This is a genomic window from Nonomuraea sp. NPDC052116 (genome assembly GCF_040680035.1).
Lineage (GTDB): Bacteria > Actinomycetota > Actinomycetes > Streptosporangiales > Streptosporangiaceae > Nonomuraea > Nonomuraea angiospora_A.
The window spans coordinates 1-110715 of record NZ_JBFAWA010000040.1 but is presented as its reverse complement, the minus strand read 5'-3'; the positions used below and the strand labels follow the sequence as shown (position 1 = coordinate 110715).

Below are 110715 nucleotides of genomic sequence, written 5' to 3'. Positions count from 1 at the left end.
CGGCGCGCTGCCGCCCCAGCTCGCCGCGCTGAACCGGACGTTCCTCAATGTCGGCGAGCTGACCGTGCGCGCGGCGCTGGAGGGCCGGCGCGACCACGTCTACCACGCCGTCATGCTCGACCCGAACGCCTCGGCCACGCTGACGCTCCAGCAGATCCACGACCTCGTGGACGACATGATCGCCGCCCACGGCGACCTGCTCCCCGAGGGTGTCCGATGAGGCGCGCGCCGGTCGCCGCCGTGCTCCTCGCCCTGGCGGTCACCGGCTGCTCGGGCGGCGGCCAGGAGCAGGCGGCCGGCGGCCCCGTGGAGATCACGATCTGGCACGGCCAGGAGGACAACTCCGCCAAGTCGATCGAGAAGCTGGTCGCGCGGTTCAACCAGAGCCACCCCGGCGTCAAGGTGAAGACCGAGTCCGGCGGGGCCACCGCCGACGGGATGCTGCCCAAGCTCACCGCCGCGCTGGCCTCCGACGCCTATCCCGACATCGCCTACCTGTACGGCTCCTGGGCCCCCAACATCGCCAGGAACCCCAAGACGGCCGACCTCACCGAGGTCGTCAAGGACCCGGCGATCAACTGGCAGGACTTCTGGGCCAGCGAGCGGGAGTCCGTCACCGTCAACGGCAAGGTCATCGCCTTCCCCGCCGTGGTCGACAACATGGTGGTCCTCTACAACAGGAAACTGCTGGCCAAGGCCGGTGTCGAGGCGCCCGGACCGGACTGGACCTGGGACGACTTCCGGGCCAAGGCCAAGCAGGTCACCAGCGCCAAGGACGGCGTCTTCGGCGCCACCTGGCCGATCAGCGGCGGCGAGGAGGCGGTCTGGGGCCTGTGGCCGATGCTCTGGCAGGCCGGCGGCGACATCCTCACCCCCGACCACAAGAAGGCCGCCTTCAACTCCGCCGCCGGCCAGCAGGCGCTCGGCAGGCTGCGTGACATGGCCGTGGTCGACAAGTCGGTCTACCTCGACTCCAGCCCGGCGGAGAAGGGGCAGAAGCTGTTCGAGTCGGGGCGGCTCGGCATGTTCATGACCGGTCCGTGGGTGCTGCCCGACCTGCAGGCGGCCAAGGTCGACTACGGCGTCGCGCAGCTGCCCGGCACCGACGGGAACCACGAGACGATCTCGGGGCCGGACAACTGGGTGGTGTTCGAGCACGACGAGCGCCGGGTCAAGGCCGCGGCCACGTTCCTGGCCTGGCTGACGGCGGCCGAGCAGCAGCTGGAGTGGATGGGCGACACCGGCTCGCTGCCGATCCGCGAGTCGATCACCAAACTGCCCGGCTATAAGGACTATGTCGCGAAATATCCGGGCATTGAGGTGATCTCGGCGAACCTGGCCAACGCCAAACGGGTCCGGCCGCCGACCACCCGGTACCCCCGGGTCTCCGCCTTCGTGGCCGAGGCCATCGCCCAGGCGCTGCTCGGCAAGAGCGACGCCAAGACCGCCCTGGACCAGGCGGCCGGCAAGGCGGACGCCGCGCTGGCCGTACCGGGATCATGAGCAGCACCGCGCTCAGCGCCGCCCGCACCGGGCACCGGCAGCCCCGCGACCGGCGCAGGCTCGGCGACAACGTCGCCGGCTGGTCGTTCGCGGGCCCCGCGTCGCTGGTCATCCTCGGCTTCTCGCTCGTGCCCATGGCCTGGGCGCTGGCGTTGTCGTTCACCGACTCCGACCTGATGACACCCGGCACGAACGTGGGGCTCGCCAACTACCGGGCGCTGCTCGACGACCCCGTGTTCCTCCAGGCGGTGGCCAACACCGGGCTGCTGCTGGTGCTCTACATCCCGGCCTCCCTGGTCACCGGGCTGGTCGTGGCCGTGCTGCTGAACAGGAAGGTCCGCGGGATCGGGTTCTACCGGACCTGTTTCCTGGTGCCGTACATCGTCTCGGCCACCGCCACCGGGCTGCTCATGGGCTACATCTTCGACCGCGACTTCGGGTTGATGAACGGCCTGCTCGTCAAGCTCGGACTGCCGGTGCAGGGGCTGCTGAGCGACCCGTCGCAGGCCATGCCGGTGCTCACGCTGATCTTCTTCTGGACGCGGTTCGGATTCGCCGTGGTCATCTACCTGGCGGCCATCCAGGAGATCAGCAAGGAGGTGCTGGAGGCCGCCGCGATCGACGGAGCGGGGTCGTGGACCACCTTCAGGCACGTCATCGTCCCGTCGGTACGGCCGATGACGATCTTCCTGACGGTGTGGGGCATGATCGACGCGCTGCAGTTCTTCGACCTGGTCATGACCACCACCAAGGGCGGCCCGGCCAACGCGACCGTGACCATCGTCTACTACGTCTGGCAGCTCGCCTTCACCTTCAACACCGCCGGGTACGGCGCGGCCGTGGCGTACGTGCTGTTCGCCGGCACCCTGGTGCTGATCGTCACGGGCCTGCTGATCGCGCGGCGGAGGGGAGCCACCGGATGAGATGGCCCAGCAAGTGGCACCTGGTGCTGGTGCCGATGTCGGCGGTGGTCGTGCTGCCGTTCGTGTGGCTGCTGCTCAGCTCCGTCATGACCCAGGCCGAGCTCAACCGGTTCCCGCCGGCGATCTGGCCCGAGGCCGTGGACCTGGGCGGCTACCGTACGGTCGTCGAGCGCTCGAACTTCCCGCGCTGGTTCCTCAACAGCGTGATCGTCTCTGGCGTCATCGTGGCGGCCCAGCTCGTGCTGTGCAGCATGGCCGGGTACGCCTTCGCCAGGATCAAATTCGCCGGCTCCAAGACGGTGCTGATCCTGGTCATCGCGACCGCGCTGATCCCGTTCCAGCTCACGGTCATCCCGACGTTCCTGATCTTCAGCGAGGCCGGGCTGACCGACACGCTCGGCGCACTGATCGTGCCGTCGCTGGCCTCCGCCGTGGGCATCTACCTGATGACCTCGTTCTTCCAGTCGTTCCCCAAGGAGCTGGAGGAGGCCGCGCGGATCGACGGCTGCTCGCGCTTCGGCGTGTTCTTCCGGGTCGTGCTGCCGGTGGCCAGGCCGGCGATGGCGGCGCTGGCCGTGATCACGTTCATCACGGCCTGGAACGACCTGTTCTGGCCGTTGGTGGCGATCAACTCCGAGGCCAACTACACGGTGCAGGCGGGGCTGACGACCTTCCAGGGCCAGCACCGGGCCGACTGGCCGGCCATCATGGCCGGCACGGTGCTGACCACGCTGCCGGTGCTGGCCGTGTTCCTGTTCGGCCAGCGCCGTTTCGTCCAGGCGCTGACCGGCGCGGTCAAGGGCTGAGGTCGCGGTACGGGCCGGCGGGGAGCGTGGTGAAGGCGGCCAGGAGCGCCGCGCCCGCGCGCCTCACGCCTGCTCGGCGACCGCCTGCCGCAGCTTCTCGCCGATCTCCTCCATCCTGGCCGGCGACATCCGGTCCTTGAGCGCCGTCACGCTCACCGCCGCGACCGGCGCCGTCCTCCCCAGGAAGACGGGGACCGCCACGCAGCGCACGCCCGGCTCGTTCTCCTCCAGGTCGAGCGCGTAGCCGCGCGTGCGCACCTGGTCCAGGTGGGTGGCCAGCTTGGCGGGGTTGGTCATGGTGTTACGGGTCCTGATGGCCAGCGGGCCGTACCGGGCGGCCCACGCCTTGACGGCCTCGTCCGTCGGGTACGTCCAGGCCAGCAGCGCCTTGCCGACGCCCGTGCAGTGGGCGGCGTTGCGGCCGCCCACCACGGACGTCATCGTGATCGTCCGCACCGCCTCCACCTTGTCCAGGTAGACGACCTCGCCGCCGTCCAGCATGGCCATGTGCACCGTCTCGGCGAACTCGTCGCTCAACCGCAGGAGCAGCGGCCGCACCAGGCTGCGCAGGTCCATCGTCTCGTAGAACCTGAAGGCCGTGGCCAGCATCTCCGTGCCGAGGAAGTACGGCCCGCTGGGCTCCGGCTGCGCGGCGAACCCCCGATGCTTCAGGGCCCCCAGCAGCCGGTGCAACGAGCTCTTGGGCAGCCCGAGCCTGGTGGCGAGCTCGTCGAGCGTAACGCCTCTGCTGTGTTTGCCGATCTCCTGCAAGATCAGCAGCGCGCGATCGACGCTCCCCACCGGGGACTGCCCGTCCGCCACTACCCTCGCCTCCCTGTTCCGCTTCATGGAAGGCTAGCGCGTATCGCGGAACGGCTCCAGTCAGCGGGTGTCGCCGGGCCGGGTGGCCCATCCGCCGTACTCGTAGCGCGTGTACCGGCCTCCCTGATGGGGCTCGGTGTAGGCGTCCAGCTCGGCCGCGAAGTCCTCCGCGTCGTCCATCGGCCGGTATCCGAGGGCACCCGCCGCCGCGTTCTGCGTCCACCACGACCGCGTGTTGCGCGAGACGCCGTAGACGACCACGTGTCCCGAGCCGGGCGGCGCGGTCAGGCAGGCGCCGTAGAGCCGTGCCGCGTCGTCGTGGCTCAGCCAGGTGTGCAGGTGGCGCGGTTCGGTGGGGCGCTCCTCGAAGGAGCCGACGCGTACGGAGATCACGTCGAGGCCGAAGCGGTCGGCGTACAGGCTGCCCAGTGCCTCCCCGAACGCCTTGGCCGCGCCGTACAGGCCGTCGGGCCGCACGGCCTCCTCCCCGTCGAGGGTCGCCCCCGCCGGGTGGAAGCCGGTGATGCGGTTGGAGCTGGTGTTGACGACTAGCCGGACGCCCTCCCTTCGGCACGCCTCGAAGACGTTGTAGACGCCCTCCAGGTTGGGGCCCTTGATCGCGTCGAACCCGGCCTCGTCGGAGACGCCCCCGAGGTGGATCACCGCCTCGGTGCCCCGGACGGCCGCCCGCACCTGGTCGAGGTCCAGGAGGTCGGCCGGTGCGAACTCCTCGTGCGCGGCGAGCGGGCCGACGTCGCGGAGGTCGGACAGGCGCACCCGCGCGATCTTGGGCAGCAGCGTGCGCCGCAGCACCTGGCCGATGTTGCCGGCGGCTCCGGTCACGAGGACGTGTTCGGGGAGTCTGGTCATGTTGATCACTTATCCATGGTTTCCGGGATGCGGGTGGCGATCTGCTCGCGGGCGTGCTCGCACTCGGCGAAGCTGTGCGGGCAGGCGAGGGCGTGCTCGACGAGCTCCTTGGCGGCCCGGGCCCGTGAGATGCGCCGTTCGAGCTCCTGAACGTGGTGGCGCAGCAGATCACGGTGGTCCATCGGATCGGCGGCGGACAGCAGCACGCGCAACTCGCCCAGCGTGAAGCCGGCCTCCTTGCCCATCAGGATCAGCGCCACCCGCTCGAGATCGCGCCGCCCGTAGGCACGCTGACCGCCCGCGCGCCGCGCGGGTGCCAGCAGGCCCATGCTCTCCCAATGGCGCAGGACATGCGTGTCCAGGCCGAACCGCTCCGCCAGCTCTCCGATGGCCATCCCCTCGCTTGACTTCATGTGTACATTAACCGGCACGGTTGCGGCATGATCAAGCCGACCGTTGCGATGACGCGGGTGGTCAACTCCTGCGTCCTGCTCGAACTCGACGGCCACGCCGTCCTCACCGACCCCTGGTTCACCGAACGGTGGTGGCTGCGCCGCGGCGAACCGCTGGGCCTGCGCGTTCGCGACCTTCCCCCGCTCACCGCCGTCGTGGTCACCAACCTGGCCACCAACCACTGGGACCTGCGCGCGCTGCGCCACTTCCCGGCCAAGGACACCACACCGCTGTACGTGCCCACGCGCGGCATGGCCCGCCGGGCCCGAGCTCTCGGATTCCGGCGGGCGGAGCGCCTGACGTGGGGGCGGACACTCGACCTCGCGCCCGGCCTGTCCATGACGGTCGTGCCGTCCGGGCGGACCCTCGTATGGCCCAACAACGCCTACGTCTTCACCACGGCGGGCGGCCGGGTCGTCTTCTTCGGAGGGGAAGCGGGGGAGCGCCTCCGACGCTGTGGCCCTGGCGGGCCCGGAACTGCGGGTGGTGGACCTGCCGACGGGCAAGCGGTGGGAACTCGACACGAGTGCCTGATCCGTCCGGTGCGGGTTTTCGACGTCGCGGCGCATCTGGGCGCCGGCTACCGGCTGGAGCACGTGTCCGACGCCGGGGAGCCGGCGTCGCCACCGCCCTGCTCCGCCGCCGCGGGGCGGGCCGGCCGGCGTCTCCACGGCGGGTCGGACAGCCCCAGCCGGCGCGCGTTCAACGCCAGGTGGATCGCGGCGGGGGCCACGACGATCGATCCCAGCGTGTCGGTGGCGTAATGCGCTCCCAGGTAGACCCGCGCCAGCATCTGGACGCCCACGAGCACGAAGCCCGCCGCCAGCACCGGCCGGTGGAAGCGGGTGCGCCTGACCAGGGTCGCGACGGCGATCACGATCGACAGGGTCAGGCACACGTGACCGCTGGGGAAGCTGCCGGAGCCGAGGCCGTACACCAGGGAGTCGGAGACCGGGGGCCGGGAACGGGCGACGACGGTCTTGAGCACCCAGCTGACGCCCCACCCGGCGGCGATCACCACCAGCACGCGCCCGGCGGCCCGCGGCCGGCCCGCGACGGCCACCCCCACGACGAGGGCGGCGGCGAGGAGCGGGCCCATGACCGTGCCGAACCCCACGTTCAGGACCTGCGCCACCGCGGTCGGCCACGGGCTCCGGAGCGACTGCACCCCGTCGCTCACGGCGGCGTCCACGGCGGTCCACGCGGGCGTACGGGCGGCGAAGCCCATCACCGTGCCGAGAACGAGGAGCGCCACGGAGACCGGCACCGGGAACCCCGCTCTGTTCGACCTCATGGTGGAACGATAAAGAGGGCCGGATAAGGCCGAGTTCAGCCCCCGGCGCGGGCGCGCGCGGTCCGCAGGACGAGCAGCCCGCCGATCCCCGGGACGAACGCGAGCAGGCGGGCGGCCGGCTGGACCGTCCAGGTGGCCGCGATCACGGCGAGGTAGGCGGTGCCGTGCAGCGGGCCGCAGAACGTCGTGATCACCTTGGCGTGCACGGTCAACAGGTTGCCGAGCAGGAGCACGAGGGAGGCGGCCTCGACGGCGGCCGCGATGCGGAGCAGGCGCATGGCGGGTCAGTCCCCCGCGCCGGGCCGTACGATCATCAGGACCACGACGACCGCCCAGGCCAGGTTGTAGAAGCCGGCCAGCATGGACATCACGCGCAGCGGCCGTTCGTCGCCGGGCTCGCTGAGCGCGGCGCGCTGGCGCGGGTAGATCTGCGTGGCCAGCAGGGCCCCCGCGACGGCCGTGAGGATCATGGAGACGGTGATCCAGATCTCGCCCATCCGGCCCTGCACGCTCGCCAGGATGATCCCGGCCAAGGGGACGATGAGCCCGAAGGCGGCGTAGCCCCCGGTGATGCGGTGCAGCGCGACCGCGACACTCCGGTTGCGCTCGCCCGGACCCGGCGGCGGCTCGCCCTGCCCGTCGCCCTGCCCGTCGCCCTGCCCGCCGCTCGCGACCGGCACGTAGCGGGGGAACAGGCTCGTCGCCACGGCCGAGCCTCCCACGAACACGATGCCGGCCAGGACGTGCACCGACAGCAGGACATGCTCCAGCATTCCTCAACCTCCAACCTTCAGGGTGACTGAAGCCTAGCGCAAGCTTCAGCCGTCCTGAAGGTCGGGAGTCCTGGGGGTGGCGCCTGGTGGGCAATGCGATTCGGGTGCGGCGCCTCGTCGTGGCGATGCTCAAACCGGCTGAGGTGAAGGGCCCAGAGAGGGGGGCCAACTTTCACTTTTCGGAACGATAGTCTAACGTTCGGAACATGTCCGAGATGGCTGCCGAGTCCAAGCTCGTCGGATCCGACCGCGTGCTCGCGGTCCTTGCCGAGCTGGCTCGCCACCCCGACGGTATCGGCTTGGAGGAGATGGCCCGAGCGGTGGCCAGCCCCAAGCCGACGGTCCACCGTGCCCTGGCGTCGCTGCGCCGCGCCGGATTCGCCGCGCAGCACGGCCACGGGCGGTACGTGCTCGGCGACGAGTTCCTGCGGATGGCCTTCGCCCACCACGAGGCCCGGCCGGACCACGTGCGGGTCACGCCGATCCTGCGGGCCCTGTGCGACCGCTACGGCGAGACCGTGCACTACGCCGTGCTGGAGGGGACCTCGGTCGTCTACCGCTCCAAGCTCGACCCGTCCGACGGGGCCGTCCGGCTGACCTCCGTCGTCGGGGGCCGGAACCCGGCACACTGCACCGCCGTCGGCAAGGCGCTGCTCGCCGACGCCCTGCGCACCGAGGACGCGGTGCGCGAATGGGTGGGGGAGCGGCGGCTGGAGCTGCCGACCGGGCGCTCGATCGGCACGGTGGAGCGGCTGCACGCCGAGCTCGTGCGCATCCGCGAGCAGGGCTACGCCGTCGACGACCAGGAGAACGAGCCGGGCGTCAACTGCGTGGCGGTCCTGGCCTACCTGACCTCGCCCACCGTGCCCAGCGGCGCCGTCAGCGTCAGCGGGCTGGCCTACCGGACGCCGCTGGAGTCGCTCGTCGACGACCTGGCCGCCATCCGCGGCATCGTCGCCGGGCGGGAGACCTCATGAACCTCGCCCGTACCCTCTCGACCCGAACACGGAGAAAGCGTTGTACCTGATGCGCATCGGCGCGCCCGGCGCCGAGAAGCCCGTCGTCCGCGTGGACGAGTCCCACTACATCGACGTCTCGGACATCACGCCCGATTTCGACGAGCGTTTCTTCGCCGCGGGCGGCATCGCGTTGCTGGCTGACCGGGTGGCCCGGGGTGAGGTGCGGGCGTTCGCGGGTGAGCGGGTCGGCGCGCCGATCGCCCGGCCGCACCAGATTCTGTGCATCGGGCTGAACTACAGCGACCACGCCGCCGAGACCGGCCAGGCGGTGCCGGATGAGCCGATCCTGTTCACCAAGTCGCCCAACACCCTGATCGGTCCGTACGACGAGGTGCGCATCCCGCGCGGCTCGACCAAGCCCGACTGGGAGGTCGAGCTCGGCATCGTGATCGGCAGGCGCACCTCCTACCTGGACTCGGTCGAGGAGGCCGCGGGCGCCATCGCCGGGTACTGCGTGGTCAACGACGTCAGCGAGCGCGCCTTCCAGATGGAGCGCGGCGGCCAGTGGTCCAAGGGCAAGTCCGCCGAGACCTTCAACCCCGCCGGCCCGTGGCTGGTCACCCCGGACGAGATCCCCGACGTCAGGAACCTGGGCATGTGGCTCGACGTCAACGGCGTGCGCCGGCAGACCGGCACCACCAAGACGATGATCTTCGACCCGTACGTCATCGTGCACTACCTGAGCCAGTTCATGGTGCTGGAGCCCGGTGACCTGATCAACACCGGCACCCCGCCCGGCGTCGGCATGGGCCACAACCCGCCCGTCTGGCTCCAGCCCGGCGACGTGATCGAACTCGGCATCGACCGGCTCGGCAGCCAGCGCCAGCAGGTCCTGGGCCCGCGCTAAGGACAGAGCGGTAAGGACAGAGCGGTAAGGACAGATATGAGCGTCACCCATTCCGAGAAGCGGCGGCTGACCGCCCCGGACCCCGCCGTCCTGGCGGCGGTCGAGGCCGCCGTGCCCGGGATCACCCGTACGCGGGCCACCGACCGGCTCGGCATGGCCCATGACGCCTCCCACTACCTGCTCACCCCGCAGGCGGTCCTGGTGCCGGAGAGCGCCGAGCAGGTGGCGGCGCTCATGCGGACCGGGCTGCCGCTGACGTTCCGCTCCGGCGGCACCAGCCTGAGCGGGCAGGGCGTGAGCGAGCACCTGCTGGTCGACACCCGTCGGCACTTCCGCGGCATCGAGGTGCTCGACGGCGGCGTCCGGGTCCGCGTGCAGCCGGGCGCCGTGCTGCGCCAGGTCAACGCCCGGCTGGCCGCCCACGGCCGCAAGCTCGGCCCGGACCCGGCCAGCGAGTCGGCCTGCACGATCGGCGGCGTCGTCGCCAACAACTCCAGCGGCATGACCTGCGGCACCCACGCCAACACGTACCGGACGCTGGAGTCGCTGGTCCTCGTGCTGCCCAGCGGCACCGTCGTCGACACCGCCGCCCCCGACGCCGACGCGCGGCTGCGCGCGCTGGAGCCCGAGCTGGCGCAGGGCCTGGAACGGCTGCGCGACCGGGTCCGCGGCAACCCCGAGTCGGTGCGGCGCGTCACCGCCCAGTTCTCCCTGAAGAACACCATGGGGTACGGGCTCAACAGCTTCCTCGACCACGACACGCCCGCGCAGATCCTCGCCCACCTCGCGATCGGCAGCGAGGGGACCCTGGGCTTCGTCGCGCAGGCGGTCCTGCGCACGGTCCCGGCGCACCGCCTGGCCGCGACCGGCCTGCTCGTCTTCCCCACGCTGCGCCGGGCGATGGCGGCGATGCCACAGCTCGTCACCGCCGGACCCGCCGCCGTCGAGCTGCTGGACGCCGAGTCCCTGCGGGTGGCCCAGCGGGACCCCAGGGCCGACGACGTCCTGCGCACGCTGACCGTACGGGACCACGCCGCGCTCCTGGTCGAGTGGCAGGAGTCGGACCCCGAAGCGCTCGCCGAGCACGAGCGCACGGCCGAGCGGCTGTTCGCCACGCTCGACCTGGCCGCCCCGGCGCGGCTGAGCAGGGACGCGGGCGGCCGGGCCGCTCTGTGGCACATCCGCAAGGGCCTGTACGCCTCCGTCGCCGGCGCCCGGCCCAGCGGCACCACCGCGCTCCTGGAGGACGTCGCGGTCCCGGTGCCCGTCCTGGCCGACCTGTGCGACGACCTGGCCGGCCTGTTCGCCAAGCACCGCTATGAGCGCAGCGTGATCTTCGGCCACGCCAAGGACGGCAACCTGCACTTCATGCTCAACGAGCGCTTCGACACCGACCTGGAGCGCTACGCCGACTTCACCGAGGACATGGTCGCCGCCGTGCTCGACCGGGGCGGCACGCTCAAGGCCGAGCACGGCACCGGCCGCGTCATGGCCCCCTTCGTCCGCCGCCAGTACGGCGACGAGCTGTTCGAGGTGATGCGCGAGGTCAAGCGCCTGTGCGACCCCGCGGCCACGCTCAATCCCGGCGTCGTCCTCACCGACGACCCGCACGCCCACCTGCGCGACCTCAAGAACGTCGTCACCGTCGAGCCCGAGGTCGACCGGTGCGTGGAGTGCGGTTACTGCGAGCCCGTCTGCCCCAGCCGCGACCTGACCACCACGCCGCGCCAGCGCATCGTGCTCCGGCGGGAGCTGGCCGCCGCCCAGGAGGCGGGCGACCACGCGCTGGCGAAACGGCTGGAGGAGGAGTACGGCTACGACGCCGTGGACACCTGCGCCGTGGACGGCATGTGCGCCACCGCCTGCCCCGTCCTCATCAACACCGGCGACCTGACCAAACGCCTGCGCGAAGAGCGCCACGGCCGCGCCGCCCGCGCGGGCTGGAAGTCCGCCGCCAAGCACTGGAACGGCGTCACCCGGGCCATGAACCTGGCCCTCGACGCCGCCGCCGCGGCGCCGGCCCCGCTCGCCGAGGGCGCGAGCAAGGCCGCCCGCGCCGTGGCGGGCCAGGACGCCGTCCCGCAGTGGAGTCGCGACCTGCCCCGGGGCGGGACACCCCGCCGCCCGGTCCCGGCCGAGGACGCCGACGCCGTCTTCGTCCCGTCCTGCCTGAACACCCTGTTCGCCCCCGCCGAGGGCGGCCCCGGCGCGATGGCCGCCCTGCTCAGCCTGGCCGAGCGGGCGGGCGTGCGGCTGCTCGTGCCCGACGGGATCGGCAGCCTGTGCTGCGGCACGCCGTGGTCGTCCAAGGGCCTCGCGGACGGCTACGAGGTGATGCGCCACCGGGTCCGGGACGCGCTGGCGGCGGCCACCGACGGCGGCCGGATCCCGGTCGTCAGCGACGCCGCCTCCTGCACCGAGGGCTTCGAGCGCCTCACCGCCGCGGCCTCGCCGGCCATCCGGGTGCTCGACGCGGTCGCCTTCACCGCCGAGCACCTCCTGCCGCGCCTGCCCGCCGCCCGCCGGCTGCCCTCGCTGGCCCTGCACCCGACCTGCTCCTCGACCCGGCTCGGCCTCGACGCCGCCATCACCCGCGTCGCCGAGACCGTCGCCGAACGGGTCGTCGTGCCGGACGGCTGGCAGTGCTGCGCCTTCGCCGGTGACCGCGGCCTGCTCCACCCCGAGCTGACCGCCTCCGCCACCCGGGCGGAGGCCGCCGCCGTGGCGCGGGAGGACTTCGCCGCCCACGCCTCGGTCAACCGCACGTGCGAGCTCGGCCTGAGCCGCGCCACCGGCAAGCCGTACCACCACCTCCTGGAGCTCCTGGACCGGGTCACTACCCCTTGACGGCCGCGCCGGTGACCGAGGAGGCCCAGTACAGGGCCTTGGCCACCTGCGGGAACAGCCCCTTGGGGTGGTTGCGGAACATCGGCTCCGTGCCGAACAGCACCACGGCCGCGCCCCGCTCGTCCCTGCCGCTCACCACGGCCGCCTGGCCCCTGGCGGCGTCCTGGCCGCCGGTGCCGTCGGCGTCGGGCCGCCAGTGGCCGGAGACCAGCGGGCCCTCGGCCGCGTACGACTGCTCGACCGTGACCTCCGGCCCGAGGCCGGTGAACCAGCGCGGCGAGTACACGAACGAGTGGTCCGGCGATCCGCCGCTCACCTGCCCACCCACTGGGCCGCCCGTGGAGAGCACGCGGACGACGCCGTTGGCGTCGCCGCGGCCCGCGACGGCGGTCGCGGTGAGCAGCCCGGCGGCGGCGTTGAAAGCCGCTCCGGTGCCGCCCCGGGTGATCACGCCGCCGGTGGTCAGGAACGCGTCGAGCGCCGCCCTGGCCGCCGGGTTGAGCGCGGTGTAGCTCAGCCCGCTGGAGACGAACAGCACGTCGGTCCCGCTCCAGTCGTAGCCCGCGTTGAGGGCCGCCGTGGAGACGGGGGTGACGGCGAAGCCCAGCTCGCGCAGCGTGAAGAGCTCGTCGGCCGAGGCGGCGGCGGCGATCCTGACCTGCGAGAGCGGCGCGCCGGACGCCGTGCCGGACGCCGGGGTGAAGGCGACGCCGTAGCGCTCGGAGACCGCGCGGGCGGCCTCTCGCGCCGAGGCGGGCACGATGGCCGCGCCGTCCGCCCAGGTCATCGCCGTGCCCTGGGCCAGGAGGTCGTTCAGCGCGAGGACGTCCTTGGCGTCGGTCACCTTGAGCGCGAGCGCCCCGGGCGTGCGCGGCACGGACCCGGTCGGCGCGGCGGCCTTCACCGGGTCGGCCTGCACGCGCAGGGACGTGACGCCGTCCACGCCGGCGCCCCAGAGCAGGCCGTGGCTCCAGCCGGAGATGTCGTACATGGCGTCCACCCTGGGCGAGATGTCCGCGCCCGCCTCCAGCATGACGTTGGCCAGGCCGCGCTTCGGCTGGCGCATGTCCACCACGTACGACCCGGCCGGATACGTCCTGCCGTCCGCCCGGAACGCGTGCCTGGCCCGCTCGACCCGCACGTCGTTCGCGATCAGGTGGTCCACCAGGCGCGCGGCGGCCGCCTCCGAGCGCCGGCCGGTGATGACGTACGCCCGCGGGAAGGTGGTGGTGTAGACGTCCTCCGGCCCGAACCCGGGCACGATGCCGAGCGGCACCGTCTTCGACCGCTCCCCGGCCGCGCCGCGCCGGAACACCTCGATCTGGTCGGCGATCAGCCGGTCGTGCCGGTCGCGCACGAAGGCGTAGGTGGACCGGATGGCGGCGGCGGCCACGTCGGTGTTGATCGCGGAGCGGCGGCGCAGCTCCTCGACCGGCAGCTGGGTGTAGTCGGAGCCGTTGACCCGCAGCGGGATCTCGACGGTGTGCGCGGCCACCGCGCCGTGGAAGGGCGCGTACTGCGGGGTGAAGATCGGCGGCCAGTCGTCCCAGCCCTCCGCGGAGTCGCGGAACGGGATCTGCGCCGGGTACACGCCGTCCTTCTCGACGGTGTAGCCCAGCCCGTTCACGGCGGCCTCCATGCCGAGGCCGTTGGCGTAGGTGTTCTGGATGAACAGGTCGTACTCGTAGTTGGCGCCGTGCGGCGGCGTGGTCGGCTCGATGAGCGTGCCGTTGACGTAGCCGTGCAGGTCGATCATGGTGACCGGCTGGGCGTCGATCATGATCTGGCGCATCGCCCGCACCTCGGGCTGGGAGGCGGTGACGAAGTCGCGGTTCAGGTCGAAGCCGGCGCCGTTCTGGCGCACGCCGGAGACGCGGCCGTCGGGGTTGGCGGTGATGTTGAAGTACAGGCGGGTGCGCGCCAGCAGGTCGGCGACCTTGGGATCCTTGCTGGTGGCGAGCTCCTCGATGACGCGCAGGGCGGCGTCGGTGCCCTCCCACTCGTTGCCGTGGATGTTGGCGTTGACGAAGACCGGCGCCTTGTACCTCTTGACCAGCTTCCGGTCGCGGGCGGCGGCGGCCGGGTCGTTCTCGATGCGGTCGCGGATGCGCTCCTGCTCGCGCGTCTCGGCGGCGCTCTCCGGGGCGGTGACGGTCACCAGGTAGAGGTCGCGGCCCCCGTACGAGCGGCCGATGACCTGCGCGCTGACCCGGTCGCCGCGCTGCTGCAGGTCGTTCAGCCGGGGCGCGATGCCGTGGTGGGGCACCAGGCCCAGCTTGATCGAGGCGTCGGCCGGGTTCTCGGGGGGCAGCGGCAGCCGGGTCCGGCGGGGGTAGCCCCGGTCGTGCGACAGGGTGCCGGGCTGCTCGGACTGGGCGGCCGCGCGCGCCTCGGCCCGCTCGGGCACGTCGGCGGCGACCTCGTTCCGCTCCGGGCCGTTGCCGAAGTCGCGCACGGCCGGGGCCGGCGGCGCGACCGGGTCGGCCGACACCGCGTGCGGGACGAGCGGGATCACGAGGAGCCCGGTGAGCAGAGCCGGGAGCAGGGCAGGGGGCAGGCGCAAGGGAGTCCTCCAGAGGGTGCGGATCAGGGTTCCCGGTAGTCGGCGGCGACCCCCACCAGGGAGATCAGCCCGGACACGAACTCCAGCGCCTCCGCGTGCCCCTCCGCGAACGGCGGCTGGAAGCCCACGGCCTGCCACGTCCGCGTGCCGGGGTCCCACAGGTCGGCGCCCACCTCGAAGTCCCAGCCGTAGACGCCGTGGTCGTACCAGAGCTCGTCGGCGGAGTTGCCGGCCGCGGAGTAGAGCACGTCCGTCACGGGCCCGGTCTGCTGGGGCCAGATGACGGTGCCGCGCTCGGCGGCGATGGCCTGCTCGATCGTGCGGGCCGAGCGCAGGAAGTATGCCTCCTGCTGCGCCGTGGGCCTGGGCAGGGTGACGCGGCCGTCGAGCCGGTACGCGCCGGGCGGCCACATGAAGTAGCCGCCGTAGCTGTGCACGTTCATCGCGAACCTGATGTTGCGGTGCTTCTCGGCCAGCCACATGACGTTGCGGCTCTCGGGCTCGGAGTGCTCGGCGGGGCCCGCGTACGTGCCGCTCTGACAGTTGGCCGAGGCGCCGAAGTACCCGTCGGACAGCGAGCCGACGGCGTAGTTGCGGTTGACGTCCACGCCCCAGGTGTTGCGCAGCGCCGGGTCGGACTGCTGCGCTGGGCAGTGGTTCGTCATGTTCTTCCGCTGGCCGTTGAAGTCGTAGAAGCTGTAGTTGGCGCCGTCCGGGTTGACGGTCGGCACGATGAAGACGTCGGTGCGCTCCAGCAGCCTGCGGGTGGCCTTGTCGCGGGTGTAGTTGCGCAGCAGCCGCTCGGCCGCCTCGACCACGACGAGCGGCGCCACCCACTCGCGGGCGTGCTCCTGGGCGTAGGCCAGCACGCCGGTGCGGCTGCCGTCGCGGTGCGCGCCGATCCGCAGGGCCAGCACCCGGGCGGGCGCGCGGGAGACGCTCGCGGGCGCGTTGAGGAAGTCGCTGAGCTGGGTGAGCGGCGCGGGCGCCATGACGCCGTCGCCCGCGTTGGCGCGGTAGGTCGTGGCCTTGACGCCGGTGCCGCCAGTGGAGTTCGGCGCGGTGGCGTTGATCGCGGCGGTGACCTGGGCGGCGGTGCTGGCGGGGGCGCCCGAGGCGTCGGTGGCCAGGCTGACCGTGATGAGCTTGCCGTTCACGGTGACCTGCAGCGGGCGGCCGGGCGCGCCGGGGTTCACCAGCTCGGCGGCCAGGTCGTTGCCGCCCTCGGAGCCGTACGCGTCCGAGGTGATCACGACGGCGGCGGCGGGCGGCGTGCCGATCAGCGCCTGGGCGTGCCGCCGGTAGCCGTTGGTCGGGTACGGCAGCGTGATCAGCTCGGTGAGCTTGGGGTAGCGCTGGTGCAGCGCCTTGATCCGCTCGTTGAGCTGCGCGGGCGGCATGTACTGGGTGACGAAGTCCTTCTGGTAACCGGGACCGGCGCGGTCCGGCTGCTCGCCGTCGGGCCACTCCTTGACCCTGGCCTCGGCCGTGCCGCCGACGGCGGAGGTCACGGTGACCCACTGCGGCCGGCCGTCGGCGGGCACCGGGGTGCTGAACTGGTGGCCCAGGTACGCGCCCGCGTCCACGTACGGGACCATCGGCGCCTGCCCGGTCGAGCCGCCCTTGCCCTTCCACGCCACGGTGAGCGTGGCCGCCTCGCCCGCGCTGCTGGACGCCTCCACCGACAGGAAGTAGCCGTCGCGGGACTTCATCCACACGGCCCGCTCGATGACGAGCTGGTCCTGGGCGGCGGTGGCCTTGGCCTTCGCCTGGGGCGGCGTGCCCGGCGCCAGGGTCGCGCCGAGCGCGGCGTAGGCGGCGAGCTGGCTGGGCGTGGCCACCGCGTCCACCTGGACGCTGCCGTCCGCCTGCGGGCGGACCCGCTCGGTGAGGTCGGCTCCCGAGGCCACCAGCCGCTCCATCGCGGCGCGGTCGGGCACGGAGAGCGTGACCAGCGAGGCCGGCTCCGGGTCACCCGGCCCGGCGACCGCCGGGACGGATGGCTCCGCGGCCACGAACGTCGTGAGAACGATCAACAGAACGACTGCGGACGCCCGTAAACCACGCATCGGCCCCTCCTGGATCACCCGTATGGGGCACATTCAAGGCGGAGTTGCCCAAACCGGCAAGACCCAGGCCGGGTTTCAGGAGGCCGTCACGTGCGGGACCGCCTGGTAGAGCGCCCAGTCGGCGCTGATCGCGCCGGCCGTCGTCAGCAGCAGCGGCAGGTATTCCTCGGTCAGCTTCTCCATGGACGTCTCGGCGGCGTGGGCGTTGACGTTGACGGCCGCGATGACGTTGCCGAGCCCGTCCCTGAGCGGCGCCGCCACCGACCGGATCCCCAGCGCGAGCTGCTCGTCCGTGGCGGCCCATCCCTTGGCGCGGACCGCGCGCAGCGCCGCCTCGCGCTCCTTGGCGTCCGGACGCCAGCGCGGCTCGATGCCCGAGCGGCCCGGCTCGGCCAGCACCCGCTCCACCTCGGCCGGCGGCAGCGCGGCCAGCAGCACCTTGCCCAGGGACGTCTGGAGCGCGGGGAAACGGGTGCCGATCTGCACCTGGAGCGACACGATCTTCGGCACCGCGACCCGGGCGACGTAGACGATGTCGGAGCCGTCGAGCTGCGCGATCGAGGACGACTCGTTGGTCTGGGTGACGAGCCGCTCCAGGTGCGGCCTGGCCACCTCCCAAAGCCCCATCGAGCGGACGTAGGTGACGCCCAGCTCCAGCACCCGCGGCGTGAGCGCGAACCCGCCCTGCTCCGACCTGGCGTACCCCAGCTCCTGGAGGGTGAGCAGGATGCGGCGGGCCGTCGGCCGGGCCAGGCCGGCGGCCGTCGCCACCTCCGTCAGGGACATGACCGGGCGCCCCGGCTGGAATGCCCTGATGACATCGAGGCCGCGGGCCAGCGCCTCGATGAAGTCAGGTCCGGTGTCACCACGTGCCATCTACGCCCTCGCCTCGCTCGGAATCCGTTCGATCCGACTCTAGACGGTCGCCCGTCCGCACAGCGGCCGATACTGGGGCCGATCAGAGGCGGTGGGTGGCGTCGCTGCGATAGTCGGTGTACGTGTACGGGTTGTCGAGGACCTTCGCCGAGGGGATGTCCGGGTTCATGCCCTTCTCCCAGACCTCGTCGCCCATCGTCGAGCGCAGGTGCTCGACCGTGCGCTCGACCCGCGCGCGGGCCCCGGCGAGGTCGACGCCGAGCAGGCGGTGCTCGTGCTTGACCACGCGCCCGTTGACGATCACGGTGTGCACGTCGCCGCGCTGGGCCTGGAACGCGACGTGCCCGAACGGGTTGAGGATCGGGAACGACACCGGCGAGTGCTCGTTCTTGACGAGCACGAGGTCGGCCTTCCTGCCGGGCTCGATGACGCCCAGGTCGTCGCGGCCCAGCGCCCGGGCGCCGCCCCGGGTCGCCCACTCCACGACCTGGTCGGCGCGCAGGCCGCAGTGCGTGACCGTCTCGCCCTTGGCGTGCGCCTCCAGGTGCTCGCGCGAGCGGTCGGCGCCGAGCGTGGTGCGCATGGCCGAGAACAGGTCGCCGCTCCACCACACGCTGGTGTCCATGGACAGCGACACCGGGATGCCGTGGGCGCGGACCGCCCAGGTGGGCGGGTAGCCCTGGCCGGCGCTCTGCTCGCTCTCCGTGGAGACCGAGATCGAGCCGCCGGTGGCCGCGATGCGGTGGTAGGAGTCGGCCGACAGCGAGGCGGCGTGGACGTAGATCGTCTCCGGCGTCATGAAGCCGTGCTCGTGCATCAGGCGGATGCCGTCGTCGCTGGTGGCGCCCCACACACCGGCGTGCGTGGTGACGGCGGCGCCGAGCTCGCGGGCGACCTCGAACGCGGGCCTCTCCGGGAAGGAGGGGTCGCCGAGCACGTCGAAGGCGATCTGGAAGCCGAGCATGTCGCCGCCGGAGACGCGGCGGCGCACGAAGTCGCGGAACTCGGGCGCGGCCGTCCACTCGGCGGGCGGCTGCTGGATGTTGCCGTAGGCGAGCACGTACCGGCCGGGCACGGACTCCAGCGCGTCGGCGGCGGCGTCGGCGTGGTCGACGGTCCGCAGGCCGTGCGACCAGTCCACGACGGTGGTGACGCCGGCGTCCAGCGCCTCGATCGCGGCCAGGGTGTTGCCGGCGTGGATGTCCTCGGGCCGGAACAGCTTGCCGTGCTCCAGGTAGAACCAGACGAAGTACTGGGTGAGCGTCCAGTCGGCGCCGTAGCCGCGCAGCGCCGTCTGCCACATGTGCCGGTGGGTGTCGATCATGCCCGGCATGACCAGGCCGCCGGACGCGTCGATCACGACCGCGTCCCCGGGCGCCTCCAGTTCGGGGCCGACGGTGGCGATCCTGTCCCCGATCACGAGGACGTCCGTACGGGGCAGAACCCGCCTGCTCCCACTGGGTGACATGGGCAGCACGGTGCCGCCGCGCAGCACCACGGGCCGTCCGGCCTCGAACTCGTTCATGGCACACGCTCCTTGCGAACGATTGTCCGCTATACGGTCACAGCCACTGTGATGAGCGCTCGCGTACGTGTCAAGACGGTTGACGCGGGCTCGCGTCGGTGATGAGATCGGGCCCAGCGGACATCTGTCCGTTGGACGGACGCGGGAAGGGGAGTTCCATCGTGCCTGAGGGGCCGCTGTCCGGCCTGCTGGTGGCCGACTTCTCCAGGGTCCTGGCGGGGCCGTACGCCACGATGCTCCTGGCCGACCTGGGGGCCGACGTCGTCAAGGTCGAGTCGCCCGGCGGGGACGACACCCGGTCGTGGACGCCGCCCGCGCGGGGCGAGGTGTCCACGTACTACCTCGGGGTCAACCGGGGGAAGCGGTCGATCGCCCTCGACCTGCGCGACCCGGGCGACGCTGAGGCGGCCAGGGAGCTGGCCCGGCGCGCGGACGTGCTGGTGGAGAACTTCCGGCCGGGCGGGCTCGCCAAGTACGGGCTGGACTTCCCGGCCGTGCGGGCCCTGAACCCCGGCGTCGTGTACGCCTCCATCAGCGGGTTCGGCGCCGGGGCGGGCGCGCGGGTGCCGGGGTACGACCTGATGGTGCAGGCCATGTCGGGGCTGATGAGCCTGACCGGCGATCCCGGCGGGCCGCCGTACCGGGCCGGGATCTCGGTGTTCGACGTGATGGCGGGCAACCACGCCGTCATCGGCATCCTCGCCGCGCTGCGGCACCGGGAGGCCACCGGGCAGGGGCAGCACGTCGAGGTCAACCTGCTGTCGTCGGCGCTGACGGGGCTGGTCAACCAGAGCTCGGCGTACGTGGCCGGGGACGTGGTGCCGTACCGGATGGGCAACGCGCATCCGAGCGTGTTCCCGTACGAGCCGCTGCCGACGGCGGACCACGAGCTGATCGTCGCGGCCGCCAACGACGGGCAGTTCCGCAGGCTGTGCGAGGTGCTGGGCATCCCCGAGGTGGCCGACGACCCGCGCTTCGCCCGCAACGCCGACCGGACCGCGCGGCGGGAGGAGCTGAGGCCGATCCTCGTGGAGCGGCTCGTGACCCGGCGGGCGGAGGAGTGGTTCGACCTGCTGGTGGAGGCGGGGGTGCCGAGCGGGCCGATCAACACGATCGACGGCGGGTTCGCGATGGCCGAGCGGTTCGGGCTCGAACCGGTGGTCGTGGTGGGGGAGGGGGAGCGGGCCGTGCCGACGACGCGGCATCCGATCCGGTTCTCTGAGACGCCCGCGGGCTACCGGCTGCCGCCGCCGGAGCTCGACGAGCACGGCACGGAGCTGCGCAAGTGGCTCACCCGCACCGAGCCGACCTCGGGATCCTCCGAAGAGGCGCGGTCGTGAGCGGCGGCGGCGGGGTCGGCACCGGCGGGAACGCGGAGGAGGCGGTCCTCGGGGTCGGCGGTCGTGGCGGGGAGCCGAAGGAGTATCCGACCGCGCTCGGGGCGTCCTCGCTGAAGACGATCACCCTGCTCGGCCATGACCTGGCCGCCGACGTCATGGGCGAGGTGGGTTTCGGGGAGCTGGCGTTCTGGCTGGCCACGCAGCGCCGCCCGGCCCGCGGCGAGGTGCGCGTGTTCGAGGCCGTGCTGGCCGCGCTGGCCGACCACGGGTTCACGCCCACCGCGATCGTGACGCGGCTGACGTACCTGTCGGCGCCCGACTCCGTCCAGGGAGCGCTGGCGGCCGGGCTGCTCGGCGGCGGCTCCCGCTTCCTCGGCGTCACCGAGGACTGCGGCCGCTTCCTCAACGACGTGCTGCGGGACCAGGCCCCCCTCCCGGCCGACGACGCCGGCTGGGACGCCCTGGCGCTGGAGACCGTACGGGCCCGGCGCGAGGCGGGCGGGCGCGTCCCCGGCCTCGGTCACCACGTGCACAAGGACGGCGACCCGCGCACGGCCCGGCTGTTCGAGATCGCGGCCGAGGAGGGCCTGTTCGGGCCGCACCTGTCGCTCTTCGCCGCCGTCGGCCGCGTCCACCCCCAGATCCTGGGCCGGACGCTGCCGCTCAACGGGGCGGGCGCGTGCGGCGCGGCGCTGGCCGACCTGGGGCTGCCGCTGGAGCTGCTGCGCGGCTTCGCGCTGCTGGCCAGGACGGCCGGGCTGATCGGGCAGCTCGCCGAGGAGCTGCGCCGTCCCGTGGCCAACGACATCTTCCTCTCGGTGGACCTCAACAACCGTCCCGTCCCGCCCGAGCCGTATGCCGCCAACGGAGGTACGCATGGCTGAACTCGTCGCGGTCATCGCATCCACCCACCACCCCTTCTACTACCGCGCCAGCACCTCCACCGGCGAGGACCGCCCGCCGTTCGCCGACGAGTGGGTGCGCAAGGTGGAGGCGTTCAGGGAGACCCTCACGAGGGCGCGGCCCGACGTGCTGGTGATGGTCGGCTCCGACCACTTCCACCAGCTGTGGCTGGACAACATGCCGCAGTTCCTGGTCGGCAAGGCCCCCTTCTACGACGCGAACTTCTACAACGAGGAACGCGAGTTCGGGTTGCCGCGAATGGTGCTGACGGGCCAGGAGGACCTGTCGGCGTACATCCTGCGCGAGGGCCTGGACGCCGGCTTCGACCTCGCCTTCAGCAACGAGCTGCGCATCGACCACTCGATCACGTGCCCGATCATCACCCTGCGCCCCGAGGCCGACCTGCCGATCGTGCCCGTCTACACCAACATCTTCGCCCCGCCGCTGCCGCGTCCCCAGCGGTTCGTGCAGCTCGGGCGGACGATCAGGCAGCTCGTGGAGTCCTGGCCGGCGGACCGGCGGGTGGCGGTCATCGGCACCGGGCACCTGTCGCTGGAGCTCGGCGGGCCGCGCCAGTTCGGGCCGCACGGGCCCGACCCGGAGTTCGACCGCAAGGCCGTCGAGTGGATCTCCACCGGCGACATCGAGGGCTGCCTGTCGGAGGTCACCCTGGACAGCCTCCACCTGCCGGGGAACGCCACTCACGGGTTCATGGACTTCATGCTGATGATGGGGGTGGCGGGGGAGGGCCGCAAGGCCGACTACGTGGACACGTACGACCTGTTCCACACCATGGAGGCGTACTTCACCTGGTATCCGAGCGGAGGTGCTTTGTGAGCAAGTATCTGCTGAACAAGTTCCTCTTCACCGTCGACCGCGACCCCGAGCTGGTCGAGCGTTACCGCGAGGAGCCGCGCGCCACCGTCGAGTGGTGGGAGTCCGAGTACGCCAACCGCATCCTCGGCTGCCACACCGGCGAGTCGTCCACCTGGTTGCGCCTCGACGACGCCGAGCGCGAGGCGCTGGCGGCGCACGACTACCCGACGCTGTTCGAGCTGGGGGCGCACCCGTTCCTCACGCTGACCCTGTTCATCGCGATGTTCGAGCGCGACCACCCGCCGCTGGGCTTCCAGACGGAGTACGCGCGGCGGCTGGAGGGTTTCCAGCTCCCGTACCCGGACATCGCGACCTGATGACCGGCACCGACACCGGCACTGACACCGGCACCGGCACCGGGACCGGCGAGCACGGCCGGATGCGGGCGGCCCGGGTGGAGACGTGCGGCCGGCCGCCCGTGGTCGGCGACGTCCCCGCGCCGGTGGCCGGGCCGGGGGAGAGCCTGGTGCGCGTGCGCGCCGCCCCGGTCACGCCGTTGGACCTGCTGTGCGCGGGCGGCGCCTCCTACTTCGGCACGCCCGCCGTCCCCTACGTGCCCGGCGTCCAGGGCGTCGGGACCGTCGGGGAGACGGCCGTGTGGTTCCCGACCACGGCGGGGATGGCGCCCGGCGACGGGAGCATGGCCGGGCTGGCGGTGGTGCGTTCGGAGGACCTGGTGGAGCTGCCCGCCGGCGCCGACCCGTACGCCGTCGCCGCGCTCGGGCTGTCGGCCGTGGCCGCCCACATGGCGCTGACCTGGCGCGGCGAGCTCGCGGCGGGGGAGCAGGTGGTGGTGCTGGGCGCCGGGGGCGTGGTGGGCCAGGCGGCCGTTCAGCTCGCCCGGCTCGCCGGAGCGCGCCGGGTCGTCGCGGCCGCCCGCTCTCCCGAAGGCCGGGAACGGGCGAAGCGGGCGGGTGCGGACGCGGTGGTGGAGCTCGGCACGCAGGACGTGGCCGGCCTCGCCGCCCGTCTCTCGGCCGCCTGCGACGGGCCGGTGGACCTGGTGCTCGACCCGCTCTTCGGCGCCCCGGCCGCCGCGGCGGCCCGCACCCTCCGGCCGGGCGGCCGGCTCGTCAACCTCGGCGGCTCGGCCTCCGAGACGTGCCCGCTCGACTCCTCCACCCTGCGCGGCCGGTCGTTGCGGGTGCTCGGCTACACCAACAACGAGCTGACCCGGGAGCAACGCGCCCAGGCCATCACGCTGATCGCGGAACACGCGGCGCGGGGGCGGCTGTCGGTGGCGCACGAGGTGGTGCCGCTGGAGGAGGCGGGAGCGGCCTGGCGGCGCCAGGCGGCCGGTGCGGCGGGCGGCCGGATCGTCCTGCGCGTCACCTGAGGCGCCGGGCCGTCATCGGGGTATGCGGGGCCACGTGAGGCACCGGTCCGTCATCGAGGTGTGCGGCGGGGTCCGTCATCGGGGTGTGCGGGCCGAGGCCAGGAAGCGCTCGTAGAGGGGGACGTAGGCGGCGGCGAGCTCGGGTTCGGGCGGCAGGCGATCGCGGGGGAGCACGGGCACGTCGTCGAGCGACCCGCCCGCCTGCCCGGCGACGAGCGCCGCGCCCGCGCAGACCGCGTCATTGGAACGCACCACCTCGACCGGGGCAGGCGAGACCGCGGCCTTGACCCGCATCCACAGCGGGATCCTGACCTGCCCGCCGAGGACCACGAGGCGCTCGGGAGCGGTGCCGGTGACGGCGGAGAGCTCGTCGAGCATCCAGCGGGCGTGCAGGCAGGTGCCCTCGACGGCAGCCGCCAGCAGGTCGCCCGGGGTGTGCTCGGTTCCGAGCCCCGACACCGTCACGCGCCGGGCGGGGTCGGGCGCGGGCGCGACGCGGCCCCGCAGGTACGGCTCCACCACGATCCCCGTCGGTAACCGCACCCCGCCCAGCAGCCCGGGCAGCGCCGCGTACCCGGCCTCGCCGTTCCCCGTGAGGGGGAGCAGCCAGTCGAGCATGGCGCCGCTGGTGGGCAGGCCGCCGACGACCACCTTGCGGGTCCCGTCCAGCGACGGGTCGGTCGTGATGCCGAGGGCCAGTCCCGTACGCGCGTCCGGGCGGGAGTCCGATATCACCATCACCGCCTCCGCAGTGCCGAGGGAGTCGGCCACGTCGCCGGGCCGCCGCACCCCCGCCGCCCACGACCCCACCGCGTGGTCGTGGCCCGCGATCACCACGGGGACCCCGGCCGCCACCGCGCTCACCTGCGCGGTCAGCGGCCCGACCGGCTCCACGGACCCGGCCGGAGCCGGCAGCTGCCCGCCGCGCAGCCCGGCCCGCGCGAGCAGCTCCGGGTCGTAGTCTCCGGCCTCCAGGTCGTAGGCCAGGGTGCGGGCGGCCAGCGTCCCGTGGGTCCGCAGGCGCCCCGTGAGCGCGTACGCCACGGCGTCCGGTACGTGCGCCCACCACCGCATCGACTCCAGCACCTCGGGCGAGTGGGCCCGCAGCCACAGCCACTTGGCCAGCGGCGACTTGGGGTCGGCGCGGCGGCCGGTCAGCGCGTACAACCGCACGGCGTCCCGGGCCAGCTCGGCGGCCTCCCGCGCGGCCCGGGGGTCGTTCCACCACAGCAGCGGGGTGAGCGGCCGCCCCGCGCGGTCGAGGGGCACGCCGGTCTCGGCCATGCCCGCGACCCCGATCGCCTCCGGCCCGCGCCCGGCCCGTGCGGCGCACTCGCCGAGCGCCCCCGTCACCGCGGCGACGAGGGCGGGCAGCTCGCGCGGGGTCGGCTGCCGCACGGCTGCGACGCAGCCGCCCCGCTCGTCGAAGAAGCCCACCTTGACATGCGTGGTCCCCACGTCGACCCCGGCCAGCACCCTCATGGTCACACTATGGCCGATCCGATCACGCCGCCACGCCTACCGGGCGGGGGCGTAACCGGCGGGCCTGGTGGTGAACGTGCCACGGCCCTGCGTACGGCTGCGCAGCCGGGTCGCGTACCCGAACACCTCGGCCAGCGGCACCACGGCGGTGATCACCACCGTCCCGGCCCGTGCCGTCGAGCCCGAGATCCGGCCGCGCCTGGCGGCCAGGTCGCCGAGCACGGCGCCGGCAGCGTCGTCGGGCACGGTGACCGTGACCTCCACCACCGGCTCCAGCAGCTCCATGGCGCTGGCCCGCAGCGCCTCGCGCAGCGCGAGCCGCCCGGCCGTGCGGAACGCCAGGTCCGAGGAGTCCTTCGGATGGGTGGCCCCGTCGGTCAGCGTGACCCGCAGGCCGGTCACCGGGTGGCCGCCGAGCGGGCCGTCGGCCAGGGCGTCCCGGCACCCGGCCTCCACTGCGCGCACGTACTCGCGCGGCACCCGGCCGCCGACGACGATCGAGGCGAACGCGAAACCGCCTCCGTCCAAGGCGCCGTCCAGCGGCTCCACGTCCAGCACGACGTGGGCGAACTGCCCGGCGCCGCCGTCCTGCTTGACGTGCCGGTACAGCAGCCCGGACACGCCGCGCACGACCGTCTCCCGGTGGGCCACCTGCGGGCGGCCCACGGCGACGTCCAGGACGTGCTCGCGCCGGAGCTTGTCCACCGCGACCTCCAGGTGCAGCTCGCCCATCCCGGACAGCAGCGTCTGCCCGGTCTCGGCGTCCGTACGGACCGCCAGCGACGGATCCTCCTCGGCCATCCGCGCCAGCCCGGAGGCCAGCCGGTCGGCGTCGGTGCTCCTACGGGCCTCGACCGCCACCGACACCACCGGCTCGGCCGTGCTCGGCGGTTCGAGCACCAGCGGCGCGCCGGGCGCGCACAGGGTGGTCCCGAGGCGGGCCGACTTGAGGCCGACGACCGCCACGATGTCCCCGGCCGTCGCCAGGTCCACCTCGGTGTGCCGGTCGGCCTGCACGCGCAGGATGCGGCTGACGCGCTCGGTGCGCGCCGCGCCGGTGTCCAGCCCAGTCACCAGTACCGTGTCCCCCTTCCGCATCGTTCCCGAGTAGATCCGCACGTAGGTCAGCCGCCCGGTGGCGGTGGCGTTCACCTTGAACGCCAGCGCCGCCAGCGGCGCCTCCGGGTCGGCGGCCCGTTCCGCGCCGCCCTCGCCGCGCACCGGCGGCACGTCCAGCGGCGACGGCAGGTACGCCACCACGGCGTCGAGCAGCGGCTCGATCCCGCGGTCGCGGTAGGCCGACCCGCAGAGCACCACCAGGCCCGCGCCGCTGCGCGTGAGGTCGCGCAGCGCGCCGGCCAGCGTCCCGTCGGAGATCGACGGCCGCACGCAGAACTCCTCCAGCGCGCCGGCGTGCAGCTCGGCCACCGACTCCTCGAGCAGCCGGCGCCGCCGCCGCGCCTCCGCCAGCAGGTCCTCCGGCACCGGCCCGGCGGAGCAGCCCTCGCCCGCCCACACCAGCGAACGCATCCGCACCAGGTCGACGACCCCGGTGAACCGGCCCTCCTGCCCGATCGGCAGCTGGACCACCAGCGGGGCCTTGTGCAGCCGGCGGCGGATCGACTCGACGGCCGTGTCCAGGTCGGCGCCGGCCCGGTCGAGCTTGTTGACGAACGCGATGCGCGGCACGCCGTACCGGTCGGCCAGCCGCCACACGGACTCGCTCTGCGGCTCGACGCCCGCGACGGCGTCGAACACCGCGATCGCCCCGTCCAGCACCCGCAGCGAGCGCTCCACCTCGTCGGAGAAGTCGACGTGGCCGGGGGTGTCGATCAGGTTGACGCGGTGCCCGTCCCAGGCGAAGCTCACCGCGGCGGCGAAGATCGTGATGCCGCGGTCGCGCTCCAGGGGGTCGAAGTCGGTGACGGTCGTGCCGTCGTGCACCTCACCGCGCTTGTACGTGGCACCGCCCAGGAACAGCATGCGCTCGGTGACGGTGGTCTTGCCGGCATCGACGTGGGCGAGGATGCCGAGGTTGCGGACGATGGCAAGGGAGTTGTCAGGTATTCGGGGACGCACGGCCCAAGACCCTTTCGGCAGGATTCTTCAGCGGGACAGCGCGATTCCCCTGACGAAAGGCCAGGAGGCGGGTGTCGTCAGGGCGTCGTCCAGTGGCGGCCGCGCAGCCGGCACCGGGACGACGGAGACACCAGGATCACCTCGTAGCGCGACGGGGGAATGACGGCAGCGGTGCTGTCGCGCACGGCCGTACTCCTCTCCCTCGTCGATGATCAGTGGCGAGTGTAGTGAACCGGGGGCGGGCGGAGAAAGCGATTTATCGCGTGCGTGCGAGGTTCACCACGCGGTCGCCTCGCTGACCCCGATGTGCGGCTCAGCCGTCATTTCCGCATGTCGACATAGGCGTGAGACGCTTTCAGGGAAGGACCCGCGCCCATGACGATCTCTCTTGACACCGGTCGCTACACGATCGGCATGGCCACCAGCCCCGCCGACGTCCAGGCCGCGCAGCGGCTGCGGCACGAGGTCTTCGCCGAGGAGATGGGGGCGCGGCTCGACAGCCCGGTCTCCGGCCTCGACGTGGACAGGTTCGACGCGTACTGCGACCACCTCCTCGTGCGCGACGGCCGCGAGGTCGTCGGCACCTACCGACTGCTTCCCCCGGGGCGCACCGAGCGGCTCTACTCCGACGGCGAGTTCGACCTGGCCAACCTCGCGCCCGTCAGGAAGGGGCTGGTCGAGGCGGGCCGTACGTGCGTGCACCCCGACCACCGGGGCGGCGCGGTCGTCGCGCTGATGTGGGCGGGCATCGCGCGCTACATGGTTTCCGGCGGTCACCAGTGGCTGGCGGGCTGCTGCTCGGTGCCGCTCGACGACGGGGGCGAGATGGCCGCCGCCGTGGTGGAGCGGGTGCCGCTCGGGCCGGAGGAGTACCGGGTCACGCCGCGCGTGCCGTGGCGTCCCCGGGCCGCGGTGCGCTCCGACCGGTTCGTGCCGCCCGCCCTCCTGCGCGGCTACCTGCGGCTGGGGTCGTGGGTGTGCGGGGCGCCCGCACACGACCGGGACTTCGGCACCGCCGACTTCTTCGTCCTGCTCTCGATGGCCAACGTGAACACCCGCTACCTGCGCCACTTCCTGGGAGAGCCGCTGTGAACACGGCCGTCGACATCCTGGCCCCGATCCCCGCTCCGGCTCCGGCGGCCGCCCCCGGCCCCTGGCACCCGTTCGCCCCGTGCACCGCGCAGGCCTGCCTCGCGCCCGCCGCCCGCGCGACCAGGCCTTTCCTCCTGGTCGCCCGCCTGTGCGCCGCGCTCCTCGTGGTGCTCGCCGGGGTGCCGGTGTCCCTCGTCGGGCGGGTACGGACGGCGTGGCGGGCGAAGCTGACCATGGCCTGGGCGCGACTGCTCCTGCGCGCGCTCGGGATCCGGCTCGAGGTCACCGGCGCCCCGGCCGTCTCGGACGGGGGCGCCCTGGTCGTGGCCAACCACGTGTCCTGGCTCGACCCGCTGGTCGTCGCGGCCACGCTGCCGTCCAGGCCGCTGGCCAAGCGCGAGATCGGCGAGTGGCCGGTCATCCGCACGCTGGCGAAGGGCTCGGGGGCGCTGTTCATCGACCGGGAACGGCTCTCCGCGCTGCCCGCGGCCGTGGCGGCCGTCGCGGACGCGCTCAGGGAAGGCGACACCGTCGTCGCCTTCCCCGAGGGCACCACGTGGTGCGGGCGGGGGATGGGCCGGTTCCGGCCCGCGGTGTTCCAGGCGGCCGTGGACACGGGCGCCGCGGTCCGCCCGGCCACGCTGCGCTACCGCGAAGGGACGGCGACCTCGACCCGCGCCAGCTACGTCGGCGACGACTCGCTGCTCGCCTCCATGGTCCGGGTGGCCGGGACCCGCGGCCTGGTCGTCGAGGTGACGCTGTCCGCCCCCGTACCGCCTGTGCGGCTGGAAGGCAGGCGGTCCGGGGCCCGCGCGGCGCTGGCCAGGATGGCCGAGGCCCGCGTCCGCACCGGCGTTGACGATCTTGTCCACGCCGCTGCCACCAGGCATCAGCGCTGAGCGGGACCTCGTACGGGCCGAGATCGGGAGACGAGGCTCAGAGGGCAGGCAGGGGCACGCCGGCGCTGACCGAGCTGGGGATCATCGACGAGTAGCCCTCCTCGTCGGGGGACCGGTGGCTCCGTGCTCTTTCCGCGGCGGATCCGTACCCCCTCAGGTCCACGCGGGTGAGCGTGCCGGCCGGGTTGTACCGCCGTTTGCAGTAGGCGCGCCAGATACCTGTCGCCTCGAGTCTGGCGCCCGCCTCCTGGCACTTGGCGCACGCGTTGGGGTTCGGAACAGCTGCGGGTCAAGTGTGCGTAAGCGTGCATGAGGTTACTCCAGTGGAGTTATGGTCTTTGCGTGAATCTGACTGAGTGGGCGCGGGCGCAGAGGATGTCTCCTCACACGGCGTATCGCTGGTTTCGTAACGGGACGCTTCCCGTGCCTGCTCAGCGTGTCGGGCCGCGCACAATCCTGGTGGACATCGACGCGGCCACGGCCCCGGGGGCGATCGGTGGCCTGGGCCTGTACGCCCGCGTCTCCTCGCACGACCAGAACAACGACCTGGAGCGTCAGTTTGCCCGGTTGTCACAGTGGGCCGCGAAGGCCGGTCACCATGTCGTACGGGTTGAGGCGGAAACCGCATCCGGAATGAACGGCGCTCGCTCCAAGGCGACGCGTCTGCTGGCCGACCCGGCGGTGACCACGGTCGTGGTGGAGCACAGGGACCGCCTCGGCCTGTTGAACGTCGAACTCGTCGAAGCGGCTCTGTCCGCTCACGGCCGCCGCCTGGTCGTGCTCGACGAGGGCGAAGTCGAGGACGATCTGGTGCGTGACATGGTGGAGGTGCTGACGTCGTTCTGCGCCCGCCTGTACGGGCGCCGTTCGGCGAAGAACCGTGCCCGCAAGGCTTTGGAGGCCGCTGAGCATGGCTGATGCGAACAAGCCGCTGCGGCAGATCCGGACGCCGTTCGTAGCGCTCGGTCCGTCCGGTGTCGCGATCCGCACCCGCCTCAAGAGCCTCGCTCCGCGGGATGAGGAGGTGCTGCGGTCGGTGGGTGCGCATCTGGGCTCGCTGGCCTCCAAAGATCTCAAGCGGCGCTGCGCCGACGGTCTGGATCACTCCACGGACACGTGGGCGGAGCGCAAGCAGGGGCTGACCGGCGAGTCGTCGTCGCGGTGGGCCGGGAGTATCACGAAGGCGACGCACGACCAGTGGGCGCTGTCCCGGCGTGCCCAGCTCGCACACATCCAGAGCCTTGAGGCCGGGGTAGGGACGATCATGCACCGGCTGTCACTGCCGGTCGGCGAGCACGGTTCGAAGCGGGCACCGGGCGGCTATCGTTCGCGGCAGGAGTGGCACGCGAAGACGCGCCGCTTGCACGCGCTGGAGGACCGGCTGGCCGTCGAGCGGGTCGACCGCGAAGCCGGGCGCGTGCGTGTGGTCCGGGGCGGGAAGCGCATGGCTCGCAACCGGCACAACCTCCAAGCCGCAGACATGACCGAGACCGAATGGCGGCAGAGGTGGGAAGCCGCGCGCTGGTTCCTCGCCGCCGACGGCGAGTCCGGCAAACGCTTCGGGAACGAGACCATCCGCGTCAACGAGGACGGTGACGTCGGCATCAAGCTGCCCGCACCGTTGGCGCACCTGGCCAACGCCCCACACGGCCGGTACGTGCTCGCGGCGAAGGTGTGCTTCCCTCACCGGGGGCAGGAGTGGGCCGACCGCATCGCGGCCGACCGGGCCGTCGCCTACCGCATCCACTACGACGTACAGCGCGGACGCTGGTACCTGACCGCCTCGTGGACACTCCCCGTCACGAAGACGATTCCGATCGAGGCCGTACTCGCTGACGGCGTGATCGGCGTGGACACCAACGCCGATCACCTCGCCGCCTGGCGCCTCGATGCGCACGGCAACCCGATCGGTGCCCGCGCCGCTTCTTCTACGACCTGTCCGGCACGGCCGACCATCGTGACGCCCAGGTCCGGCATGCTCTGTCCCGACTGCTGAACTGGGCCAAAGCCTGCGGCGCGCGAGCTGTCGCCGTCGAAGACCTCGACTTTCAGGCGGAGAAGACACGCGAGAAGCATGGCCGACGCCGCCGGTTCAGGCAGTTGATCTCCGGCATGCCCACCGGCAGGCTCCGTGCCCGGCTGACCTCCATGGCCGACCAGACCGGCATCAGCATCGTCGCCGTCGATCCGGCCTACACCTCGAAGTGGGGCGCCCAGCACTGGCAGAAGCCCCTCAACAACACCAAACGGGCCACCACGCGGCACGACGCCGCTTCGGTGGCCATTGGACGACGCGCCCTTGGGCACCCGATTCGGCGGCGGATGGCACCGCCCCCACACGACCAGAGCGATCGTGCGGGGCATCGGACCATCCAGGCCGGACACGGAGCCCAGGGGCGCGAGGAAACCCGCCCTCGCATTCCCGGACCACGGACACGATCCGTGCCGCCCGGACGCGGAGCGAACGCGGGGGACCAGTGTGCCCAGCACCGTTCGGGGCACGCGACTGAGCATGAGCAACTCATGCTCAGCCTTTAGGAACGGTTGTAGTGCGAGGAGTCGAAGTACCAGTCGGCCGACAGCGAGCCGTCTCCACAGGTGTCCGTGAGCGCCACGCCCGATGACGCTTGGCCTGCGCTGGCCGTCCCGCCCGTCGGCAGCGCGATGGCCACGCCCATCAGGGCGGCCGCGCTCAGGACGATGGTCGGCGTTCTTCAAACGCGATCCCGTGTGTGCCATGTCCGCCTCCTCAGGTTTCCCGCACTGGTTCTCGGTACGGGAAACAGCGCTGACCAGGGCAGTAGCAGGGCATTCAACGGACTTTCGGCCTGGCCCGCGGCTCGGCGGTGATGGTCGTGGCTCGGGACAGGTGGCTCAGCGCCGGGGAACGATCTTGAGGGACTTCACCAGCGTGTCGACGTCCGGCCACAGGCGACGGTGCGTGTCGGGAATGGTGATCCACAGGATCGCGGGCCGGGGGCGTCCCGTGTCGACCGCGATGACGACCGACAGCTCCTGCCTGGCCTTGCGGCCGTCCGGGCTCGGCGGCATCCGGATCATCCGGGCGAGCAGCCAGCCACGCCGTACCGGCTGCGAGGCGATGTCGCGGCCCGTCGTCCCGGAGGGGAAGGCGCTGCCCTGCTTGTAGTCCAGCATCGCCCGGGCGGCGTCGTAGAGGCTGTCGCCGGCGTCGAGGTCGGACCACAGGTGCTGGGAGTCGATGTCGGCCCACCACTCGCGGTCGCCGTCCGTGCCGTAGGTCTCGGTCAGCAGCGTCTGGCGGAGGTTGTAGCGGCCGTCCTGGATGGGGCCGTCGCCGATCGGGCGGCTCGGCCGCCACGGGGAGCCCAGCTCGGCGAACGACAGGCCGGTCTTGGGGTCGGTCACCCTGCCGATCACGGGCGAGCCCTGGCCCGGCCGGCGGGGGAGCTTGACGACGCTCCCCTCGGGGATCCTCGTGACCGCGAGCCCGCTCGGGGACGGGGTGGCCGTCGCGGGGGTGGGGGTGGGCGCCGGCTCGGCGGACGCGGGACTCGGCGGAACGGCCGTCACCCTCGGGGGCGGGCTCGGCATCGAACGGGGCTCCCGGGCGGATCCGCCGCCGACGGCCATGGGGAGGCCGATGACGAGCTCGGCGAGGAGGACCGCGGAGCCGAGGATCGGGACCCACCTGGGGAACGGCGCCAGGAGCCGCTTCATGCGGTCGGAGGTGCGCGGCATGGGTCAGCCCTCCCGGGGGATCAGGGTGAGGCCGGCGAGCCGGGCCTGCTCGACGCTCTCGCGCAGGGACGCCTCGAGGCGCTCGGCGCGTTCGGCCAGCTCGCCGACCTCGCCGGCCGCCAGGTCGTCGCGTACGGTCCTGGAGAGCAGCTCGCGGTAGGCGTCGCCGTCATCCGCCAGGTCCCGCAGGGTCCGCCACTCCGCGTACACCTCCTCGGCCTCCTCGGTACGCCGCGCGTACTCCTCCAGGGAGGAGATCCGCCGGGCCAGCGCGCGGGTCGCCACGTCGAGCGCCTCCTCCTGGGATTCGAGCATGGCGGAGATGCGCTCGGTGACACGTCCCGACCGCGCGCCCGCCTGCTCGCGCCGCAGCCGGGTCAGCTCGGTCAGCGTCTCGGCGATCTCCCACTCCTGGCGGGGCAGGATCACCCGGTTGGCGATGCCGTCGAGCAGGCCGTCCCGATCGAGCCTGGACCGCGGGACCGTCGCGGTGGCGGCCACCGTCCGCTCCAGCAGCGCGGCGTCCGGCGGCTCCAGCATCGCGGCGGTCACGTACCTGCCGCGGTGGCGGCGGCCGTACCCCGCCACGGGTGACTCGCCCGCCAGCGCCAGGAGCGCGAGGAAGGCCGCTGCCTGCACGGCCAATCCGGCGAGGAAGAAGGTCGTGAAGCCGTACCGGATCCAGACGCCGAGTATGGCCCCCTGCAGCAGCAGCCCGGCGAGGAGCACGATCCGGCCACGGCGGGCCAGGCCGACGACGAGGGGGAGGAAGCCCCACAGCGCCGACTGAGGCAGGACGGCCAGGACGTCACCCGGCGTCCGCCCGCCCCAGGCGGGGCGCTCGGGAGCAGGCGGCAGGAGCTCCGGCCGGGTGGCCATCAGCCGGCGGTGCCCCTCGGGTAGGCCGGGGTCGAGGACGATCGCGCTCACGAACCGTGACTATCCCCACAAGCCGTTTCCGCGCGCTTGCGGGCCGCTTGCACGTCGGGTGGTCCATGGGATTTCCTGACCGGATGAGTGCCGAGCCGTCGTGGGTGAAGGCCTGGACGGGTGGGCTGCCCGCCGTTCATGTCGGCAACGCCGCCGAGTTCAACGCCGCCTTCGGCGGGATACCGGCCGGGCGTGACCACTACTCCTGCCTGGCGGCCTTCGCCAGTCCGCGGCCCGCCCTCGTCGTGCTGCCGCTGCCCGTACCGGACTGGTGGGTTCGGCACCTGGCCGAGACGCTGGGCTGGGACGACGTGCGGGTATGCGGCGGGATCGCGGCGGATGGGCAGGTGTCGGCGGCTCTGGCGGGCCTGCCCGAGCTCGTCCCGCCCGGCATGGCGGTGCTGTCCTGGGGCCGCACGCCCGCGTTCGACCGGATCCGGCCCGCTCCCGCCGGGGTGCTGGAGTGCGTCCGCCGCTTCGAGTCCAAACGCGGCTCTCACGAGCTCTTCCGCGAGCTGGCTCCGGGCCATCGCGGGATCCGGATCGCGGCACAGCGCCGGATTGCCGCACGCCGGGAGCTGCGAGGGGCGGCCATGCCGTACGTGCTGAAAACCGAGTACGGAGTGGGCGGGACGGGCACCCGGGTCGTGACCACGTCCCCGCCGCCCCGCAGGGTGCGCGGCCTGCTGCTGGAGGAGTACATCGCGGGCGTCGCCAACCCCACGTTCGACGCCGTCGTCGCCGCCGACGGGCAGGTGCACCCGGTCGGTACGGGCGCGATGGCGATCGACGGCACCCGCTACCAGGGCGTCACCGTCGGACCCGGCACGCTGCCCGCCGGGCAGGCGCGGACCGCGGCCGCGTTCGGCGCCGACGTGGGCGCGGCACTGGCCCGTCACGGCTACCGCGGCTGGTACGACGTGGACTTCGTGGCCGATCGGGCGGGCCTGCTGGCGCCCACCGAGATCAATCTGCGGCTCACCGGACCCTGCGCGGCCTTCACCATTCAGACGGCGCTGGACGGCCTGCACGGCGCCGGGCACCTGGTGCGCACCCTGGACTGCCTGCCGCTGGGCGCGCGGCTGCCGTCTACCGCGCTGCGCGAGCACGTCACGCGGCTGGCCGCGCACTGCCGGGAGCTCGGCGCGATCCTCCTGGTCACCATCCCGACCGCCGCGTTCGACCCCTTTCCCTACCTGGGGATCGCGCTCGCCGCCCGGACGATCCGGGAGCTCGACGAGGCGGAGCGGGCCGTGCGGGCCGCCAACGAGGCGCTCCGCGCCATGTTCATCGCCGTCGGTCGGTGACGAAGGCGACGAGCACCGCCGCGGCGATCATCAGGGTGACGTTGAACCCGTAGACCAGGGCGGCCTGCTGCGGCCAGTCGGTCTTGGCGGCCAGGCGGTAGAAGTTGTCCTGCGGCCACCACGCCAGCAGCAGCCAGGCGAGCGCCAGCCAGGCCGCCGTGGTCAGCGGTGCGGAGCGGCCCCGCCGGGCCAGCGCCGAGCGGCCCCGCAGCAGGACCATCACGCCCAGCCCGAACGAGGCGCACTCGAAGAGGTAGAGCCCGAAGAACAGTGCCGCCCACGGCAGCGGCACACCGGACAGGTCGGTGGAAGAGGGCCAGAGGACGTTGGTGGTCGAAAAAGCCAGGAAGCCGAACAGGAGCGTGCCCCCGACCACCATCGACCCGCTCCCGGAGGTCGCGCCGCCCTTGCCGCCCGCGGGCCGCTGCCCCTCCGCCACCGGCAGGGGCAGCGCCGCGACGTCGATCTCGCCCTCGGGCGTGCGCGGCAACGCGGGTACGACCGCGACCACCTCGGGCAGCCGCCGCCGCGGCACCAACTCCGTCAGGAACTCCGTGACCCGGTCCGTCTCATCGGCCACGACGTAGGCGATCAGCTGCTCGCCCTCGACCACGACACACTCGGTCACCGCCGGATGCCCGCGTAAGCGCTGTTCGAGCTCCCCTTCGGTCAAAGCCGCCCCCGTTCAGTCCCGCCGCCAGGCCACTCGGCCCGTCGATCAACGGTACTCCGCGCCGCCGCCACCGAGATCTCCGGCCGGGAACCTGTGGCTCGCCTGGACGTTCTAATGTCTAGGCCGACCCAAGGAGATCCGCGGTGGAAAATCTGTTCCAGTACTTCCCGCTGCTGTTCGTGGCGGTGGGCATTGTGATCGTTCTGGGCTCGATCAAGGGGACCGTCGACAGCAGCCAGTTCGTCCGGCGGGCGCAGCGGGTGCCGGGCGTGGTCAGCGACGTCCGGACCACGTTCACGGGGCAAGGGGAGCACCTGAGGGCGAGGCAGCGGCCGGTCCTGACCTTCACGACCCTGGAGGGGCAGGAGATCACCACCGAAGCGGCGACCACCTCCGGCCTCGGCGTCGGCAACGAGACCGAGGTGCTCTACGACCCGCAGAACCCGACCAGGGCCGTGCCCGCGGCCAACCCCGGCGGGGGCTACGGCGGGATCATCGTCGGATGCGTCGCCGTCGTCATCGGCCTGGCCTTCTTCGCGGCCTTCGCGGGCTTCTCCGCCTCCTCCGGCCCCGGGGGGAGCGACCGGCAGGGCGACCGGCAGACCCAGTGCGAGATGCAGCGGCCCGATGGCTCCTACGAGCCCATCGACTGCCCGCCCGATCTCGACCTCGGCGAGTGATCCCGACGCTCGAATCCGCCGGTCCCGCCGGGTGAAGGTCTAGGACGCGCATTTCAGGGCAGTTCGCCGGTTTTGACGAGCTCGCGGGCGGGAGGCCGACAAGAGCGGGGCGATCAGCACGGTCGCGTCGCTGCCGTTCGGGGCCGTGATCTTGTGGGTCATGGTCGTGGGGTTCGCCGCCCTGACCCTGTGGCAGGCGTCGGAGGCGATCTTCGGGGCCCACGGGCTCAAGGACCGGGCGGAGGCGGCCGGCCGGGTCGTGGTCTACGCGTTCGTGTGCACCGCGCTGCTGACCATGCTGCTGACGCACGAGACCGCCTCCGACGACCAGCGGACCCAGGACCTCACGGGAAAGCTGCTCGACCTGCCCGCGGGGCAGGTCATCGTGGGCGCGATCGGGCTCGGTGTCGTCGCGCTCGGCGTCTATTGGCTGCGGTACGGCGTCAAGAAGGAGTTCCGCAAGGAGCTCAGGCCGATGCCGAGGCGGGCCGGATCGGTGATGGACCGGCTCGGGCTCGCCGGCTACCTCGCGCGCGGGCTGATCGCCGGGCTGGCCGGCGTCTTCCTGCTCCAGGCGGCCGTCACCTTCGACCCGGACAAGGCCGGGGGCATCGACGCCACGCTCCGGGCGTTCGCCGACACTCCGGCCGGGCCCTGGCTGCTGGCGGTGGTGGCCCTCGGGCTGCTGCTGTTCGCCGGATACTGCTTCGGAGAGGCCCGCTGGCGGCGTACATGAGGCTGGACGACTGGTTCCTCACCGGCCCCGAACGCGGGAACGACGCGACCAGGCTCGCGCCCTGGACGGTCTGCCTGCCTCAGGTCGAGCGGCAGCCGGGTTGACGATCTTCCCCGTAATCCCTACTGTTAAGGTGGGTATTGTCACGGGAGGGCGGGTCGGGGTGAGCGCTGTCGCGGTGATCGGGGCCGGTCCCACGGGGACGTCCGTCGTGGAGCGGATCTGCGCCAACGCTCCCGAGCTGCTCGGCGACCGCGTGCTGGACGTGCACGTGGTGGACCCGTACCCGCACGGCGCGGGCCGGGTCTGGCGCGCGGGCCAGCCGGACCTGCTGTGGGCCAACTCGGCGGCGGCCGACATCACGGTCTTCACCGACCGGTCGGTGCGCTGCGAGGGCCCGCTCCGTCCCGGGCCGTCGCTGGCCGAGTGGCTCGGGAGCGAGCCCGGGTACTTCGCGCCGCGCCCGGTTCTCAGCCGCTATCTCTCCTTCGCCTTCGGGCAGGTGATGCGGACCGCGCCGCCCAACGTGCGGGTGCGCCTGCACCGGGCCACCGCCGTCGGCCTCGCCGACGTGCGCGGGGGCCAGCGCGTGGAGCTGTCCGGCGGGGGAGCGCTGGAGGTGGACGCGGTGGTGCTCGCGCAGGGCCACCAGGGCGCGCTGCCCTCGCCGCCGGAGGCGGAGGAGCTCGCCTTCGCCGCCCGGCACGGCCTGTCCTACCTCCCCGCCGGGTACGCCGCCGACCTCGACCCGGGTGTGATCCCGGCCGGGGAGCCGGTGCTCGTACGGGGCGCCGGGCTGGCGTTCGCCGACCTGCTGGCGCTGCTCACGTCGGGACGCGGCGGGCGCTTCACCGAACACGGCGGCGAGCTGCACTACGTGCCCGGCGGATCGGAGCCGCGCCTGTACGTGGGGTCGCGCAGGGGAGTGCCCTACCACGCCAAGACCGGTTACCGGCTCGCCGCGCCGCCGCCCGGCCTGCCCGGGTTCGTCACCCCGGGCACGCCTGCCGGGGAGCTGCGGCGGGCGGTGGCCAAGGAGCTGGCGTACGCGTACTACTTCGAGCTGTTCAACGGGCACCCGTCACGCACGCGGATCGGCTGGGACGCGTTCGAGCCCGCCTTCGAGCGGGCCGAGTGGGGCGGGAAGGAGATGCGCGCGCTCATCACCAGGTCGGTGCCGCGCTTCGCCGACCGGCTGCGGCTGGACCGGCTGGAACGGCCGCTGCACGGGATGCGCTTCGGCGACCTGGCCGGGCTGGGACGCTGGATGGGCGGCTACCTGACGGCCGATCTGGAGCGGCGGGCCGACCCGGCGCACAGCGCGGACCTGGCCCTGATCCACGGCCTGAACGCGCTGCGCGGGGTGGTGCCGGCGGATCCCTGGTTCCAGGGCCTGTACAACTACCTCGCCAGCGGCCCGCCCGCGTCCCGGCTGGCCGAGCTGCGGGCGCTGGCGCGGGCCGGGGTGGTCACGTTCCTGGGCGAGGGCATCCGGGTCGGGCGGGACGAGCGGGCGGGGCTCTGGCGGGCGGTCAGCACGAGCGTGCCCGGCGCGGTGGAGGCGCGGGCGCTGGTGGAGGCCCGGTTGCCGGAGCCGACCGTGGCCCGCAGCACCGACCCGCTCCTCGGCTCCCTCTTCGCCCGGGGCGAGTGCCGCGAGGAGTCCGGCCTCCTGGACGTCCGCCTCCCGGACCGCCGCCTCGTCGCCCGCACCGGCGCCGTCCACCCCCGCCGCTTCGCGCTCGGCCCGTGGACGGCGGGCGGCCCCGGCACGGCCGGCTTCGCCCGCCCGGGCGTCGACGCCCCGCTGTTCCGCCAGACGGACGCCCTGGCCCGCACCCTCCTGAGCGTCACGACCGCCGCCCGCCTCCGCCCGGCGGCGTAGCGGAGCGGCGGGCGTCGTTCAGCTCGGGGCGGGCTGGGGTTCCGGTGCGTCCACCGAGTGAGTGGCAGTGGCGGCGGCCGTGCGGACGAAGGCGGCGACGGCCGGTGAGCGGCTGTGGTGCGGCCAGGCCAGGGTGAGGGTGAGCGGCGTCAGGTCGCTGACGATCCGGTACGCGATGCCGGGCCGGGGGTGGCGCGGCGCGACCGAGGCCGGGGGGAACCAGACGATGCTGCCCACCTCGACCAGGTTGAAGATCTCTGCCAGGTCCAGGCGTCTCGGCCGGGTCCCTGCCGTCGCCGGGCAGGCTTCCCGGCCGTCGGCGGGTGTCCCGTCGGGGAGGATCCTGCCGGTCAGGTCGGCCAGGCGCAGGCGCGAGCGGGAGGCCAGCGGATCGGAGGCGGCCAGCGCGACCAGCCGGGGCTCGGTCAGCAGCAGTTCGACGTCCAGGCCACGTGCGTCAAGGGGTTCGTCAAGGGGAGCGGGCACCAGGGCGACGTCCGCGCGGCCGTCGTGCAGGGCCGCCAGCTGCTCCCCCTTCCCGCCCAGCACGAGCTCCACCGGGAGGGCGGCCGCCTCGCTCCGGTACGCGGCGAGGATCCGCGGCAGCAGCCCGCCGTCGTAGTCGGCCTTCAGCGCCAGGCGCAGCACGGGATCGGACCGCCCGGCGTGCCGGGCCCGCCGGGCGGCCGCGGTCACCGCGTCGAGCGCGATCCGGGCGTCGCGCAGCAGGGTCTCGCCGGCGGGGGTGAGCGCGACGTGGCGCGTGGTGCGCACCAGCAGCGGCACGCCCAGCTGCCGCTCCAGGGCCCGGATCGCGCGGGACAGCGGCGGCTGCGCCATGCCGAGCCGCTCCGCCGCGCGCCCGAAGTGCAGCTCCTCGGCGACGGCCACGAAGAAGCGGAGCTGCCGGACCTCCAGGTCATTCATACCTCGACAGTATCAATGGTGATCGAATCGGTCCTTCAGGTCTGCCGCGGCGCCGGGTTGACTGGGCTCTCGTTCTTCCCGCCACATACTTTCCTCCAGGGGTTTTCATGATCGTCGTCACTACGCCCACCGGTAAGATCGGCCGCCAGGTCCTCGACCGCCTCATGGCCGCCGGCGCGCCCACCCGGGTGATCGCGCGCGAGCCCGACCGGCTGCCCGCCGCCGTGCGCGCGTACGCCGAGGTCGTCGAGGGCTCGCACCGCGAGCTCGACGTGGTCACCAAGGCGTTCGCCGGCGCCCGCACCGTCTTCTGGCTGGTGCCGTCCGACCCTCGCTCCGCGAGCGTCGATGCCGCCTACGCCGGCTTCAGCCGGCCCGCGTGCGAGGCCATCACGGCCCAGGGGGTCGAGCGGGTGGTCGGAGTCTCGGCCCTGGGCCGCGGGACGGCGGTGGCCGGGAACGCCGGGTACGTGACGGCGTCCCTCGCCATGGACGACCTGATCGCGAGCACGGGCGTGAGCTACCGGGCGCTGGCGATGCCCTCGTTCATGGACAACCTGCTGCGCCAGGCCGAGCTGATCAGGAACCGGTCCATGTTCACCTCGCCGATCTCCGGCGACCACAGGGCTCCGAGCTGCGCCACCCGCGACATCGCCGCGGTCGCCGCCGGCCTGCTGCTCGACGACACCTGGAGCGGTGTCGAGGAGGTCCCGGTGCTCGGCCCCGAGGACCTCTCCTTCGAGGACATGGCGCGGATCATGTCCGAGGTGCTGAGCCGCCCGATCCGCTTCGAGCGGTTGTCGGGCGAAGCGTTCAAGGCCGGGCTGGTGGGGTCGGGGATGGCCGAAGTGATGGCCCAGGGAATGCTCGACATGGCGCTGGCCAAGGACGCCGGCCTCGACAACGGCGCCGTCCGCACCCCTCGGACGAGCACCCCCACCAGCTTCCGCCAGTGGTGCGAGGACGTGCTCAAGCCGGTCGTCCTCGCCTGACGGGGGTGCTCACACGCTGCGCAGGACCGAGACCACGATGCCCAGCACCACGGCGCCGTCGCCGTCGATGACGTCGTAGGCGGGGTTGCGCGGTTCGAGGAAGACGTGCCCGCCGCGCCGGCGGAACACCTTGACCGTGGCCTCGCCGTCGATCATGGCGGCGACGATCTGGCCCGAGTGGGCCTCGGGCTGCTGCCGCACCACGACCATGTCGCCGTCGCAGATCGCGGCGTCGATCATCGAATCGCCCCGCACGCGCAGGGCGAACACGGTGCCGCGCCCGGTGAGGTCGCGGGGCAGGGTCAGCGTGTCGTCCACGTGCTCGTCGGCCAGGATGGGGGTGCCCGCGGCGATGTCGCCGACCACGGGCACGCTCACCACGTCGCCGGCGGGCTCCGGCGCCGAAGCCCGCAGGAACAGGCGTACGTCGATCGGCCGGGTCATGGTCGCGCCCCGGCGCAGGAACCCCTTCTCCTCCAGGCTCTTCAGGTGCTTCGACACCGAGGAGGACGACCGCAGCCCGACCGCGTGGCCGATCTCGCGCGTGCCCGGGGGATAGCCGTACCTGACCACCCAGTCGCGGATCATGGCCAGGATCCGCTGCTGGCGCGGCGGCAGGGCCGAGAAGTCCAGATACTCGAACGCGTCAGGATCGTCGAAGGTGGTCACCTGCGAAATGCTAGAGGCAGGCCCGGCTAGGCGGTCACCTGCAACACGATCTTGCCCTGGATGTGACCCTGTTCGGCCCGTTCGTGCGCCTTGGCCGCGTCCCGGAGCGGGAAGACGGAGTCGACGCCGACCCGGAGGCGGCCCTCGTCCATCAGCCGGGCCAGCTCCCCCATCTGCGCCCCGTCCGAGCGCACCTGGCCCCCGCGCTTCTCGATGCCCCGCCGGGCCATCTCCTCCTCGCCGTACTCCCCGAGGAAGACGGGGCTGTAGACGCCGCCGTCCCTGATCGCGGGCAGCAGCCGGTACGCCTGGGGCCCGCCGACGGCGTCGAGCACGTAGTCCACATCCCGGACCACCTCCCCGACGGCGACCCGCGTGTAGTCGACGAACTCGGCCACCCCCAGATCCTTCAGAAACGCCTCATGACGCCCGGAGGCGACGCCGATCACGTGGCAGCCGGCGTCAATGGCGAGTTGCGCGGCGAAGTGCCCCACGCCGCCGGCCGCGCCGTTCACGAGCACCCGGCTGCCGGGCTCGAGCTTGATGTAGTCGAACAGGAACTGGTACGCCGTGAGCCCCGCCATCGGCACGCCCGCCGCCCGCAGGTGATCGACCGATTCGGGCTTCCTGGCGAGGTCCCCGGCGGGCGAGGTGGTGTACTCGGCGTACGCCCGGGCCCCCAGGCTCGGGAAGCGGAGCAGGCCGAACACCTCGTCACCCACCTGCCACTCGCTGACGCCGGGCCCGAGCGCGGCCACGACGCCCGACACGTCGGTCCCCGGCGTGTACGGCAGGGGCAGCTCCGGCCGCTTGCCCTCGGGGATGTTGGCGAAGCCCTTCCGGGCGTACCAGTCCGGCGGGTTCAGCCCGGCGGCGTGGACGCGGACCAGGACCTCGCCGGGTCCCGGCTCGGGCCGGGCGATCTCCTCGTACACGAGCACCTCCGGGCCACCCGGAGCGTGGAGGCGCACGGCATGCATGGTCGCGGGCATGGATTCTCCCAACGGAATCGGCTCCGATATGATTCGGAGCAGTGCTCCGGATCATAACTGGAGCACTGCTCCACTTGTCAACGGAAGGACCGGGCATGCCGGGCGAATCACCGGATACCGCCGCGCCGAAAACCTCCCCCGAGCTGCGCGCCGACGCGCGGCGCAACCGGGAGCGCATCCTCGCCGTGGCGCGGGTCGTCGTCGAGGAGCAGGGGACCGAGGCGTCCCTGCGCGACATCGCCCGGCGCGCGCAGGTCGGGCTCGGGACGCTCTACCGGCATTTCCCCACCCGGGAGGCGCTGCTGGAGGCGCTGCTGCGGCAGAGCTTCGACCGGCTCGCCGCGCGGGCGCAGGCCCTGGGCGAGAGCGAGGCGCCGTACGAGGCGCTGGTGGCGTTCCTGGAGGACCTCATCGGAGGTGCGGCGGCCTACCGGGGGCTGGCCGCGTCGATGATGGCCACGATCAACGACGAGGAGTCCCCGCTGCACGCCTCGTGCGCGGCGATGCGCTCGGCGGCCGGCCATCTCCTGGAACGCGCCCAGGCGGCCGGGCGCATCCGGGCCGACGTCGACGGGACGGACGTGTTCGCGCTGGCCAACGCGCTCAGCTGGATCACCGACCAGGCGCCGTCCCTCGCCTCGCGCCGCGACCACCTCTTCGCGATCGTCATGTCCGGCCTCACCGCGCGGTCATGAACCCGCTCGATCAACGGGTGACGTGACCGACGCGGAAGAAGCCGTCCGGGTCGTAGGCGCGCTTGACCTCGCGCAGCCGCCGGAAGTCACCGGTCGTGAACGCCGCCGCCGTCCTCGCCGGGTCGGCCAGGAAGTTGAGGAACGTGCCGCCGTTGGCGTACGGGCGCAGCTCCTCCGCCAGCCCCGGCACGACGGTGTCCACGATGACCGACAGCTTCGTGCCGCGGTGGCTGACCGGGCCGGCGTCCTGGCCGGGGCGGGCCATCGCGCCGCCCCAGTGGCGGATCTCCACGGTCTGCGCGTGCTCCGCGGCCCGCACCAGCGTGCCGATCACCTCGTCGGGCACCGTCTCGAACATGTCCATGTGCCGGTTGGGCGTGCCGCCCATGGAGGTGGCCGCGTACGTGCTGGGGCGCGTCTCGTCCAGCAGCGCCGGTCCGGCCGCCCGCCACAGCGGCGCGAGCAGCCGCCTGGCCTCCTCGGCCTCGCCGGCGTGCACCACCTTGACCATGACGACGTGCCTGCCGCGCACCGCCTCCGGCGCGTCCTCGGGCATCCGCCTGAGCACCACCGCCGTGCTGATCTCGTCGGGGGCGTCCTCGATCCAGCTCCGGTACGCGGTCAGCGTCTCGGCCGCCGCCTCGATCGGGAAGTACGCGAACCCCGAGAACACCCGCTCGACCGGGTGGAGACGGAACTCCAGCGAGGTGACGACGCCGAACCCGCCACCGCCGCCGCGCAGCGCCCAGAACAGCTCGGGGTGGCTGTCCGCGCTCGCCACGACGTGCCGGCCGTCGGCCAGCAGCACCTCGGCGCGCACCACGCTGTCGGCCGCGAACCCGTGCTTGCGCGCCAGCCACCCGAGCCCGCCGCCGAGCGTGTAGCCGGTGACGCCGACCGACGGCGACGACCCCGACAGCGGCGCCAGCCCGAACGGCGCGGCGGCCGCGACCACCTCGCCCCAGAGCGCCCCCGGCCCCACCCGGGCGATCCGCCGGTCCGGGTCCACCAGGACCGAGGCCATGGGGGAGGTCCTGACCAGGACGCCGCCGTCGCACGCGTCGTGCGTGCCATGCCCGGTCGCCTGCACCGCGAACGGCACCCCGTGCTGCCGCGCCGCCAGCAGCGCGCCGCGCAGGTCGGCCACGCCGTACGCCTCGGCCACCAGGGCCGGGTGGGCGTCCACGCGCGGGTTGAGCGAGCGGCGCAGCTCCTCGTACCCGGCCTCGCCCGGCAGGTGGACGGTCCCCGCGAACCCGGGGAGCGTGATCTCGTCCTGGATGGTGTACGGCTGGCTCATCTCTCGGCCCTTCTCTCCTGTGATCTGGGATCACTGTGCTGGAGGGCGCTTACGGCTTCATTCCCGTCGGCTTACCGCGGCCCTTAAGTCCCGAGGATCCTCGCAAGCGGCAGTGACAGAATCCGCCCGCCGTCTCCGTCTCCGGTACGCCGCGGGACGTAGGGGCACGCGCGCCGCCGCCCCCCGTACTACACCGACGGTCGTACGGCCGGGCTGATCCGCCGTCCTCGGCGCGGTCAGGTGACGGGTACGATCTCGGCGGCGGTCAGGACGCCGTTCTCGATGGTGAGCAGGCCCAGCGTGCCGTGCGGCTGGCGGCGGCGGTCGGTGGGGGAGCCGGGGTTGAAGATGCGCAGGCCGTCGCCCGACTCGTCCAGCGGGATGTGGGAGTGGCCGAAGACGACCAGGTCCGCCTGGGGGAAGCGGCGCCGCAGGCGGTCGAGGCGCCCCTTGGCCGGGCCGCTGTCGTGGATCATGCCGATCCGCAGCCCGTCCAGGGTCAGCTCCAGCGTCTCCGGCGCCACCACGTCCGGGCCGTCGTTGTTGCCCTTCACGACGTGGACGGGGGCGTACGCGGCCAGTTCGTCCAGCACGGAGGCCACGCAGACGTCGCCCGCGTGCAGGATGACGTCCGCGCCGCGCAGGTGCGCGGCGACGCGGGGCGGGCAGGAACGCCAGCGCCTGGGCGCGTGCGTGTCCGACAGCGCGACGACTCTCACGACCCTTCCCTGCCCGCTCCACGCTCGCGGTACCTCGCCTCGCTCTAAGATCGACCCGTGCAGGAGCCGGACATTCACGCCATAGCCGCCCGACTGGTCGAAGTGTCCGGGGTGGTGGCCGTCGTCCTGGGCGGGAGCCGGGCGCGCGGCACGCACCGGCCGGACTCCGACATCGACCTCGGCCTCTACTACCGGGGCCCGCTCGACGTGGCCGGCCTGCGGGCCCTGGCACGGGAGGTGACGGGCGAGCCGACCGAGGTGACCGAGCCGGGCGGCTGGGGGCCGTGGGTGGACGGCGGCGGCTGGCTCACCGTGGACGGCCTGCGGGTCGACTGGATCTACCGCGACCTCGACCGCGTCCACCGCGTCTGGGACGACTGCCGCCAGGGCCGTTACGAGATCGGCTTCCAGCCCGGACACCCTCTCGGCTTCTACTCCCACGCCTACGCCGGCGAGGTCGCCCTGTGCCAGGTCCTGGCCGACCCCACCGGCGAGCTCGCCGCCCTGCGGCGGGAGGTCGCGGACGAATACCCGCCCGCGCTGCGCCAGGCGCTGATCGGCGGGTTGTGGGAGGCCGACTTCGCCCTGATGATCGGCGGCTACGGCGCCAAGGGCCAGGACCCGGCGTACGCGGCCGGTGCGCTCTTCCGCGCCGTCGGCGTCGCCTGCCATGCCCTGCACGCCGCCGACGGCGCCTGGCTGATCAACGAGAAGGGCATGGTCGCCGCGGCCGCCCGGCTCCCCTCGGCCCCGCCCGGCTTCGGCGAGCGGGCCCAGGCGCTGCTGGCGGAGGTGGGGCGCACCCCGGAGGAGATCGCCCGGACGATCGACGCCGCGGCGGGCCTCATGGCGGACGTGCGTGCCGCCTGCGGCTGAAGCGATGATCGCTGGGATAGCCTGACCCGGTGCGAATAGGCGTGAATGTTCCCAATTTCGGCCCCGGCACCAACCCTGACGTGCTGCGCAGCTGGGCGCAGACCGTCGAGGGGCTCGGATACGACCTGCTCATGGTCTCCGACCATGTGGCCATCACCTCAGACGTCGCCAAGCAGTATCCCGCGCCGTTCTACGAGCCGTTCACGACTCTGGCCTGGCTCGCCGGCTCCACCACCCGGATCGGGCTCGGCACCACGGTGCTCATCGTGCCGTACCGCCACCCGCTGCTCACCGCCCGCATGGCGGCCAACCTCAACGACCTCAGCGGCGGGCGGCTGGTGCTGGGCGTGGGGATCGGGTGGGCGCGGCAGGAGTTCGAGGCGCTCGGGGCGGTGTACGAGCGGCGCGGCAAGGTGACCGACGAATACCTCGCCGCCATCCGCGCCGCCTGGGCCGACGAGGCCGACTACCGTTCCGGCGGCGTGCCGATCTGGGTCGGCGGCGGCAGCGAGGCGGGGCTGCGCAGGGCGGTGCGCTACGGCGATGGGTGGCACCCGCTCAGGAGCACCCTCCCCTGGCTGCGCGAGAACTGGTCACGCCTGAAGGAGATCGCCGCCGAGGAGGGCCGGCCGGTGCCCGCCCTGACGCCCAGGATCCTGCTGCGCGTCACCGACGCGCCGCCGGCGGAGCGGCGCGCGGGCGAGGGCACGATCGAGCAGGTCATGGCCGACCTGGAGGAGCTGCGGCTGCTCGGCGCGGAGACGGTCGTCCTCGACCCGTTCCACTCGGACCCGGACGAGACGCTGCACCCGGAGGCGGCCTGGGAGATGCTCGCCGCCGTGGCCGCCCGCCGCACCTGAGGCGCCTCAGAGCAGGCTCGCCTCAGGGCCGGCTCGCGGGATCCTCGCGAGCCGGCAGCCGCGCCGCCAGCTCCTCCAGGTCGCCGACGAACCAGATGTGCCCGCCCCGGTTCGACTCGAACACCCAGTCGCGCAGCGCCGAGCTGGCGGCGGTGAAGCGGGAGATGTCCCCCACGACGGCCAGGCCGACGCGGTAGTTGACGAACTTCTGCGCGATCTCGCCCGCCACGCCCGTGCGCAGCGCGAAGAAGTCGTCGTGCAGCCGCCCGGCGGGGACGGCCACCCAGCTCGCGCCCCTGCCGAAGGCCTCGCCGAGCAGGTCGAGCGCGTCGCGGGTCTCGCGCAGCGGCTCGCCGTGCGGCTCGCAGACGTATACGCGGTCGTCAAGCATGTGCGGTCTCCAGGAAGTCCATGATCTCTTGAGTGTGGGCGGGGAGCAGGTGGCCGGTGCCGGGCAGGAGCCGTACGTGCTCGTACGGCACCGGCCAGCGCTCGAGGAGCTCCCGGTAGCGCCGCTCGACGGCCCGCGCGCCCTCCGGGGAGGCGTAGATCGCGACTACGGGCCTCACTCCCTCACCAGCGCGTCGATGATCCTCAGGACCTGGGCGCTCTCCTCCAGCGTGCCCAGCACGATGACCTTCAGGTGCTCGCGTTCCTCGTCGTAGACGAACTCCACGCGCAGGCCATGGGGCCGGCTCGCCAGCGACCCCAGGACCATCGTGCTGACCCGGTCCATGTCGCTCCTGGCGATGCCGTCGACCTGCACGATGCTCGACGCCTCCGCGCGGCGGGGCGTGACGGGCGGCGTGCCGGTGAAGGCCGCCAGGTCCTCCTTGGCGATCCGGTACTGCTTGCCGATGCGCACGGCAGGCAGCCGCCCGTCGCGCACGTAGTTGCGGACGGTCTTGACGTGCAACCCCAGCAGGGCCGCCACCTGTTCGACGGTGTAATGCTCCATATCGCTCCCTATGATGGCACAGGATAGGGAAGAATAGGGAATGCATAAAGCGGGTGAAAGTGGGCGTAAAGCGATCTTCTATTCGGCCCACTAGTCTCACCGTTCATGACCCGCCTCAGCCCGGCTCTCGGGCCGCTCACCCCCCGCCAGCGCTGGCGGAGGGCCCGCCTCCAGGCCTACTCCTGGTCCCTGACCGGCGCGTACCGGCTGGGCGCGATGCACCCCGCCATCTGGCGGTTTGTCGCCCGGAGCTACCACCCGGCCTTCGACTGGCTGGCGGCCCGGCACGCCAGGCTGGCCTGCCAGTTCGCCGCCGTGGACGTGCCCGCCTACCGGCACTTCCTGGGGGCGAACGGCGCCGGGCACGCCAGGAGGCTGGCGGACTTCCCCGAGACCAGCAAGCAGAACTACGCCGCCGTGTACGACGAGGAGAGCCGCTGCCAGGAGGGCAGGCTGCACCGGCCCGGCGTGATCGTGGACGAGTCGTCGGGGTCCAGCGGCAAGCCGTACAACTGGGTACGCGGGCCACGCGAGCTCAAGGGCATCTACCGCAACGCGGCCGGCTACATCGAGCTGGTCTTCCCCGGCAAGCGGCTGTTCGTGATCAACGCGTACTCGATGGGCGCCTGGGCCACCGGCACCACCACGGGCACCGCCATGGCGCGCGTGGCGATGGTCAAGAACACCGGCCCCGACCTGGAGAAGATCGCCGACACGCTGGAGCACTTCGGGCCCGGCTACGACTACGTGGTGGCCGCGTACCCGCCGTTCCTCAAGCACCTGCGCGACCGCCTGGACGAGAGCGGCTTCCCGTGGCGGGACTACCGCATCCGCGGCATGGTCGGCGGCGAGGGCATGACCGAGGCGCTGCGCGACTACCTGGAGGAGCGCTTCGAGGAGGTCCGCTCCGGTTACGGCGCCAGCGACCTGACGATCGGGATGGGCGCGGAGAGCGGGTTCAGCGTGTGGCTGCGCAAGCGCCTGGCCACCGACCGGCGGCTGCGCGAGCTGTTACTCGGGCCGGGGGAGCAGCGGCTGCCGATGATCTTCCACTACAACCCGCTGGAGACGTTCCTGGAGGTCAACGGCGCGGGCGAGCTGCTGTGCACCATCAACACCAAGAGCTGCCTGCAGCCCAAGCTGCGCTACAACGTCGGCGACGAGGCCAGGCTGCACACCCTCGCCGACGTCAGGCGGGCGCTCGGCGCCGACGCATACGAGCGCGCGTGGACCGACGAGCGGATGAACCTGCCGCTGCTGTTCCTGTTCGGCCGCAAGGACTCGACGATCTCCTACATGGGGGCCAACCTGTATCCGCAGGACGTCGAGTACGGCCTCTACCAGGGCAACCCGTACGCGGCCGCGATCAACCGGTTCTGCCTGTCGCTGGAGGAGCTGCCGGGCCTGGAGTACCGCCCGGTGATCAACATCGAGCTGCGCGGCCCTGACGCCGCCGGCCGCGACGAACTCGCCGAGATCTGCCGCAAGGGCGTGGTCGCCCACCTCAGCGCCGTCTCGCGCGACTTCGCCGAGTCGCTCAAGGAGGACCCGACGGCCGCCGACCTGCGCGTCAAGGTCTTCGACCCGGGCGAGGGGCCGTTCGCCGGGCTCACGAAGATGAAGAACGTCTACCTGGTGAAGGACGCATGAGGACCACGGACTTCAGCAAGGCCCCGGCGCAGGGGCGGGCGACGGCGATGTTCGTCGGCGCGACCCGCTACCGGGGGCCGCTGTCGATAGTCACGCTCACCCTGACCTGGTTCCGCATGGTGCGGGACATGAAGCGGATGCGCGGCTACTGCTGGCACAAGGTCTACTGGGAATTCCCGTTCACGCTGGGCACGCTCGCGTTCTTCGAGGACCGCGACGCGCTGCTGCGCTTCGCCCGCAGCCGCCACCACCGCAAGCTCATGCAGTGGGTGACGGACGGCACCAAGAACGCCACCGGCGGCTACATCCGGCTCTACAACGCCGAGCCCGAGGGCTACAGCAACGGGGTCTGGCGCGCGGAGGGCGGGCCGATGGCCCACATCGAGACGTTCACCCCGCTGTCCACGGAGCTGTCCGCGGGGGACGGCGAAGGTCCCCGGGTGAGGCGCGGGTGACGCTGCATCCCGTCGAGAGCCGCCGCGACCTGCGCGACTTCCTCGCGCTGACCGACCGCGTCTACGCGGGCGAGCCGCGCTTCATCCCGCCGCTGCACGCGCAGGTACGCGCGTGGCATCGGCAAGGGGTGCGGCTGTTCCTGCTCAGGCGGCGCGGGCGGGTGGTCGCGCGGACCACCCTGCACACCGACGCCGCGCTGGACGCCAAGCTGGGCCGGGCCACGCAGCTGTTCGGGCTGACCGAGTTCGCGGAGGAGGCGGCGGAGGAGCTGTTCGACGGCATCCTCGCGGCCGGGCGCGGCGCCGGGAAGGAGGCGGTGTTCGGGCCGGTGTCGCTGCTGCCCAACCAGGCGGGCGGGGTCATCACCGCCGGTTTCGACGAGCGCGGCTTCATCGACAGCGCCTGGAACCACCCGTACTATCCGGTCGCGTACGAGGCGTGCGGCTTCGCCCGTCGCTTCGAGTCCGACACCTGGATCTGCCCGGTGCCGGAGGAGCCGGTGTTCGCGTTCGACGACGGGCGGATCGCGGCCGAGGGGCTGCGCGTGCATCGGGGCGACCGGCGGCGGGTGGCGGAGCAACTGCCGATCCTGCGGGAGATGCTGAACGCCAGCTTCGCGCAGCTCGGCTACTACACGGAGATCTCGGCGGAGCAGCTCGCGGCACAGACGGACGGGCTGGCGTACCTGCTGGACGAGTCGTTGCTGCTGTACCTGACGAAGGAGGAGCGGCCGATCGCGTTCGTGCTGTGCTTGCCCGACATTTCGCGATTTATCGCGAAAATTCGTGGCAATCTCCACCTGCTGAACCAGCTCCGCCTGCTCGCCACTCGGTCCCGCTACCGCAGCGAGGCCGTGCTCATCATCAAGGGCACGGTCCCCGGGGAGCAGGGCCACGGCTACATGCGGCTGCTGTCCCGGGAGCTGCACGAGGGGCTGCGCCGGGGCGGCTACCGGGCGCTGCGCAGCACGTACGTCGAGCGCACGAACCCCGGCTCCGCCGCCCAGTACACCGCGATGGGCGGCCGCCCCCTGCACGGCTACACGTTCTACGAGAAGGGCCTGACGGCGTGAAAGACCGGCTGCGGCCGCTGGAGCCGGACTTCTGGCGTGCCCCCAGCGCCCACAACACCCAGCCCTGGACCCTCACCTACACGGCCGACGGGGCCGAGGTCGGCTGGGACCCCTCACGCGCCCTGCCCATCAGCGACCCCACGGGCCGCGACCTGCGCCTGAGCCTGGGCGCGTTCGTGGAGTGCTGCCTGATCGTCTGCGCCGACGCCGGTCTGCCGGTCGGCTTCCGTCCCGATCCGGGTCCGCACCGGGTGGGCGTTCTGTACGCCGCCGCGCAGCCGTACCGGACGCCCTTCACGACGGCGGACGTCCGGGCGCGCGGCGCCAACCGCGGCGAGTACCACCCGGGACGCCTGCCGGACCCGCTGGTCGCCGAGCTCACCGGGATGCGGCGGCTGGCCTGCCGCGACCTCGCGGACCTGCTGCACGCGGCCGACCTGCACCAGTTCGGCGACCAGGAGGTGACGCGGGAGCTGCGCGCCTGGCTGCGGCTCACCCGCCGCCACCGCCGCTACCTGCTCGACGGCCTCACCGACCGGGCCCTGTCCCTCAGCAGGGCGGAGGCCATCGGCCTGCGCGCCTCGCTGGCCCTCTACCCGGCCCTGCGTCCCCTGGGCCTCCCGAGGGTGCTGGCCGGGGCCTCGCGTGATCTGCTCGACTACGACGGGGACGTCCTGGTGCTGGTGGGGGCGGTCGAGGACGAGCTGGAGATGGGGCGCGTGCTGATGCGCCACTGGCTCACCCTGTCCGCCCACGGCTATGCCACGCACCCGCTGAGCCAGATCATCGACTGCGAGCCGACCAGGCAGGTCCTCGCGGACCGGCTGGGTGTCACGGACCCCCGAACCCTCCTCCACGTGGCCCGTGTCGGCCGCCCGACCTCCCCCACCACCCCCTCCTCCCGCCTCCGCCCCTGACCACCCAACCCCTCCGGCCTCCCGTGCCTCCCGCTTCCCTGCCCCTCCGGCTTCCCGCGCCTCCGTGTTCCCCGCTCCTTCGGTCGCCCGGCCCTCCGGCCCTCAGCCGCCTCCCCGGATGCCTGAGCCGTCTGCGGTTTGCCGCCTGCCGCCTGTGGTGCGCGAGGGCGGCGGCCAGCCCGCGGGCGGGGCGAGCGGTGGGTCGGGTAGCGGCCCCTCGGATGGACCGTGCGGTGGCGCTCAGCGGTAGGCGGTCAGGCCGTCCGCAAGTTGTTCCACGTCGCCGTCCCGGTGGGCGTCAAGCGCCTGTTGCAGGGCGAACGTGCCGCGGATGGCGGCGATGCGGGCCGCCGTCTCGTCGCCGGCCCAGCCGCCCAGCGCGAGCACCCGGTCCAGGAACGCGTCGCCGTGGCCGGCCCCGATGGCGGCGAGGTCCTCGGCGGGGTCGCCGATGGTGGCCTCGTCCCAGTCGATCACGCCGCTGAGCCGGGGCAGCCCGCCGTCGATCTCCCACAGCACGTTCTCGGCGCCGAGGTCACCGTGCGCCACCGCCGTGGCGACGTGGGGGAGACCAGCGGCCGCGGCGAGCTCCCGCTCGGCCCGCCGGCGTCCGCCGTCCGACATGAGCCCGAACAACTCGGCGCGGACATCCGCCTCGAACCGCCGCCACCGATCCTCCGGCGTCCACGGCAGCGCCGCCCGCGCCCGCTCGTCGGCCCCCGCCCGGGCCAGCGCGGCCAGCAGCTCGGCGTACTGCTCCGCAACCGCCCCGGCCACCGCCGGGTCGTCGAGCGCGCCGTCCTCCAGCGGCGCGCCGGGGACGCGGCTGAGCACCAGGTACGGCGCCTCGCCCGCGCCTTCGAACAGCGGCCGGGGTATGCGGAAGCCGAGACCGAGCCCGGCGAGCACACGCAGCATGGCCGCCCGCTGCGGCAGCCGGGCAGCCGCCGCCTCGGTGCGGGGCAGGCACACGACCCGGTCCGAGCCCATCATGACCCGATGGAACTGCCCCTCGCGGACGGGGAGAGGCCCTGACTCGGCGTCCTGGGCCAACCAGCTCAGTGGATCATCCATCGCCCCAGGATGGCGGCAACGTCCCCGGAACGCCGAACCGGCCGGGGGAAGGCACGGCGGCGAGCGCCTGAACGCGCTCGTCCCGGTGCCTGTGTGGCGGGCACCGGGACGAGCGCGTGATGCGGGGCTTGATCAGTCGTCGTGGTGGAAGCCGTGATCGGGCCAGGAGCCGGCCCAGTTGCCGTTGCCGCTGGTGGGCCAGTTGCGGTGATGCCAGTGGGGGTCCCACGACCAGTCCCAGCCGGCGCCGCCGTCGTCCTTGCAGGCCTTGGTCTTGCGGGTCCCGGCGAACACGCCGTGGTCGGTGACGTGGTGATAGGTAATGTCGTCGCCCACCCCGAGGCCGCAGTGCTTCGAGTTGTGGTGCTTCCCGTCGTCGTCGGCCGTGGCGGGCGTGGCGCTTCCGTACAGTGCGGTCGCGGCGAGTAGCGCACCGCCGACGGCGATGAGGCTATTCCTCATGATCTCCCCCTGTAATCACGAAGTGACATCGGAGATCACTATACGTAGCGATCTTGGAGGGCAGGTGCAGCGCCACACCCCGTTTTCGATCAACAGGCCGCCGTTGATCAGTAACTCGGATGCACAAGTGATCTACATTGTAAAGGCGCCGGGCTCAGGAAGATCGCACGGCCGCCAGGTACGCGTGGATCGCGTCGCGGTTGCGGGAGAGGCACTCGATGCGCTGCTGGATGCGGTCGGCCTCGGCCTCCAGGAGGTCGGCCAGCTCCGGGGTGAGGCACTGCGGATGCAGGTGGATCTCGTCGGGCTTGTTCAGGAACGGCAGGATGCGGCGGATAATCTCCGTGGTGAGCCCGGAGTCGAGCAGGCCGCGGATCTGCTGAACCTGGTAGACGGCCGGCTCCGGATAATGGCGGTAGCCGTTGTCGGCGCGCTCCGGGTGGAGGAGGTCCTGCTCCTCGTAGTAGCGGAGCATGCGGGTCGGCACGCCCGTCAGTCGCGACAGTTCACCGATTCTCACGGCGGGGCCTCCCGGCTTGCCTTCACATTGATGTGAACGTTTCAGCATATTCGACATGTCTGGTGCGACGATCACCGACGCCGTACGCGTCGGGAGAATGCCCTGGTCGGGGCTGCTGGCGCTGTTCTCGGCGGCGTTCACGGCGGTGATGACGGAGCTGCTTCCGGCAGGGTTGCTGCCGCAGCTCGGCGCGGCGCTGGGGGTGCCGGAGGGGCGGGCCGGGTTCCTGGTGACGGCGTACGCGGTGGCCTCGACCCTGTCGGCGATCCCGCTGACGGCGTTGCTGCGCGGGCTGCCGCGGCGGCCCGTGCTGGTCGGGACACTGGTGGGGTTCGCGCTGTTCAACACGGTGACCGCGCTCTCGTCGTCCTATGCGGTGACCTTCGGGGCGCGGGTTCTGGCCGGCGTCATGGGCGGGATCCTGTGGGCGATGCTGGTCGGGTACGCGGCGCGGATGGTGCCGGTCGAGCGGCGGGGGCGGGCCATCGCGATCGTCTCGGCGGGGATCACGGTGGCGCTGTGCGCGGGGATTCCGGCGGGCGCGGCGCTGGCCTCGGCGTTCGGGTGGCGGACCGCTTTTCTGGGGCTGGCGGTCGTGGCGGTCGCGCTGGTGGGGTGGGTGCTGTGGAAGGTGCCGGACTTTCCCGGTGAGGCGGCCACGGTACGGGTCCCGTTGCGGCGGGTGGCGGTGCTGCCCGGCGTCCGGACGATCCTGGGGGTGACGGTGCTGGTGCTGGTCGGGCATCAGGCGATGTACACGTACCTGGCGCCGTTCGTGGCCTTCGCCGGGTTGGGGCGGACGAGTGTCGTGCTGCTCGTGTTCGGGGTCGGGACGGTGGCGGGGATCTGGGTGACCGGGGTGGTGATCGACCGGTTCCCGCGGGTGGCGCTCGTGGTCGTGCTGGCCGTGGTGGCGGGGGCCATGGCGGTGCTGGCCGTCGCCGGTGGGCCGGGCTGGGCGCCGCTGGGCGCGGTCGCGCTGTGGGGGGCGGCCTTCGGCGGGGTGCCGACATTGCTGCAGTCGGCGCTGGTGGACGCGTCCGGGGCGGGGAACGCGGACGCGGCCACGTCCATGCAGACGACCGTGTACAACGCGGGGATCGCCGCGGGGTCGCTGGCCGGCGGGCTGGTGCTGGAGGGCGCCGGGGCGGGTGCGCTGCCGTGGACCTCGTTGCCGCTGGTGGCGGTGGCCCTGGCGGTCGTGGTCGTGGCGCGCCGTCGCGCGTTTCCCGCCCGCCGGTCCTAGAGGCCGTTCCTGGCCAGGGGTTCGACGAGTTCGCGCTCCTCGTACGACAGGTGGGACAGCAGGCTGTCGGTGAGCAGGTCCACGGTCTCGCGCAGGTGGCCGAGCCCGTCCGGGTCGCCGACGAACGAGACGAGGGCGCGGTCGACGCGTTCGATGATCTTGTGGATGGCGTGGTGCTCTTCCTGAAGGCGGTCGAGCACGGGCGCCAGGGCGGGCTCCGTGCGGCGGAGGTGCGGGAAGACCATGGCGTCCTCGGCGGTGTGGTGCATGGTGACGAGGCGGCAGTAGGACTCGCAGTAGGCGCCGAGGGTCCAGTTGTTCTGGCGCATGGTCATGGTGTTGATGTGCGAGCGGGCGGTGCCTGCGTCGATCGCTCCGGAGGCCACCTGGTCGATGAGGTCGCGGAGCTGGGCGAGTTCGGCGCGCAGGTGGTCGTGGACGTCGATGAGGTGCCGGCCGTTGGCCTGTTCGGCGGGGGTGTAGTGCCTGGTGGGGTCGGGGGTGGGGCCGGTGGGTCGGGTGGTCTCGTCCCAGACGCGTACGTCGGTGAGCCGTACACCGTCGTCGGGGGTCGGGGTGGCGCCCAAGGCGGCCGTCATCGGGCTTGCGGCTTTTGTCGCGGCGGTGGGTGACGCCGGGGCGGCCTGGGTGCGTTCCGCGGCGACGAGTTCGCGTACGGCCGGGGCGGTCTCCTGGGCGAAGCGCTGCAGTTGGCTGGGGTCGTTGGCCGCGAGGATGAAGACGCTGACGCCGTACGTGAGGGCGATCTCGGCGAGCTGGGCGGCGGGCAGTTCCTCACCGAGGTTGAGCAGGCGGCGGATGTCGCGGGGCGAGCGGCCCGCCTCGGCGGCGGCCTCGTCGATGACGGCGTTACCTTCGCCGATCTTGCCGATGTCCTGGAGGTAGGGGAGGGAGGGGAGCCAGCCGTCCGCGAGGCGGCCGGTCACGCGGAGCATGCGCGGCTTGTACGCGCCGAGCCAGATGCCGATGTCGTGGGCCGGGCGCGGGCCTCGCGGGGCGGTGACCTGGTAGTGCTCGCCGTGGTGGCCGATGGTGCCGGGGGCGTCGGTGTCCCAGGCGGCGCGGATGATCGGGATGGCCTCCTCGAGCGCGTCCACGGCCTGGCCGGGGGTCAGGCGCGGGGCGCCCATGGAGGCGATGGCGTCCCAGTATCCGCCGGTGCCCAGGGCGAGCTCGAAGCGGCCGTGGCTGAGGATGTCGAGGCTGGCGGCGGCCTGCGCGAGCATGGCGGGCGGCCGGAGCGGCAGCGGATGCACGTTGCCGGCCAGCCGGATGCTCTCGGTGGCGGCCGCGACGTAGCCGAGCAGGGTCCAGGTGTCGAGGAAGGTGGGCTGGTACGGGTGGTCCGAGAAGGTGACGAGGTCGAGTCCGGCGCGCTCGGCGAGCTGGGAGAGGGCGATGACGGTGTCGGCCTGGTGGGCGGAGGGCGCGAAGCTGACGCTGAAGAGCAGCTCGTGGCCGTAGTCGGGCATGGGGGCTCCTTGGATGTGCCGTTCGCCGCCGGACTTTGGTTGGTATTGCGAACAGTTGGCAATGAGAACTAAATTAGTTCGTATTGTGAACCATTGTCAACTAGACTCGATGCCGTGGTCGCGACGTTCACTATCGCCCTCGTACGTCTGGGGCACCTGGTGCAGCAGGTGTTCGGGGACGTCGGCAGGGATCAGGACCTTACGCCGCAGCAGGCGCAGCTGCTGTGCCTGCTCGTCGGCGGGCCGGTGGGGATGACGGAGCTGACGCGAACGCTGCACCTGGAGAAGTCGAGCCTGACGGGGCTCGTCGACCGGGCGGAGAAGCGGGGGCTCGTGGCCCGCACGCGTGATTCCCGGGATCGGCGGGCCTGGCTCGTCGAGCTGACCCCCGAAGGGGAGCGCGTCGGGGCGCTGGCGCACGACGGGGTCGAGGCGCGGCTGGAGGCGTTGACGGGGGAGTTGCCGGTGGAGCATCGGGAGCTGCTGGCGTCCGCCATCGACGGGATCCTCGCCGAGTACGCCTCCACGACCGGCCGCCCGCGCCCCCAGCCCGACCGCACCCCGGCTACACCGACCTGACCCCTACCGTCACTGGCCTGACCTCCGCCCTCGCCGTCACCGGCCTGACGCCCTGGGCTTCGCCCGCCTGACGTGCCCCGCCGGTGGCCGACCCGGTGACGCCCGCGCTCGCCATGCCGCGGTGGTCGGGAGGGGCTCGTTGAAGTGCGGTGGCGTCGATCGGGGCAGGGGAAGTGGCGCCCCTGGAAGGCCGGGGCGAGCTGGAAGCGGGGACGTCGGGCCCGGGGGTGTGGGTCAGGAGGTGAAGACGGTCGAGAGGAATGCCGTCAGGGCCTCGGTCACCTCCATGGGGCGTTCGAGCGGCGGCAGATGGCCGGTCGCGGGGAGGTCGATGCGACGGGCGGCCGGGATGCCGGCGCTGAGCAGGTCGGACATCTGCTGGATGCCGGGCACGTCCGACAGGCCGTTGATCACCAGGGTGGGAGCGGTGATCTCGGGCAGGCGCGTCACGGCGGGCGGGACCAGGTGGCGTTCCGTGGATCGGGGCCCGTTCCAGGAGCGCTCGAACACCAGGCCGCACATCTCCACCGACGACTCCCACACCTCGTCGGAGAGCGCGTCGCGGCCACGGTCGGGCCCGGCGGTCTGCCAGAGCGTGTGGGCCTCCGCCATCGCGCGTACGTCGGCGGGATCCACGTGGTCGGCGGTGCCGGCGCGGTAGCGGGCCAGGCGGTCGGCGGGCACCGAGCTGTGGACGCGCTCGCGCGCCTGGTCCAGCATCTCCTGCGGCCATGGGTGGCCGGCCAGGCCCGAGCTGATCAGGGCGAGCGCGGCCACCCGGGAGGGGGCGGCCAGGGCGACCTCGGTCGCGTACGCGCCGCCCATCGAGTTGCCGACCAGCGCCGCCCGCTCGACTCCCAGCGCGTCCATGACGGCGAGCAGGTCCTCGTGATGGCACACCTCGCCCTCGGCGTCGCCGGACCGGCCGTGGCCGCGCCAGTCGTAGCGGATCACGCGGTAGCGCTCCGCGAGGGCGTGGAACTGGTGCTCCCAGAGGCGCATGTCGGTCGTCCCGCCGTGCACGAGCACGACGGTGCCCAGGGGGGTCGCGGGGCCGGCCTCCTCGTACGCGATCTTGACGTCGTCGATGATCAGCATGCTCGGCACGCTACCGCCGCGTGCGGCCGGAGGATCGCCCCGTTCGCCAGGGGCGCAGTCGCACGGGCCGCATGCGTCCCGAGCACCGTCGAATCGCGAGCATCATTGACGCAGGCAAGCCACGTACGGACCACAGGTGGACCCATCCATGCTTCCAGAAGAACTCAGAGCCGCCCTGGACAAGGCCCTGTCCGGCTACGCGCCGCAGGAGCTGTCCGACTCCGTGGCGCGGCTCACCGAGCGTTACCGTACGAACGCCGCCACCGGCGGAGGCACCCACATCAGGTCTCGGGCCGACGTGGCGGCCTACGCCGCGTACCGGATGCCCGCGACCTACGCCGCCGCGGCCACGGCCATGCGCCAGGCGGCCGCGATGACCCCGGACTTCCGGCCAGGGAGCCACCTCGACGTCGGCGGCGGCACGGGGGCGGCGATCTGGGCCGCAAGTGAGACCTGGTCGTCCATCGAGCGGGTCACGGTCATCGAGCACGACCCGCAGATCATCGACCTGGGCAAACGCCTCGCCCGTACGTCCGACGCCCTGAGCGGGACTACCTGGCGGCAGGCGTCGGTGCGTCCCGGCCTCGACCGGCCCGCGGCCGACCTGGTGACCATGTCGTACGCCCTGGGCGAGCTTCCCCAGGACAAGCGCCGGGAGATCGTCCGCTGGCTGGCCGCGGACGCGGCCATGGTGATCGTCATCGAGCCCGGCACCCCGGCGGGTTACGCCACCGTCGCCGAGGCCAGAGAGGTCCTGGTCGACCAGGGGCTGAGCGTCGCGGCCCCCTGCCCCCACGACGGGCGCTGCCCGATCGAGCAGGGGCGCGACTGGTGCCACTTCTCCGTCAGGCTGCCCAGGACGTCCCTGCACCGCCGGATCAAGGCGGGCACGCTCAGCTTCGAGGACGAGAAGTTCTCCTACGTGGCCGCCACGACGGTCCCGGGGGAGCGGGCCGACGCCCGGATCCTGCGCCACCCGGTCAAACGCAAGGGCGTGGTGTCCCTGCGGCTGTGCGCCGGGGAGGAGGGGATCCGCGACGTGATCGTGTCCAAGCGGCAGGGCGACCTCTACCGCGCGGCCAGGGACGCCGACTGGGGGGATGGCTGGGGCGACGACGGCTTGCGGCTCGGTCACGGAAATGGGTAAGGGGGCGGTTCCGGTTCGGCGGGTGGGCCATCCTTGGAGGATGTGGACGACTGATCTTCTTCATTCCCTCTATGCCCGGCGGCTGCGCCGTCAGGCCACGGCGGGTCCGCTGCCCCGCCACGTCGGTTTGATCATGGACGGCAACCGGCGCTGGGCCAGGCAGCAGGGTCTGGCCAGCCCGAGCATCGGCCACAAGTACGGCGCCGAGCACATCGACCACGTGCTGTCGTGGTGTGAGGGGCTGGGGATCGAGCATGTGACGGTGTTCCTGTGCTCGACGGAGAACCTTCAGCGCCGCGGTGACGAGGAGGTCGCCTACCTGTTGCGGGTGATCGAGGAGATGGTCGCCGAGCGGCTGGACCGGCCGGACGCGCGCTGGCGCGTCCACGTGGCGGGCCTGCTCGACATGTTGCCGGACACCACGGCCCGCGCGCTCAAGAGCGCCGTCGAGGCCACCCGTACGTGTGCCACCGGCTTCCACCTCACGCTGGCCATCGGGTACGGCGGCCGCCAGGAGGTGATCGACGCCCTGCGCGAGCTGCTGTACGAGCGGGCCGAGAGCGGGCAGTCCATGGTGGAGCTGGCCTCGACGCTGAGCGTGGACGACATCGCGCCCCACCTCTACACGGCCGGTCAGCCCGACCCCGACCTGGTGATCCGCACCAGCGGCGAGCAGCGCCTGTCGAACTTCCTGCTCTGGCAGTCCGCCTACTCCGAGCTGTACTTCTGCGAGGCCTACTGGCCGGCCTTCCGCGAGATCGACTTCCTGCGGGCGCTGCGCAGCTTCGCCGCCCGGCAGCGACGGTTCGGGGGCTGAGATGCTGGAACTCTTCGACCGGCAGCTGCGCCAGGAGGCCCGCGCCGACGGGCCGGACGCCAAGGTGGAGCGGGCCGGGAACGTGGTGCGGCAGGTCGCGCCCGAGCACGGCTGGAACGGCGTGCTCTGGTCCGGCCTCGACGAGCGGAACGCGGACGCGGAGATCGCCGAGCAGGTGCGCTACTTCGGGGAGCTGGGGCGGCCCTTCGAGTGGAAGCTGTACGGCTACGACCGGCCCGGCGACCTCGACCGGCGCCTCCTGGCCGCCGGATTCACCCCGGAGCCCGCCGAGACGCTGATGATCGCCGAGATCGGACGCCTGCCCCTCGAAGGGGAGCCGCCCGAGGGGGTCCGGCTGGTCCCGGTGACCGGTCCCGACGGCGTGGAGCTGATGGCCGACGTCCACGAGAGCGCCTTCGGCACCCCTGACGCGCACTTCCGGGAACGGCTGCTCGACCAGCTCACCGGGGGCGAGGTCGTCGCCCTCCTCGCGATGGCCGGTGACGTGCCGGTGAGCGCGGCCCGGATGGACCTGCACCCGGGCACCCGGTTCGCGAGCCTGTGGGGCGGCGGCACCGTGCCGGAGTGGCGCGGGCGCGGCATCTACCGGGCGTTGGTCGCCTACCGGGCCCGCGAGGCGGTCGCCCGCGGCTACGACCATCTGCAGGTGGACGCCTCCAGCCAGAGCCGTCCGATCCTGCTGCGGCTGGGGTTCGAGGCGATCACCACGACGACGCCGTACGTCCACGAGTGAGTACCCTTGATGACCTGACCGTATCCGCCGGAGGAGGCCCGCACGTTGCCTGGAACGAACCCGCGCGAGCTCGGCCTGCTGGCCGACTGCGAGAGCTGCTTCGGGCTCTGCTGCGTCGCGCTGCCGTTCGCGGCGTCGGCCGACTTCGCGGTGGACAAGAAGGCCGGGGAGCCCTGCCGCAACCTGCGTGAGGACTTCCGTTGCTCCATTCACGCGGAGCTCAGGGAGCGCGGCTTTCCCGGCTGCACCGTGTACGACTGCTTCGGGGCGGGCCAGAAGGTCTCGCAGGTCACCTTCCAGGGCACGAGCTGGCGGCAGGCGCCGGGCACGGCCGGGGAGATGTACGCGATCTTCCCCGTCGTGCGGCAGCTGCACGAGCTGCTGTGGTATCTGGCGGAGGCGCTGACGCTGGAGGCCGCCCGGCCCGTCCACGCCGAGCTGCAGGACGCGTTCGACGCGACGGAGCGGCTCACCCGGGAGAGTCCGGACGCGCTGAAGAAGCTGGACGTGCCGGCGCACCGGGCCGAGGTCAACATGCTGCTGCTGCGGACGAGTGAGCTGGTCCGTGCCGGGCGCAAGGGCAAGGAGCGCAGGGGAGCGGATCTGATCGGGGCCAAGCTGGCGGGCGCCGACCTGCGGGGTGCCAACCTTCGCGGGGCGTACCTGATCGGCGCGGATCTGCGGGGTGCGGACCTCCGGGATTCCGACCTGATCGGAGCCGACCTGCGGGGGGCCGACCTGGCGGGCGCGGACCTGGCGGGCGCGCTCTTCCTCACTCAGCCCCAGCTCAACGCCGCCACCGGCGACGCCGCCACCCGCCTCCCGGCCACGCTCACCCGTCCCGCCCACTGGCCCGCCACCCGCTACGAACGCCCGTCCCGCGGCACGAGCCCTCGCCGCGACCCCGGCTCCACACGCGGCACGGCCTCCGCACAAGGGACCGGCTCCGATTCCACCCGCGCCTCCGGCTCGGGGCGCGGCTCCGATTCCGGCTCGGGGCGGCGTTCGGGCCGCGGCTCCGGCCGCCGGCGCCGCGGCTGAACACCGCGCCCGGCTGAACACCGCGCCGGCATGAGTAATCCAACCCGCAGGCAGGCACTCACCGCAGGCGCTGTCGGTGCTGTCGGGGCCGCCGCGGCGATCTCCCCCGCCCTGGCCGGCGCCGCGTCCGCCGAGAGCGGCACGAGCGAGTCCAACCCGCTGTTCAGCCAGGAGAACTCCATGCTGGTGTTGATCGACTACCAGCCCGAGATGGTCAACGGCGTCACCTCGATGAACCAGGACCTGCTCCAACTCAACGTCAAGGCCCTGGCCCGGATAGCCCGGCTGCTCAAGATCCCCACCGTGCTCACCACCGTGGGCGTCAAAGCGGGGGTCAACCACCCCACCATCCCCTCGCTGCGCGAGGAGGTGCCCACCCTCACCGAGTACGACCGCATGAACATGAACGCCTGGGAGGACGAACACGTACGCCGTGCCATCAAGGCGACCGGGCGCCGCAACATCGTCTTCGCCGCGTTATGGACCGAGATCTGCCTCGCCTTCCCCGTCGTGCACGCCCAGCGCGACGGCTATCGGACCATGGTCGTCACCGACGCGGTCGGCGGCACCAGCCCGGCCGCGCACGAGGCCGGCATCCAGCGCGTGATCCAGGCGGGCGGCATCCCCAACTCCTTCCTCGGCATTCTCGGCGAATGGATCCGAGACTGGTCCGACCCCCGCTCCGACGCCGGGCGCGAGGTCGTGCCCTGGTACTGGGCGGAACTGGCCAAACTCGACCTGGGCTGAACCGGCCACGCGGCACCCGGACCTGACCCGGCCGCCTGCCAGGTGCTCGTCGTCGGCTCCGGACGATCCGGACGCGCAGGAGACCGATGCGCCGGCCGGGTCCGTCCTCGCCCGCGCTCAGCCGCCGTGGGCACCTCACCCCGCCGTCACGTCAGGGGCGTCAGGGCTTCAGTACGCGGTAGCGCAGGTGGGTCACGGACCCGGTTCCCGCGACGGGTTCCCCCGCCGGGATCAGCTCGGCCCGCTCCCCGGCGAACAGCGGCGTGCCCGCCCCCATCAGCAGGGGGACGAGGTGGAGCCACACCTCGTCGAGCAGGCCCGCCGCGAGCAACTGCCGGGCCACGTCCGCACCCAGCACCAGGACGTCCTTGTCCCCGGCGGCGTCCTTGGCGCGTCGGACTGCGGCCTCCAGCCCGTCGAAGGCGAACGTCCCGCCGTTGTCGCCGAGGAGGTCCTCCCTGGTCCGGTGGGTGACCACGAAGCTCGGGACGCCGGGCCACGGCGTGCCACCCCACGGGACCACGCCGAGGTCGAAGGTACGCCGTCCGATGACGACGGCTCCCACCGCCGCGTCCACCTGCCGGCGGATGCCGAGGTCGACCCCTTCCCCGGCCATCCACTCGTGCAGTCGTTCGCCACCGTCCCCCATGGGCTCCTCCTTCCGGACGTTCGGTCCCGCCGTGAACCCGTCCAGGGACATCGACACATCCAGCACTACCTTGCTCATCGCGCGCCTTCCTCCGATCCACCGGCGCCGCCATCCGGCGCCGTCACGAGAAGGTCGGAGCCGATCCGGCCGTCTCGACATCACGACGCGAAGATCGGTGGAAATGATGGGGCCTGATCGCCGAGCGCCACACCGATCCCGACGGCGACCATGCTGGCGCCGTCCGTACCGTGGCCACCGTCTCGGCCATCCCCGCCGCGACGGGCGCTCCCAGCGTTCCAGCGATCGACTGGTGGTGACGGTGAGCGCTCGTCCCGGACCCCGGCCCGCACGGGACGAAAGGCCGGGTGCCTCGCGGTGCATGGGGGCCGCCAGTGCGAGTTCACAGAGCCTCGCCCTTGAGCAGGGAGCCGACCCATGCGTCCACCCGGATTCCTCGGTGCAGAAGCCGCTTCCGGAGCGTGGCCTCCACGGTGAAGCCTGCCTTCTCCGCAACTCGGCGGGAAGCCCGGTTGCCTACCTCGGCGCGCCACTCGATGAGTTCCAGACCATGGGCGTGGAAGGCCCACCGGCACACAGCTCGCACCGCATCGGTCGCAACGCCACGTCCGCGGGCTTTCGGGTCAACCCAGTATCCGATCTCGGCCGTACCCGGTGCGCCCAACCACAGACCCACGCGGCCAAGGCGTTCTCCCGTGGACGCCTCCTCGGCGAGGAACTCCAGACGCTGTCCACTCCGCGCGCCGGCGATGGCCAGCTGCTCCACGAAGAACGCCGCATCTTCCATGCGGTAAGGCGACGGCAACTCCACGAAGTGCTGCAAGGCCGGATCCAGGGACACCTCATAGACCCACGGGATGTCCGCCGGTTTGAACGGCCGCAAGGCAAGCCAGCCCGCTTTGATCCCATTTCGCTCCATGGCGCGATCTTCGTCGGCTGGCCCACTGGCGCGCAATGCGATAACAGCCGAGCCCCGGGACAGGTCTGCGAGGCGCCTCGCAGACCGATTCTGATGGCGCCCCTGGTCAGGTGAGCGTGGTGGTGTCCCCGAGGGACTCCAGCAGGTCGCGCAGCGTGTGGGCGAGCTCGTCCCGGCGCTCCTTCGGCAGCGCAGAGAGTACGCGGTCCTCCGTCGCGACATGGTCCGGCAGGGCCCGGTCGATCAGGGCGTACCCCTCGTCGGTGAGTGTCACGTAGACCACCCGCCCGTCGGCCTCGCTGGGCGTGCGGGTCACCAGCCCCCTGGACTCCAGGCGGTCGAGTCGCTGCGTGATCGCCCCCGACGTGACCATGGAGGCCCGCATCAGCTCGGCCGGCGTCAGCCGGTGCGGCGGGTCGCTGCGGCGCAAGGTGGCCAGCACGTCGAAGGAGGCCCGGTCGAGCCCGTGCGCGGCGAACGTACGGCCCAGCTCCGCGTCGATCAGCCGGATCAGCCGCGACAGCCGGCCGATCACCGCCATCGGTGAGACGTCCAGGTCAGGGCGCTGGGCGTCCCATTGCTTGAGTATCAGGTCGACGTGATCAGCCACCACTCCAGCCTAACGATGCCTTAGCGGTGAGGTAAATCACCTCGCCAAGTAACTTAGCGCTGAGATACTTTGTCTTAGTGCTAAGAAATCAATCGGGAACCGTCCTGCTGACCGCGCTGACCCCCGCCATCTGGGGGACCACGTACCTCGTCACGACCGAACTGCTGCCGCCCGGCCGCCCCCTGCTGGCCGCCGTGATCCGCGCGCTGCCCGCCGGTCTCCTCCTGGTCGCCATCACCCGCCGCCTGCCCGCGGGCATCTGGTGGTGGCGCGCCCTGGTGCTCGGCGCGCTGAACATCGGAGTGTTCTTCGCGCTGCTGTTCGTGGGGGCATACCGGCTGCCCGGAGGGGTGGCCGCCACCGTGGGCGCCATCCAGCCCCTGCTGGTCGCGTTGCTGTCGGCCGGGCTCCTGGGTGAACGCCTGTCCATGCGTACGACGCTGGCCGCCGTGGCGGGCGTGGCCGGGGTGAGCCTGCTCGTGCTGCGGGCCGGCGCCCGGCTGGACGCGCTCGGCGTGGCCGCGGCGCTCGGCGGCGCCGTCGTGATGGCCTTGGGCGTGGTGCTGAGCAAGCGGTGGCAGTCGCCCGCGCCGTTGCTGGCCACCACCGGCTGGCAGCTCGTGGCCGGCGGCCTGCTGCTGCTCCCGGTGGCGTTCCTCGTCGAGGGCGCGCCGCCGGCCACCCTGACCAGCGCGAACCTCGCCGGGTACGCCTACCTCACGATCATCGGATCCGCGCTCGCCTACGTCCTGTGGTTCCGGGGCCTGCGGCTGCTGTCGGCGACCAAGGTCACGTTCCTGGGCCTGCTCAGCCCCGTGGTCGCCACCGCGCTCGGCTGGCTCGTCCTCGGCCAGGAGCTCACCGCGGCCCAGGCGCTCGGCGCGCTCGTCGTCCTGGCCGCCCTGGTCGTGGCCCAGCGCCAGCCCGCCCGCACGTTGACCGAGAAGCCCCGCGTCCTGGCCGGAAAGGCCGGAAAGGAGTCCTGACATGCGCATCGCCGTCTTCGGAGCCGCCGGAGCCGTGGGCGGCAGGGTCGTAGCCGAGGCGCTGGCGCGCGGCCACGAGGTCACCGCCGTCGTCCGCGACCCCGCCCGCTTCCCCCTGCTGCCTCCCGCCGCGCACCCCCGCGCCGGCGACGCCTCGGACGCCGGGGACGTGGCCGCGCTCAGCGCCGGGCAGGACCTCGTCATCAGCGCCACCCGGCCCGCGCTCGGCCACGAGGCCGACCTGGTCACGACCGCCAAGGCGCTGCTGGCCGGGGTGGCGAGGACCGGCGTGCGGCTGCTGCTCGTCGGCGGCGCGGCCGGGCTGACCGTGCCGGGCACCGGCGGCCTCACCGTCGTCGAGACCCCGGACTTCCCGCCCTCGTGGCGGCCCATCGCGCTGGCCTGCAACGCCCAGCTGGAGGTCTGCCGGGCCGAGCCGGGCGTCGACTGGGCTTACGTGAGCCCGCCCGCGCTGCTGGAGCCGGGGGAGCGTACCGGACGCTACCGGCTCGGCGGCGACGAGCTGCTGGTGGACGCCGAGGGCAGGTCGGCGATCTCCATGGAGGACTTCGCCGTCGCGCTGCTCGACGAGGCCGAGCGCCCCCGGCACCACCGCGCCAGGTTCACGATCGGCTACTGAACCGCCGTCTCACAGGGTCACGGGCAGCGACGTCAGGCGCCAGGTGCCGGGGTCGGGCATGTGCCGCACCTCGCCGGCGAGCGCCAGGCCGGGGAAGCGGCGCAGCAGGGCGCCGATCGCGATCCCGGCCTGTACGCGGGCCAGCGAGGCCCCGACGCAGAAGTGCGGCCCGTGTGCGAACCCGAGATGCCCCGACTCTTCGCGCCGCAGGTCGAACCGGTCCGGCTCGTGGAAGGCGCGCGGGTCGCGGTTCGCCGAGGCGATCGAGGCCGTGACCGGCACGCCCTTGGGAACGGTCACGCCGCCGATCTCGATGTCCTCCGCGGGGAAGCGGGGGATGGTCAGCAGCTGCGGCCCGCACCAGCGCATCAGCTCCTCCACCGCCCGCGGCATGAGAGCGGGGTCGGCCCGCAGCGCGGCGAGCTGACCGGGGTGGGACAGCAGGGCGGCGACGGAGTTGGCGATGAGGTTCGTGGGCGTCTGGCCGGCCATGACGAGCGTCCAGACCATGGTGATCAGCTCGGTCTCGGAGAGCCGGTCGCCGTCCTCCTCCATGACGCGGGCCAGGTCGGAGATCAGGTCCTCGCCAGGCTCCGCCCGGCCCCTGGCGACCGCGGCGGTGGCGCCCTCAAGGATCCGCGGGATGGCGTCCCGGAAGCTCTCGCCGTGCCCGGCCACGATGGCGGCGCCGTACTCGCGCCAGCGGGGACGGTCGGCGGCGGGGATGCCGACCAGCTCGCAGATCACCTCGATCGGCAGCGGGCCGGCGAAGTGCGCCAGCAGATCCGGCTCCGCGGGCAGCTCGTCGAGCAGCCGCTCCACGATCGCCTCGATGCGCGGCCCGAACTCGGCCGCCCTGCGCCGCGTGAACGCGGGCGCGACCAGCCGGCGCAGCCGGGCATGCTCGGCGCCGTTCATCTCCGACATGGTCCGCAGGTATGGCAGGCAGTGCTCCGGCACGTCGGGCCGCTGGTAGCTGTGCTCGTTGGTCGTCAGCCTGGGGTCGCTCAGCATGGCCCTGGCCTCCTCGTGCCGGGTCACCGCCCAGAACGGGCCGAACCCGGGCGCCACCAGCCGCGCCACGGGCGACCGCTCCCTGGCGCTCGTGTACGCGGTGAACGGGTCCGCCAGCACGGCGGGATCGGTCAGGTCGACCTCGGGCACGTCGGTCATATCGGCTCCCTCAATTGAATGATGACATCATCTGGATGTTCAAGGTATCTCGATCTGCGAGCGCCCGGCAACGCGAGGGGCGGGGCATCGACGTAGACTTCATCAAGTACGTGCTTTACGACGCTCACGGAGTTGGCAAGGTGGATCAGAAGGAGACCGAGTTCGTCGACCGGATGGGGCTCGTCATGGAGCGCATCGCCGGGGGCCGGACGATGGGCCGCCTGTACGCGTGGCTGCTGATCTGCGACCCGCCGGACCAGTCGCTCACCGATCTGGCCGCCGAACTCGGCGTCAGCAAGACCATGGTCAGCACGGTCGCCAGGCAACTGGAGGCCGGCGGGATGGTCGAGCGCGTCCCCACGTCGGCTCGTGAGCACCGCTACCAGGTCGTTCGCGGAGGATGGGCCCAGATCATGCGGGGCCGGCTGGCCGGCGTCGAGCCGATCGCGGAGGCGCTGAACCTCGGACTGTCGATCATCGATGACGACCGCGCCGAGCAGCGGGAGCTGTTGCGGGACACCAGGGACTTCTTCGAGTTCCTCATGCGCGACGCGGACGAGTCGCTCCAGCGCTGGGAGGAGTACCGCAAACGGCTGAAAGACGACGATCAGGACTCCGGGTGAACATGATCGTCGAGGAGCACGTGCCGTTCACCGCAGGACCCCGGCACGACGCCACCGCGTCCCCTGCCGGGTCGTGCGATCCGCTCAACCGAAAAATCATCCAACGATCAAGGGAGTGACGATGTCTGACATCGTCGAGCGGTACAACATCCCCGAACAGCACTTCTGGCTGCACGGCCCGCGGCCGGGCGGGCCCGTCGAGCACAACGCCGCCGCCGGAATGTGGAACGTCTACGGTTACCCCGAGACGCACGAGGTCTTCGGCGACCCCGCGACGTACTCCTCCGACACCCTTCGCCTGGCCCCCGAGGACCAGAAGCCGGAAGGGCTGTCACTGGAGGGCTTCATCACCCAGATCGACCCGCCGGAGCACGGCAAGCTGCGCAAGCTGGTCAGCAGCGCCTTCACCCGCAAGGTCGTCGCGGACCTCGAGCCGAGGATCGCCGCCGTCACCCACGAACTGCTCGACGCGGCGCGCGAGCGCGGCGGGTTCGAGCTGGTGCGCGACCTGGCCTACCCGCTCCCGGTCATCGTCATCGCCGAACTGCTGGGCGTGCCCAGCAGCGATCGCGAGCTGTTCAAGCAGTGGGCCGACACGCTGTTCCGGCAGGACACCAAGGTCTCGTTCGACGACCTCTTCGAACGGCGGGACCAGGACACGGAGACCACGATGAAGTCGTGGTGGGAGATGTCCGCCTACCTCGCCGGCCATGCCGCCGAACGCCGCCGCCGGCCGCGCGCCGACCTGCTCACGAAGCTGGTCGAGGCCGAGGTGGACGGGGAGCACCTGCCCGACGAGCAGGTGGTCAACTTCGCGATCGTCCTGCTGCTGGCCGGGCACGTCACCACGACGATGCTGCTCGGCAACACGGTGCTGGCCCTGGACGCCTTCCCCGAGCACCAGGACAGGGCGCGGGCCGACCGCGCCGCGATCCCGGCGATCATCGAGGAGTCCCTGCGCTTCTTCACCCCGTTCGCCCTGATCGCCCGCGGCACCACCCGCGAGGCCGAGCTCGGCGGCGTGACGATACCGGCCGATCAGACGGTCCTGCTCTGGCTCGGGGCGGCCAACCGGGATGCCCGGCAGTTCGCCGCCCCCGACGTCTTCGACCCCGACCGCGACCCCAACCCGCATCTCGCCTTCGGCCGCGGCATCCACTTCTGCCTGGGCGCCCCCCTGGCCAGGCTGGAGGGCCGGGTCGCCCTCAACATCCTGCTCGACCGGTTCGACCACCTTCGCACCGATCCGGAGGACCCCGTGGTGTTCATGCCCATGCCGACCATGACCGGCGTGCGGCGCCTGCCGCTGGTCTGACCCCACATGCGGGAGGCCGTGCGGCCTCCCGCCTTTATGCGCTACGCGCCGCCTGCCACGTACCTGTCGAAGAAGGCGAACGTGCGCCGCCACGCGTCGTCCGCCGCCGCGCGGACGAGGCCGTGACGCAGCGGGAAGAGCGCGAGCTTCGCGACGGGGTGATGGCCGTCGGTCATGAAGGAGTGCCCGGCGTCCGGATAGATCTCGACGTCGTGCTCGAGGCCGAGCGCCCGCATGTGCTCGCGCAGCCGCGTGCCGTGCCGCCCGAAGCCCTGGTCGCGGCCGCCGTAGGAGCCCACGACCGGGCACACCGACCGCAGCCGCTCCTGGTCGCGGGGGACCGCGCCGTAGTTGACCGACGCGGCCCGTACACCGGGCGGCGCGCTCGCCGCGTACGCGAGGGCGAACCCGCCGCCCATGCAGAAGCCGATCACGCCGAGCCGGCCGCCGTCGACGTCGTCGCGGCCGGCCAGCCACTGCCGGGTGGCGTCGATGTCGGCGGCCGGTTGGCCCGGCTTCTCCGTCACGAACTGGTGCATGGCCCGCGTCAGGCACCCGACCCTGGTGCCGTGGCTGTACAGGTCCGGTAAGACGGCCGCGTACCCGTGCTCGGCGAACAGGTCCACCACGTCCAGCATGTCCGGTTCGATGCCGTAGATCTCGTGCAGGACCACCACGCCCGGCCAGCCGGCCGCGGGCGTCGTCCCCTGTGGCAGTGCCACCGTCGCCTCCAGCGAACCGCCGTCCGGCAGCGGGACGCGCACGTCCTGTCTCATCAGCAGTCCTCAACCGATCAAAGAGCAAGGAACGTAACGTAACACCTCAGGCGTCCCGCCTGACGAGGGCCGCCCAGCCGGCTCCGACGGATAGGCCGGCCCAGGCGATCAGCGTCAGCAGCCCGCCCGTGCGGTTCAGGGCGGTGGCCGGGTCCGCGGGCAGGCCGAGGAGGCTGAGGGCCGCCTCGTGGGGGAGGAGCCGCACCGCGTCCGGCATGCTGCCGCGCAGCGCCGGCGAGATGAGGACCGGCGTGACGAACAGCACGGCGAGCGGCGCCACGACGCCCCTCGCGACGACGGCGAAGCCGTATCCGATGAGGCTGAGCAGGAGATACACCGTCAGGAGGGCGGCCGGATCAGCGACCGGCCGGACGAGGTGGCCGGGCAGGACCGCGGGGCCCGCCGCGAGCAGGCAGGCCGCCGTGACCGCGGCGAGCTTGGCGGCGGCCAGCCGGTGCCGGCCGGGGACGGCGGCCAGGCTGACGCGCAGCTGCCCGGCGCGGTACTCGCTGCCCGCCGCGAAGACGGCGATCGCGACGAAGACGTAGACCGGCGCGACCATGAGGGTGTCCAGCTGCCCGATCGCGACCGGCCCGTCCGGCCCGGCGAGCCGTACGGAGTCCGTCGCCGCCAGGAGACCGAGCACGGTGTTCGCGGCGGAGGCGACACCCAGGGCGACCCAGGTCGCCGGGAGCGTGCGGGTCTTGGTGAGCTCCGCGCGCAGCAGATCGGCGAGCCGGATGGCGTTCATCGCGCATCCCTCCTGCCGAGCGTGATCCCGGCGACCGCCGTCGTGACCCCCGCCCACGCGATCAGCACGAGGAGGGCGTGCCCGGGGCCTGCGGTGAGCCGGTTGATCCCGGGGTCGAGCAGCAGGTTCCGGGCGGCGCTGACGGGGAGGAGCGCGTCCAGGGCGGGAGCGGCCCCGGCCAGTGCCTGTGTCATGGTGACCGCGATCTGGGCGATGGTGGCGATGACGCCGACGAGCGTGCTGCGCGCGATGACGGTGATCCCGAAGCCGGTCAGCCCGGACAGGACCGCGAAGGCCACGAACCTCCCGTGGCCGAGGAACGCGGCGCCCGTCACGAGCAGGCCCGGGTTCCAGTCCTGGACGGCGGCGTACATGAAGGCGGTGCTGATCCCCGCGATCAGGACCGCCACGAGGAGCAGGTATGCGGCGGTCGCCACGGCCTTGGCCGCGATCAGCCGGCCTCGCCGCGGCATGGCCAGCACCGTCACCCCGAGCTGGTGCGAGCGGAACTCCTGCCCGGCGATCATCGCGGCGAGGACCGGTACGAGCAGGCCCATCTGCAGTGAGGACGCGGCGAGGAGACCGAGGATCGCCTCGGCCGCCGGTTGCGGCGTCCCGGTGAAGATCTCGATGACGCCGTTGGGGGTGATGCCCGCGACCGCCTCGGCGTTCAGCCGGACCGACTGGATCAGGACCAGCGCGTGAAGGCCGAGGACGACGCCCGTGGCGATCCACACGCGCGGCAGGGTGAGGATCTTGGTCAGCTCGGCCCGCACGGCGCTCACCACCCCGGCCTCGCGGGGTCGCCGGTCAGCGCGAAGAACGCCTCCTCCAGCGAGTGGTGCCCGGCGGTGACCTGGGCGAGCGAGCCGTGGGTGACGACGCGCCCGCGGTTGATGACGACCACGTCATCCGCGGTGCCGGACATTTCCGTCATCAGGTGGCTGGAGAGCAGCACGGTACGGCCGGCCGCCGCGTAGTCCCGCAGGAAGCGCCGGATCCAGCGGATGCCCTCGGGATCCAGCCCGTTCACCGGCTCGTCGAGCACCAGGATCTCGGGCTCGCCGAGCAGCGCCGCGGCCAGGCCGAGCCGCTGCCCCATCCCCAGCGAGTACGTCCTCACCCGCCGCCGCGCCGCCTCGTCCAGCCCCACGAGTTCGAGCACCTCCCGGACCCTGCGCCGCGGGATCCGGTTGGACTGCGCGATCCAGGTGAGGTGATCGACGCCGCGGCGCTCGGGCACCGGGCCGGCTCCGTCCAGGAGCGCCCCCACCGTGCGCAGGGGATGCCTCAGGTCGCGGTACCGCATCCCGTTGACCAACGCGGTGCCCGCGCTCGCCGCGTCCAGGCCCAGCAGGACGCGCAGCGTGCTGGACTTGCCGGCGCCGTTCGGGCCCAGGAAGCCGGTGACCCGGCCGGGACGCGCGGTGAAGCTGACCTCCTCCACGGCCGTCTTGGCCCCGTAACGCTTGCTGAGTTGTGAGATCTCGATCATCGCCTGCCTCGCCTCGGATGGACGTCGCCAGCCTGGGGCGGGAGGGCATCTGCTCGCGTCCCCCGAAAGGAGACACCTACCGGGGTTCGTACAGCAGTCCCGCCTCGTGGGCGAGCACGGCCAGGTGCGTGCGGTCGTTCACGCCGAGCTTGGCGAACATGCGCCGCAGATACGTGCGGACCGTCTCCACACTCAGGAACAGCTCGTCGGCGATCTGCTGGTTGGAGTGCCCGCGTGCGACGAGCCGCACGACCTGCACCTCGCGCTCGGACAGCACCTGCCCGGCGAACGCGTGCCGCCGCGCGGGCGGCTGAGGCGCGCAGCGGCGGATCAGGCGAGCGGTGACCTCCGGCGCCAGCATGGCGTGGCCGGCGTGGACCGTGCGGACGGCCTGGAGCACCTCCTGCGGGGACGCGTTCTTCAGCAGGAACCCCGACGCGCCGAGGGTCAGCGCCTCATAGACGTACTCGTCCAGGTCGAAGGTGGTCAGCATGATCACCCGGGTGGCCGCGTCCGGGAGGATGCGGCGCGCCGCCTCCAGGCCGTTCATGCCCGGCATCTGAACGTCGAGCAGCGCCACCGCGGGCTTGAGCGCGCCTACGAGCCGCGCGGCCGTCTCGCCGTCGCCCGCCTCCCCGGCGACCCGGAACCCCTCGGTCCGGTCGAACAACTTCCGGTACGCGGCCCGGAAGCGGTCGTCGTCATCCGCCAGGAAGACGCTGACGACCCCGCTCAAGACGCGCTCCGGACCGGCAGCCTGGCGCGCACCTCGAACCCGCCCTCCGGATGGTTTCCCCAGGTCACCGTGCCGCCCACCAGCCGCGCCCGCTCACGCATCCCCCGCAGCCCCGACCCGTCCCCGCCGCGCGCCGACCCGTTTTCGCCGCGCGCCGGCCCAGCCCCCGGGCCGTGGTCGCGGACCCGCACGACGATCTCCCCGCCGTCCTGCCGAAGGTGCACCGAGCAGGCCGCGCCCGCCGCGTACCGCACCACGTTGCTCAGCGACTCCTGGACGATCCGGTACGCCACCGCCCCGGCCACGTCGTCGACCAGGCCGTTCACCTCGATCCTCGCCTCGACGCCCACGCCCGCCGCGCGGGTCGCCGCCACGAGTCCGTCCAGCCGCGCGATCCCCGCGACACCTTCCGGCGCGCCGGGCTCGGACGCAGCCCCCGTACCAGGGCCTGCATCTCCTCCAGCGCCCTCCTCGCGTGCGACTCGACGCCGGCCAGCGTGTCGCGTAACTCCTGCTCGCTCGCGTCGGCCAGGCTCCGGGTCACCCCCGCCTCCGCGCTGATCACGCCGAGCGCGTGGCCGACGACGTCGTGCACGTCACGCGCCACCGCCAGTTGCACCCGGGCCCGCTCCGCCTCCCGGGCGGCCGCGAGTTGCCTGCCGACCGCCGTGCCGAGCAGCCAGGACACGCTCAACGCGGCCACGGCCAGCGTCAGCCGCTGCCCGGCGCCGCTCGCGTCCTCGCCCGGGACCGCCGCCACCGTCGCCAGCGCCGTGAGGAGGCCGGCGAGGACGAGGACGATCGTACGGGTGCGGTCGGCGCGCGCGACCGCGAGCGGATACAGGCACCAGGCCGCGGCCAGCATCGGGTCCTGGCACACCCCCAGGACACTCCCGGCGATGGTCGCGCCCGCGGCGAGCAGCGGTGACACGACCGGCAGTCGCCGCCGCAAGGCCATCACCGCGCCTGTGACGCAGGCCAGCACCAGCCCGGCCACCAACCGTGACCGGTCCGCGGAGGCGAACGTCGGCGGCAACCAGAACATCCCGACCACGATCGCCGCGGCCGGCCCATCCAGGAACCGCCTCATCCCCCGTACCTTACGCGGCGCTCGCGTCATTGACTCGAACGGGAGTAAGGGATACATTCCGGTAGATTTCACGATTGTCCAAGGGAAATCCGGTGAGATGCCGGTGCGGACGCGCCACTGTATCCGGGACGTAGATCCCGGGAGCCAGGTCGCTTGGACTTCCGTGACCTCGTTGGTCGGGACGCGTCATCCCTGAGGAGGCATGTATGAGTGGTCTGTCCACTCCTTCGGCAATCCCCTTCCCCCGTCTGCGGCTGTGGCTGCTCGCCGTTCCGGTGCTGCTGCTGGTCGCCTACCTGGTGCTGATGGACAACGGGGCCATCTCGCAAACCGGTGCCTACCTGCACGAACTCATGCACGACGGACGCCACCTGCTCGGCGTTCCCTGCCACTGAGGCGCGCGCATGGTACGCACCCTGCTGGTCAGGGGCCTGCTTCTGGGCCTGCTGGCCGGATTGATCGCGGGCGGCTTCGCCTTCGCCTTCGGGGAACCGGGGGTGGACAGCGCCATCGCGCTGGAGGAGGCCCATGCCGCCCAGGAAGCGCCCGGCCATGACCACGGCGAGGAGGCACTCGTCAGCAGGCCGGGACAGAAGGCCGGGCTCTTCCTGGCCACGGGCCTGTACGGGCTGGCCGTGGGAGGGATCTTCGCCCTCGTGTACGCGGGCCTGCGCGGACGGGTCGGCCCCCGGTCGGACGGCGGGCTGGCCCTCGCCGCCGCCGGGACGGCGTTCGTGGCGGTGATCCTTGTGCCGTTCGTGAAATATCCGGCCAACCCACCGGCCGTGGGCGACCCGGAGACGATCAACAGCCGCACCCTGCTCTACGTGGTCACGATCCTCGTCGGGCTGGCCGCGACGGCGATCGCGGTGGCCACCGCGCGCCGGGTCACCGCCGGGCCGTGGGCGCGGTGGGGCGCGGCGGTGGCGGCGTTCCTGATTCCGGTGGTCGCGGCGTGGACCCTGCTGCCGACCGTGGACGAGGTGCCCGACGGTTTCCCCGCCACGCTGTTGTGGCAGTTCAGGCTCGCGTCGCTGGGGACGCAGCTCGTCTTCTGGGCGGCCTTCGGCGTGCTGTTCGGGTGGGCCTGCGACCGGGCGGCCCGCCGCCCGGTGACCGCCGCGTCGCCGGGCTGAGCGGGGTGCTGCTCGTACGGCACGCGAGCACGCCGGGGATGCGGGCCGCCTGCTTCCCCGCGCCCGACGCGGACGCCGACGCGGCGAGCCTGGCCAGGGCCGCCGCCTTGACCCAGACGGTGGCCAGGGCGGCGGCCGGGGCGGTGGCGTGGGCGGCTCCCAGTGTTGCCGCCGGCCAGACCGTCGCCGCGCTCGGACTGGCGGCGCGGGTGGTCCCGGCGCTGGCGGAGGTGGATTGCGGCCGGTGGCAGGGCCAGCCGTACGAGCGGGTCGCGCGGGAGGAGCCGGACGCGCTGGCGAGCTGGCTGACCGACCCGCACGCGGCCCCGCACGGCGGTGAGAGCCTGGCCGCGCACGCCGGGCGGGTCGCCGCCTGGCTCGAGTCCGTACGCGCGGAGCCCGGCGTCGTCGCCGTCTGCGACGCGGGCGCCATCCGCGCGGCGCTCGGCTACGCGCTCGGGCTGGACCCGCTGAGCGCCGCCCGATTCGATCTCGCGCCGCTGTCCGTCACCGAGCTGACCGTCACGCGCGCCGGCTGGCGGGTCGCCCATGTCAACCGGAAGGTTCTGATTTGATCGTCACATATCCGTTCAGCGCGGTCGTCGGGCTCGACGACCTGAAGCTGGCGCTGGTCCTCAACGCGGTCTCCCCGCGGGCGGGCGGCGTGCTCGTACGCGGGGAGAAGGGCACCGCCAAGTCGACCATCGTGCGCGCGCTGGCCGCCCAGCTGCCCGCCGTGACCGTGGTGCCCGGATGCCGGTTCGCCTGCGACCCGGCCGCGCCCGACGCCGGATGCCCGGACGGGCCGCACGAACCCGGGGGCCAGGGGCTGGAGCGCCCGGCCGCGCTGGTGGAGCTGCCGGTCGGCGCCTCGGAGGACCGGCTGGTCGGCTCCCTGGACGTGGAGCGGGCGCTCACGGAAGGGGTGAAGGCGTTCGAGCCGGGCCTGCTGGCCGCCGCCCACCGCGGCGTCCTCTACGTGGACGAGGTGAACCTCCTCCACGACCACCTCGTCGACCTGCTGCTCGACGCGGCGGCCCTGGGCACGTGCTACGTGGAGCGCGAGTCGGTGTCGGTACGGCACGCCGCCAGGTTCCTGCTGGTCGGGACCATGAACCCGGAGGAGGGCGAGCTCCGGCCGCAGTTGCTGGACAGGTTCGGGCTGACCGTCGAGGTCAAGGCGTCCAGGAACCCGGAGGAGCGCGCCGAGGTGGTGCGCAGGCGGCTCGCCTTCGACGCGGACCCCGGCGCGTTCGCGGCCCGGTGGGCGGCCGAGGAAACGGCGCTGGCGAGCCGGATCGCGCAGGCCCGCGCCCGGGTGCCGGGTGTGCGGCTGCCCGACGCGCGGCTGCGGCAGATCGCGACCGTGTGCGCGGCGTTCGAGGTGGACGGCCTGCGGGCCGACCTGGTGACGGCGAGCACCGCCATCGCCCACGCCGCCTGGCAGGGCAGGGATGTGGTGACCACCGAGGACGTGCGTGCGGCGGCCCGGCTGTCGCTGCCGCACCGGCGGCGGCGCGATCCGTTCGACGCGCCAGGGCTGGACGAGGGCCTGCTGGACGAGCTGCTGGCGAGGACGTCGGGGGATGAGGAGGATCCGGACGATCCCGACGGCGGAGGTCCTGATATTTCCGGACCTGGCGGGCCGGAGGGCTCGCCGACGACGGCCGGAGACGGCACCCCGCCACCCGGCGGCTCGGAAGGCGGTCCTGAAGGCGGTCCTGAAGGCGGTCCTGGCGGTGGCGGGTCCGAGGGTGGCGGGCCCGGGCCGGATGGCGGGCACCGGCAGGACCGTGCGTTTGACGGCAGGTATCCAGCGGCCGACGACGCCGGGAGCAGGGAATCGCTGCCGGCCGTCGAGGGCACAGCGCCGTCGGCCGCCGACGATGGCGCGGTGCCGGAGCACAGCGGAGGGCCAGGGAAGGAAGCGGCCGGGCGGGTGGCCGGGGTGGCGGCGCCGTACCGGGTGCCGTTGCTGGAGGTGCCCGGGGTCGGCGAGGGCGCTGCGGGGCGGCGGTCGCGCTCGCGCACCCCGCACGGCCGGGCCACCGGCTCGCGCCGCCCCGCCGGACGCGTGCGCGACCTGCACGTGACGGCGACGGTCCTGGCCGCCGCCCCCCACCAGCTGCGGCGCGGGCGCCGCGGCCCCGGCCTGGTGCTGCGCGAGGACGACCTGCGCGAGGTGGTGCGCGAGGGCAGGGAGGGCAACCTCGTGCTGTTCGTGGTGGACGCGAGCGGCTCTATGGCGGCGCGCAAGCGGATGACCGCGGTCAAGACGGCGGTCCTCAGCCTGCTGCTCGACGCCTACCAGCGGCGCGACAAGGTCGGCCTGGTCACCTTCCGCGGCCGGGGCGCGGCGGTCGCGCTGCCGCCGACCTCGTCGGTGGAGGCGGGCGCGGCGCGGTTGCGTTCGCTGCCGACCGGCGGGCGCACCCCGCTGGCGGCCGGGCTGGCGCGGGCCGCCGAGGTGCTGCGTATCGAACGGCTGCGCGACCCCGCGCGGCGGCCGCTGCTGGTGCTGGTGACGGACGGGCGCGCCACGGCGGGCGGCGACGTGGACCGGGCGGCGGCGCTGCTGGAGGGCACGGCGGCGGTGGTCGTGGACTGCGAGAGCGGCCCCGTACGGCTGGGCCTGGCGGTCCGGCTGGCGGCCCGGTTGCGGGCCCGACTCGTCTCCCTCGACTTCCTGGCCGATCTCGGGTCGGTCGTGCGCGATCACAGGAAGGCGGTCTGAGCATGCCGCAGGGAAAGCCCGCCGTCGTCCCCGAAGACGGCCTCACGACCCGGCAGCGCCGCAACCGGCCGCTGCTGGTCGTGCACACCGGTCCCGGCAAGGGCAAGTCGACCGCGGCGTTCGGGATGGCGTTGCGGGCCTGGAACCAGGGCTGGCCGGTCGGGGTGTTCCAGTTCGTGAAGTCGGCCAAGTGGCGCATCGGCGAGGAGCGGGCGCTGAAGGTGCTGGGGGAGACGGGCGAGGGCGGCTCGGTGACCTGGCACAAGATGGGCGAGGGCTGGTCGTGGATCCAGCGGCCGGGCGCCGAGGAGGACCACGCGGCCGACGCCCGTGAAGGGTGGGAGCAGATCAAGCGGGACCTGGCGGCCGAGACGTACCGGTTCTACGTGCTGGACGAGTTCACGTACCCGCTGAAGTGGGGCTGGCTGGAGCTGGACGACGTGGTGGCCGCGCTCGCCGGACGGCCCGGCAACCAGCACGTGGTGATCACCGGCAGGGACGCGCCCGAGCGGCTGATCGAAGTGGCGGACCTGGTGACGGAGATGGGCAAGGTTCGCCACCCCATGGATGCCGGGCAGAAGGGGCAGAAGGGCATCGAGTGGTAGTTCCCCGGCTCGTCATCGCCGCGCCGTCGTCGGGCAGCGGCAAGACGACGGTGGCCACGGGGCTGATGGCGGCGCTGCGGGCGCGCGGGCTGCGGGTCTCGCCGCACAAGGTGGGCCCCGACTACATCGACCCGGGCTATCACGCGCTGGCCACCGGGCGTCCCGGCCGCAACCTGGATCCGTGGCTGGTGGGTGAGGAGCGCGTACGGCCGCTGTTCCGGCACGGGGCGGCGGGGTGCGACGTGGCGGTGGTCGAGGGCGTGATGGGGCTGTTCGACGGCAAGGGGGACACCGACTTCGCCTCGACCGCCCACGTGGCCCGGCTGCTGGACGCGCCGGTCGTGCTGGTGGTGGACGCGGCGCGGCAGAGCAGGTCGGTGGCGGCGGTGGTGCACGGGTTCGCCACGTTCGACCCCCGGGTGCGGGTGGGCGGGGTGGTGCTGAACCGGGTGGGCTCGGACCGGCACGAGGAGCTGTGCCGTTCCGCGCTGGCCGCGGCGGGGGTGCCGGTGCTGGGCGCGATCCGCCGCGACGACGCCGTCTCCACGCCGTCACGGCACCTGGGGCTGGTGCCCGCCGCCGAACGGGAGGCCGAGGCGCTGGCCGCGGTGGACCGGCTGGCCGCGCTGGTGGCCCGCTCGTGCGACCTCGACGCGCTGCTCCGGCTGGCGGCGTCGGCGCCGTCGCTGGACGCCGTCCCCTGGGAGCCCGCGCGGGGGGAGCGGACGGACCGGCCGGTGGTGGCGGTGGCGGGCGGGGCGGCGTTCACGTTCGGCTACGCCGAGCACGTCGAGCTGCTGCGGGCGGCCGGGGCGGACGTCGCGGTCTTCGACCCGCTGCGGGACGAGCGGCTGCCGGACGGGACCGCGGCGCTCGTCATCGGCGGCGGCTTCCCCGAGGTGTACGCCGCCGAGCTGGCCGCCAACGAGCCGCTGCGCGCGCGGGTGGCGGCCTTCCGCGGCCCGATCGCCGCCGAGTGCGCCGGGCTGCTCTACCTGTGCGAGGAGCTGGACGGGCAGCGGATGTGCGGGCGGGTGCCGGGCCGGGCACGGATGACGCCGAGGCTGACGCTCGGCTACCGGGACGCGGTCGCGCTCAGGCGTTCCCCGCTGACCGAGCCGGGCGAGCGCTTCCGCGGGCACGAGTTCCACCGCACCGCCGTCGAGTACGCCGGAGAGCCGCTGTTCCGCTGGGAAGGCGGCGCCGACGGGTTCGGCGACGCCCAGGTGACCGCGTCCTACCTGCACCTGCACTGGGCCGGGCAGCCGATGACGGCTCAGCGGCTGGTGTCGTCCTCCAGGTCGCCCTCGGTCTTGAGGTAGACCTCCTGCAGGCCGCGCAGGACCTCCGGGTCGGGGTGCTGCCACATGCCCCGCTCGGCGGCCTCCAGCAGGCGTTCGGCGATGCCGTGCAGGGCCCAGGGGTTGGACTGCGTCATGAACGCCTGGTTCTCCGGGTCGAGCACGTACGTCTCGGTGAGCTTGTCGTACATCCAGTCGGCGACCACCCCTGTCGTGGCGTCGTAGCCGAACAGGTAGTCGACCGTGGCGGCCAGCTCGAAGGCCCCCTTGTAGCCGTGGCGGCGCATCGCGGCCAGCCAGCGCGGGTTGACGACCCTGGCCCGGAAGATGCGCGAGGTCTCCTCCGACAGGGTGCGGGTGCGGACGGCGTCGGGGCGGGTGCTGTCGCCGACGTACGCGGCCGGGGCCCTGCCGGTCAGCGCGCGGACGGTGGCGACCATCCCGCCGTGGTACTGGAAGTAGTCGTCGGAGTCGGCGATGTCGTGCTCGCGGGTGTCGACGTTCTTGGCGGCCACCGCGATCCTGCGGTAGGCGTCCTCCATCTGCGGGCGGGCCGCCACGCCGTCGAGGTCGCGGCCGTAGGCGAAGCCGCCCCACACCGCGTACACCTCGGCCAGGTCGGCGTCGTCGCGCCAGTTGCGGCTGTCGATCAGGGGCAGCAGCCCGGCCCCGTACGCGCCCGGCGCCGACCCGAACACGCGCATGGTCGCCTGGCGCTCGTCGCCCCCGGTCGCGGCGACGTGGGCGCGCACGTAGTTGTCCTCGTACGGCTCGTCCAGCCCGGCGGCCAGCCGTACGGCGTCGTCGAGCATGGCCACCACGTGCGGGAACGCGTCACGGAAGAAACCGCTGATCCGCACCGTCACGTCGATCCTGGGACGGCCCAGCTCGGCGAGCGGGATCGGCTCCAGGGACGTGACCCGGCGTGAGGCCTCGTCCCATTCGGGGCGGATGCCGAGCAGGGCCAGCACCTCGGCCACGTCGTCGCCCGCCGTGCGCATGGCGCTGGTGCCCCAGACCGACAGCCCCACCGAACGCGGCCACTCGCCGGTGTCCGACCGGTAGCGCTCCAGCAGCGACTCGGCCATGGCCTGGCCGGTCTCCCAGGCGAGACGGCTCGGGATCGCGCGGGGATCGACGGAGTAGAAGTTGCGGCCGGTCGGCAGCACGTTGACCAGGCCGCGCAGCGGCGAGCCGCTCGGCCCGGCGGGAACGTAGCCGCCGTCCAGGGCGTGCAGGACGTGGTCGAGCTCGTCGGTGGTGCGGGCCAGGCGCGGCACCACCTCGGTGGCGGCGAAGGCGAGGACCCGCGTCACGAGTTCGCGCCGCTCGTCCGGCAGCCCGCTCGCGACCTCCGCCGCTGAATCCGGCGCCCAGCCGCGTTCCTCCATGGCCTCCACCAGCGCCCGGGCGACCGCCTCGGCCCGGTCCACGCTGCCGAGCCCCGCCGTGCCGTCCTCGGCCAGGCCGAGCGCCTCGCGCAGGCCGGGCAGCGTCTCGCGGCCCGACCACATCTGCCGGGCGCGCAGCATCGCCAGGACCAGGTCCACGCGCACCTGCCCGGCCGGAGCCTGCCCGAGCACGTGCAGGCCGTCGCGGATCTGCGCGTCCTTGACCTCGCACAGCCAGCCGTCCACGTGCAGGATGAAGTCGTCGAACTCACTGTCGTGCGGCCGGTCCGCCAGCCCCAGGTCGTGGTCGAGCCGGGCGGCCTGGATGAGCGTCCAGATCTGCGCGCGGATGGCGGGCAGCTTGGCCGGGTCCATGGCCGCGATCGTGGCGTGCTCGTCCAGGAGCTGCTCCAGCCGGGCGATGTCGCCGTACGTCTCCGCCCGCGCCATCGGCGGCACCAGATGGTCCACCAGCACGGCGTGCGCCCGCCGCTTGGCCTGCGTGCCCTCGCCGGGGTCGTTCACCAGGAACGGGTAGACCAGCGGCAGGTCGCCGATGGCCGCGTCGGTGCCGCACGCGGCGGACATGCCGGCCGACTTGCCGGGCAGCCACTCCAGGTTGCCGTGCTTGCCCACGTGCACCATCGCGTGCGCCCCGAACTCGGCCGACAGCCAGCGGTAGGCGGCCAGATAGTGGTGGCTGGGCGGCAGGTCGGGGTCGTGGTAGATGGCGATCGGGTTCTCGCCGAAGCCGCGCGGCGGCTGCACCATCACCACCAGGTTCCCGGCCCGCAGCGCCGCCAGGACGATGTCACCCTCGTGCACGAACAGCTCGCCCGGCGGCGGCCCCCAGTGCCGCTCCATCTCCGTCCGCAGGCCCTCGGGCAGGGTGCGGTACCAGCGTTCGTAGGACGCGGCGGAGATGCGTACCGGATTGCCCGCCAGGTGCTCCTCGGTCAGCCAGTCCTGGTCCTGGCCGCCGGCGGCGATCAGCGCGTGGATGAGCGCGTCGCCGTCCTGCTCGGCCACGCCCGGGAAGCCCTCGCCGAGGTCGTAGCCGGCCTCGGCGAGCCTGGCCAGCAGCCTGACCGTGCTGGCCGGGGTGTCCAGGCCGACCGCGTTGCCCACCCGGGAGTGCTTGGTCGGGTACGCCGACAACATCACGACCAGGCGGCGCCCGGCGGGCGGGGTGTGCCGGAGCAGCCCGTGCCGTACCGCGATGCCCGCCACCCGGGCGGCCCGCTCGGGGTCGGCGACGTAGACGGTCAGCCCCTCGGGGTCGATCTCCTTGAACGAGAACGGCACCGTGATGATCCGCCCGTCGAACTCCGGGATGGCCACCTGCGAGGCGGCGTCCAGCGGCGACAGCCCGTCGTCGTTCTCCTCCCACGCCTGCCTGCCGGTGGTCAGGCAGAGCCCCTGCAGGATCGGCACGTCGAGCGCGGCCAGCGCGCCCACGTCCCACGCCTCGTCGTCGCCGCCCGCGCCCGCCGTCGCGGGGCGCGAGCCGCCCGCCGCCAGCACGGTCACCACCAGCGCGTCGGCGGCGCGCAGCGTGTCGAGCAGCTCGGGTTCGGCGGTGCGCAGCGAGGAGCAGAACACCGGCAGCGCCTGCCCGCCCGCCTCCTCGACGGCCGCGCAGAGCGTCTCCACGAACGCGGTGTTGCCCGCCAGGTGATGCGCCCGGTAGTAGAGCACCCCGATCACGGGCCCCCGCCCGGGCCGCGCGTTGCGCTCCAGCAGCCCCCACGAGGGCGTGGCCTCCGGCGGCGCGAACCCGTGCCCGGTCAGCAGCACCGTGTCCGACAGGAACGCGTGCAGCTCGGCCAGGTTCGGCGGCCCGCCGTGGGCCAGGTACGCATGGGCCTCGGCGCAGACGCCGCCGCTGACCGTGGACAGCTCCATCAGCTCGGCGTCGGGCGCCTGCTCGCCGCCCAGCACCACCACCGGCAGAGGGCCGGCCAGCAGCGCGTCCAGGCCCTCCTCCCAGGCGCGACGGCCGCCGAGCAGGCGCACCACGACCACGTCGGCGCCCTCCAGCAGGGCGGGCAGGTCCTCGGCCGCCAGCCGGGCCGGGTTGCCCAGCCGGTAGGCGGCACCGCTCGCGCGAGCGCTGAGCAGGTCGGTGTCGGAGGTCGAGAGCAGCAGGACGGTACGGCTGTCGCCAGGCACGGCGCAATCCTCCCTCGGGGTCCTCGCCCCGGTCGCGGGTGTCGCGGCGGCCGGAGTCTCCTGGCTCCCGGATCAGCGCTCACCCCGGCCTTCCCACCCGTCTCCGGGCAGTGGCCTGCGGTGGGGTTCGCTCCCCGGTCACAGTGGCGGGACCGCGCCGGATTCGCACCGGCTTCCTCCCTAGCCATCGCCTACAGGGAGCCTACGACAAGAGCGACCCCCGCCAGAAGTGGCGTTACCATCCTGATCGTGTCCATAGCCGACTTTTCCGGACGTATGCGCCCCGACGCCTGTCCGGGGGCGCTACAGGTGCACGAGGCCGCCGACGGCCCGCTGGCCCGCGTCCGCCTGCCCGGCGGCGCGATCTCACCCGCCCGGCTGCGCGAGCTGGCCGCCTGCGCGGCCGACCTCGGCTCGGACGTGATCGAGCTGACCTCCCGGGCGAACGTCCAGGTGCGCGGCCTGCGCTCACCCGCCGCCTTCGCCGAGCGGATCGCCGCCGCCGGACTGCTGCCGTCGCAGGCGCACGAGCGCGTACGCAACATCGTGGCCTCGCCGCTCGGCGGTCGCACGGGCCCCGGCCTGCTGGATCCGCAGCCCCTGGTGGCGGCGCTGGACCGGGCGCTGTGCTCGCGGCCCCGGCTGGCCGGGCTGCCGGGGCGGTTCCTGTTCGCGGTGGACGAGGGCAGTGGCGACATGCTCGCGCTGGGGGCCGACGTCACGTTCTTCGACGGGCGGCTGCTGCTGGCGGGCGTGGACATCGGGCTCGCCGTGGGGGCGGACGCGGCGGCCGAACGCATGATCGCCGCCGCCGAGGCGTTCCTCGACGAACGGCCGGAAGGGGATCGGGGGGCGTGGCGGATCGCGGAGCTGGACAACGGCCCCGCCCGCATCGCCACCCGCCTCCACACCACCACCGCCTCCCGCGACCACACCGCCCCCCACGACCACACCGGCACCGCCGACCGCGCCGCCGATGCCCACTCCGGACACCAGCCGCACGCCGGGCGAATCGAGCAGCGCGACGGGCGGGTGGCGCTGGAGGTCGTGGTGCCGCTCGGACGGCTGTCCGCCGCCCAGGCACGCGCCATCGCCGCGGCGGCCGAGGTGAACGGCCCGGCCGGCACCATCGGTGCGCCCGATCCGGGGAGTGCCGATGGTGCGCCTGGTCCGGGAGACGCCACCGGCGTGCCCGATCCGGGAGACGCCACCGGCGCGGCCGACCCGGGAGACGCTGCCGACGTGCCCATCCGGCTGACGCCGTGGCGGACCGTCGTACTCCTCGACCTGCCGCCCGCCGCCGCCGGCCGGGCGGCGCGAATGCTGGAGGCGGCCGGGCTGGTGACGGACCCGGCGTCGCCGTGGGCCGGGGTGAGCGCCTGCACCGGCCGTCCGGGCTGCGCCAAGTCCCTGGCCGACGTCCAGGAGGACGCGCGGCGCTGGGTGGCGACCCTGGACGGCCCTCCGGAGACGCCCGTGCATTGGGCCGGTTGCAAGCGGCGCTGCGGGCTGCCGCGCGGCCGGGTCGTCCAGATGGTCGCCACCGGCGACGGATACCAGGAAAGGCATCAGTGAGCGACTACATCCGCGACGGGGCCGAGATCTACCGGCGCTCGTTCGCGACCATCCGTGCCGAGACCGACCTCACCGGGATGCCGCCCGAGGTCGCGCAGGTGGCGGTGCGGATGATCCACGCCTGCGGCATGACCGACCTCGTGACCGACCTGGACTGGTCGCCTGCCGTGGTCGTCCGGGCGCGCGCGGCGCTGCGAAGGGGCGCGCCCGTGCTGTGCGACGCGCAGATGGTCGCCTCCGGCGTGACCCGGCGCCGGCTGCCCGCGGACAACGCCGTCGTGTGCACGCTGGGCGACCCCGGCGTCCCGGAGCTGGCCGAACGGCTCGGCACCACGCGCAGCGCCGCCGCGCTGGAGCTGTGGCGCGACCGCCTCGACGGCGCGGTGGTGGCCATCGGCAACGCGCCGACCGCGCTGTTCCGGCTGCTCGAACTGGTCGCCGAGGGCGCCGGCCGGCCCGCCGCCGTGCTCGGCATCCCGGTGGGGTTCATCGGCGCGGCCGAGTCCAAGCGGGCGCTGGCGGACAGCGACCTGGAATATCTGGTGGTGCACGGCCGCCGCGGCGGCAGTGCGATGACGGCGGCGGCGGTCAACGCCATCGCGAACGAGACGGAGTGATGGCGATGACGGGACGGCTGTACGGGGTCGGGCTCGGTCCCGGGGATCCCGAGCTGGTCACGGTCAAGACGGCCCGGCTGATCGGCGAGGCCGACGTGATCGCCTACCACGCCGCCAGGCACGGCCGCAGCATCGCCCGCTCGATCGCGCTGCCGTACATGAAGGAAGGCCAGATCGAGGAGCTGCTGCTCTACCCGCTGACCACGGAGACCACCGACCACCCCGGCGGCTACCAGGGCGCGCTCGACGACTTCTACGCCGACTGCGCCGAGCGGCTGGCCGCCCACCTGGACGCGGGCCGGACCGTGGTCGTGCTGTCCGAGGGCGACCCGCTGTTCTACGGCTCGTACATGCACATGCACAAGCGGCTCGCCCACCGCTACCCGACCGAGGTGGTGCCCGGCGTCACCTCCGTCAGCGCCGCCTCGGCCGTGCTGGGCCGGCCGTTGGTGGAGCGGGACGAGGTGCTGACCGTGCTGCCCGGCACGCTGCCCGCCGAGGTGCTGGCGGAGAGGCTCCGCGGCACCGACTCGGCGGCGGTGCTCAAGCTGGGCCGGACGTTCGAGAAGGTCCGCGACGCGCTGGCCGAGGCCGGTCGGCTGGACGACGCCTGGTACGTCGAGCGCGCCACCATGGGAGCCGAACGGGTCGCGCCGCTCAAGGACGTGGACGCCGACGGCGTACCGTACTTCTCGCTGGCCCTGCTCGCCAGCCCCGCCGAGCGGACCTTCGTCCCCGAACCGCCCGCTGCGGAGACCCGGGGCGAGGTGGTCGTGGTGGGCCTCGGGCCCGCCGGGCGGCCATGGCTCACGCCCGAGGCCCAGGAAGCTCTGGCGGCGGCGACCGACCTCGTCGGGTACGGCCCGTACGTGGACCGCGTCGCCCCGAACCCGCGCCAGCGCCGCCACCGCACCGACAACCGGGTGGAGGCCGAGCGCGCCCGGCACGCGCTGGAGCTGGCCCGCGACGGCGCGCGGGTGGCCGTGGTGTCCTCCGGCGACCCGGGAGTGTTCGCGATGGCCAGCGCCGTGCTGGAGGCCGCGGCCGGCTTCCCGGACGTGCCGGTGCGGATCGTCCCCGGGCTGACCGCCGCCCAGGCCGTGGCCAGCCGGGTCGGCGCGCCGCTGGGCCACGACTACTGCGTGCTGTCGCTGTCGGACCTGCTCAAGCCGTGGGAGGTGGTGGCCGGCCGGCTGAGCGCCGCCGCGAAGGCGGACCTGGTGCTGGCGATCTACAACCCGGCCTCGCGCAGCCGTACGTGGCAGGTCGCCGCCGCCCGTGACCTGCTGCTGGAGCACCGCGACGCCGCCACCCCGGTGGTGATCGGGCGCGACGTCGGCGGCGAGCGGGAGAGCGTCACCGTCACCACGCTCGGCGAGCTCGACCCCGCGCAGGTGGACATGCGCTGCCTGCTGATCGTCGGCTCCTCGACGACCCAGGTCACCGAGCGCGGCGTCGTCTACACGCCGCGCCGCTATCCCTGAGCCCAGGCGGCCGCGTCCGCGGCGGTCTCCACCAGCCGGACGCCGGCGGGCAGTGGCGGCCGGTCCACCATGATCACCGGCAGTCCGAGCTCGCGGGCCGCGACCAGCTTGGCGGTGGTCATCGGCCCGCCGCTGTCCTTGGTGACCAGCACGTCCAGCCGGTGCTCGCGGATGAGGGCGCGTTCACCCTCGACCGTGTACGGCCCGCGGTCCAGCAGGACGTGCACGTGGTCCGGGACCGGCGGTTCGGGCGGATCGACGGACCTGGCCAGCAGCCACACCCCGGCCAGACCGGTGAAGACCGGCAGGCTCCGCCGGCCGGTGGTCAGGAACACCCGCACCGGACCACCGCCCGGCCGCGCGGCGGTCTCGGACCGTCGTGTGGCCGCCTCGGACAGTCGTGCGGCGGCCGCGTGCAGGGAGGGCACGCGCTGCCAGGTGTCGCCCGGTCCCTCCCGCCAGCCCGGGCGGCGCAGGACCAGCAGCGGCACGCCCGTCCGCGCCGACGCCTCGGCCGCCGAGGCCGTCATCCGCGCCGCGAACGGGTGCGTGGCGTCCACCAGGGCGTCGATCCGCTCGGCCGCCAGCCAGGCGGCCAGCCCGTCCGGCCCGCCGAACCCGCCCTCGCGCACCTCCCCGACCGGCAACCGCGGGTTGCTCACCCGCCCGGCCAGCGAGGACACCACATGAACGCCGCAGTCGGACAGCCCGCCGGACAACTCGGCGGCCAGCGCCCGCGCCTCGGCCGTGCCGCCCAGGATCAGGACCCGTCGCACGGCCGTTCCCGCTCCGCGCTGTAGAGGTGGCTGTCGGGGAACTGCGTGGCCGACAGCACCCGGCCGACGACGATCACCGCCGTACGCCGGATCCCGGCCGCCTGGACCTGCCCGGCGATGTCCGCCAGCGTGCCGCGCAGGATCACCTCGTCGGGCCTGCTGGCCCGGGCCACCACCGCCACCGGGCAGTCCGGCCCGTAGGAGGGCAGCAGCTCCTCCACCACCGCCTCGATCCGCTGCACGGCCAGGTGCAGCACGATCGTGGCGCCGCTCGCGCCCAGGGTCTTCAGGTCCTCCCCTTCGGGCATCGGCGTGGCCCGCGCCGAGGTGCGGGTCAGGATGACGGTCTGCCCGACGCCGGGCACGGTCAGCTCCCTGCCCAGCGCGGCCGCCGCCGCCGCGAACGCCGGCACGCCCGGGACCACCTCGTACGGCACGCCGAGCTCGTCCAGCCTGCGCATCTGCTCGGCCACCGCGCTGAACACCGACGGGTCGCCGGAGTGCAGCCGCGCCACGTCCAGGCCCGCGCGGTGGGCGGCGAGCAGCTCCACCACGATCTCGTCGAGGGTGAGGTTCGCGGTGTCGACGAGCCTGGTTCCCACGAGGCAGGCGTCCAGGAGTTCGCGGGGCACGAGCGAACCCGCGTACAGGCAGACCGGCGACGACTGCAGCCGCCGCAGGCCGCGCAGCGTGATCAGATCGGCGGCGCCGGGGCCCGCCCCGATGAAGTACACGGTCACGGCACGTCCTTCCTGGTGACCGACCACACGGTCACCGGCATCGCGGCCCGCCAGCCCGTGAAGGAGCCGACGGGTGAGGCCCGCTGTACGGCCAGGCGGACCAGATCGCCGCCGAGCCGGGCGTACCACTGGGCCATGACGGACTCGGACTCCAGGGTGACGGCGTTCGCCACCAGCCTGCCGCCGGGCCGCAGCGCGGCCCAGCAGGTCTCCAGCAGCCCGGGCACGGTCAGGCCGCCGCCGACGAACACCGCGTCCGGCGCCGGCAGGCCCTTGAGCGCGGCCGGCGCCCTGCCTTCGACGATCCGCAGCGCCGGCACGCCGAGCCGGTCGGCGTTGCGCGCGATGGCGGCGGCGCGGTCGGCCCTGCTCTCGATCGCCACGGCCGCGCACGCCGGATGGCTGCGCATCCACTCGACGGCGATGCTGCCCGCGCCGGCGCCCACGTCCCACAGCGTCTGCCCGGGCAGCGGGGCGAGCCGCGACAGGCTGACGGCGCGGACCTCCCGCTTGGTGAGCTGCCCATCGTGCTCGAACGCGGCATCGGGCAGGCCGGGCACGTGGGGGAGAGGTTCGGCGCCGGGGGCGGGGACGCACTCGAGGGCGATCACGTTCAGCGCGGAGGGGGCGGCTTCCCGTGATTCCCAGGTCTCCGCCGTCCCCGTCAGTACGCTCTCCGAGTCCGCGCCCAGGTCCGACAGGACGGTCATGGGGCTGGGGCCGTACCCGAGCCCGGTCGCCAGCCCGGCCACCAGGGACGGGGAGTCGCGGCCGGCGCCGAGCACGACGAGCCGCCGCCCCGGCAGGATGGCGGCGTTCAGCGCGGCAGGGGGGCGGCCCACGAGGCTGACCACGTCCACCTGCTCCACCGGCCAGCCGAGCCGGGCGCACGCCAGCGACAGCGACGAGACGTGCGGCACCACGCGGATGTTCGCCGCGCCCAGCAAGCGCACCAGCGTGGCGCCGATGCCGTAGAACAGGGGATCGCCGCTGGCCAGCACGCACACCTCGCGCCCGGCGTACGTCTCCATGAGGGAGGGCAGCGCGGGCAGCAGCGGGGAGGGCCAGGCCACGCGTTCGGCGGCCGGCGCGGGCACGAGGTCGAGCTGCCTGCGCCCGCCCATGAGCACCTCGGCGGCCTCCAGCGCGCGCCGCGCGTCCGGGGACAACCCGTCCCAGCCGTCCGCGCCGACGCCGACGACCGTGATCACACGTTGCCCAGGACGCGCGTCACCTGGATCTCCACGACCACCCGCGCCGGGTTGGGGCGCGGCGGCTTGTAGCGGGCGGCGTAGCGGTGCTCGGCGTCGGCCACCTGCTCAGGCTCGGTACGCAGCACCGCCCGGCCCTCCAGCGTCGACCAGCGGCGGCCGTCCACCTGGCAGAGCGCCACCGGCGCGCCGTCGGCGCCGATGAGCCCGGCCTTGACCGAGGTGCCCGAGGTGATGACCCGGGCGATGCCGGTGGCCAGGTCCAGCGTCGCGCCCACCGGCACCACGTGCGGCGGGCCGTCGGGACGCGTGGTGGAGAGCGTGCACAGGTGCCGCTCCTGCCAGAACGCGGCGAAGGCGTCGCCCTGTTCGACGAGATTCACGGCCCTCCTTGGGTGATTTGCGAGGCATATCGTATATCTGCCGTTCTGGCAGAATCTTGCGGGTGAAGCGGCTACTCGTCATCGGTATCGGCGCCGGCGATCCCGACCATCTCACCCTGCAGGCGGTCAAGGCCATCGGCGCCACGGACGTGTTCCTCATCGTGGACAAGGGTGAGGTCAAGCATGAACTGGTCAAGCTCCGGCTGGATCTCATCGCCGAGCACGGCCGCGCGCCGTACCGGATCGCCGAGGCCCGCGACCCCGAGCGGGACCGGACGACCCCGGCGTACACCGCAGCCGTGGAGGACTGGCGCTCGCGCCGCGCGCTCGCCTGCGAGGCGCTTATCCGCGACGAGCTGCGCGACGGCCAGACCGGGGCGTTCCTGGTGTGGGGCGACCCCGGCGTGTACGACAGCACGCTTGCCATCGTCGAGGAGATCCTCCTGCGAGGCAACGTGACATTCGAGTACGAGGTCATCCCCGGGATCAGCAGCGTGGCCGCGCTCACCGCCCGCCACCGCACCGGCCTCACCCAGGTCGGGCGGCCCGTGCACCTCACCACCGGGCGGCGCCTGGCCGAGCACGGCCCCACCGCCGACGACGTGGTGGTCATGCTCGACGCCCACTGCTCGTTCGCGGGGCTCGACGACTTCCACATCCACTGGGGTGCCTACCTGGGCACACCCGACGAGATCCTGGTCTCCGGGCCGGTGGCCGAGGTCGGCGACCGCATCCGCGAACTGCGCGCCGAGGCACGGGCCCGCAAGGGCTGGATCATGGACACGTACCTGCTGCGTCGCCTGGAGCACTGACGGCCCGTCCCCGGTCGCTTAATCGCCCGTTGTTTGCAAGAGCATATTCACTGCAAACTGATCATCTGGAGGCGTAACGGGGAGGGGGCGCACATCGAGCTGCCCGCGTTCGGAGTTTCGGGGGTCGCGCTGGGCGCATCGGGGTGGGGCGGGTTCGCGACCGTGGCCGGGTGGGCATGAGCGCCGAAGCGGACCTCGGGGAGACGCTGGCCCGCCTCGGCCTGCGCAGGACCGTGCCGAGGCTGACGATCCTGACCGCTTTGCGCGACGCGGCGACCCACCTCAGCGTGCCGCGCCTGCACCGGCTGGTGACCTCCACGTACGAGATGATCAGCGTGTCCACCGTCTACCGGAACGTGACGGTGATGACCGCCCGCGGCGTCCTGCACAGCGTCGACCACGCCGGTGAGACGCTCTTCGGCCTCTCGACGACGCCTCACCACCACCTGATCTGCCGCCGCTGCGACGTTCTCGTCGAGCTCCCCGCGGACCACCTCGCCACGGCGGAGGCATCAGTCATGGAGAGCACCGGCTTCGTGATGGACCCCGTCGGCCAGGTGCTGCGCGGCCACTGCCGCCGATGTCGACGTTCGCTACTTGCATGATTATTGTTCTTGCAAGATATTTGCAAGTAGCATCTTTTGAGGAGAGACGCCCATGGGCGAATACACCCTTCCGGACATGCCGTACGACTACGCGGCCCTGGAGCCCGCGATCACCGGGGAGATCCTGGAACTGCACCACGCCAAGCACCACGCCGCCTACGTCAAGGGCGCCAACGACACCCTGGAGCGGCTGGCCGAGGCGCGCGACAAGGGCGAGTTCGGCGGCCTGGTCGGGCTGGAGAAGACGTTCGCGTTCAACCTGTCCGGGCACGTCCTGCACACGATCTTCTGGCAGAACCTGTCCCCGGACGGCGGCGACCGCCCCGACGGCGAGCTGGGCGACGCGATCACCGAGCACTTCGGCTCCTTCGACGCGTTCAGGAAGCAGCTCACCGCCGCCACCGCCACCGTGCAGGGCTCCGGCTGGGGCGTGCTGGCCTGGGAGCCGCTCGGCCGCCGCCTGGTGGTCGAGCAGGTCTACGACCACCACGGCAACGTCGGCATGAACACCGCCCCGCTGCTGGTGTTCGACGCCTGGGAGCACGCCTACTACCTGCAGTACCGCAACGTGCGCCCGGACTACGTCGAGAAGCTCTGGGGCCTGATCAACTGGAACGACGTCATCGCCCGCTACGACGCCGCCCGCGGCGCCTGACGTCCCGATGGCGGCGGCGCCTGCCCACCGGTCCGAGCTTGGTCCGCGGGGCCGGTGGGCGGGCGCCGCTCAATCTGTCGATCTGATCGGCGGCCGTTCGTATGGAAGACGACGGGACGACGTCTCATGACGAAGAAGGACGCGGTGATGATGAGCGGGACAAGGGCGCTGCTGACGGGTCGAGGGCTGGTGGAGTCGCCGCGGTGGCACGGTGACCGGTTGTACTTCTCCGACTGGTCGGCGGGTGAGGTCATCGCCGTCGATCTGGGGGGTCACAGCGAGGTCGTGGCGCGCGTCGCGTCGTTGCCGCTGTGCACCGCGTGGTCGCCGGAAGGCAGGCTCCTGATCGTCTCGTCCCGGGACGGCCGGCTGCTGCGCCTGGAGCGCGACGGGTCGCCGGTCACCCATGCGGATCTCGGCCTGGCCGGGTGGAACGACATCGTGGTGGACGGCCGCGGCAACGCCTACGTCAACCGCGGCGGCTTCGACCCGATGGCGGGGGAGTCGTTCAAGCCTGGCTATGTCCACCTGGTCACGCCCGGCGGGGCGGTGCGGCAGGTGGCCGACGACATCGCGTTCCCGAACGGGATGGCGGTGCTCGCCGACAACTCCACCCTCATCGTCGCCGACTCCTACCGCCACCAGTTGGTGGGCTTCGACATCGCGGCGGACGGGTCGCTGTCCGGCCGCCGGGTCTGGGCCGAACTCGGCGAGGGCACCCCGGACGGCATCTGCGTCGATGAGGAGAACGCGGTCTGGTACGCCGACGTGCCCAACCGGCGCTGCGTACGCGTGGCCGAAGGCGGCAAGGCGCTGCAGAGCGTCGAGCTCGACCGGGGCGGCTTCGCCTGTGCTCTGGGCGGGCCGGACGGGAGGACGCTGTTCGTCGTGGCGGCCGAGTGGCAGGGCATGACCGCGTCCGACCTGGTCGTGCCCGGCTCCGGCCAGGTGCTCACGGTCGAGGTCGAGGTGCCTGGGGCCGGCTGGCCGTGATGTGCGTCCTGGAACGGCGGTCAGCCGGCGATCGCCGCGATGAGTTCGTCCCGGCTCTGTGCCCGGGTCTTGCGGTACACCGATTTCAAGTGGTCGTTGATGGTGTAGGTGGACAGGTCCAGAATTCGGGCGATCTGTTTCGCCGACGCCCCGGCGTAGAGGCATTCGATGACCCGGCGTTCGCCGGTGGTGATGCCGTACCAATCGCAGAATGACGGCAGCAGCAGTTTGCCGCCTGCCGCCTGAATGAGAACGGCCACGTCGCTGTCGCCGTTCTCGTCCAGCGGCTGGCCATGGATCAATATCCAGCGCCCGAAATTCGCCGCCGGCGCGCAGATCAGCGGCGTCCAGGCGCGCGGATCGCGAGTATGCGCCCGTACGTGCAGCGACAGGCCGACCCAGAACGCGTCGGCGATCCAGTCAGGCACCCCGCTCCCGGCGGCTGGCCACATCTGCCGCACCCATGCCCCTGCCTGGGGCGAGATGGAGCGGACCGTGTGGTCAGGGCTGATCGTGATGACCCCCGTCGGCAGCGCCGGGACGGTGGGCGTCAGCGGGCCGGCCGTCACGTATCCGCGCAACGCCGCCGGCAGAGCAGGGGCGAGTCGCTGGATCCGGTGGAAGTCCCGCTCCCCGAAGGGCCTGGCGCCCTCGGCGCGAAGCAGGCCGAGCAGGCCCCACACCCCATGGCGGTCCCGTATCACCAGGCGCAGTTCGCTGCCGGCTCCGTGGGCGGACAGGACCCGCCGGATCAGCGTGTTGCGCCGGCCGTCGCCGGCGCCCGCTCCGACGACGCACACCGGCAGGCTCTGCCGGGCGAGGGCCGGCAGCGGGCACGGGTCGCCGTGCAGATATCCGTTGAGCACCAGGGCGCTGATCAGCGCGGGCTGGTATTCGTGCCAGAAGCTGAACGCGCCCAGGCCCATGCCGATCGCCGGGTTCAGGGCGACCAGCCGGAGCGCGTCGTGCGGCACCTGGCGTCCGACGATCTGCGAGATCGCCGCGCCCACGTCGGCCGGAGTGGCGGGCGGACCGAGCGCCGCATGTAGTTCACGGGCGATTCGCCCCTCGCCGTCCGTCACCCGGTCTCAGCTCTGATGCTGCGAGTGTCGACCATTGCGTTTCGGGCCTTCCCGTGATTTTGCGGCAATCGGGGTGTGCTGAGTTGATGGGCGGCATTTGAGCAGGTGCGGGAATTTGTTGCTATAGAAGGGATTGGCGCGGCCGACTATTTATTTTAGGTCCGTCGGGAAGTCGATGTGATTGTCATGCGCCAAGATATGGCGCGGGCCGCGTCGCCCATGGGTTTCCGGCCCTATCGCCTTACGCGCCATCACCGCGACGAACAACGGCGCGGCTTACCTAAGTTGTGAACAACGTGCGACTCGGCGACCGCCGAGGGCGACGGCCTCGGGCCGGTCTTTGTGGCGGGTGGCGAAAACGGCCGGCTCCTGTACGGTCTTGTACGGATAATTCGGGGCGCGTTCCCAACAGCAAGGCCATCTCCGATCGTCGATGTGACGAAAGGAGCGCAACGTGCTGGCACTTGGCCGTACAAGACGGTGTGCCGCGGGGATCGCCGCGGCACTGACATTGATCGTGGGGTTGCCCACCAGCGCGCAGGCAGCGGTGGGCGACCTCGTCTTCGTCCGGACGATCGCGCGGAACGTGCCCGGGGCCGTGGACATCGGCCCGGTCAATCCGCTGGACTGGGCGTCGGCGGCGACGCTGTCGGGCAACGGAGGCACCGTCTACGTCGTGGCCGGCGGCGATGGCGGGTCGGGCACGGCGCAGCCGGCGATTTCCACGTTCCGCCGGGCCGCGAACGACACGCTGTCCCTCACCGGCTGCATGGGTGGTCTTGCGGGGTGCCGCCCGACGAAGGTGGGCAACGAGGAGGTCCCGGGCCGCTTGTACGCGGCCAGCTCTGTGGTGATCGCGGGCGTCCACGCGTACGTGTCCACTCCCGCCGCCGTGGTCGGCTTCAGCACGGCGGCCAACGGCGACCTCGTGACGGATTTCTGCGTTTGGGACCCGTCGTGCGGCAGCGTGGCGGCCCTGCCCGGGCTCGCTCCCTGGGCGACCTCGCAGAACGCGCTGACGGCGACCGCGGACGGCCGCGACCTGTACCTGTACGCGGCAGGTGGCGGCAAGGGCGCGGTTTACCACCTGCGGCGCGACGGTGCCACTGGTCGCCTCGCTTTCAGTGGCTGCATCGGGGAGGCGACGCCGGGCTGCACCTCGATCGGCCGTACCGGCGTCATGACATCCTCGGGCGACGTCGTCGTCAGCGCCGACGGGCGCAGCCTCTACGTCGTGGCCCAGCGGCCCGGCTCGGTGACGCACTTCCGGCGAGACCTCACCACGGGCTCGCTCACGGAGGCGGGCTGTGTGGGTGAGTCCGGGGTCGGCGGCTGCGCGATCCCCGTCACCGACGGCCTGCTCGGCATCACCCAGGGCGCGATCACCCAGGCCGGCGACAGCCTGTATGTGTCGGGACCGAGTGGCGTCACCCATCTGCACCGCGACACCACCACCGGCGATATCGCCTATTGGGGCTGCATCGGCTACGTCGCAGGGTGCCGTGCCGCCGGTCCCCAGGGCCAGTACGTCGACGTGGCGGTCAGCGCCGACGGCACGAGCGTCTACGGGAGCATCCAGGGCCAGGCCTTCGCGTGGGGAGCAGTCACCCACCTGCGCCGTTCCGCCCAAGGGGACCTGACGTACGCCGGGTGCATGGGGGAGGGCCTGCCGCAATGGTGCCGCCCGATCGGGCTGACAGGGGTGATGAACCACGCCGGCCCGGTGCTCGCTCCCGCCAATTTGCAGGTCGTCTACAGCTTGGGTGTTCACGCGCGTGGGGCGATCAGCCAGTTCACCCGGATGACGTCATAGGAGGGGCCCGGTAGGGCGGGCCGGGGAAGTGCGTCCTCGTCCTGCGTCCGTACGCGGACGAGGAACCCGGCCCAAGATGGCGTCCGCGCGTTTGTCGGTGGTGATCTCTACTGTTCGCCTCATGACCACTGCCGTGCAGGCGCACAGCCGCACCTGCCCACCCCCCGAGAAGATCTCCGCGCACCGCCTATACGACGGGGAGGCACGAGCGTGAGCGGGTGGGAGGACATTCAGCGGGCCGTCGGCACCGCCGACGCGTCTCAGGTGGCCGACGAGGTGCTGCGGCTCGGTGCGGAGGAGCGCCGCGAGGTCGCCCGCCGGCTGCGCCCGTACATCAGCGAGGCGCGGCAGGCCGCTCACGCGCGTTTCGACGCGGCGCGGCAGCAGGCGGAGGCCGAGGAGCAGCAGGCCATGCGGGAGTACCTCCGGGAGCGGACGGACGAGGGTGTGGCCGAAGAGGTCGCGCAGCGGTGGTGGTGGGAGGGGCACCACCACCACGAGCGCCACGTCGACTGGAGGACGCGGAACAACTGGATCGGGCCCCTCCGCGTCGCGGGCGCGGGCACGCTGGGCGGGGCGGCCGCGGTCGCCGACTGGCTCCTGCGGCGGGACTTCTCCGAGTGGGGCCAGGAAATGCCGCTCGAGCCGCTGCTGAGGGTCATCGCCGCGCGGCCGGCGCAGTGGCAGGCCGATCTCGCCGCGCACCTGACCGGACGCCTGCGCGCCACGCGGCTCCAGCTCGAGAACGGCACCGTCGCGCTGGCGCTGGAGCTGCTGCGCCGCACCGGCGCCGAGCCGTCCGACCACGAGCCGCTCGTCGTCGCCTGGGTGTCCACGGAGCCCGACCTGGCCCGCGACCCGCTGGCCCGGCACCTGGTCCCGCGGCTGTTCGAGGCGGAGGGTGTGGGCCGGGCGTTGCGCGACGACCGGATCGACGCTCCTTCCGGCCGGTCCTGGCTGCGCGCCCTCACCGAGGCGGCGCCGGTGGAGCGCGAGGTGCTGGCGGAGGGGTGCGTCCGGCGGTTCCTGCGTGGCGGCAGCGCCACCGACCTGCGCTTTTTCGTACGCCTGCACGACCTGCTCGACCCGGCGCCCAGCCGGGAACGCGTCGGTGACTACCTACGGCTGCTGCCCGCCGCCCCCGGTCCGGTGGCCGAGCTGGCCCTGCGGATGCTGCGCGGCCCCGGCGCCGCGTTGAGCGGTGAGGAGGTCAACGATGCGGTGGCGGCGTTGCTGTTCCGGTCCGAGAGCAAGCTCGTACGTGCCGGCCTGACCCTGCTCGACCAGGCCGCCCGCGACGCCGGCGACGACCTCGACCACCTGGCGCCCGCGCTCGCCTCGGCGTTCCTGTGTGAGTCGTACGAGGTCAGGGAGCGTTCGGTGCGCTGGGCGGTCAAGCACGCGCAGCGGTTCTCGCCCGTGGGCGCGGAGACAGTGCGCGAGGCGGCGGCCGTCCTGCCCCCCGACCTGGTGGCCCGCCTGACCCCGGCCTATGGCCGGGTCGAGCCCGACGCCGCGCCGGCCGACGCCTTCGAGCCGGGAACGCTGCCGGCGTTCGAGGCGCCCCGCCGTCGTCCGGTCCGCCCGGCGATGGAGAACCTGGCCGGCACCTTCCGCGAGTTGCACCACGAGTTCGCCTTCGAACGCTGGCTCGACGGATTCGTCCGCCACCCCGGCGCCAGGCGGCCTCCGGCGCACACGACGGATCTGGACAGGACGGGTGAGTGGCGCTACGTCGAGCAGTGGACGGAGGCGCTGCTGCGCGAGGCCGCCGGTCCTGTCCTGGAGCCGCCGGGTCCTCGCGAACCCGAGAGACGGGCATTTGAGAGCCGGGAGCGACCCGGGATCCTGTCCCCCGGCGTGCACCGTGGCCTCGCGACGAGCCTGGCTGAGCTGGGACTGGTCCTCGGCGGCGCGGAACGGCTCGACACGGAGGAGCCGCAGGAAGGGGAGCGGATCTTTTTCGCTCCGGTGCGGAAGAAGAGGCGGGAGGAGAAGCCGCCCGGCCTGCTGCCGATCGCCTCCGTGGGGCGGCTGCCCAGTTCGGCGCTGGTCTCACCGCCTCACCGGGCCATGCTGCAGCGCTGCGCCGAGATCCACGCCGCGTTGAAGGAGGGGACGCTGCCGCCGTACCTGCTGGCCACGCCCACCCTCACCTCCGGCCACATCGACCCCGCCGAGCTCGTCGCCAGGCTGGAAGGCTATGAGCGCAACGGCGTCCGGCCCCTGCCCGCAGACCTGGGGCAGGCGCTGCTGAGACTGCCGCGCGAGGTGGACTCCGGCGTGGTGGCCCGCGCCGACGGGCTGGCCTCCGAGGCGGGTGCCACGCTGGTGCGCTGGCTCAAGGCACGGCCGGAACCGGTGACGAGCGTCGAATGGCCCACCGCGCCCGGCGGCCGTCCGCGCCCGCGCATCCGGCAGGAGCCGACGGGGGTGGCGTTTGTGGACGCGCTGTTCTGTGACCCGCCCCTCCATCGGCCGAGCCACCACGGCTCCTATGAGTCGTCGTGGTGGCTCGTGCTGCCCTCGGACCGGGAGGTCGTGGCCATGCACCTCATCCCGCACCTGTACGGCGGCTGGGAAGGGCCAGGCCGCCTGCGCCCGCACGCGACCCGGCTCTGCCACCAGGACGGGCCCGCGGGCGAAGGGATGGCACTGCTTGTGGGCATACTGCTGGGCGAGCGCGGCTGGAACGCCGAGCACTCCCGGGAGCTGCTGCTGCGGGCGGCCGCCACCGAGGCCCTGCCCGCCGCGGAGTGCGGACGGCAGCTGGGGCAGTGCCTGCGCCTGCTCGACGTCAAGCTCGGCCCGGTGCTGCAGGCGCTCGAAGAGTGCGCGCGGCAGGGCGCGCACCGGGAGGTCTGGCAGGTCATGAGCGGCCTGCTGCCCGTCTTCCTGCCGCGACCCGGGGAGCGGGCCAACGCCGCCCACACCCGGGCGCTGGAGTTCGCCGCCGAAGTGGCCGGCTGGGCCGGGGCGCGCGGCACTATCCCTCAGGTCGCCGGCATCGCCGCGCGTGACGGGTCGAGCGGGCTCATCCGCGCGGCCCGCCGGCTGGACGAGCACCTCGGCCGGGCGTGAGGCCCCACGACTCGATGGCCTGGCCGCGCCTCGCTGAGGGTGCAGGCGCGTCAGAGCAGGTGTTGGTGGCGGGTGGCCGCTTCTTGCCGGACTTCGGTGAGGAACAGCTCGGTATGGCGTTCCTGCCGCCGGTCGTCGTCCGGATCGTGCCAGGAGAAGGCGTCCTGCGTGCGCGCATGACCGGCGTAGTGCAGCCAGCAGCCGTGGATGCCGGCCATGAGGTTGTCGAGCAGGTCGAGGGCCGGCCGGGCCGGGTCGAGGGAGGTGATGGGCAGGCAGACGGAGTCGGAGCCGGGGTGGGGATGGTCGATCCGGGTCCTGGCCACGAGGCGTTCGGCGGCGGCGATGCGCCGTTTGGCGTCGGTCACGCCGCAGAGGTGGCCCTCGGCGACGTGCAGGGTGTGGCGGATGAGCGGCATGACCGTCTGGCGCGGTGTGGCGCCGAAGCTGATGGCGCTCACGATCTCGACGAGGCTTTCGACGGCGAGGGGCCTGAGGTGGTCGCCCTCGGCAACGACCTGCACCGGATGCTGCCGGACGCGGCGGCCCGTCGCGGCGGCCGCCGCGTGCAGCCAGTGGGCGGCGGCGATGGCGGCCGCGGCGGGGTCGATCTGCGTGATCAGCTCCTCGCAGCCGAAGGGCTGGCGGTTGAGGAAGGCGTCCGCCTGGGCGACCTGCAGGGGTGAGGCGTCCTCGCGGCTGAGGGTGACGGCCTGCTGGGCGCGTCCGGACAGGTCGCCGCGCTCGGCCTGTTCCACGGCCGACAGCTCGGCGGCGATGTCGGCGACGACCTGGACGGTGAGCTCCGGGCTGTCGAGGGCGCGCAGGGCGCGGCCGGTGCGCTGGGCGATCTCCCCGACCTTGGCGGGTTCGGGGACGTGCGTGGAGGCGGTCAGGATCGGGACGACGCCGGTGAAGGCGTCGCGTTCGCGCTGCCGGTGCCAGCCGAGGCTGCCCGGCCCATGCTGGTCGGAGATGCTCGCCGGGTGGGTGTAGCAGCGCCAGCAGGCCTGCGACAGCTCGGTCAGGCGGGCGGCCAGACGCAGGGCGTCCGAGGCACGGTCCGGGGGAAGAGTGGCCACGGTGACCGCGACGTCCCCGATGCCGGTGCTCCAGTGGGCGACGAGCGCGTTTCGGGCGTGATCGACGGCATACCGGGTCACGGCAGCTCCTTGAAGGGGGAAAACGCGAATGCATGCCCAGGATGCAGGATGCATCGCTGATCTGGGGGCTGTTTACGGCTGTTGCAGGTCGCTGATCAGCGCTTTTGTGGCGAGATGAGGGGGTAATTTCCTGGTTACGTCCCTGCGTCGAGGCGCATGAAGGTGGCGCCTTGCATGGCCGCGCGAGCGCCGAGGACGTGCCCGTCGCACATCAGCGACTCCGTCCCCACCCGGTCGGTCACCTTCCACGTCACCGGCTCGCCGCACTTCTGGCCGCGCCGGTTGTAGTCCCACGTGCGGCTGCACACCCGGCAGGTGGACACGTTGGCCATGGAGGAGAGCGTGTTGCCGTGCTCGGGACAGACGCCCCACGGGAAGGCGCACGTCGACTCGGCCAGGGCCCGGTACTGGGCCAGGTCTCCGGCCGCGCGCAGCAGGTCCTCGCCCGCTCGCTTCAGCCATTCGGCGGCGTGGTGCGCCGCCTGGAGGTGGGCGCGTTCGGGTGAATCGGCGGGCAGACCGGCGTACAGGGCACGGGCCTCGGCCTGGAGTGCGTCGGCGCGGCCGGCCAGGTCGCGCAACTGGGCGGGAGTAATGTTCATCGCTGAGGATTCTCCCTTGTTTGTTCGGTAAGCGCGCAGACCCCGTCAGGGGCGGCTGGCGATGGTCAGGAGGGTCGCGGCGGGGCCCGTGAGAGAGCGGCCCCGGCGCCAGACCGCGCGCAGGTTTCTGACCAGGTTGAGGCCTGCCAGCGGCACCTCGACGAGGCGGCCGGTGGCCAGCTCGGCCTCGACCGCGTACCCGCTGAGCACCGCCGGGGCCGCGCCCGCCTGGGCGGCGCCCTTGACGGCCGAGTTCGACCCGAGCTCCAGGCGCGGGCTGGCCTGGTGGAGCCCGGTGAAGGCGACGTCCAGGGTCTCGCGGGTGCCCGAGCCGCGCTCTCGTACGACCAGCGGGGTAGCGGCCAGCTCGCCGCCCCTGAGCACCGTGCGGCGGCGCGCCCACGGGTGGCCCGGCGCGACCACGACGACCAGCCTGTCGGTGCCCACCACGCGGCTGGCCAGCCCGTCCGGCACGGTCGGCCCCTCCACGAACCCCAGCTCCACGCCCCCGGCGCCCGACAGCACCAGCGCCGCCACGTCGGCGGAGTTCAGCACGTCCAGGCCGATCTGAACCCCGGCCTCCCGGCTCTGGAACTCCCCGAGCCAGCGCGGCACCAGGTATTCGGCGACCGTCATGCTGGAGGCCACCCGCATGTGCGCCGCCTCGCCGTGCCGGACGGCCTCGGCGGCCCGCATGAGCTCCTGCGCCGCCGCGAGCACCTGCGCGGCCCAGCCCGCCACCATCTTGCCCTCGGCGGTGAGCGTGGAGCCACGCGGCGTCCGCTCCAGCAGCGGCAGGCCGAGCCGCCGTTCGAGCTGGGCGATGCGCTTGCTCGCCGACGGCTGCGCGATGCCCGCCAGCTTGGCCGCCTGCCCGAGGCTGCCGAGCTCGCCCACGTCCACGAGGAGCTTGAGGGAGTCGAGATCGGGCAGTGCAGTCATAGCCACAGGCTATGACCTCCCAGGCAATGCGCGGCTACCGGCCCTGTCGAAGGCCCCGAAGACTGGGATCATGCTTCCCTCCCCCTCCAAGACGTCCTGCCTGCCGGGCATCGCGGCGTGCGCGCTGGCGACGGTGGCCGCCCTGGCCGTCAACCGGTTCGTGCCGGGGCTCAGCCCGGCCACCGCCGCGGTGGTCTTGGGGGCGGCGCTGGCCACCGCCGGGGTGATCCGCGCGCCGCTGCGTGCCGGGCTGCTGTTCGTCTCCAGGCGGGTGCTGCGCGCGGCGATCGTGCTGCTCGGGCTGCAGATCGCGGTGCCGCAGGTGCTCGCGCTGGGGTGGCAGGCGCTCGCGGTCGTGGCCGCCGCCACGGGGCTCACGTTCGTGCTCACGCCACTGGCCGGCCGCCGCCTCGGCCTTACCCCCGGTACGTCGCTGCTGGTCGCCACCGGCGTGTCGATCTGCGGGGCGGCGGCGATCGCGGCCATGCACGACAGCGCCGACAGCTCGGACGAGGACGCCGCGGGCGCGCTGAGCGTGGTGGTCCTCTACGGCAGCGCGGCCATCGTGGTGCTGCCGCTGCTGGCGTCCTGGCTGGGGCTGTCGCATGAGCAGCTGGGAGTGTGGGCGGGAGCGGCCGTGCACGAGGTCGCCCAGGTGGCGGCGATCGGCGCGGCCACGGGCGTGCTGGCGACGGCGGTGACGGTCAAGCTGGCCCGGGTCGTGCTGCTCGCCCCCATCGTCGCGGTCACCACGTCCCTGCGCCGCCCGCGCAGCGCCCCTGCCCAGCCAACGGCGGCCGTGCCTGCTCAGCCGGCGGCGGCCGTGCCCTCCCGGCCGATGGTGGCCGTGCCTGCTCGTCCGACGGTGGCCGGGCCCGCCCAGACGGTGGTGGCCGGGCGCGGCGCCACCCTCACCCGTCCGGTGGCACCGCCTGCCGCCACTCCCGCGAAGAGGCCGCCGATCGTGCCGCTGTTCGTGGCCGGGTTCCTGGCGATGGTGGCGGTACGGAGCACGGGCCTGCTGCCCCCGGTGGTGACCGAGAACGTCCCGGCGGTCACGAACGCGCTGATGGCCGCCGCCCTGTTCGCCCTCGGCACGGGGATCGACCTGCGGAAGCTGCTCAAGGGCGGCCGGGTCATGCTGCTCGGCGGCATCGCCACCGGGCTCATCGGAACGATCTCGCTGGCGGGGGTCTGGCTGCTCGGGTGACGCGCGGGCAGCATGATGGGTGCTGTGCTGACACGAATGTTATTGACGGTCGGTCTGATCGCGGTCCCGCCCACGGCTAACCAGCCGGTCTGGGAAGTGATCCGGATGCACAGTTTCGGCGGCTGCGACTCGATGTCGGCGGTCGTTCCGCTGAGCCGGAGCGACGTCTGGGTCTTCGGCCAGAGCGAGCCCATCGACGACGAATGCGCGGGGACCGCCCGTCCGGTGGCGCAGCACTGGAACGGCCGAGCCTGGCGGGCCGCCGAACTGCCCGGCCGCCACTACGGCGCCATCGGCTCGGCGGGCGCGTCCTCGCCCGACAACGTGTGGGCCTTCACCACGAGCGACACCGGAGAGTCCGCCGCCCTCCGCTACGACGGCCGTCGCTGGACGGACGCGGGCAGATCCGCCATGGGACCCCACCCCAACCTCAGCCGCGGCCTGGTGCTCGGTCGCCACCACGTCTGGGCCTTCGGCTCGGACGGCCATTCGGCGTCCTGGTTCTGGAACGGCCGCACCTGGGAGCGGCGAGCGCCGAGGGACGTCGTCCGGACCAGCGCCGTGTCGCAGAAGGACGTCTGGGCGATCGGTTGTTGCAGGGTGGCCCACTTCGACGGCAAAGCCTGGAAGAAGGCCGCCTTTCCCGCCGGCCGCGACAAGGAGACCGTCAGCCTGACCGGCATTCTCGCGGTGGCCAAGAACGATGTCTGGGTCTTCGGCGACCACGACGAGAAGCTGTTCGCCGCGCATTTCGACGGCCGCGCCTGGCCACCGGTCGACGTCCCTCTCCCGGCCCCGGTGACACCCGCGTGGCGCCTCGGTGACGCGGTCGCGGACGGCCGGGGCGGCATCCGGGTGATCGCGGATCCACCGGATGACACGAGCTCCCGCGTGCTGTCCCGTTCGGCCGCGGGTCAGTGGTCGGTGAGCGCCCCTCAGGTGGCCGGCAAGGTGATCAAGCTGTGGGACCTGGCGCTCGTCCCCGGCACCACGGAGGTCTGGGCCGCGGGCACCGTACGGCAGAGCGAGACCGACTCCACCTCCGCGGTCTTCGCCCTCAGATAGCTGGCACCAGGGGGGCTGCGGAGACCCGGCCCCTGGCCTGCCGGGTCACGAGCAAGCGGGTCTCGTTACGTGCACGGTGGAGTTCCGCAACGATGGGCTGTTCTCGCAGGATCAGCCGGTCAGTTGTCCTACGCGCGCGGACCTTGAGTGTGTCACCGAAGGTTGAGCGGCGGGACGATCGGAACATGCCGATATCCATGCCATCCGCGGACCGGTGCCCCTTCTGCGACTACCTCGCCGGGCTGCACCCCGTCACCATCCTGGAACAGGGGGAGCAGGTCGCCATCCTGGTCACCCGTTGGCAGCGTGGGCAGGGGCACGTGCTGGTGATCCCGGTCGCTCACCGCCCGACGGTCATGGACGTGGTCCCGGCGGAAGAGCAGCAATTGATGAACGCCGTGCGGCGGACGGCCCTGGCCATCACAGCCGCCTACGACCCCGGGGGCATCGCCGTCTGGCAGAACAACGGAGCGCCCGCGCACCAGACCGTCCCCCATGTTCACTTCCATGTCGCCGGCACTCTTCCCGACGGCGGCACGCGATCAGGCGAGGTGCCTCTTCTCGACCTCGATGAGACCGACAGGATCGCCAAGCGCCTCAGCCCTTATCTCTGAACCGGCCCGCCTGGGGATGAAATTCCCTGGGCGCTCGCCGCCATACGGTGACCCCTATGTCGTTTCCAGAGGAGAGTCCAGAACGACACGCTTGTGCTGCGTACCTACCGCCAAGGCGGAACCTGAGGGGAGGCGCGGCGGGCGCGGTGGTTGTGCAACGAGAGAACCCGCTCGCGCTTCTTCAATGCTGACGGCTGGTCATAGGCGGGCGGTCCACGCGTGGCCTGTGAGGACGTCAGCACCCCTGGCCGGGAAGACGCGGTTGATCAGGAAGTCGTGCACGTCCGGTTCCCCGTCGGCGCAGGCGTCGCTGAGCACGGTCACGTGGTAATCGCGGTCGGAGGCGTCGTAGAGGGTAGCGGCGATCATCGCCCCGGTCGCGACACCGGTCAGCACGATCGAGTCGATGTGCTGGGCTCGCAGGAGCCGATCGAGGTCGGTCGCCGCGAACGCGCTGGCACGGCGCTTGAGGACGACGGCCTCGCCCGGCAACGGCTCGATGCGCGGGTGCACGAGCGTCTCGGGAGAATCTTCGTGAAACCGCGTCCCCGCCCCGTGCAGGCCGCTGATCAGCTGGTTTCCCGCTGCCACATCAAGGCCTGAGGCCCGGAGCCCGAAACGGATGAAGATCACGGGAATTCCGGCGGCTCTGGCCGCGGGGAGAACCTTTTCCACGACGGGAAGCACGCCGGCGGCGAAGGGGTAGTTGTCCACGATGCCCGCCTGCAGGTCGCCGACGATGAGCGCGGTGCTGGTCATACGCTTTCCTTGTCTGTACGGCGCGCCATCGGCCATCCTCACGGTCGTATCCTTGGCACTGTTGTCGTCGATCTAGTACGACGATAGTGGGACGGATTCGCGCAAGAGCCATCGGCCGCGGCGTAGGCGGCCTGGGTCGTAGGCAGCGCCGTCAGGCTCCATGTCCACCACAGCCGGCCCCTGACCAAGGTCAAACCTCGGTGGCACGAGCTCAAGGTTCGATGTCACAGGACACCGGCATGGACAATCCCGACGTGATCGAGAGGGGCTGGTCATGGTGCAGATCCGCGTGATGGAGGACGATGGCGAGCCGGCGGCCGAGTTCGTCGCACGCCTCGTACGGCTCCCCATACCGGCGGGCCGCATAGACGGGCCGCATAGACGGGGCGGATAGCCGCAGACCCGAGGCCACATCCGAGTTTGCGCACCCTGCACGCTGCAGAAGGCCCGCTCACTCGACCTCCTCCCGTCCGACCGCGCCGACCCGCCGGGTGCCTGATCCCTCGCCCTGCCGCTAAGCAGCGCGGTGTGCCGCATCGCGAAATTGTTTGGGTGAGGAGCCGACTACGCGGCGAAATGCGGTGCTGAATGCGCTCTCGGATTCATAGCCGGTCGCGAATGCGAGTTCGGAGATCGATCGGGTGCCGCGACGCAGGGCATCGCGGGCGAGGCTCATTCGCCACTCGATCAAGTACTCCAGTGGTGCGGTTCCGACCTGCTTCTTGAAGGCTGCGGCGAACGCCGAGCGGGACATGCAGCTGATACCGGCGAGCTCTTTGAGTGTCCAACGGTGCGCCACGTCTGCGTGCATGGCGCGAAGAGCGGCACCGATGCCGTCGTCGCTGAGCGCTCCCAGCCAGCCGGTGGGCCGACCGGCTTGGTCGGTGTGGGCGCGCAGCATATGAACGAACAGGATCTGTGCGAGATGGTCCAGGACCAGAGAGCCCCCGACGGCGGTGGTCTCGACCTCGGTGACCAGCAGTTCGCTCAGGTGCGCGAGCAGCTTGCCTCGAGGATCTGCGGCGTGGACGTGCACGAGCGGCGGTAGAACATCGATCAGGATCGAGGCATTCGTGTCGTCGAACGAGAAGTGCCCACTGCACAGGAATGTGTCTTCCCCGGCCTCGGGTCCGATACGCACAGCGCCGTTCGTAGCGCCGTCCCACAACGACTTCGCGGCGCGCGGAGTCGCGGTGAGCTCGCTGGCCAGCACGTAGGGCGGAGGGTTGCCCAGGAGGTAGAAGTCGCCCCCTCTCAGGAGCACAGGTTCGTGCCCTTCGAGGGCCAGCCAGCATTCGCCCCGCACGCCGACGCCGAGTTTAACGTGCGGGAACGGGTCGAAACGCACCGCCCAGGCCCTGGCGGGACGTCCACCCCTCCCGCCGCGTCGAGATGGTGCACGCCAAGGGCACGTACGTGACCGGCGGCATGACGAGCGCCCCCGTACCGCCGTCGCGGCGCCTGGTTGAGGAGCTGCGCGACGCGATCACCTCCGGTCGGCTCAAGCCGGGCGACCCACTCCCGTCCGAGCAGGAGCTGATGGACATGTACGGGCCGGCCGCCATCACCATCGCGCTGCGGAAACTCCGTCAGGAAGGGCTCATCCACCACCGCTCCGGCCCCGACCCGATCCGGGATCGCCGTGCCGAGCGGTGACAGCTGGTGCGGCGACCGGAAAGTTCACCGGATTGCTCGCCGGTCGACGCAGCCAACTGAGCGCCGAGCGATGGCAAGTAAGCCCAGACAGCCGCGAACCTTGAGGTTGCCGCGAACATCTAAGTGCACATGATGAAGACCTTTGCCCTGGGCCTGGTGGCCGCGGCAGCCACGGGAGCGCTGCTGACCCACCCCGCCGAGGCGTCCGTCAAGCAGTACACCCACCCCTGCCAGGGCGTCAGCCACTGCACGGACGAGAAGACCGACGGTGAGGAGTGGATGGTCATGACGCCGGAGAAGAACTGGAAGAAGGTCATCTACCGCTTCCACCACCTCACCAAGCAGGCGCGCTCGGTCTGCGGCAGCGGCAGCGGCAGCCACGGCGGCAAGAAGCTGCACATCGCGATGATCCTCACGGCCCCCGGCAGCTCCAAGAACAAGACCGTCGAGATCGAGGCCTCGGGACGCACACCCCAAAAAGACTGCTTCTAGCCTCTATGAACGCCAGATTATCTATCGCCCTGGGCGAAAGCCCGACGCTGGTGCTGTGATCGGAAGCCTTCGCCCGGGACGGCCTGCCCTTACGTTGGCACGCGTGCCAACGAGCAGCCCGGCGAACCTTTCCGGTCACCGCACTGGTGGTGGGGGCCTGCATTGCCCCCCATTCCAGAGGTGATCGTCGGGGCAATGTGGCATGTGGTCGTTGTGGGGATATCCCCGAAGTTCCCCGCGGAAGCGCGACCTTCGGGTCGAGCCCGGAACCTCCGCGATGCGATCAGAACTTTCGTCTAGGACGGCTTCCCGGTCGTGTGCCGCGGGGATTTCCCTTGAATGGCCGTTTTCCCTCTCAACGATGAGTCGTCCTCCAAGTGGTGCATGCAGCCGGACGGGTGGACGTGCTCCTGAGGATCTACGCCAAGTGCATCGACGGCGAGCGCGAGGTGGCCAACCAACGCATTGAGCGAGCGTTGGGGGAATCATGATCCCCCAACGCCTGCGGCGGAATCCGCGCGGAATGATCATGTCACTGAACGGCCTGCCTCTACCCTGAAGCAGAGAAGAGGGCCCCTGGGCCGCCGGTCACGAATACCACTCGTAATGGACGTTGGTCTTGGTCTCGGTATTGAAGTCGATCTCGCCGTCGAGGTAGCGGTTCCACATGGTGGACAATTTCGATGACCGTACGGTGCACCCGGCCCAGCGGACCCCCTTGGGGCGGATGCTGCCGACGTAGTCGTAGCAGGACCCGACCTTCTTGCCGTTGACCCAGAGCCGGGCGTTCAGGCTGACGTCGTAGAGCTTCAGGCGAGTGACGCTCTTGATCCGCACCTTGATGCGGCAGGTGTCCTCGCATTCGCCGAAGTAGATCTTGTAGTTGAGCAGGTGTGGACGAGCGGCGTTCTGCCCCAGTTCGGATGCCGAGGCCGCGGTCGGCGTCACCGCGATGACCCCGGTCGCGACGGTGGCGGCTAAGAGCATGCCGACAAGACTCCTGGTCATGTTTCCCCCATGGCCATGAAGAGCCGCTTCCCCCGTTGAAAGCGGCGCACTCCCTTTCGATTAACCATCAGGAAAGTGGAATGGTCAACATTTGTCCGCATTTGTACGGAGATTGTGATCTCCGTGAAAACAAGTGCTTCTTGATCGCGAGCGTGGATATCCCGACTGTCGCGCTGGAAGCTCTTTGCCCGGTCTGTTGGTGCTGTTGGGGGGCTCGGTGAATCAGCCGTTGGTGGAGGACGAGGGCCGTATGACATCGTCGGACGGTTCGGCGAGGCGACCAGGGCGTCGTCTACTTCGGGCAGGCGGCGGACGGTGAGCCGGTCGCCGTCAAGCTTCTGCATCGCAGCCTGCTGACCGACCCCAGAGAGCGGAACAGGTTCCTGCGCGAGGTGGAGATGGCCCGGCGCGTGGCCAGGTTCTCCACCGCGCCCGTGCGCCACGCCGACCGCGCTGCCCTCGCCCGCGCGCCCTCCGGCGTCCGGGCGCCGCCGGACGACGATCCTGGCGTCGGCCGGTGTCGCGGCGGCGGCGCTGCTCGTCGCGGGCGGCCTGTTGATCGACTGGGGTGGCCGGCCGGTGGGATCGCCCCGAGCAGGGCGTGACCTCACAGCCTCTCGTGCCCTCCATCACTGGTCTCCGCGGGCCGCTCCGGGGGATCTTCGGAGGTCGGGCGGGAGGTCGGGCGGGAGGTCGGGCCCACCCCTGAATCGTCGCTCACCGCGGCGCTCGTGGGTTTCTTGGGTGCGGGTCGGCTTGGGGGCGGGCGGCGAGGTCTTCGGGCGGGGTGTCCGCCTGGGTGTCGGGAGGTGGCGTCGTCCGCCGTTCCGCCTTCTCGGTTTGCGCCGGCGTCGTGGGCTCGGCCGTTACCGCCGCCCCCGCCCCTACGCGGCCGGCACTCACGCTCCAGAATTGTCCCGTCTCAATTGATGTGACGCAGAGAGGCTCATCCACCTCGGTTGTGACAGTTCTACCACCCCGAGCGGCGTGTCGAACTTCTGGGAGGCCCCCTGGATGTTCAAGCGCAACGGCGTCTACTACCTCGCCTACGCGGCCAACGACTCGGCC

Annotated in this window: 110 protein-coding genes, 3 pseudogenes and 2 riboswitches (1 of these 115 only partly in view); of the genes and pseudogenes, 61 read left to right on the top strand and 52 right to left on the bottom strand. The window is 72.6% G+C overall.

What is annotated here, in order from left to right:
• The 4 genes in view from AB0L65_RS50985 to AB0L65_RS50970 are tightly spaced (each overlapping or abutting the next) and all read left to right on the top strand, a layout consistent with a single transcriptional unit that may run on beyond the window.
• On the top strand, positions 1 to 220 hold the final stretch of the coding sequence (locus tag AB0L65_RS50985) for an alpha-glucosidase/alpha-galactosidase (RefSeq protein WP_364262366.1). The gene continues 1070 nt to the left of window position 1, outside the view; the window shows 220 of its 1290 coding nt (coding positions 1071-1290); its start codon lies beyond the left edge, outside the window; the stop codon is at positions 218 to 220.
• Entirely contained in the window at positions 217 to 1503 is a 1287-nt protein-coding gene (locus AB0L65_RS50980) for an ABC transporter substrate-binding protein (RefSeq protein WP_364262363.1), read from the top strand. The genes AB0L65_RS50985 and AB0L65_RS50980 overlap by 4 nt, the downstream gene beginning before the upstream one ends.
• Positions 1500 to 2426 carry a sugar ABC transporter permease gene (locus AB0L65_RS50975; RefSeq protein ID WP_355200389.1) on the top strand — a complete coding sequence of 309 codons (927 nt, stop codon included), beginning with the start codon at positions 1500 to 1502 and terminating at the stop codon, positions 2424 to 2426. The genes AB0L65_RS50980 and AB0L65_RS50975 overlap by 4 nt, the downstream gene beginning before the upstream one ends.
• Positions 2423 to 3232 (top strand): carbohydrate ABC transporter permease, encoded by an 810-nt coding sequence (locus tag AB0L65_RS50970; protein ID WP_364262360.1) that lies wholly within the window; start codon positions 2423 to 2425, stop codon positions 3230 to 3232. Before AB0L65_RS50975 ends, AB0L65_RS50970 begins: the two co-directional genes overlap by 4 nt.
• Before the next feature lie 63 nt (positions 3233 to 3295).
• On the opposite strand, the gene AB0L65_RS50965 is transcribed toward AB0L65_RS50970, so the two are convergent.
• From AB0L65_RS50965 to AB0L65_RS50955, 3 genes are read right to left on the bottom strand one after another with little or no spacing between them, the layout of a single operon-like run.
• Positions 3296 to 4054 carry an IclR family transcriptional regulator gene (locus AB0L65_RS50965; RefSeq protein ID WP_364262357.1) on the bottom strand — a complete coding sequence of 253 codons (759 nt, stop codon included), beginning with the start codon at positions 4052 to 4054 and terminating at the stop codon, positions 3296 to 3298.
• A gap of 60 nt (positions 4055 to 4114) precedes the next feature.
• Complete coding sequence (locus tag AB0L65_RS50960) at positions 4115 to 4924, bottom strand: NAD(P)-dependent oxidoreductase (protein WP_364262354.1); 810 nt, start codon at positions 4922 to 4924, stop codon at positions 4115 to 4117.
• A gap of 5 nt (positions 4925 to 4929) precedes the next feature.
• Positions 4930 to 5337, bottom strand: coding sequence for a MerR family transcriptional regulator (locus AB0L65_RS50955; protein WP_364262351.1), 408 nt, complete (start codon positions 5335 to 5337; stop codon positions 4930 to 4932).
• Positions 5338 to 5364: 27 nt separating this feature from the next.
• Between AB0L65_RS50955 and AB0L65_RS50950 the strand changes: the two are divergent.
• Positions 5365 to 5796: pseudogene (locus AB0L65_RS50950) on the top strand (MBL fold metallo-hydrolase); the annotation flags it as partial.
• A gap of 161 nt (positions 5797 to 5957) precedes the next feature.
• On the opposite strand, the gene AB0L65_RS50945 reads toward AB0L65_RS50950, so the two are convergent.
• Genes AB0L65_RS50945 through AB0L65_RS50935 form a run of 3 tightly spaced genes read right to left on the bottom strand, consistent with a single transcriptional unit; the run spans position 5958 to position 7444 of the window.
• A complete protein-coding gene (locus AB0L65_RS50945) occupies positions 5958 to 6671 on the bottom strand; it encodes a phosphatase PAP2 family protein (protein ID WP_364262348.1) in 714 nt (237 codons plus the stop codon).
• A 35-nt stretch (positions 6672 to 6706) separates the two neighbouring features.
• Positions 6707 to 6949: a hypothetical protein gene (locus AB0L65_RS50940; protein ID WP_364262346.1), complete on the bottom strand. Its 243-nt coding sequence runs from the start codon at positions 6947 to 6949 to the stop codon at positions 6707 to 6709.
• 6 nt (positions 6950 to 6955) lie between these two features.
• Positions 6956 to 7444, bottom strand: coding sequence for a hypothetical protein (locus AB0L65_RS50935; RefSeq protein ID WP_364262344.1), 489 nt, complete (start codon positions 7442 to 7444; stop codon positions 6956 to 6958).
• Positions 7445 to 7650: 206 nt separating this feature from the next.
• Between AB0L65_RS50935 and AB0L65_RS50930 the strand changes: the two genes are divergently transcribed.
• Genes AB0L65_RS50930 through AB0L65_RS50920 form a run of 3 tightly spaced genes read left to right on the top strand, consistent with a single transcriptional unit; the run spans position 7651 to position 12157 of the window.
• On the top strand, positions 7651 to 8421 hold the full coding sequence (locus AB0L65_RS50930) for an IclR family transcriptional regulator (protein ID WP_364262341.1): 771 nt from the start codon (positions 7651 to 7653) through the stop codon (positions 8419 to 8421).
• 40 nt (positions 8422 to 8461) lie between these two features.
• On the top strand, positions 8462 to 9310 hold the full coding sequence (locus tag AB0L65_RS50925; protein WP_364262338.1) for a fumarylacetoacetate hydrolase family protein: 849 nt from the start codon (positions 8462 to 8464) through the stop codon (positions 9308 to 9310).
• A 36-nt stretch (positions 9311 to 9346) separates the two neighbouring features.
• Complete coding sequence (locus AB0L65_RS50920) at positions 9347 to 12157, top strand: FAD-binding and (Fe-S)-binding domain-containing protein (protein ID WP_364262335.1); 2811 nt, start codon at positions 9347 to 9349, stop codon at positions 12155 to 12157.
• Here the strand turns inward: AB0L65_RS50920 and AB0L65_RS50915 are convergent.
• From AB0L65_RS50915 to AB0L65_RS50900, 4 genes are all read right to left on the bottom strand, one after another.
• Positions 12147 to 14720 (bottom strand): M14 family zinc carboxypeptidase, encoded by a 2574-nt coding sequence (locus AB0L65_RS50915; RefSeq protein WP_364262332.1) that lies wholly within the window; start codon positions 14718 to 14720, stop codon positions 12147 to 12149. The genes AB0L65_RS50920 and AB0L65_RS50915 overlap by 11 nt on opposite strands.
• 23 nt (positions 14721 to 14743) lie before the next feature.
• Entirely contained in the window at positions 14744 to 16756 is a 2013-nt protein-coding gene (locus AB0L65_RS50910) for a M14 family zinc carboxypeptidase (RefSeq protein WP_364262330.1), read from the bottom strand.
• 108 nt (positions 16757 to 16864) lie between these two features.
• Positions 16865 to 17665 carry an IclR family transcriptional regulator C-terminal domain-containing protein gene (locus AB0L65_RS50905; protein ID WP_350727347.1) on the bottom strand — a complete coding sequence of 267 codons (801 nt, stop codon included), beginning with the start codon at positions 17663 to 17665 and terminating at the stop codon, positions 16865 to 16867.
• Positions 17666 to 17747: 82 nt separating this feature from the next.
• The gene (locus AB0L65_RS50900) at positions 17748 to 19190 is read right to left on the bottom strand and encodes an amidohydrolase family protein (protein ID WP_364262327.1); all 1443 of its coding nucleotides are present in this window, start codon (positions 19188 to 19190) and stop codon (positions 17748 to 17750) included.
• Between the two features lie 161 nt (positions 19191 to 19351).
• Between AB0L65_RS50900 and AB0L65_RS50895 the strand changes: the two genes are divergently transcribed.
• From AB0L65_RS50895 to AB0L65_RS50875, 5 genes are read left to right on the top strand one after another with little or no spacing between them, the layout of a single operon-like run.
• Positions 19352 to 20530, top strand: coding sequence for a CoA transferase (locus AB0L65_RS50895; protein ID WP_364262324.1), 1179 nt, complete (start codon positions 19352 to 19354; stop codon positions 20528 to 20530).
• Positions 20527 to 21414 carry a citryl-CoA lyase gene (locus AB0L65_RS50890; RefSeq protein ID WP_364262321.1) on the top strand — a complete coding sequence of 296 codons (888 nt, stop codon included), beginning with the start codon at positions 20527 to 20529 and terminating at the stop codon, positions 21412 to 21414. Before AB0L65_RS50895 ends, AB0L65_RS50890 begins: the two co-directional genes overlap by 4 nt.
• Positions 21407 to 22270 (top strand): extradiol ring-cleavage dioxygenase, encoded by an 864-nt coding sequence (locus AB0L65_RS50885; RefSeq protein WP_364262318.1) that lies wholly within the window; start codon positions 21407 to 21409, stop codon positions 22268 to 22270. Before AB0L65_RS50890 ends, AB0L65_RS50885 begins: the two co-directional genes overlap by 8 nt.
• Complete coding sequence (locus tag AB0L65_RS50880; RefSeq protein ID WP_364262315.1) at positions 22267 to 22626, top strand: hypothetical protein; 360 nt, start codon at positions 22267 to 22269, stop codon at positions 22624 to 22626. Before AB0L65_RS50885 ends, AB0L65_RS50880 begins: the two co-directional genes overlap by 4 nt.
• Entirely contained in the window at positions 22626 to 23645 is a 1020-nt protein-coding gene (locus AB0L65_RS50875; protein WP_364262312.1) for a zinc-binding dehydrogenase, read from the top strand. The genes AB0L65_RS50880 and AB0L65_RS50875 overlap by 1 nt, the downstream gene beginning before the upstream one ends.
• A 75-nt stretch (positions 23646 to 23720) precedes the next feature.
• On the opposite strand, the gene AB0L65_RS50870 is transcribed toward AB0L65_RS50875, so the two are convergent.
• Positions 23721 to 25127 (bottom strand): FGGY family carbohydrate kinase, encoded by a 1407-nt coding sequence (locus AB0L65_RS50870; RefSeq protein ID WP_364262309.1) that lies wholly within the window; start codon positions 25125 to 25127, stop codon positions 23721 to 23723.
• A gap of 36 nt (positions 25128 to 25163) precedes the next feature.
• Positions 25164 to 27206, bottom strand: a complete 2043-nt coding sequence (gene fusA / locus AB0L65_RS50865; RefSeq protein WP_364262306.1) for an elongation factor G — start codon at positions 27204 to 27206, stop codon at positions 25164 to 25166.
• 375 nt (positions 27207 to 27581) lie between these two features.
• On the opposite strand from fusA, the gene AB0L65_RS50860 reads away from it, so the two are divergent.
• The 4 genes from AB0L65_RS50860 (at position 27582) to AB0L65_RS50845 (ending at position 31193) form a co-directional block, all read left to right on the top strand.
• The gene (locus AB0L65_RS50860; protein ID WP_364262303.1) at positions 27582 to 28298 is read left to right on the top strand and encodes a GNAT family N-acyltransferase; all 717 of its coding nucleotides are present in this window, start codon (positions 27582 to 27584) and stop codon (positions 28296 to 28298) included.
• Complete coding sequence (locus AB0L65_RS50855; RefSeq protein ID WP_364262300.1) at positions 28295 to 29197, top strand: lysophospholipid acyltransferase family protein; 903 nt, start codon at positions 28295 to 28297, stop codon at positions 29195 to 29197. The genes AB0L65_RS50860 and AB0L65_RS50855 overlap by 4 nt, the downstream gene beginning before the upstream one ends.
• A 342-nt stretch (positions 29198 to 29539) precedes the next feature.
• Positions 29540 to 30115 (top strand): IS607 family transposase, encoded by a 576-nt coding sequence (locus tag AB0L65_RS50850; RefSeq protein ID WP_364262297.1) that lies wholly within the window; start codon positions 29540 to 29542, stop codon positions 30113 to 30115.
• Positions 30108 to 31193, top strand: a complete 1086-nt coding sequence (locus AB0L65_RS50845; RefSeq protein ID WP_364262294.1) for a hypothetical protein — start codon at positions 30108 to 30110, stop codon at positions 31191 to 31193. Before AB0L65_RS50850 ends, AB0L65_RS50845 begins: the two co-directional genes overlap by 8 nt.
• Positions 31194 to 32071: 878 nt before the next feature.
• On the opposite strand, the gene AB0L65_RS50840 is transcribed toward AB0L65_RS50845, so the two are convergent.
• Entirely contained in the window at positions 32072 to 32917 is an 846-nt protein-coding gene (locus AB0L65_RS50840; RefSeq protein ID WP_364262291.1) for a hypothetical protein, read from the bottom strand.
• Between the two features lie 3 nt (positions 32918 to 32920).
• Complete coding sequence (locus AB0L65_RS50835; protein ID WP_364262288.1) at positions 32921 to 33847, bottom strand: hypothetical protein; 927 nt, start codon at positions 33845 to 33847, stop codon at positions 32921 to 32923.
• 83 nt (positions 33848 to 33930) lie between these two features.
• Here AB0L65_RS50835 and AB0L65_RS50830 point away from each other — a divergent pair, with 83 nt between their 5' ends.
• A complete protein-coding gene (locus tag AB0L65_RS50830) occupies positions 33931 to 35154 on the top strand; it encodes a hypothetical protein (RefSeq protein WP_364262285.1) in 1224 nt (407 codons plus the stop codon).
• Here the strand turns inward: AB0L65_RS50830 and AB0L65_RS50825 are convergent.
• Positions 35135 to 35827 carry a hypothetical protein gene (locus AB0L65_RS50825; protein ID WP_364262282.1) on the bottom strand — a complete coding sequence of 231 codons (693 nt, stop codon included), beginning with the start codon at positions 35825 to 35827 and terminating at the stop codon, positions 35135 to 35137. The two genes, AB0L65_RS50830 and AB0L65_RS50825, sit on opposite strands and share 20 nt — an antisense overlap.
• 143 nt (positions 35828 to 35970) lie before the next feature.
• Here AB0L65_RS50825 and AB0L65_RS50820 point away from each other — a divergent pair, with 143 nt between their 5' ends.
• The 4 genes and pseudogenes from AB0L65_RS50820 to AB0L65_RS50805 all read left to right on the top strand — a co-directional run bounded on the left by AB0L65_RS50820 (position 35971) and on the right by AB0L65_RS50805 (position 39128).
• Positions 35971 to 36507 carry a DUF3592 domain-containing protein gene (locus AB0L65_RS50820; protein WP_364262279.1) on the top strand — a complete coding sequence of 179 codons (537 nt, stop codon included), beginning with the start codon at positions 35971 to 35973 and terminating at the stop codon, positions 36505 to 36507.
• A 94-nt stretch (positions 36508 to 36601) separates the two neighbouring features.
• Positions 36602 to 36943: pseudogene (locus AB0L65_RS50815) on the top strand (DUF1206 domain-containing protein); the annotation flags it as partial.
• A 39-nt stretch (positions 36944 to 36982) separates the two neighbouring features.
• Positions 36983 to 37243, top strand: a complete 261-nt coding sequence (locus tag AB0L65_RS50810) for a DUF1206 domain-containing protein (RefSeq protein WP_364262420.1) — start codon at positions 36983 to 36985, stop codon at positions 37241 to 37243.
• Positions 37244 to 37406: 163 nt separating this feature from the next.
• Positions 37407 to 39128: an FAD/NAD(P)-binding protein gene (locus AB0L65_RS50805; protein WP_364262276.1), complete on the top strand. Its 1722-nt coding sequence runs from the start codon at positions 37407 to 37409 to the stop codon at positions 39126 to 39128.
• An 18-nt stretch (positions 39129 to 39146) separates the two neighbouring features.
• On the opposite strand, the gene AB0L65_RS50800 is transcribed toward AB0L65_RS50805, so the two are convergent.
• Positions 39147 to 40055 carry a LysR family transcriptional regulator gene (locus AB0L65_RS50800; protein ID WP_364262273.1) on the bottom strand — a complete coding sequence of 303 codons (909 nt, stop codon included), beginning with the start codon at positions 40053 to 40055 and terminating at the stop codon, positions 39147 to 39149.
• Between the two features lie 107 nt (positions 40056 to 40162).
• On the opposite strand from AB0L65_RS50800, the gene AB0L65_RS50795 reads away from it, so the two are divergent.
• Positions 40163 to 41047, top strand: coding sequence for an NAD(P)H-binding protein (locus AB0L65_RS50795; protein ID WP_364262270.1), 885 nt, complete (start codon positions 40163 to 40165; stop codon positions 41045 to 41047).
• Between the two features lie 9 nt (positions 41048 to 41056).
• Here AB0L65_RS50795 and lexA read toward each other — a convergent pair whose 3' ends face one another.
• A complete protein-coding gene (gene lexA, locus AB0L65_RS50790; protein WP_363971419.1) occupies positions 41057 to 41716 on the bottom strand; it encodes a transcriptional repressor LexA in 660 nt (219 codons plus the stop codon).
• Between the two features lie 26 nt (positions 41717 to 41742).
• On the bottom strand, positions 41743 to 42708 hold the full coding sequence (locus AB0L65_RS50785; protein WP_364262267.1) for an NADP-dependent oxidoreductase: 966 nt from the start codon (positions 42706 to 42708) through the stop codon (positions 41743 to 41745).
• Between the two features lie 95 nt (positions 42709 to 42803).
• On the opposite strand from AB0L65_RS50785, the gene AB0L65_RS50780 reads away from it, so the two are divergent.
• A complete protein-coding gene (locus AB0L65_RS50780; RefSeq protein WP_364262264.1) occupies positions 42804 to 43403 on the top strand; it encodes a helix-turn-helix domain-containing protein in 600 nt (199 codons plus the stop codon).
• A 10-nt stretch (positions 43404 to 43413) separates the two neighbouring features.
• On the opposite strand, the gene AB0L65_RS50775 is transcribed toward AB0L65_RS50780, so the two are convergent.
• Together AB0L65_RS50775 and AB0L65_RS50770 are read right to left on the bottom strand one after the other, a co-directional pair.
• The gene (locus AB0L65_RS50775) at positions 43414 to 44703 is read right to left on the bottom strand and encodes an FAD-binding protein (RefSeq protein ID WP_364262261.1); all 1290 of its coding nucleotides are present in this window, start codon (positions 44701 to 44703) and stop codon (positions 43414 to 43416) included.
• A 236-nt stretch (positions 44704 to 44939) separates the two neighbouring features.
• Positions 44940 to 45422 carry a metallophosphoesterase family protein gene (locus AB0L65_RS50770; RefSeq protein ID WP_364262258.1) on the bottom strand — a complete coding sequence of 161 codons (483 nt, stop codon included), beginning with the start codon at positions 45420 to 45422 and terminating at the stop codon, positions 44940 to 44942.
• A gap of 57 nt (positions 45423 to 45479) precedes the next feature.
• Here AB0L65_RS50770 and AB0L65_RS50765 point away from each other — a divergent pair, with 57 nt between their 5' ends.
• Complete coding sequence (locus AB0L65_RS50765; RefSeq protein WP_364262255.1) at positions 45480 to 46298, top strand: nucleotidyltransferase domain-containing protein; 819 nt, start codon at positions 45480 to 45482, stop codon at positions 46296 to 46298.
• A 41-nt stretch (positions 46299 to 46339) separates the two neighbouring features.
• Positions 46340 to 47158 carry an LLM class flavin-dependent oxidoreductase gene (locus AB0L65_RS50760; RefSeq protein ID WP_364262252.1) on the top strand — a complete coding sequence of 273 codons (819 nt, stop codon included), beginning with the start codon at positions 46340 to 46342 and terminating at the stop codon, positions 47156 to 47158.
• A 22-nt stretch (positions 47159 to 47180) separates the two neighbouring features.
• Here the strand turns inward: AB0L65_RS50760 and AB0L65_RS50755 are convergent, their stop codons facing one another.
• The 3 genes from AB0L65_RS50755 to AB0L65_RS50745 are packed head-to-tail and all read right to left on the bottom strand — an operon-like array spanning position 47181 to position 48116.
• Positions 47181 to 47549, bottom strand: coding sequence for a DUF4180 domain-containing protein (locus AB0L65_RS50755; RefSeq protein WP_350727383.1), 369 nt, complete (start codon positions 47547 to 47549; stop codon positions 47181 to 47183).
• Positions 47542 to 47727 (bottom strand): hypothetical protein, encoded by a 186-nt coding sequence (locus tag AB0L65_RS50750; RefSeq protein ID WP_364262249.1) that lies wholly within the window; start codon positions 47725 to 47727, stop codon positions 47542 to 47544. Before AB0L65_RS50750 ends, AB0L65_RS50755 begins: the two co-directional genes overlap by 8 nt.
• Positions 47724 to 48116: a helix-turn-helix domain-containing protein gene (locus tag AB0L65_RS50745; protein WP_364262247.1), complete on the bottom strand. Its 393-nt coding sequence runs from the start codon at positions 48114 to 48116 to the stop codon at positions 47724 to 47726. The genes AB0L65_RS50750 and AB0L65_RS50745 overlap by 4 nt, the downstream gene beginning before the upstream one ends.
• 105 nt (positions 48117 to 48221) lie before the next feature.
• Between AB0L65_RS50745 and AB0L65_RS50740 the strand changes: the two genes are divergently transcribed.
• From AB0L65_RS50740 to AB0L65_RS50725, 4 genes are read left to right on the top strand one after another with little or no spacing between them, the layout of a single operon-like run.
• Positions 48222 to 49766 (top strand): phenylacetate--CoA ligase family protein, encoded by a 1545-nt coding sequence (locus AB0L65_RS50740; protein ID WP_364262244.1) that lies wholly within the window; start codon positions 48222 to 48224, stop codon positions 49764 to 49766.
• Positions 49763 to 50221, top strand: a complete 459-nt coding sequence (locus AB0L65_RS50735) for a DUF4188 domain-containing protein (RefSeq protein ID WP_364262241.1) — start codon at positions 49763 to 49765, stop codon at positions 50219 to 50221. The genes AB0L65_RS50740 and AB0L65_RS50735 overlap by 4 nt, the downstream gene beginning before the upstream one ends.
• Positions 50218 to 51294, top strand: a complete 1077-nt coding sequence (locus tag AB0L65_RS50730) for a hypothetical protein (protein WP_364262238.1) — start codon at positions 50218 to 50220, stop codon at positions 51292 to 51294. The genes AB0L65_RS50735 and AB0L65_RS50730 overlap by 4 nt, the downstream gene beginning before the upstream one ends.
• Positions 51291 to 52211, top strand: a complete 921-nt coding sequence (locus AB0L65_RS50725; RefSeq protein ID WP_364262236.1) for a hypothetical protein — start codon at positions 51291 to 51293, stop codon at positions 52209 to 52211. Before AB0L65_RS50730 ends, AB0L65_RS50725 begins: the two co-directional genes overlap by 4 nt.
• 240 nt (positions 52212 to 52451) lie before the next feature.
• Here the strand turns inward: AB0L65_RS50725 and AB0L65_RS50720 are convergent, their stop codons facing one another.
• The 3 genes from AB0L65_RS50720 to AB0L65_RS50710 form a co-directional block, all read right to left on the bottom strand.
• Positions 52452 to 53285, bottom strand: a complete 834-nt coding sequence (locus AB0L65_RS50720) for an aminoglycoside phosphotransferase family protein (RefSeq protein WP_364262233.1) — start codon at positions 53283 to 53285, stop codon at positions 52452 to 52454.
• A 132-nt stretch (positions 53286 to 53417) separates the two neighbouring features.
• Positions 53418 to 53747: a hypothetical protein gene (locus AB0L65_RS50715; protein WP_364262230.1), complete on the bottom strand. Its 330-nt coding sequence runs from the start codon at positions 53745 to 53747 to the stop codon at positions 53418 to 53420.
• A gap of 154 nt (positions 53748 to 53901) precedes the next feature.
• Positions 53902 to 54267 (bottom strand): MerR family transcriptional regulator, encoded by a 366-nt coding sequence (locus AB0L65_RS50710; protein WP_364262227.1) that lies wholly within the window; start codon positions 54265 to 54267, stop codon positions 53902 to 53904.
• Positions 54268 to 54322: 55 nt separating this feature from the next.
• On the opposite strand from AB0L65_RS50710, the gene AB0L65_RS50705 reads away from it, so the two are divergent.
• Positions 54323 to 55513: an MFS transporter gene (locus tag AB0L65_RS50705; protein WP_364262225.1), complete on the top strand. Its 1191-nt coding sequence runs from the start codon at positions 54323 to 54325 to the stop codon at positions 55511 to 55513.
• On the opposite strand, the gene AB0L65_RS50700 is transcribed toward AB0L65_RS50705, so the two are convergent.
• Positions 55510 to 57006, bottom strand: coding sequence for an LLM class flavin-dependent oxidoreductase (locus AB0L65_RS50700; RefSeq protein ID WP_364262222.1), 1497 nt, complete (start codon positions 57004 to 57006; stop codon positions 55510 to 55512). The two genes, AB0L65_RS50705 and AB0L65_RS50700, sit on opposite strands and share 4 nt — an antisense overlap.
• A gap of 114 nt (positions 57007 to 57120) precedes the next feature.
• Here AB0L65_RS50700 and AB0L65_RS50695 point away from each other — a divergent pair, with 114 nt between their 5' ends.
• Complete coding sequence (locus AB0L65_RS50695) at positions 57121 to 57585, top strand: MarR family transcriptional regulator (RefSeq protein ID WP_364262219.1); 465 nt, start codon at positions 57121 to 57123, stop codon at positions 57583 to 57585.
• Between the two features lie 234 nt (positions 57586 to 57819).
• Here AB0L65_RS50695 and AB0L65_RS50690 read toward each other — a convergent pair whose 3' ends face one another.
• Complete coding sequence (locus tag AB0L65_RS50690; protein WP_364262216.1) at positions 57820 to 58683, bottom strand: alpha/beta hydrolase; 864 nt, start codon at positions 58681 to 58683, stop codon at positions 57820 to 57822.
• A 148-nt stretch (positions 58684 to 58831) separates the two neighbouring features.
• Here AB0L65_RS50690 and AB0L65_RS50685 point away from each other — a divergent pair, with 148 nt between their 5' ends.
• From AB0L65_RS50685 to AB0L65_RS50665, 5 genes and pseudogenes are all read left to right on the top strand, one after another.
• Positions 58832 to 59830, top strand: coding sequence for a small ribosomal subunit Rsm22 family protein (locus AB0L65_RS50685; protein WP_364262213.1), 999 nt, complete (start codon positions 58832 to 58834; stop codon positions 59828 to 59830).
• Positions 59831 to 59870: 40 nt separating this feature from the next.
• On the top strand, positions 59871 to 60647 hold the full coding sequence (gene uppS, locus AB0L65_RS50680; RefSeq protein ID WP_364262210.1) for a polyprenyl diphosphate synthase: 777 nt from the start codon (positions 59871 to 59873) through the stop codon (positions 60645 to 60647).
• A gap of 1 nt (position 60648) precedes the next feature.
• Positions 60649 to 61401, top strand: coding sequence for a GNAT family N-acetyltransferase (locus tag AB0L65_RS50675; RefSeq protein WP_364262207.1), 753 nt, complete (start codon positions 60649 to 60651; stop codon positions 61399 to 61401).
• Between the two features lie 75 nt (positions 61402 to 61476).
• Positions 61477 to 62253 (top strand): annotated as a pseudogene (locus AB0L65_RS50670) (pentapeptide repeat-containing protein); the annotation flags it as partial.
• Positions 62254 to 62472: 219 nt separating this feature from the next.
• Entirely contained in the window at positions 62473 to 63189 is a 717-nt protein-coding gene (locus AB0L65_RS50665; RefSeq protein ID WP_364262205.1) for an isochorismatase family protein, read from the top strand.
• Positions 63190 to 63349: 160 nt separating this feature from the next.
• On the opposite strand, the gene AB0L65_RS50660 is transcribed toward AB0L65_RS50665, so the two are convergent.
• The 3 genes from AB0L65_RS50660 to AB0L65_RS50650 form a co-directional block, all read right to left on the bottom strand.
• The gene (locus tag AB0L65_RS50660; protein ID WP_364262202.1) at positions 63350 to 63916 is read right to left on the bottom strand and encodes a dihydrofolate reductase family protein; all 567 of its coding nucleotides are present in this window, start codon (positions 63914 to 63916) and stop codon (positions 63350 to 63352) included.
• A gap of 322 nt (positions 63917 to 64238) precedes the next feature.
• The gene (locus tag AB0L65_RS50655) at positions 64239 to 64775 is read right to left on the bottom strand and encodes a GNAT family N-acetyltransferase (RefSeq protein WP_364262199.1); all 537 of its coding nucleotides are present in this window, start codon (positions 64773 to 64775) and stop codon (positions 64239 to 64241) included.
• A gap of 106 nt (positions 64776 to 64881) precedes the next feature.
• Positions 64882 to 65385 carry a MarR family transcriptional regulator gene (locus AB0L65_RS50650; RefSeq protein ID WP_185075997.1) on the bottom strand — a complete coding sequence of 168 codons (504 nt, stop codon included), beginning with the start codon at positions 65383 to 65385 and terminating at the stop codon, positions 64882 to 64884.
• Between the two features lie 77 nt (positions 65386 to 65462).
• Here AB0L65_RS50650 and AB0L65_RS50645 point away from each other — a divergent pair, with 77 nt between their 5' ends.
• Both AB0L65_RS50645 and AB0L65_RS50640 read left to right on the top strand, forming a co-directional pair.
• A complete protein-coding gene (locus AB0L65_RS50645; RefSeq protein ID WP_364262196.1) occupies positions 65463 to 66371 on the top strand; it encodes an EamA family transporter in 909 nt (302 codons plus the stop codon).
• A 1-nt stretch (position 66372) separates the two neighbouring features.
• Positions 66373 to 67011, top strand: a complete 639-nt coding sequence (locus AB0L65_RS50640) for an NAD(P)H-binding protein (RefSeq protein WP_364262193.1) — start codon at positions 66373 to 66375, stop codon at positions 67009 to 67011.
• A gap of 9 nt (positions 67012 to 67020) precedes the next feature.
• Here AB0L65_RS50640 and AB0L65_RS50635 read toward each other — a convergent pair whose 3' ends face one another.
• Positions 67021 to 68184, bottom strand: coding sequence for a cytochrome P450 (locus AB0L65_RS50635; protein WP_364262191.1), 1164 nt, complete (start codon positions 68182 to 68184; stop codon positions 67021 to 67023).
• A gap of 140 nt (positions 68185 to 68324) precedes the next feature.
• Here AB0L65_RS50635 and AB0L65_RS50630 point away from each other — a divergent pair, with 140 nt between their 5' ends.
• Together AB0L65_RS50630 and AB0L65_RS50625 are read left to right on the top strand one after the other, a co-directional pair.
• Positions 68325 to 68807: a MarR family transcriptional regulator gene (locus AB0L65_RS50630; RefSeq protein WP_364262188.1), complete on the top strand. Its 483-nt coding sequence runs from the start codon at positions 68325 to 68327 to the stop codon at positions 68805 to 68807.
• Between the two features lie 121 nt (positions 68808 to 68928).
• Positions 68929 to 70122: a cytochrome P450 gene (locus AB0L65_RS50625; RefSeq protein ID WP_364262185.1), complete on the top strand. Its 1194-nt coding sequence runs from the start codon at positions 68929 to 68931 to the stop codon at positions 70120 to 70122.
• Positions 70123 to 70163: 41 nt separating this feature from the next.
• Here AB0L65_RS50625 and AB0L65_RS50620 read toward each other — a convergent pair whose 3' ends face one another.
• From AB0L65_RS50620 to AB0L65_RS50590, 7 genes are all read right to left on the bottom strand, one after another.
• Positions 70164 to 70898 carry a dienelactone hydrolase family protein gene (locus AB0L65_RS50620; protein WP_364262182.1) on the bottom strand — a complete coding sequence of 245 codons (735 nt, stop codon included), beginning with the start codon at positions 70896 to 70898 and terminating at the stop codon, positions 70164 to 70166.
• A gap of 46 nt (positions 70899 to 70944) precedes the next feature.
• Positions 70945 to 71649 (bottom strand): hypothetical protein, encoded by a 705-nt coding sequence (locus AB0L65_RS50615; RefSeq protein ID WP_364262179.1) that lies wholly within the window; start codon positions 71647 to 71649, stop codon positions 70945 to 70947.
• Entirely contained in the window at positions 71646 to 72434 is a 789-nt protein-coding gene (locus tag AB0L65_RS50610; protein ID WP_364262176.1) for an ABC transporter permease, read from the bottom strand. The genes AB0L65_RS50615 and AB0L65_RS50610 overlap by 4 nt, the downstream gene beginning before the upstream one ends.
• The gene (locus AB0L65_RS50605) at positions 72431 to 73144 is read right to left on the bottom strand and encodes an ATP-binding cassette domain-containing protein (RefSeq protein ID WP_364262173.1); all 714 of its coding nucleotides are present in this window, start codon (positions 73142 to 73144) and stop codon (positions 72431 to 72433) included. Before AB0L65_RS50605 ends, AB0L65_RS50610 begins: the two co-directional genes overlap by 4 nt.
• A gap of 76 nt (positions 73145 to 73220) precedes the next feature.
• A complete protein-coding gene (locus tag AB0L65_RS50600) occupies positions 73221 to 73880 on the bottom strand; it encodes a response regulator transcription factor (RefSeq protein ID WP_364262170.1) in 660 nt (219 codons plus the stop codon).
• Positions 73877 to 74254: an ATP-binding protein gene (locus AB0L65_RS50595; protein WP_364262167.1), complete on the bottom strand. Its 378-nt coding sequence runs from the start codon at positions 74252 to 74254 to the stop codon at positions 73877 to 73879. The genes AB0L65_RS50600 and AB0L65_RS50595 overlap by 4 nt, the downstream gene beginning before the upstream one ends.
• Entirely contained in the window at positions 74203 to 74970 is a 768-nt protein-coding gene (locus tag AB0L65_RS50590; protein ID WP_364262164.1) for a histidine kinase dimerization/phosphoacceptor domain-containing protein, read from the bottom strand. The genes AB0L65_RS50595 and AB0L65_RS50590 overlap by 52 nt, the downstream gene beginning before the upstream one ends.
• Positions 74971 to 75012: 42 nt before the next feature.
• A riboswitch (cobalamin riboswitch) is annotated at positions 75013 to 75142 on the top strand.
• A gap of 34 nt (positions 75143 to 75176) precedes the next feature.
• Here AB0L65_RS50590 and AB0L65_RS50585 point away from each other — a divergent pair.
• From AB0L65_RS50585 to AB0L65_RS50560, 6 genes are read left to right on the top strand one after another with little or no spacing between them, the layout of a single operon-like run.
• Positions 75177 to 75365, top strand: a complete 189-nt coding sequence (locus AB0L65_RS50585; RefSeq protein WP_192784851.1) for a CbtB-domain containing protein — start codon at positions 75177 to 75179, stop codon at positions 75363 to 75365.
• Between the two features lie 9 nt (positions 75366 to 75374).
• The gene (locus AB0L65_RS50580) at positions 75375 to 76106 is read left to right on the top strand and encodes a CbtA family protein (RefSeq protein ID WP_364262161.1); all 732 of its coding nucleotides are present in this window, start codon (positions 75375 to 75377) and stop codon (positions 76104 to 76106) included.
• On the top strand, positions 76052 to 76681 hold the full coding sequence (locus AB0L65_RS50575) for a histidine phosphatase family protein (RefSeq protein WP_364262158.1): 630 nt from the start codon (positions 76052 to 76054) through the stop codon (positions 76679 to 76681). The genes AB0L65_RS50580 and AB0L65_RS50575 overlap by 55 nt, the downstream gene beginning before the upstream one ends.
• The gene (locus AB0L65_RS50570; RefSeq protein WP_364262155.1) at positions 76678 to 78840 is read left to right on the top strand and encodes a magnesium chelatase subunit D family protein; all 2163 of its coding nucleotides are present in this window, start codon (positions 76678 to 76680) and stop codon (positions 78838 to 78840) included. Before AB0L65_RS50575 ends, AB0L65_RS50570 begins: the two co-directional genes overlap by 4 nt.
• A gap of 2 nt (positions 78841 to 78842) precedes the next feature.
• Complete coding sequence (gene cobO / locus AB0L65_RS50565) at positions 78843 to 79445, top strand: cob(I)yrinic acid a,c-diamide adenosyltransferase (protein ID WP_364262152.1); 603 nt, start codon at positions 78843 to 78845, stop codon at positions 79443 to 79445.
• Positions 79439 to 80767, top strand: a complete 1329-nt coding sequence (locus AB0L65_RS50560) for a cobyrinate a,c-diamide synthase (protein ID WP_364262149.1) — start codon at positions 79439 to 79441, stop codon at positions 80765 to 80767. The genes cobO and AB0L65_RS50560 overlap by 7 nt, the downstream gene beginning before the upstream one ends.
• Here the strand turns inward: AB0L65_RS50560 and cobN are convergent.
• On the bottom strand, positions 80722 to 84309 hold the full coding sequence (cobN, locus tag AB0L65_RS50555) for a cobaltochelatase subunit CobN (RefSeq protein ID WP_364262146.1): 3588 nt from the start codon (positions 84307 to 84309) through the stop codon (positions 80722 to 80724). The two genes, AB0L65_RS50560 and cobN, sit on opposite strands and share 46 nt — an antisense overlap.
• Before the next feature lie 53 nt (positions 84310 to 84362).
• Positions 84363 to 84488, bottom strand: a riboswitch (cobalamin riboswitch).
• 70 nt (positions 84489 to 84558) lie between these two features.
• Here cobN and AB0L65_RS50550 point away from each other — a divergent pair.
• Genes AB0L65_RS50550 through cobJ form a run of 3 tightly spaced genes read left to right on the top strand, consistent with a single transcriptional unit; the run spans position 84559 to position 87985 of the window.
• The gene (locus AB0L65_RS50550) at positions 84559 to 85884 is read left to right on the top strand and encodes a precorrin-3B synthase (RefSeq protein ID WP_364262143.1); all 1326 of its coding nucleotides are present in this window, start codon (positions 84559 to 84561) and stop codon (positions 85882 to 85884) included.
• Positions 85881 to 86501 carry a precorrin-8X methylmutase gene (locus tag AB0L65_RS50545; RefSeq protein WP_350727429.1) on the top strand — a complete coding sequence of 207 codons (621 nt, stop codon included), beginning with the start codon at positions 85881 to 85883 and terminating at the stop codon, positions 86499 to 86501. The genes AB0L65_RS50550 and AB0L65_RS50545 overlap by 4 nt, the downstream gene beginning before the upstream one ends.
• A 5-nt stretch (positions 86502 to 86506) precedes the next feature.
• Positions 86507 to 87985 (top strand): precorrin-3B C(17)-methyltransferase, encoded by a 1479-nt coding sequence (cobJ, locus tag AB0L65_RS50540; RefSeq protein ID WP_364262141.1) that lies wholly within the window; start codon positions 86507 to 86509, stop codon positions 87983 to 87985.
• On the opposite strand, the gene AB0L65_RS50535 is transcribed toward cobJ, so the two are convergent.
• Genes AB0L65_RS50535 through AB0L65_RS50520 form a run of 4 tightly spaced genes read right to left on the bottom strand, consistent with a single transcriptional unit; the run spans position 87976 to position 91095 of the window.
• The gene (locus tag AB0L65_RS50535; RefSeq protein ID WP_364262138.1) at positions 87976 to 88761 is read right to left on the bottom strand and encodes a cobalt-precorrin-6A reductase; all 786 of its coding nucleotides are present in this window, start codon (positions 88759 to 88761) and stop codon (positions 87976 to 87978) included. The genes cobJ and AB0L65_RS50535 overlap by 10 nt on opposite strands.
• Positions 88746 to 89501, bottom strand: coding sequence for a precorrin-4 C(11)-methyltransferase (gene cobM, locus AB0L65_RS50530; RefSeq protein WP_364262136.1), 756 nt, complete (start codon positions 89499 to 89501; stop codon positions 88746 to 88748). The genes AB0L65_RS50535 and cobM overlap by 16 nt, the downstream gene beginning before the upstream one ends.
• Positions 89498 to 90712, bottom strand: coding sequence for a precorrin-6y C5,15-methyltransferase (decarboxylating) subunit CbiE (gene cbiE / locus AB0L65_RS50525; RefSeq protein WP_364262134.1), 1215 nt, complete (start codon positions 90710 to 90712; stop codon positions 89498 to 89500). The genes cobM and cbiE overlap by 4 nt, the downstream gene beginning before the upstream one ends.
• Complete coding sequence (locus AB0L65_RS50520; protein ID WP_364262131.1) at positions 90709 to 91095, bottom strand: TIGR03618 family F420-dependent PPOX class oxidoreductase; 387 nt, start codon at positions 91093 to 91095, stop codon at positions 90709 to 90711. The genes cbiE and AB0L65_RS50520 overlap by 4 nt, the downstream gene beginning before the upstream one ends.
• Before the next feature lie 62 nt (positions 91096 to 91157).
• Here AB0L65_RS50520 and cobF point away from each other — a divergent pair, with 62 nt between their 5' ends.
• The 4 genes from cobF (at position 91158) to AB0L65_RS50500 (ending at position 94160) form a co-directional block, all read left to right on the top strand.
• Positions 91158 to 91907, top strand: a complete 750-nt coding sequence (cobF, locus tag AB0L65_RS50515; RefSeq protein ID WP_364262128.1) for a precorrin-6A synthase (deacetylating) — start codon at positions 91158 to 91160, stop codon at positions 91905 to 91907.
• 176 nt (positions 91908 to 92083) lie between these two features.
• Entirely contained in the window at positions 92084 to 92512 is a 429-nt protein-coding gene (locus AB0L65_RS50510; protein WP_364262125.1) for a transcriptional repressor, read from the top strand.
• A 52-nt stretch (positions 92513 to 92564) separates the two neighbouring features.
• The gene (locus tag AB0L65_RS50505; RefSeq protein WP_355200306.1) at positions 92565 to 93167 is read left to right on the top strand and encodes a superoxide dismutase; all 603 of its coding nucleotides are present in this window, start codon (positions 92565 to 92567) and stop codon (positions 93165 to 93167) included.
• A 126-nt stretch (positions 93168 to 93293) separates the two neighbouring features.
• Entirely contained in the window at positions 93294 to 94160 is an 867-nt protein-coding gene (locus AB0L65_RS50500) for an SMP-30/gluconolactonase/LRE family protein (protein WP_364262122.1), read from the top strand.
• Positions 94161 to 94180: 20 nt separating this feature from the next.
• Here AB0L65_RS50500 and AB0L65_RS50495 read toward each other — a convergent pair whose 3' ends face one another.
• Complete coding sequence (locus AB0L65_RS50495) at positions 94181 to 95242, bottom strand: helix-turn-helix transcriptional regulator (RefSeq protein ID WP_364262119.1); 1062 nt, start codon at positions 95240 to 95242, stop codon at positions 94181 to 94183.
• Positions 95243 to 95696: 454 nt separating this feature from the next.
• Between AB0L65_RS50495 and AB0L65_RS50490 the strand changes: the two genes are divergently transcribed.
• Both AB0L65_RS50490 and AB0L65_RS50485 read left to right on the top strand, forming a co-directional pair.
• A complete protein-coding gene (locus AB0L65_RS50490) occupies positions 95697 to 97055 on the top strand; it encodes a hypothetical protein (RefSeq protein ID WP_364262116.1) in 1359 nt (452 codons plus the stop codon).
• A gap of 210 nt (positions 97056 to 97265) precedes the next feature.
• Positions 97266 to 100136 (top strand): DUF6493 family protein, encoded by a 2871-nt coding sequence (locus AB0L65_RS50485; RefSeq protein ID WP_364262113.1) that lies wholly within the window; start codon positions 97266 to 97268, stop codon positions 100134 to 100136.
• 50 nt (positions 100137 to 100186) lie between these two features.
• On the opposite strand, the gene AB0L65_RS50480 is transcribed toward AB0L65_RS50485, so the two are convergent.
• From AB0L65_RS50480 to AB0L65_RS50470, 3 genes are all read right to left on the bottom strand, one after another.
• A complete protein-coding gene (locus tag AB0L65_RS50480; protein ID WP_364262110.1) occupies positions 100187 to 101299 on the bottom strand; it encodes a hypothetical protein in 1113 nt (370 codons plus the stop codon).
• A 134-nt stretch (positions 101300 to 101433) separates the two neighbouring features.
• Entirely contained in the window at positions 101434 to 101901 is a 468-nt protein-coding gene (locus AB0L65_RS50475; RefSeq protein WP_364262107.1) for a hypothetical protein, read from the bottom strand.
• A 45-nt stretch (positions 101902 to 101946) separates the two neighbouring features.
• Positions 101947 to 102843 (bottom strand): LysR family transcriptional regulator, encoded by an 897-nt coding sequence (locus AB0L65_RS50470; RefSeq protein ID WP_364262105.1) that lies wholly within the window; start codon positions 102841 to 102843, stop codon positions 101947 to 101949.
• A 70-nt stretch (positions 102844 to 102913) separates the two neighbouring features.
• On the opposite strand from AB0L65_RS50470, the gene AB0L65_RS50465 reads away from it, so the two are divergent.
• The 3 genes from AB0L65_RS50465 to AB0L65_RS50455 all read left to right on the top strand — a co-directional run bounded on the left by AB0L65_RS50465 (position 102914) and on the right by AB0L65_RS50455 (position 105732).
• Entirely contained in the window at positions 102914 to 104053 is a 1140-nt protein-coding gene (locus AB0L65_RS50465; RefSeq protein ID WP_364262102.1) for a putative sulfate exporter family transporter, read from the top strand.
• Positions 104054 to 104158: 105 nt separating this feature from the next.
• On the top strand, positions 104159 to 105118 hold the full coding sequence (locus tag AB0L65_RS50460) for a hypothetical protein (RefSeq protein WP_364262099.1): 960 nt from the start codon (positions 104159 to 104161) through the stop codon (positions 105116 to 105118).
• Between the two features lie 197 nt (positions 105119 to 105315).
• Positions 105316 to 105732, top strand: a complete 417-nt coding sequence (locus AB0L65_RS50455; RefSeq protein WP_364262096.1) for an HIT family protein — start codon at positions 105316 to 105318, stop codon at positions 105730 to 105732.
• A 198-nt stretch (positions 105733 to 105930) separates the two neighbouring features.
• On the opposite strand, the gene AB0L65_RS50450 is transcribed toward AB0L65_RS50455, so the two are convergent.
• A complete protein-coding gene (locus AB0L65_RS50450) occupies positions 105931 to 106491 on the bottom strand; it encodes a cysteine hydrolase (RefSeq protein WP_364262093.1) in 561 nt (186 codons plus the stop codon).
• A 514-nt stretch (positions 106492 to 107005) separates the two neighbouring features.
• Positions 107006 to 107839, bottom strand: coding sequence for an AraC family transcriptional regulator (locus tag AB0L65_RS50445; protein WP_364262090.1), 834 nt, complete (start codon positions 107837 to 107839; stop codon positions 107006 to 107008).
• Between the two features lie 44 nt (positions 107840 to 107883).
• On the opposite strand from AB0L65_RS50445, the gene AB0L65_RS50440 reads away from it, so the two are divergent.
• On the top strand, positions 107884 to 108147 hold the full coding sequence (locus tag AB0L65_RS50440; protein ID WP_364262087.1) for a winged helix-turn-helix domain-containing protein: 264 nt from the start codon (positions 107884 to 107886) through the stop codon (positions 108145 to 108147).
• Positions 108148 to 108276: 129 nt separating this feature from the next.
• Positions 108277 to 108639, top strand: a complete 363-nt coding sequence (locus AB0L65_RS50435) for a hypothetical protein (RefSeq protein ID WP_364262084.1) — start codon at positions 108277 to 108279, stop codon at positions 108637 to 108639.
• A 588-nt stretch (positions 108640 to 109227) separates the two neighbouring features.
• On the opposite strand, the gene AB0L65_RS50430 is transcribed toward AB0L65_RS50435, so the two are convergent.
• Both AB0L65_RS50430 and AB0L65_RS50425 read right to left on the bottom strand, forming a co-directional pair.
• Entirely contained in the window at positions 109228 to 109647 is a 420-nt protein-coding gene (locus tag AB0L65_RS50430) for a hypothetical protein (protein WP_364262082.1), read from the bottom strand.
• Complete coding sequence (locus tag AB0L65_RS50425) at positions 109644 to 109991, bottom strand: hypothetical protein (protein ID WP_364262079.1); 348 nt, start codon at positions 109989 to 109991, stop codon at positions 109644 to 109646. The genes AB0L65_RS50430 and AB0L65_RS50425 overlap by 4 nt, the downstream gene beginning before the upstream one ends.
• Between the last annotated feature and the right edge of the window lie 724 nt (positions 109992 to 110715).

What these genes read in the sequence shown, in the direction of transcription:
- AB0L65_RS50980 (WP_364262363.1), top strand. Translation starts at nt 217, where the DNA reads ATGAGGCGCGCGCCGGTCGCCGCCGTGCTCCTCGCCCTGGCGGTCACC.
- AB0L65_RS50975 (WP_355200389.1), top strand. Translation starts at nt 1,500, where the DNA reads ATGAGCAGCACCGCGCTCAGCGCCGCCCGCACCGGGCACCGGCAGCCC.
- AB0L65_RS50970 (WP_364262360.1), top strand. Translation starts at nt 2,423, where the DNA reads ATGAGATGGCCCAGCAAGTGGCACCTGGTGCTGGTGCCGATGTCGGCG.
- AB0L65_RS50960 (WP_364262354.1), bottom strand. Translation starts at nt 4,924, where the DNA reads ATGACCAGACTCCCCGAACACGTCCTCGTGACCGGAGCCGCCGGCAAC.
- AB0L65_RS50955 (WP_364262351.1), bottom strand. Translation starts at nt 5,337, where the DNA reads ATGAAGTCAAGCGAGGGGATGGCCATCGGAGAGCTGGCGGAGCGGTTC.
- AB0L65_RS50945 (WP_364262348.1), bottom strand. Translation starts at nt 6,671, where the DNA reads ATGAGGTCGAACAGAGCGGGGTTCCCGGTGCCGGTCTCCGTGGCGCTC.
- AB0L65_RS50940 (WP_364262346.1), bottom strand. Translation starts at nt 6,949, where the DNA reads ATGCGCCTGCTCCGCATCGCGGCCGCCGTCGAGGCCGCCTCCCTCGTG.
- AB0L65_RS50935 (WP_364262344.1), bottom strand. Translation starts at nt 7,444, where the DNA reads ATGCTGGAGCATGTCCTGCTGTCGGTGCACGTCCTGGCCGGCATCGTG.
- AB0L65_RS50930 (WP_364262341.1), top strand. Translation starts at nt 7,651, where the DNA reads ATGTCCGAGATGGCTGCCGAGTCCAAGCTCGTCGGATCCGACCGCGTG.
- AB0L65_RS50920 (WP_364262335.1), top strand. Translation starts at nt 9,347, where the DNA reads ATGAGCGTCACCCATTCCGAGAAGCGGCGGCTGACCGCCCCGGACCCC.
- AB0L65_RS50905 (WP_350727347.1), bottom strand. Translation starts at nt 17,665, where the DNA reads ATGGCACGTGGTGACACCGGACCTGACTTCATCGAGGCGCTGGCCCGC.
- AB0L65_RS50900 (WP_364262327.1), bottom strand. Translation starts at nt 19,190, where the DNA reads ATGAACGAGTTCGAGGCCGGACGGCCCGTGGTGCTGCGCGGCGGCACC.
- AB0L65_RS50885 (WP_364262318.1), top strand. Translation starts at nt 21,407, where the DNA reads ATGGCTGAACTCGTCGCGGTCATCGCATCCACCCACCACCCCTTCTAC.
- AB0L65_RS50875 (WP_364262312.1), top strand. Translation starts at nt 22,626, where the DNA reads ATGACCGGCACCGACACCGGCACTGACACCGGCACCGGCACCGGGACC.
- AB0L65_RS50870 (WP_364262309.1), bottom strand. Translation starts at nt 25,127, where the DNA reads ATGAGGGTGCTGGCCGGGGTCGACGTGGGGACCACGCATGTCAAGGTG.
- AB0L65_RS50860 (WP_364262303.1), top strand. Translation starts at nt 27,582, where the DNA reads ATGACGATCTCTCTTGACACCGGTCGCTACACGATCGGCATGGCCACC.
- AB0L65_RS50845 (WP_364262294.1), top strand. Translation starts at nt 30,108, where the DNA reads ATGGCTGATGCGAACAAGCCGCTGCGGCAGATCCGGACGCCGTTCGTA.
- AB0L65_RS50840 (WP_364262291.1), bottom strand. Translation starts at nt 32,917, where the DNA reads ATGCCGCGCACCTCCGACCGCATGAAGCGGCTCCTGGCGCCGTTCCCC.
- AB0L65_RS50830 (WP_364262285.1), top strand. Translation starts at nt 33,931, where the DNA reads ATGAGTGCCGAGCCGTCGTGGGTGAAGGCCTGGACGGGTGGGCTGCCC.
- AB0L65_RS50810 (WP_364262420.1), top strand. Translation starts at nt 36,983, where the DNA reads ATGCCGAGGCGGGCCGGATCGGTGATGGACCGGCTCGGGCTCGCCGGC.
- AB0L65_RS50800 (WP_364262273.1), bottom strand. Translation starts at nt 40,055, where the DNA reads ATGAATGACCTGGAGGTCCGGCAGCTCCGCTTCTTCGTGGCCGTCGCC.
- AB0L65_RS50795 (WP_364262270.1), top strand. Translation starts at nt 40,163, where the DNA reads ATGATCGTCGTCACTACGCCCACCGGTAAGATCGGCCGCCAGGTCCTC.
- AB0L65_RS50785 (WP_364262267.1), bottom strand. Translation starts at nt 42,708, where the DNA reads ATGCCCGCGACCATGCATGCCGTGCGCCTCCACGCTCCGGGTGGCCCG.
- AB0L65_RS50780 (WP_364262264.1), top strand. Translation starts at nt 42,804, where the DNA reads ATGCCGGGCGAATCACCGGATACCGCCGCGCCGAAAACCTCCCCCGAG.
- AB0L65_RS50775 (WP_364262261.1), bottom strand. Translation starts at nt 44,703, where the DNA reads ATGAGCCAGCCGTACACCATCCAGGACGAGATCACGCTCCCCGGGTTC.
- AB0L65_RS50755 (WP_350727383.1), bottom strand. Translation starts at nt 47,549, where the DNA reads ATGCTTGACGACCGCGTATACGTCTGCGAGCCGCACGGCGAGCCGCTG.
- AB0L65_RS50745 (WP_364262247.1), bottom strand. Translation starts at nt 48,116, where the DNA reads ATGGAGCATTACACCGTCGAACAGGTGGCGGCCCTGCTGGGGTTGCAC.
- AB0L65_RS50740 (WP_364262244.1), top strand. Translation starts at nt 48,222, where the DNA reads ATGACCCGCCTCAGCCCGGCTCTCGGGCCGCTCACCCCCCGCCAGCGC.
- AB0L65_RS50735 (WP_364262241.1), top strand. Translation starts at nt 49,763, where the DNA reads ATGAGGACCACGGACTTCAGCAAGGCCCCGGCGCAGGGGCGGGCGACG.
- AB0L65_RS50720 (WP_364262233.1), bottom strand. Translation starts at nt 53,285, where the DNA reads ATGGATGATCCACTGAGCTGGTTGGCCCAGGACGCCGAGTCAGGGCCT.
- AB0L65_RS50715 (WP_364262230.1), bottom strand. Translation starts at nt 53,747, where the DNA reads ATGAGGAATAGCCTCATCGCCGTCGGCGGTGCGCTACTCGCCGCGACC.
- AB0L65_RS50705 (WP_364262225.1), top strand. Translation starts at nt 54,323, where the DNA reads ATGTCTGGTGCGACGATCACCGACGCCGTACGCGTCGGGAGAATGCCC.
- AB0L65_RS50700 (WP_364262222.1), bottom strand. Translation starts at nt 57,006, where the DNA reads ATGCCCGACTACGGCCACGAGCTGCTCTTCAGCGTCAGCTTCGCGCCC.
- AB0L65_RS50690 (WP_364262216.1), bottom strand. Translation starts at nt 58,683, where the DNA reads ATGCTGATCATCGACGACGTCAAGATCGCGTACGAGGAGGCCGGCCCC.
- AB0L65_RS50685 (WP_364262213.1), top strand. Translation starts at nt 58,832, where the DNA reads ATGCTTCCAGAAGAACTCAGAGCCGCCCTGGACAAGGCCCTGTCCGGC.
- uppS (WP_364262210.1), top strand. Translation starts at nt 59,871, where the DNA reads ATGTGGACGACTGATCTTCTTCATTCCCTCTATGCCCGGCGGCTGCGC.
- AB0L65_RS50675 (WP_364262207.1), top strand. Translation starts at nt 60,649, where the DNA reads ATGCTGGAACTCTTCGACCGGCAGCTGCGCCAGGAGGCCCGCGCCGAC.
- AB0L65_RS50665 (WP_364262205.1), top strand. Translation starts at nt 62,473, where the DNA reads ATGAGTAATCCAACCCGCAGGCAGGCACTCACCGCAGGCGCTGTCGGT.
- AB0L65_RS50660 (WP_364262202.1), bottom strand. Translation starts at nt 63,916, where the DNA reads ATGAGCAAGGTAGTGCTGGATGTGTCGATGTCCCTGGACGGGTTCACG.
- AB0L65_RS50655 (WP_364262199.1), bottom strand. Translation starts at nt 64,775, where the DNA reads ATGGAGCGAAATGGGATCAAAGCGGGCTGGCTTGCCTTGCGGCCGTTC.
- AB0L65_RS50640 (WP_364262193.1), top strand. Translation starts at nt 66,373, where the DNA reads ATGCGCATCGCCGTCTTCGGAGCCGCCGGAGCCGTGGGCGGCAGGGTC.
- AB0L65_RS50635 (WP_364262191.1), bottom strand. Translation starts at nt 68,184, where the DNA reads ATGACCGACGTGCCCGAGGTCGACCTGACCGATCCCGCCGTGCTGGCG.
- AB0L65_RS50625 (WP_364262185.1), top strand. Translation starts at nt 68,929, where the DNA reads ATGTCTGACATCGTCGAGCGGTACAACATCCCCGAACAGCACTTCTGG.
- AB0L65_RS50620 (WP_364262182.1), bottom strand. Translation starts at nt 70,898, where the DNA reads ATGAGACAGGACGTGCGCGTCCCGCTGCCGGACGGCGGTTCGCTGGAG.
- AB0L65_RS50615 (WP_364262179.1), bottom strand. Translation starts at nt 71,649, where the DNA reads ATGAACGCCATCCGGCTCGCCGATCTGCTGCGCGCGGAGCTCACCAAG.
- AB0L65_RS50605 (WP_364262173.1), bottom strand. Translation starts at nt 73,144, where the DNA reads ATGATCGAGATCTCACAACTCAGCAAGCGTTACGGGGCCAAGACGGCC.
- AB0L65_RS50590 (WP_364262164.1), bottom strand. Translation starts at nt 74,970, where the DNA reads ATGAGGCGGTTCCTGGATGGGCCGGCCGCGGCGATCGTGGTCGGGATG.
- AB0L65_RS50585 (WP_192784851.1), top strand. Translation starts at nt 75,177, where the DNA reads ATGAGTGGTCTGTCCACTCCTTCGGCAATCCCCTTCCCCCGTCTGCGG.
- AB0L65_RS50580 (WP_364262161.1), top strand. Translation starts at nt 75,375, where the DNA reads ATGGTACGCACCCTGCTGGTCAGGGGCCTGCTTCTGGGCCTGCTGGCC.
- cobO (WP_364262152.1), top strand. Translation starts at nt 78,843, where the DNA reads ATGCCGCAGGGAAAGCCCGCCGTCGTCCCCGAAGACGGCCTCACGACC.
- cobJ (WP_364262141.1), top strand. Translation starts at nt 86,507, where the DNA reads ATGACGGGACGGCTGTACGGGGTCGGGCTCGGTCCCGGGGATCCCGAG.
- AB0L65_RS50510 (WP_364262125.1), top strand. Translation starts at nt 92,084, where the DNA reads ATGAGCGCCGAAGCGGACCTCGGGGAGACGCTGGCCCGCCTCGGCCTG.
- AB0L65_RS50505 (WP_355200306.1), top strand. Translation starts at nt 92,565, where the DNA reads ATGGGCGAATACACCCTTCCGGACATGCCGTACGACTACGCGGCCCTG.
- AB0L65_RS50500 (WP_364262122.1), top strand. Translation starts at nt 93,294, where the DNA reads ATGACGAAGAAGGACGCGGTGATGATGAGCGGGACAAGGGCGCTGCTG.
- AB0L65_RS50475 (WP_364262107.1), bottom strand. Translation starts at nt 101,901, where the DNA reads ATGAACATTACTCCCGCCCAGTTGCGCGACCTGGCCGGCCGCGCCGAC.
- AB0L65_RS50470 (WP_364262105.1), bottom strand. Translation starts at nt 102,843, where the DNA reads ATGACTGCACTGCCCGATCTCGACTCCCTCAAGCTCCTCGTGGACGTG.
- AB0L65_RS50465 (WP_364262102.1), top strand. Translation starts at nt 102,914, where the DNA reads ATGCTTCCCTCCCCCTCCAAGACGTCCTGCCTGCCGGGCATCGCGGCG.
- AB0L65_RS50460 (WP_364262099.1), top strand. Translation starts at nt 104,159, where the DNA reads ATGCACAGTTTCGGCGGCTGCGACTCGATGTCGGCGGTCGTTCCGCTG.
- AB0L65_RS50455 (WP_364262096.1), top strand. Translation starts at nt 105,316, where the DNA reads ATGCCATCCGCGGACCGGTGCCCCTTCTGCGACTACCTCGCCGGGCTG.
- AB0L65_RS50450 (WP_364262093.1), bottom strand. Translation starts at nt 106,491, where the DNA reads ATGACCAGCACCGCGCTCATCGTCGGCGACCTGCAGGCGGGCATCGTG.
- AB0L65_RS50440 (WP_364262087.1), top strand. Translation starts at nt 107,884, where the DNA reads ATGGTGCACGCCAAGGGCACGTACGTGACCGGCGGCATGACGAGCGCC.
- AB0L65_RS50435 (WP_364262084.1), top strand. Translation starts at nt 108,277, where the DNA reads ATGATGAAGACCTTTGCCCTGGGCCTGGTGGCCGCGGCAGCCACGGGA.
- AB0L65_RS50430 (WP_364262082.1), bottom strand. Translation starts at nt 109,647, where the DNA reads ATGACCAGGAGTCTTGTCGGCATGCTCTTAGCCGCCACCGTCGCGACC.
- AB0L65_RS50425 (WP_364262079.1), bottom strand. Translation starts at nt 109,991, where the DNA reads ATGCAGAAGCTTGACGGCGACCGGCTCACCGTCCGCCGCCTGCCCGAA.